The following is a 115,343-nucleotide window of genomic DNA, read 5'->3' on the forward strand; positions in this document are numbered from 1 at the left end:
TGTGGCAGTACGTCAGCTCCTTGTTGTACGGCGCCGTGGTGCAGGTGCTGCCCTCCAGGCCCGCGAAGTCCTTCGGCAGGGCGACCAGCGGCGGCACGACGGAGGCGTCGTCCGAGCCCCAGTACCGGAAGCCCGGTTCGAGGGCCGCGGCGCCGGGGTGGTCCGGGTCGTCGACGGCGGCGGCGTGGGAGGAGGCTTGGCGCTCGGCGACCACCTGCCAGCAGCCGGCCGCGACGAGGACGGGGGCCATCGCGAGGCCGGCGAAGCGGTAGGCGCCCCAGCGCGTGGCCGAGCCGGGGGACGACCGGCGCACGGGCTGCTCCACCAGGTGGTGGGTCAGCACGGCCAGCGCCAGCGACAGGCCGACGATGCCGAGGCCGCCGCGCAGCCCGGCGCCGGTCCGGTCGTGGACGACGAGGTAGAACACCAGCACCGGCCAGTGCCACAGGTAGAGGGCGTAGCTGAGGTCGCCCAGGTAGCGCAGGGGGCGGGTGGACAGCAGCCGGTCGGCGCCGAACCTGCTGCCGGACGAGCCGGTGGCGATCACCGCCGCGGCGCACAGCGTCGGCCACAGCGCGGCGTAGCCGGGGAAGGCGCTGCCCACCCGCAGGACGAGGCCGCAGGCGACCAGCCCGAGCAGGCCGAGCCAGCCCAGGACGAGCCGGACCGGGGCGCTCGGGGCGAACGCCGCGGTGGCCAGCGCCAGCAGCCCGCCGAGGGCGAACTCCCAGGCCCTGGTCAGCGAGTGGAAGTAGGCCAGCGGCTGGTCGACGGCGGTCAGCGCCACCGAGCAGGCGAGCGAGGCGGCGAACACCACCAGCAGCAAGGCGCCCACGGCGCGCCGCGGCGCGTGGCCGGCGCGGCGGGCCACGGCGACGACCAGCGCCACCAGCAGCGGCCAGAGCAGGTAGAACTGCCCCTGGATGGACAGCGACCAGAAGTGCTGGACGGCGCTGGCCTCGTTGTGCCGGCCGAAGTAGTCGGCGGCGTCCGCGACGAGCTGCCAGTTCTCCAGGTACAGCGCGGCGGCGACCACCTCGCGGATGGTCTGGAACCACTGGTTCTCCGGCAGCAGCACGACGCCGGCGACCAGGACGGCCGCCAGGACGGTCAGCGCGGCGGGGAACAGCCGCGTGATCATCCGCCCCCACAGCGGCCGGAACTCGATGCCGCCGCCGGCCGCCGCGCGCAGCAGTTGGCCGGTCACCAGGAAGCCGGAGATCAGGAAGAACACGTCCACGCCGCCGGACACCCGGCCCAGCCAGACGTGGTAGACGACGACCAGGGCCGCGGCGACGCCGCGCAGCCCCTGCAGCTCCGGTCGGAACCGGCGGGTGGACGAGCGGGGCGGGGCGGACGCCGCGGTGGTCGTGGGCACGAGCGACTCCAGGGCACGGTCGGGCAGGGACGCCGACCAGACTTCCCGGCACACCAGCGGTCCCGCGTCGAAGCGGGCACCGACACCCCACCGTACCGAGCCGGGCGCACCGCGCCCGACGGGGGTCGGCCGCCCGGACCGGGCGGGTGGTCGCGCGCGGCGCCCGATCGCGCTCCCCGCCGGCGGTCCGCAGGCCGCCGGCCTGCGGCGAACCGGGTGGTGGCCACTCAGGTGCCCGGCGGGTCGGCGCCGGCGACCGCCCGGCGCCGGTGGGCGACGCCACAGGGGGATCGCCGCACGGCCCGGGGCGGCGCGCCGCGGACCACTCGACCGGGCGCGCGCGGACCGGCGGCGCCGGGCCGCAGGTGGTGCTCGACGGCGTCGGCGGGGCGGAGGCGTTCACCGCGATCGCGGAGGGCGGCCGGTTCTCCGCCCGCGGGGCGGCCGGTGGGGGGTTCGCGCCGGCCGCACCGACCCCCGACCGGCTCCGGCGCGTGCCCGGCAGCCGGTCGGGGGCCCGGTCACAGGACCCACTTGACGGCGTGCCACGTGCCGCCGGCCACCTCGGCGGCGCCGACCACGACGCCGCGGTCGTTCACGTCGCGCGCGCCGCTGCTCGGGCCGCCGAGCGACGGCAGCCGCGTGTGGGAGTCCTCGTCGGCCCCCCAGAGCATCGCGCGGCCGGTCGGGCCGGCGCCCTTGGTCGTGCCGACGGCCGTGCCCGCGCGGTTGGCGGTGGCGATCGCGTAGTTGACGGACAGGAACTCCGCCTCGGTGGTGCCGGGGCGCCAGCGGGCGCCGTGCAGGCGGCCCCGGTCCGAGCGGGCGCCCAGGACCGTGCCGTCCTCGCCGATGCCGGTGGCCCGCAGGTCGGCCCCCAGGTCCGTGCCGCGGCCGGCGGGGTCGAAGCGGACGGCGTGGGAGCGCCCGTCGCGGTCGACGGCGGTGGCGGCGACGACGCCGGCGTCGTCGATGCCCGCGGCGAAGCCCTCGGTCGAGCCGTCGAACGCCAGCGGCGTGACGCCGCCGTCGGGCGTCCAGACCACCGGGTGCAGCCCGGGGTCCGGGCCGCCGCGGCCGGAGTAGCCGACGACCAGGCCCGCGCTGTTGACGTCGGACGCCTGGGACAGCCGGTCGCCGGGCAGCTCGGCGAGCCGGACGACGCGCCCGGAGCGGTCCCACGCCACCGCGTGCTGGTCGTCGCGGTCGGCCCCGACCGACACGCCGACCACCGTGCCCGACTCGTTGATCGCCCGCGCGCGGGTCTCCACGTGGCCGGGCAGCGGGGGCAGGTGCTCGATCACGCCGTCGACCCAGCGGACCGCGCGCTGCGGCCCGCCCTCGGCGGAGGAGTGGCCGTACACCACGCCGGAGTCGGTGATCCCGCTCGCGGTGCTCGCCACGTCGCCGGGCAGGGTCCCGAGGTCGGTGATCCTGCCGTCGGGCGTCCACGACACGGCGCGGAGGGGGCTGTCGCCGGCCCCGGTGCTCGAGTGGCCGACCACGACGCCGGCGTCGTTGACCCCGGTGGCGTGGCTGCGGTCGCCGCCGGGCAGCACGCCCAGGTCGACGGCCCGCGCGGTGGCGGACGCGTGGGCGGGAGCCGCCGCGGAGGTGAGCACGACGGCGGCGATGACGCTGAGCAGTCGGCGCATGGCCCCACGCTAACGCCGGCCGCGGATCGCCGGTAGTGACCACACGTCGGCACCCCCACGACCCCGGTCGGAGCAGGATTCCCCGTCGTACAAGGGATTCCTCCCGACCGGAACACCGCCGCGGCGGGGGTCCGCCGCCGCGGGGGCGCCCCCGGCCGCCGGCCCGACCGGCGCGGTGCGGGCAGCGGGCCGCCGGGGGGCCGTACCGCCGGACCACGACGACGCCGGTCCCCGCCGCCGGGTGTGGCAGGATTTCCGCGGTGCCTCGGCCGGGGCCCCACCCGAGGGGCGGCCGGTCGTGGCGGTCCCGCCGGCACGGTGGTGGCCGCCCGGTCCGCCGGTCGGTTCAGGGAGGGATGACGGACATGCGTATCCAGGCCGCGAGCGTGCAGTTCTGCCACCGCGCGGGGGACAAGGAGCACAACCTCGCCACGATCGCCCGGTTCGTGGCGGAGGCCGCGGCGCGGGGTGTGCAACTGGTCGTGTTCCCGGAGATGTGCATCACCGGCTACTGGCACGTCGTCGGCATGGACCGGCCCGGTATCGAGGCGCTGGCCGAGAGCGTGCCGGACGGGCCGAGCACCACGGCGCTGCTGGCGCTGGCCCGCGAGCACGGCGTGGTCATCGGGGCGGGGCTGCTCGAAGCCGACGGCGACGCCCTGCACAACAGCTACGTGGTGGCCGAGCCGGACGGCAGCTGGCACGTCCACCGCAAGCTGCACGCGTTCGAGAGCGAGCACATCACCCCGGGGGACCGCTACACCGTCTTCGCCTCCACCCTGGGCTGCACCCTGGGCGTCCTGATCTGCTACGACAACAACATCGTCGAGAACGCCCGGATGACGGCCCTGCTCGGCGCCGACATCCTCCTCGCGCCGCACCAGACGGGCGGCGTGGCGTCCAGGAGCCCGCACGCCATGGGCACGATCGACCCCGCCCTGTGGGAGGCCAGGCACAGCGACCCGGAGGCCGTCGAGGCGGAGTTCCGCGGTGACAAGGGCCGGGGCTGGCTGATGCGGTGGCTGCCGGCCCGGGCCCACGACAACGGCATGTTCCTGGTGTTCTCCAACGGGGTCGGGCTCGACCACGGCGAGGTCCGCACCGGCAACGCCATGCTCATCGACTGCTACGGCCGCATCATCGCCGAGACCTGGCGGGCCCGCGACGAGATGGTCTGCGGCGAGCTGGACCTGTCCCTGCTGGCCCGCAGCACCGGCCGCCGGTGGCTGCGGGGCCGCCGCCCCGAGCTCTACCGCGCCCTGGCGGAGCCGACCGGCCGGGAGCTGGGACCGGTCGAGGCCCGCTTCTCACCGGAACCGACCTGACCGCACGGCGCGTCACCCGCGCTCGGGCCGGAGCGCGAGCCGGGTTTCGTGCTGGCGGCAGGCTTTGTCCCACAGGCTCGTGACGTCGACGCCGTCGAGCGGGACGCGGAACCCGTCGGCCAGGATCGCGGCGAACTCGTCCTCCGAGGCGAGCACCCGCGTGGTGCGCCCGTTCGGGACGCCGGGCCCGGCGTCGACGACCGTGCGGGACCGCAGCACGGTGGTGGTGTCGACCCCGGAGCGCCCGGCCAGGAGGGTCTGGACGAACACGGAGTCCGGTGACCCCACCCGCCACGCGCACGCCTCGGCGAAGTCCGCCACGTCCAGGGGGGCGGTCCGCAGGTCGAAGGACGTGAAGGCCATGCGCGGGTGGTGGCGGAACTGCCACAGGTCGCCGTCGAGGCGCCGCACCTCGTACCGGAACCGGTGCTGCCGGTGCACGCCGGGGCGCAGGGGCACGGGCAGCAGGAACCCGTCCATCAGCCCGACGTCGGCGAGCCAGCGCTCGCCGTCCAGGTCGACCAGCAGCGGCATGTGGTTGCGCCAGGCGGACTCGCCGCGGACCTCCCGGTCCACAGCGGCCTCGACGGCGGTGACGGAGAAGCCGAGCGCCCGCAGGACCAGCGCCAGCGCGGCGTTCTGCTCGTAGCAGAACCCGCCGCGCCGGCGGGCGACGAACTTGTCGATCAGGGCGTCGGGTTCGAGGGACAGCGGGCGGCCGAGCTGGATGTCGACGTTCTCGTACGGCACCGCGCTCGCCCAGGCGCGGTGCACGGCCCGCAGCCCCGCCAGGTCGGCGCGCACCGGCGCGTCGACCCCGATGCGCGCGAGCGCGGCACGCAGGTCGAGCCCGGCGCTCACCGGCTCGGCACCGGCGCGCCGCGGTCTTCCCCGACCCGGCGCAGCCGGTGGTCGGCCGGCGTCCGGTCCGATCGCCCGCGACCGGGTGGGCGAACCGCGGTGAGGTGGCGAAACCGGTCGTGCGCGGCAGTGGGGCGTCCGGGCGGGTGTGCCGTCACCAGCCGAGCATACGACGGCGGCCCGTGCGCGAAGCGGACGTCCTCCTCCGGCCGGCGTGGCCGCCGTCGACCGGCGCGGTGACCACCACGGGCGGAAGTCCTGTCAGGACGGGGGAATCAGCCCTTGAGGCCGTAGAAGTGCAGCGGTGAGTTGGGCCGGTAGCCGATCCGCCGGTACACCGGCGCGCCGGCCGCGGTCGCGTGCAGGGTGGTGCGAGTCAGGCCGGTGGCCCGCCCGCTCTCGTGCAGGGCTTTGCGCGTCACCGCCTCGCCGTAGCCCCTGCGCTGCCAGTCCGGGTCGGTGGCCACCAGCGCGACGAACAGGCGGCCGTCCACTTCGACGCTTCCCGCGCACGCCACGGGAACACCGTCGCGCACCCCCAGGTAGGCGTGGACCTCGTCCTTCCACAGGGCCGAGCCGGCGAGCCCGTCACGGCCCTGGTCCGGGGCGAAGCCGTAGGCGCGCGAGTTGAGGTCCGCCAGGGCGTGCAGGTGCTCGTCGGTGGTCACGCGCACGAACGCCAGGTCGGGGTGGCTCGGCTCGGCGAGGGGCAGCAGGTCACCCGCCATCCCCTGCCCGGAGAAGGCGTGCCCGAGCCCCGCCCGCTCCGCCGCCGCGCCCAACCCGGCCCGCGCGTCCTCGGCCAGCAGGTCCTCGAAGAGCCACAGGAAACCGGGGTGGCGCTTGGCGCGCATGATGTCGGCGGCCTGCTCCAGGCGTCGGCCGAGGAGCCCGGCGTCCGCGCCGACGTCGGTCAGGGTCACGCAGTTCCAGAACGGGAACCGGCAGTCGGCCCAGCGCACGGCGATGCCCGGGAGGTCGCGCACGTCGCCGCCGGGGTCCCGGTCGAGCACCATCGCGCGCCAAGCCCCCGCGAGCTGCTCCACCGATTCGACCGAGTCCGCGAGATCGACCACCAGGACTCCCTCGGGTTCCGCCACTGCCGAGCCGTGCGCGCCGGCACGGGTGCCGGCACCTTATCGGACGGGAGCCGCGGAGCGGTCCGCGGCGCACCCCGGTGCGCGGCAGGACGGGCCGGCGGGCGTGCGCCGCGCGCAGTGCTGCCGGGCGCGGTGCTGCCGGGCGCGCGTTCCTGCGGTGGCGCTCTCGCCGCGCGGGGCGGCGAGATGCGGCGCGTCGTGCGGTGGGTGGCCGCCGGCCCCGCCGCCCACGCGGTGGCGCCGTCGCGCCGAGGCCCCGCGGTGACGGGGCGGCGTGCGGTGATCCCGGCCGCAGGCGCCGCCGGCTCCGGTGAGCGGCTGTGCCGGCCGGGCGCGGGGCCCGGCGGCGGGGGAGCGCCCCTCAGCTCGGTCGGCCGCGGTCGGGCGCCCTGCTGCCCCTGCGCAGCCCGGACGCCGTCGCGATGGTCGCGGCGGCGAGCGCGGTCAGGGCGACGAACGGCCAGACGGGCCCGTCGCCGGCCGACCCCCGGGACAGCAGGACGGCCGTCGCGGCGGCGCCGAGGGCGGCGCCGAGTCGCTGGACGATGTTGACCAGGGTGGTGGCGTCGCCCATGCGCTCGGCGGTGACCGCGGTGTAGGCGGCGGTGACCGCGGGCAGTTGCGCCCAGGCCAGGGCGCCGCCGCGCAGCACCAGGTCGGCGACGAGGACCGGCGCGGGCAGCCGGTCGAGCAGGGCCAGCGGCGCGGTGGTGGCGGTGAGCGCGACCGCGCCCGCCACGGCCACCGGCCCGGCTCCCCAGCGGTCGGTGGCCCACCCGGCGAAGTACAGGGCGACGGCGGTGCCCGCGCCCGTGGCCAGCAGCAGGAAACCCGTGGTCCCGACGTCGGTCCCGGTCCGCGCGTGCAGGACCAGCGGCAGCGCCAGCAGGCCGCCGTGCAGGGCCGCGCCGGTCAGGCCCGCCGTGGTGGCCGCGGTGGCGAACACCGGTCGGCGCAGCAGCGACAGGTCGAGCAGCGGCGCGGCCGTCCGGGTGGCGTGCCGGGTGAAACCGGCGGTCAGCACCCCTCCCGCGGCCACGGCGGCCACCGCCGGCCCGGTCGCCGCGCCGGCGCCGACCTCCGTGGCGCCGTAGAGCAGCAGCGCGAGCCCGGGGGTGAGCGCGAGCAGCCCGACCACGTCCAGCCGGCGGGTCCGGTCGCGCCGCCCGCCGGGGACGAGCCGGGGCGCCAGGGCCAGCACGGCGAGGCCGACGGGCACGTTGAGCCAGAACACCGCGCGCCACGACAGCGCCTCCACCAGCAGCCCGCCCACCGCCGGGCCGAGGGCCGGCCCCAGGGCGATCACCGCGCCCAGGGCGCTGAACAGCCTGCCGAGCTGGTCGGGTCGGGCGACCACGCCCAGGACGGCCTGCCCGGCGGGCACCATCAGGCCCCCGGCCAGCCCCTGCACGACCCGGGCGGCGACCAGCGCCCCCGCCGACCCGGCCAGGGCGCACAGCGCGGAGGCCGCCACGAACACCGCCACCGCCGCCGCCCAGACCCGGCCGTGGCCGTGGCGGGCGCCCAGCCACGCCGAGGCGGGCAGCGACCCGGCCAGGGCGAGCAGGTAGCCGGTGAAGACCCACTGCACCACCGGCAGCGTCGAGCCGAAGTCGGCGCGCACGGGCTCCACGGCGAGGGCGACGACGGTGGAGTCCAGCATCGCCATGAAGGCGCCCGCCCCGGTGACGGCGGCGATGCCCCAGACGCGTCCGGGGATGGGTTCGGTCATCGGCGCTCCGGTGGGCGGGCGGGTGCGGTGGCCGTGTTTTATCGTACCGCTGTACGACGAAAAGGGGTGCGCGATGCCGAAGCGGGTCGACCACGGGCAACGCCGGCGCGAGCTGGCCGAGGCGCTGGTGCGCTGCGCCCGGACCAGGCCGCTGCACGCCATCGGGTACCGGGAGGTCGCCGCGGAGGCGGGCGTGTCGACCAACCTGGTGCAGTACTACTTCCCGACCAAGGAGCAGCTGCTGCACGGCGGGCTGGCGCACCTGCGCGCGGTCCTGGCGCAGCGGCTGCGCGACCGCCTGCCCGGGAGCGCCGGCGACGACGACCCGGTGCGCCGCATCCGGCTGGTCCTGCGCGAACTGCTGCCCCTCGACCCGGTCAGCGCGGACCTGTACCGCGTGCACGCCGCCTACGCCGCCCTCGCGCTCACCGACCCCGCCCTGGCGGCCCGACCGCACACCGCGGGCCCCGACGAGATCCACCCCGAGCTGACCGCCCTGCTCACCGCCGCCCTGCCCCCGCACGTCGACCCGCACCTGGCGGCGGCGGCCCTGCTCGGCGCGGTCACCGGCCTGTCGGCCTACACCGCGTCCGGGTACCTCACCGGCGAGCAGGCCGCGCGAGCGCTCGACCAGCACCTCGACCTGGTCCTGGCGGCCCGTCGGCCGGGGTGATCGCGCGCCGCCGGGTGGTCAGGCGGTGAGGGCGGCGGCGGTGTCGGGGTAGAGGGCGAAGACCCGGTCGAGGCCGACGAGGCGGATCGTGCGCAGGGTGCGGGCGGGGACGGCGGCCAGCGCGATGTCGGCCCGGGCGGCCAGGGCCAGGTTGCGGGCGGCGAGCAGGGCGGTGAGGCCGCTGGAGTCGCAGAACCGCAGCCGCGACAGGTCCAGGACCAGGCGCTGGCCCGCCCGCAGGGGCAGCGCGGCGGCCAGCGCGCGCAGCTCGTCGGCGGTGCCGTGGTCCAGGTCCCCGGCGACGTGCAGCACCGGGCCGGTCGCGGTGTCGCGGGTGGTGATCGCGAGCGGGCTCATCGTGGCCCGTCCGCGGCGGCGCCCGGCGCGGGGACGCCGAGGGCGAGCAGGGCGGTGTCGTCGTCCAGGCCGTCGCCGAAGCCGTCCAGCAGGCCGGTCAGCGCCTCGACCAGCGCGCGGGGCGACGCCCCGGCGTAGCCGGCGGCGAACTCCTGGAGGGCTTCCTCCCCGTACAGGGCGCGCTCGGGGCCGATGCGGGCCTCGGTGAGGCCGTCGGTGTAGAGCAGGAGCGCGTCGCCGGGGGACAGGGTGGTGGTGGCGGGGGTGAAGGTGGGGTCGGGCAGGACGCCGACGAGGACGCCGCCGGGGGTGGGCAGGAAGTCGCAGTCGCCGTTCGCGCGCAGGACCAGCGCCGGGGGGTGCCCGCCGGAGGCCAGCCGGACGGTGAAGCGGTCGCCGCCGGGTTCGGCCTCCAGGGTGCCGACGACGGCGGTGCAGAAGCGGGGGTCGCCGGCGCTGTAGCGCTCGAGCAGCACGGTGTTCAGCGTGGTCAGCACGGCGACCGGGTCGGGGTCGTGCAGGGCCGCGGCGTGCAGGGTGTAGCGGGTCAGCGAGGTGACCGCGGCGGCCTTCGGCCCCTTGCCGCACACGTCGCCGAGGAAGAACGCCCAGCGCCCGCCGCCGAGGGGGAACAGGTCGTAGAAGTCGCCGCCGAGCTGGTCGGGCGAGGCGGTGTGGTAGTGGGCGACGGCCTCCAGGCCGGGCACGGTCGGCAGCGCGGCCGGCAGCAGGCTCCGCTGCAGCACCGCCAGCGCCTCCTGGAGCCTGCCGCGGTCGGTCTCGGCCTGCCGGCGGGCCTGCTCGGCCTCCTGCCGGCGGCGCAGCAGCTCCTGCTCGTAGGCGTGGCGGTCGCGGGCGTCGAAGACGGTGGTGCGGATCAGCAGCGGCTCGCCGTCCCCGCCGCGCTTGACCGCGGAGGAGACCAGCACCGGCAGCCGGCCGCCCTCGCCGGTCCGCAGCTCCAGGGCGATGCCGCCGACGCTGCCCTGCATCCGCAGCAGCGGCGCGAAGTGCGTCTCGTGGTAGAGCCGCCCGCCCACGGTGAGCAGGTCGGCGAACCGCATCCGCCCCACCACCTCGTCGCGGGTGAGGCCGAGCCAGCCCAGCAGGGTGGCGTTGACCTTGGCGATCGTGCCGTCCATCAGCGTGGACAGGTAGCCGCACGGCGCGGTCTCGTACAGCTCCTCGGCGCTGTCCTCCAGCAGCGCGGCGAACACCGCGTCCGTGCCGCCGGCGCCCCTGGGCTCGGGCTCGTGCCCGGTCCCGCACATCATCGCCGCCTCGCCAGGAACTCCAGGATCGCCGCGCTGGTGGCCTCCGGCGCGGACAGCTGCGGGCAGTGCCCGGTGGCGTCCAGGGTGACCAGCTCCGACCCGGGGATGGCCGCGTGCACGAACGCGCCGACCTCGCGCGGGGCGATCGCGTCGTGGGCGCACTCCAGCACCAGCGTGGGCACGCGCACCGACGCCAGGTCCGACCGGGAGTCGGACAGGAAGGTGGTGCGGGCGAACACGCGGGCCATGTCCGGGTCGGTGGCGCAGAAGCTGTTGGTCAGCTCCCGGCCCAGCTCGGGCCGCTCCGGGTTGCCCATGATCACCGGCGCCATCGCCGACGACCAGCCCAGGTAGTTCGACTCCAGCGACGCCAGCAGCTCGTCGACGTCCTCGGCGCTGAACCCGCCGCGGTAGCCGACGTCGTCGACGTAGCGCGGCGAGGGGGCGACCATCACCAGCGCCCCGATGTGCTCGGGGGCCTGCCGGGCGGCCAGCACCCCGATCATCGCGCTGACCGAGTGGCCCACGAACACCGCGTCGCGCAGGTCCAGCGCCCGGCACACCTCCACCGCGTCCTGCGCGTAGCCGGCCAGGTCCCGGTAGCGCTCCTCGCGGAAGGCCGACAGGTCCGACCGGCCCGCCCCCACGTAGTCGAACAGCACCACCCGGTGGGCCTCGGCCAGCGCCGGCGCGGTCAGCCGCCACAGGTTCTGGTCGCACCCGAACCCGTGGGCCAGCACCACCGCCGGTCCCTGCGGGTCACCCGTGACGGTGACGTTGTTCCTGCGGATGACGTCCATGGTCGCCATCCTTTCAGCCGCGCCGCGCCGCCACACCCCCCGACCGCGCGCCCGGTCGGCGCGGGTGTCTCCACCGGCTCCTCCGGAACCCCATTGCCATACACCTTGTTCGGACGACCTGTTCGGACGTAGAGTCCGGGCCTCTCGTCAGCGCGGATGAGGAGGAACCGGATGAGCAGGGACGACCGGGCCACGCTGTTCCACGGCGGCCGAGTGGTCACGATGCGGGAGGACGGCGCCGTCGCGGAGGCGATCGTCGTGCAGGACGGCCGGGTGGTGGCCACCGGCGCCGAGCAGGACATGCGCGCCGCGGCGGGCGACCACGCCAGGACCGTCGACCTGGCGGGCGCCACCGTCATGCCGGGGCTGGTCGACACGCACCCGCACCTGATCCACTGGAACGGCATCAAGCGGTCGGTCGTGGACCTGTCCGACTGCCGCGACCACGGCGAGATCGCCGCGCGGATCGCCGCCGCCGCGGCGCGGACGCCCAAGGGGCAGTGGATCCGCTGCTCCCCGGTCGGGGAACCGCACTACTTCCTGCGCCGCTCCTACCGGGACCTGGCCGAGGGCGAGCTGCCGACCCGGCGGCTGCTCGACGCCGCCGCGCCCGACCACCCGGTCTGGATCCAGGCGTGGGCCCCGGTGAACCCGGCCGTGACGGTGCTGAGCACGCGGGGGCTGTGGAACATCCAGGTCTCCCGGAACACCCCCGACCGGGTCGGCCGGGTCTCGGTGGAGAAGGACGCGGACGGCGAGCCCACCGGCCGGCTGCTCGGGCCGGTGAACAACTACTACAACAACGAACCGTGGTGGGACTCCGTGCTGGCCCGCATCGACGGGGTGTCCCCGGAGGACTGGTACGAGGGCGCCCGCAGCGGGATGGCCGAGGCGAACCGCGGGGGCGTCACGACCGTCTTCGAGGGGCACATGATGGACTGGCCGCTCATCGACGTCTACCGGCAGCACGGCAACGCGGGCACCCTGACCACCCGGGTCCTGTGCACGCCCGACGCCGAGCCGCACGGCCTGCCCACCTCCGTCCCGCTGACGGAGGCCGAGCTGGTCCAGCGGCTGGAACTGGCCTACCGCGTCCAGGACCTCTCCGGCGACCTGTTCCGCACGGAGAGCTTCCTGTGCTCGCGGGGCGGGCCGTTCAACCCCGGCATGATGATCCTCAACCGGAGCCACCGCGGCCCCTACGGCGAGTGGACGAAGGGCGTGGAGTTCATCCCGGAGTGGAAGGGCCGGCTCATGGTCGAGTTCGCGGCCGAGCGCGGGATGCGGATGAACCTCATCTCGGTGGCCGACCGCGAGCACGACGTCGCGCTGGAGCACCTGGAGACCGCCCGGCGCAGGTTCGGCGACTTCTCCGACCGGCAGTGGACCCTGCAGCACGCCTACTTCATGACCGACGAGCAGTGCCGGCGCTACCGCGACCTGGGGTTCCAGATCACCACCAGCACGTCCTTCTCGCACTTCAAGATGCACACCTTCCGGGAGCGGCTGGGCAGCGACAGCCTGCGGGACCTGATCCCGCTGCGGCGCGAGCTGGACCACGGCTTCGAGGTCGGCTGCGGCACCGACTGGGGGCCCTCGAACGTGTTCGAGCACATCGCCTTCGCGCAGACCCACCGCGGCGTGTTCGGCGACCGCAACGACGGCCCGGCCCAGGTGATCAGCCGGGAGCAGGCGCTGGCCACCTGGACCCGGTCGGCCGCGCGGGTCCTGCGCTGGGAGGGGATCGGCACCCTGGAGGCGGGCAAGCACGCCGACCTGATCGTCGTCGACCGCGACCCGCTCACGACCCCGACCGACGACCTGAAGGACACGAGGGTGCACCTGACCATGCTCGGCGGGCGGCCGGTGCACGACGAGGGCGTCCTGCACGACGTCCTCTAGGATCGGCGCCATGCTCCCCGGTCAGGCGCGCGGGCACTGATGCCGCCCAGGCGCGCGTCCCGCGGCGACCTGCGCGACGGGTCGGTCGAGGTCGCCATCGTGGACGCGGTCGGCAGGCTCCTGGCCGACCGGTCCATCGAGGACGTGGCGGTCTCCGACGTCCTCGGCGAGGCCGGGGTGTCGCGGGCGACGTTCTACTTCTACTTCGAGTCCAAGCACGCCGTGGTCGCCGCGCTGTTCGAGCGCGTCCTCGGCGAGGTGTACGCGGAGTTCGAGCGGCACTGGCTCGAAGTGGACGCCGCGGCCGGGGACGCCGCCGAATCCCTGCACGTGGCGCTGAGCGCGGTGTACCGCGTCTTCCTGGCGCACGGCCCCGTGCTGCGCACGGTCGCGCGCGCCTACCCCGAGCAGCCCGAGCTGGCCCGCGCCTTCGAGGGCGTGATGGACCGCCTGATCGCCGGCGCGGCGGCGAAGATCGAGGCCGACCGGGCGGCCGGCGTCGCGCCGGCCGGCCGCGACGCCGGCGAGCTGGCCTCCACCCTGGTGTGGATGAACGAGCGGTGCTTCTACGTCCACTCGCTGCGGCCGGACCGGGGGTGGTCCTCCGCGGAGGCCATGACCGGGTCGCTGGCGCAGGTCTGGGCCTCGGCCATCTACCGGCCGGCCTGAGCGGGCGCCCGGCCCGCCCGCCCGGGAGAGAAGCGTCACGCGGCGGCCGTGGCGGCGGACACCGGCCGGCGTGGCGGCGACCCCGGGTGCGACCAGGGGAGATCGGCCCGCGCCCGGGCGCGTGAGCAGCGCGGCGACCGCGCCCCGCGGTGGCGCCGCCGCCACCCCCGGGACGGGCGGAGTGTGCAATCACACACCCCGGTGGAAGATCAAATGTGCGGTTCCTGTCATCCGCGGTGAGCGGTCGTGCCAGCATTTCGGGTCATGGACCCACACGTCGCCTACCTCCCCGCCGTTGCCGACCCCCGTTCGCGGGGCCGGCGTGCGCGAGGACCGATCACCGGGTCGACGAGGCGGGTCGGCCCGTGACCGGTGGGGTGACCGCGGGTGGTGAACCGGCGACCGCCCTGGTGAGCCGCCCGGGCGCGTGGCGGTCGGCGCTCCGGCAGGTCCCGCTGCGGGTGGTGCGGCCGGGTGTGCTCGGCGCGCTGCTGATCACCGTCGGCGGGGTCGGCGCCGGCGCGGTCGTGCACCGCGACCCGCTGCTGAGCGGCACCGTCCTGAACGTGGTGCGCTACGGCCACGGGCGCGACCTGGCGACCGCGGTGCTGTTCGCCGGGCTGGCGCTCATGGTCGTGTCGTGGGTCCGGCTCGGCCGGCTGGCGCGCGCGGACGGCATCAGCGGTCGCGGGGTGGCGCTGGCCGCCGCCGCCTGGACCGCGCCGCTGCTCATCGCGCCGCCGCTGTACAGCCGCGACGCCTACAGCTACCTGGCCCAGGGCGCGGTCGCCCTGCGCGGGTTCGACCCCTACACGACCGGCGCGTCCGCGCTGACCCTGCCGCTGGGCGGGAACGTGGCGTCGCTGTGGCAGGACACGCCGTCGCCCTACGGGCCGCTGTTCCTCCTGCTGGCCAAGTCGGTTGTCGCCGTGATCGGCGACAACGTGATCATCGGCGTGGTCCTCATGCGACTGGCCGTGCTGGGCGGGCTGGTGCTGCTCGCCTGGGCGATGCCCGGCCTCACCCGGCGCCTCGGCGGGCGCGTCCCGGTGGCGCTGTGGCTGACCGTGGCCAACCCGCTGGTGCTCGCCGTGGGCATCGGCGGCGCGCACAACGACATCCTGATGGTCGGCCTGATGGCGGTCGGCGTGCTGATGGTGCTCGACGGCAGGCACGTGCGCGGGTTCGCGGTGGTCGCCCTGGCGACCGCGGTGAAGGCCACGGCGGTGCTGGTGGTCCCGTTCCTGGTGTGGGTGTGGGTGGCGCGGCTGCCCGGTCCCGCCCGGCACCGCTTCCTCAAGGCGTGCGCGGTGGGCGGGGCCGCCTTCGTCGGCGTGTTCGCCCTGTCCACCCTGGCGGCCGGGGTGGACCTGGGGTGGGTCGACGTGCTGCGGTCCCAGACCCCGCTGCTGACCTGGATGTCACTGCCCTGCGCGGCGGCCGAACTCGCCTTCCACTCGGTGGGGCACTACTTCGGCGGCGTGTCCCGCGAGGACTTCCTGGACTTCTTCCGTGGCGCCGGGGTCTACCTCCTCGCCGCGGTGCTCCTGCGCCAGTGGTGGCAGGCCCGGGTGGGCGGCGTGGAGGCGGTCCGCCGCGCCGCGATCGCCCTGCTCGCCGCCACCGTGCTCGCCCCGTCGGTGCTCCCGTGGTACTTCACCTGGGCGCTGGCGGTCGCCGCCGCGTTCGCGTGGAAGGACCGCTGGCTCGCCGTCGCGGCCGGCGTCTCGGTGTGGATGGTGCTGGTGACCCTGCCCGACGGCACGATCGTCGCGCGGTGGCACTACGGGTCGGTGAACCCGGTGCTGTGGTGGTCCTACCTGGCCGTGACCGTGCTGATCGGCGTGTGGGTGGGCATGGCCCTGCTCCAGCGCGGGGCCGAGGAGGCGCCCGGCGGGCAGGCGGCCCGGTCCGCCGTGGACGGCGCCCGCGGTCCGGCCGTCGTGGACGGTCCCGGTGGTCCGGGCGCGGTGGCCGACGCGGTGGCCGACGAGGTGGAGGTGGGCGGGCAGCGCCGGGCCCGGCGCCCCGAACCGGGCCTCAAGGGGGACGGCGGTGGCTGAACGCGCGCTGCTCCGGTTCGCGCCGCTGGTGCTGCTGCTGTCGCTCGGCTGGTACGCGTGGACGCTGGGACCCCCGGACGGCTGGGGCATGATCGACCTCAAGGTCTACTGGACCCTGGCGCCGAACCTGCTCGACGACCGGCTGTACTCGATCGACATGCCGTTCACGGCCGACTTCCCGCTGCCGTTCACCTACCCGCCGTTCGCGGCGCTGGTCTTCCTCCCGCTGTCGTGGCTGCCGTGGCTCGCCGCCCGCGTGCTGTGGCAGGTGCTGTCCCTGGTGTGCCTGTGGTGGCTGGTCCGCACCGCGCTGCGGCTGGTGGCCGCGAAGTCCGGGCAGGACTGGGACGCCACCTGGTCGCGCCGGGCGGCGCTGTGGACCGCGCTGGCCCTGTGGTGCGAGCCGGTCCGCAAGACCCTCGACTTCGGACAGGTCAACCTGGTGCTCATCGCCGGCGTGCTGGCGGCGATGACGGCCACCCGCCAGGCGGTGGCCGGCCTCGGCGTCGGCGTCGCGGCGGGGCTGAAGCTGACCCCCGCGATCTCCTCGCTGTACTTCCTGGCCACCCGCAGGTTCGCCGCCGCCGCCTGGTCGGCGGCCGGGTTCGCGCTCACCGCGGTCCTGGGCCTGCTCGCCTCGGCGGCCGACTCGTGGCGCTACTGGTTCGAGCTGCTGGGCGCGGCCGACCGGGTGGGCCCGGTGGGCTCGGCGATCAACCAGTCGCTGCGGGGCGCGCTGTCGCGCAGCTTCGGCCACGACGTGGGCACGTCCTGGCCGTGGCTGCTCGCGGTGGCGGTGTCCGCGGTGCTGGTCGGGTTCGCGCTGCGCGCCGCGACGCGGGCGGGCGACGCGCTGGCCGCCGTGGTGGCCGTGCAGCTGTTCGGCCTGCTGCTCTCGCCGATCTCCTGGAGCCACCACTGGGTGTGGGTGGTGCCCCTGGTGCTGTGGATCGCCTACGGCGCGGCCCGCCGCGGCCCGCTCGCGCTGTCCCTGGCCGCGGCCTGGGTCCTGGTCACCGGCGCGGACCTGATCACGTTCCTGCTCGACCGGCAGCCCAGCATCTGGGAGATCCCCCGGCCCTGGCCGCTGGCCGCGCTCGGGTGGTGCTACCCGCTGCTCGGGCTGATCACCCTCGCGGTGCTGCCCAGGCTGCTGCGCGCCGGCGGCGCCGCGCCGCGGCGGGAGGTCGGGCCACCGCTCGTCGAGACCTCGGAGGCCGGGCGCCGTGCGGGCTGAACCGACGTCGCGCCGCGCGCTGCTCGCGGCCTGGGAGCGGCGGCTGTGCGCCGCGGCGCCGTGGCTGCTGGTGGTCTCCGCGCTGGTGCGCACCTGGACGATCGTCACCGGGTTCGGCAACGAGACGATCGACCTGTACGTGTACTGGGCGCTGGCGCCGCACGTGCTGGCCGACGACCTGTACCAGGTCACCTCGCCGAACTCGCCGCCGGACTTCCCGCTGCCGTTCACCTACCCGCCGTTCGGCGCGCTGGTGTTCCTGCCGGTGAGCGGGCTGCCGTGGGTCGTGGCGCAGTGGACGTGGCGGCTGCTGTCCGGGCTGTGCCTGTACTGGATGGTGCGGGTGGCCCTGCGCCACGTGGCCGGCGCGGGCTGGACCGCGGACGCCCCGCTGTGGCGGCGGCGCGCGCTGCTGTGGACCGCGGCGCTGCTGTGGCTGCAGCCGGTCTACCACACGTTCGAGTTCGGGCAGATCAACCTGGTGCTGTCGGCGGTCGTGCTCGCGGCCATGCTGGCCGGGAACCCGCGGCTGGCCGGCGCCGGGGTCGGCTTCGCGGCGGGCGTGAAGCTCGTGCCGGCGGTCTCCGGGTTGTACTTCCTGGCCACCGGCCGGATCGCCGCGGCCCTGTGGTCGGTGGCGGCGTTCGCGCTCAGCGTCGGCCTCGGCTTCGCCGTGGACCCGGAGCAGGCCGAGCACTACTGGTTCGGCCTGCTGGGCGACGCGAGCCGGGTGGGCCCGGTCGCCACCGCGCACAACCAGTCGCTGCGCGCCGCGCTGTCGCGCACCTTCGGCCACGACGTGGGCACGTCCTGGCCGTGGCTCGTCGCCGTCGCGGTGGCGGCGGTGCTCACCGGCTTCGCGCTGCGCACGGCGGTCCGGTCCGGTGACGCGCTGCTCGGCGTGCTGGTCGTGCAGTTCTTCGGGCTGCTGGTGTCGCCGATCTCGTGGGACCACCACTGGGTGTGGGTGGCGCCGCTGCTGATCTGGCTGCTCCACACCCGCGGCACGCCGTGGCTGCGGGGCTGGCTGCTGGTGCTGTGGTGCCCGGTGATGTTCTACGACCTCATCGCCTTCCAGCTGCGCCGGCAGGAGACGATCTGGACGATCAGCCGGCCCGGCCACCTCTCCGCGATCGGGTGGGCCTACCCGCTGCTCGCGCTGCTCACCCTGGCCGGGATCGCGTTCGTCCTCGGGAGGCGGTCGGCGGCCGGGTCCGCGCCACCGGAGGGCGCCGCCGGGGCGCCGCGGCGCGACGTGGCGACGTCGGCCGGGTCGGGCGGCGGTTCGCCGCGTCCCTGAGGCGCGGTCGGGCAGCCTCGCGGGCGGTCGCCCACAACCACCCGATCGTGTCTCCTCGCACGGGGCCGGCAGCCACTTCCGGGCGACTACTGTCACGCGGCGACGTGGTGCCCAGCGAAGGGATTGCGTGCCATGCGACGACTGCCGGCGGTGCTCGCCGTGCTCCTGCTGCTCCTGCTGCCGGCGGAGGTCTCGGCGACACCGGGTGACCCGGGGTCCCTGGCGGGGGCGGCGGCGCTGGCCAACGCCGCGCTGCGCCCGGACACCCCGCCCCCCGGGGCGAACAACTGGTCCTGCGTGCCCCCGCCCGAGCACCCCCGGCCGGTGGTGCTGGTGCACGCCACGTTCTCGAACATGACCTACAACTGGTTCGCGCTCTCGCCGCTGCTGGCCGAGCGCGGGTACTGCGTCTTCGCGTTCAACTACGGCCAGCGGCCCGGCCGGGTGGTCGGGCTGCCGGGGTCGCGCCTGCCCGGCGGCGTCGCGCCCGTCGCGGAGTCGGCCGCCGAGCTGGCGGCGTTCGTCGAGGAGGTGGCGGCGCGCACCGGCGCGCCGCGGGTCGACCTCGTCGGGCACAGCCAGGGCGGCCTCATGCCGCGCCACTACCTGAAGTTCCTCGGCGGCGCGGCCAGGGTGCACCACCTGGTCGGCCTCGCGCCGCCCAACCACGGCACCTCGGTGGTCGGCCTGGCGCGGCTGCCCGGCGCGCCCGAGCTGCTCGCCGCCGGCCTCGGCCGGTCGGTGGCCGACCAGGTCGTCGGCTCGGAGTTCCTGCGCGCGCTCAACGCGGGCGGCGACACCGTGCCGGGCGTGCGCTACACGGTGATCGCCACCCGCTACGACGAGGTCGTCACCCCCTACACCTCGGCCTTCCTCGACGGCCCGCGGGTCACCAACATCACCCTGCAACGGCTGTGCGGCCCGGCCCAAGCCTCCGAGCACCTCGCCGTCCCGTTCGACCCGGCGGTCCTGCGGCACGTCCTCAACGCGCTGGACCCCGCCCACGCCCGGCCGGCGACGTGCGGCCTGGCGCTGCCGGTCGTCGGCGGCCTGGCCGCGGTCAGATGATCGTGCCGACGTCCTGGGCGACGATGCGGTCCAGGCAGCGCTCGGCGAGGGCGGTGATGGTCCAGGAGGGGTTGCAGCAGGCGGTGGAGCCGGGGATGAGGGAGCCGTCGGTGACGTAGAGGCCGGGGTTGTCGTGGACCCGGCCGTGGGGGTCGCAGACCGGGCCGATCACCGCGCCGCCCAGCGGGTGGAAGGTGTTGGGGTCCACCGGCTGGACCGGGGCGAACACCCCGCCGCTGGTCAGCGCCATCCGCGTGACCAGGGCGTCGATGGCGACCTCCGGCTCCACGTCGGAGGTCGGCGGCCACACCAGCTGCGCGGAGTCGGTGAGCGGGTCGTAGTGGAACGCGCCGTGCCCGTTCGGGATCGCCATGCCCGCCACGTACATCGAGAACGTCTCGACGTCGAACGGCGCGGGCGGGTGGAACAGGGTCGCGGGGCCGGTGGGCGCGTCCCAGTCCAGCGCCGCGATGGCGGTCGGGCCGCCTTGGTGCGGCAGGGTGAACTCCAGCGGTTCGGTGCGCAGGAAGACCCGGTCGCCGTTGGTGCCCCAGTACCGGCCGACGTCGGGCGGCAGGCTCGGCATCGTCCCGGAGCCCTTGGCGCGCACCAGCAGCTTGGAGGTGTTGGCCGACCCGGCGTTGAGCAACACGGTGTCGGTGTGCACCACGACGTTCTCCTGCACCACGCCGTCGGTGTCGATGCGGTGGCAGCGCAGCACGTACCGGGTCGTGCTGCCCGGCGCCAGCTCCTTGACCACGTGCAGCGGGGCGATGGTGACCAGGCCGGTGGCCACCGCCTCGGCCAGGTAGGTCTTGTCCACCGAGTACCGGGCGCCGTTGTTGACCCCGTACAGGTACTCGCCGTGCGAGGACCAGGGCGGCAGGTCGCCGCGCAGCTCGGCGCGGATCACGTCCCAGTTCATCGGCTGCAGCACGCGCACCCCGTCGGTGCCGGCCCGCTCGGCGTCGGCCAGGAACTTCCTGGAGGAGGTGTAGCGGACGTGGTTGAGGATGTCGTCGGGAGTCGGCGACATGTGCAGCATCGCGGCGACCCTGGGGTAGTAGACGGCGGCCATCTCGCCGTAGTCCACCGATGAGGGCATCACCCTGGTGAACAGCTCCTCCGAGGGCTGCAACGAGATCCCCTCGTAGTGCAGGGAACCGCCGCCGACGCCCGCGCCGCACAGGACGCTCATCCCCAGCCCGCGCACGCGCTCGACCAGACCGGTGTAGGGCTTGAACACGGCGGGCGGCGACGAGGGCACCACCGGCGTCGACTCCAGCCAGCTCACCCGCCGGTCGGGGTGGTAGAAGCGCGGGAAGGTGTTGTCGTTGGGCACGCTGGTCCACCAGCGGCCCCGTTCCACGACGAGGGTGCGCACGCCGGCGCGGGCCAGCCGCAGGGCCGCGACGCCGCCGCCGAACCCGCTGCCCACCACGACGGCCCGGTAGTGCTCGTCGCGCGTCGGCGCGGGCGCGGGGAAGCCGACGGAGGGCTGGGCGGCCTCCGCGGCCTCGCCCAGCCCGATGGTCGCTGCGGTGGCGCCGACGCCGGCCAGGAAGCCGCGCCGGGAGATGCGTTGTCCGGTGGTCATCTTCCGGTCCTTTCCGTGTCCCGGGGAGGGGGTCCCCTGACGATCTGCGCTGCCGGGGCGGGTGGCAATGAAGCGGGAGACTCCGGCCGGAAAGCCCGGACCATCCGGCCGCCGCGCCGCCCGCGGCCGGTGTTCGGGCTGGTCGCCGGGGTGCGCCCGAGGGGGCGCGCCCCGGCGTCACGCTTCCGGGCCGGCACCTGCAGGCGACTTATGCGCCCGGCCCGGCCCCCGCAGACTTCGGACCAGCGACACCGCTGCGGGGTGACACCCGATCACGGAGAGGACGGTGACGGCTGATGGCAGCCAGCCCCGATGTCCGGCCGCAGGCGCACGGGCGCGAGGACGGCGCGCACTCCCGGAGGGGCTCGGCTGGGCCGGCGGTGTCCGACGCGCCGGCGCCCGACCGGCCGCGGCACGACGAGCGGGCGCTGGGCGGGCCGGCGTTCGACGAGGCGGGGATCGTGGCGGCCACCCGGCGGTTCCGGGAGCGGGCGCACCTCGTGGTCGCCGACGGGCGGGTCGGCGTGGCCTTCGACGGCGACACCGGGCTGCCGCCGGGCGGCCACGTGGGCACGCTGCCCCCGCTGTACCCGGAGTGGCTGGGCGACCGCTCGTTCTGCCAGGTGCACGGCGTGCGCTTCCCCTACGTGGTCGGGGAGATGGCCAACGGCATCGCCACCACCGGCATGGTCGCCGCGGCGGCCCGCGCGGGCCTGCTGGGCTTCTTCGGCGCAGCGGGCCTGCCCGTCGCCGCCGTCGACCGGGCGCTGGACGAGCTGACCGCGACACCGGGCGAGCACGCGCCGTGGGGCGTGAACCTCATCCGCTCGCCCAACGAGCCGGCGGTCGAGGACCGGGTCGCGGACCTGTTGCTGCGCCGGGGGGTCCGCCGCGTGTCGGTGTCGGCGTTCACCGAGCCGACCGCCGCCGTGGTGCGGTGCGCGGCGACCGGCCTGCGGCGCGGGCCGCACGGCGTGCACCGCCGCGTGCGGCTGTTCCCCAAGGTCTCCCACCCGGTCGTCGCCGAGCGGTTCCTGTCACCCGCCCCCGCCGCGCTGCTGCGGGCGCTGGTGGACGCCGGGCAGCTGACGCGCGAGGAGGCCGAGCTGGCGGCCCGCGTGCCGCTGGCCGAGGACATCACCGTCGAGGGCGACAGCGGCGGCCACACCGACAACCGGCCCCTGGTCGCGCTGCTGCCCGCCATCACGGCGCTGCGCGACGAGGTGGTGCGCCGCTACGGCTACCGGGAGCCGGTCCGGATCGGCGCCGCGGGCGGCCTGGGCACGCCGGTCGGCGTCGCGGCGGCCTTCGCGCTCGGCGCGGCCTACGTGCTGACCGGGTCGGTCAACCAGGCCGCGGTGGAGTCCGGGCTCTCCGCCGACGCCAAGGACATGCTCGCCGCCGCGGACCTCGCCGACGTGGTGATGGCCCCGGCCGCCGACCTGTTCGAGTACGGCGGCAAGGTGCAGGTCCTGCGCCGCGGCACCATGTACGCGACCAGGGCCGCCAAGCTCTACGAGCTCTACGTGGGCCACCCGTCGCTGGAGGAGATCCCGGACCGGGTGCGGCACAAGCTCGAACGCGAGGTGCTGCACGCCTCGGTCGAGGAGGTCTGGGAGCAGACCACCCGGTACTGGCAGGCGACCGACCCCGGCGAGCTGCTGCGCGCGCAGGCCGAGCCGAAGCACCGGATGGCGCTGCTGTTCCGCTGGTACCTGGGCAAGGCCAGCCACTGGGCGATCGACGGCGAGCGCGCCCGCCGCGCCGACTACCAGGTGTGGTGCGGCCCGGCGATGGGCGCGTTCAACCGGTGGGCCGCCGGCAGCCACCTCGCCCCGGTCGCCAACCGCTCGGTGGGGGAGATCGGGCTGAACCTGCTGGAGGGCGCCGCGGTCGCCACCAGGGCGCAGCAGCTGCGCAGCCACGGCCTCCCCGTGCCCGCGCGGGCGTTCTCGTCCCCGCCGCGCCGACTGGCCTGACAACGAGCACGCGAGCCTTCGAGGTGGAGACGATGAGCGAGCCTTCCTACCCGCGCCAGGTCCCCGTCGCGGTCGTCGGCGTCGGCGCGCTGCTGCCGGGGTGCGAGGACGTCGAGGACTTCTGGCGGGCCGTGCTGACCGGTCGGGACCTGATCGGCGACGTGCCGGCGACGCACTGGCTGCTGGAGGACTACTACGACCCCGACCCGGCCGCGGTGGACAAGACCTACGGCCGCCGGGGCGCCTTCCTGCGCCCGACGGAGTTCGACACCCTGGCGTTCGGGATACCGCCCAAGGCGCTGCCGGCGACCGACTCCACCCAGCTGCTGTCGCTGGTGGTCGTGGAACGGCTGCTCGCCGACGCCTTCGACGGCCGCCCGCCGCCCGACCGCGAGCGCGTCGGCGTCGTGCTGGGCACCGCGGCGGTGGAACTGCTCTACACCATGGCCGCGCGGCTGCAGCGCCCCGTGTGGCTCAAGGCCCTGCGCGAGAGCGGCATCGCCGAACCGCAGGCGCAGCGGATCTGCGACCGGATCGCCGACCACTACCCCGAGTGGCAGGAGGAGAGCTTCCCGGGACTGCTGGGCAACGTCGTCGCGGGCCGCGTCGCCAACCGGTTCGACTTCCACGGGGCCAACTTCATCACCGACGCGGCCTGCGCCAGCTCGCTGGCCGCGATCTCGACGGCGGTCGACCAGCTGGCGCTGGGCCAGGCCGACGTCGTGGTCACCGGTGGCGCGGACACCGCCAACGACATCCTGATGTACATGTGCTTCTCCAAGACGCCCGCGATGTCGCGGTCGGGGGACTGCCGCCCGTTCTCCGACCGGGCCGACGGCACCGTCCTCGGCGAGGGCCTGGTGTTCTTCGCCCTCAAGCGGCTGGCGGACGCCGAACGCGACGGCGACCGCGTCTACGGGGTGATCAAGGGCGTGGGCAGCTCGTCGGACGGCAAGGGCTCCGCCGTCTACACCCCCGTGCCGCAGGGGCAGGAGAGGGCGCTGCGCCGCGCCTACGAGGCCGCGGGCTACGGGCCGGAGACGGTGGAGCTGGTCGAGGCGCACGGCACCGGCACCAGGGCCGGTGACGCGGCCGAGGTCGCCGCGCTGCGCGCGGTGTTCGGGTCGGCCGACGGCGGCCCGCCGCGCACCGCGCTGGGCTCGGTCAAGTCCCAGCTCGGGCACCTGAAGTCCGCGGCGGGCGCGGTCGGCCTGCTCAAGGCGCTGCTCGCGCTCAACCAGGGCGTGCTCGCGCCCACCGCGAAGGTGGAGCGGCCCAACCCCGACCTGCCGCTGCGCGGCGCCTCCCTCTACCTCAACACCGCCGCCCGCCCCTGGGTGCGCGACCCCGGCCACCCGCGCCGGGCGGCGGTGTCCAGCTTCGGGTTCGGCGGCAGCAACTTCCACCTGACCGTCGAGGAGTACGTGCCCGGACCGGACTCCGCCGCGCGCCGCGCGCCCCGGTTCCGCGCCGCGCCCGCGGAGCTGGTGCCCCTGAGCGCCGCCGAGCCGGGCGACCTGCTGGCCCGGCTGGACGCGCTGGTCGCCGGAGCCGGCGGTCCGGCCGCGAAAGCCCGTGCGGCCCAACAGGGGTTCCGCGCCGACGACCGGCACCGGCTGGCCCTGGTGGTCCGGTCCGACGAGGACCTGGCGCGCCAGGCGGCCGAGGTCCGCCGGCTGGTCGAGGCCCGCCCGGAGCGGCCGTTCGCCACACCGGGCGGCGCCCACCACGCGGTGGGCCCCGCCGAGCCGGGCGGGCTGTGCCTGCTGTTCCCCGGCCAGGGCGGCCAGTACCCGGGCATGGGCGGCGACGTCGCGGTGCACCTGCCGCGCGCGCTGGCCGCCTGGGACGCGGCGGCCTCGGTCGACCCGGACGGGTGGGCGCTGTCCCGGGTCGCGCACCCGGCGCCGGTCTTCACCGACGCCGAGCGGGCCGAGCAGCAGGAGCTGCTGACCGGCACCGAGTGGGCCCAGCCCGCGCTGGCCGTGCACAGCCTGGCGCTGCTGGAGGTGCTGCGGTCGGTGGGCGTGCGGCCCGACCTGGTCGCCGGGCACAGCCTGGGCGAGCTGGTGGCGCTGCACGCCGCCGGCGTGCTCGACGCGCCCGACCTGGTGCGCCTGGCGCGCCGGCGCGGCGAGCTGATGGGCGCGGTGCGCGCCGAACCCGGCGCGATGCTGGCCGTCGCGGCGGGGCTGGACCGGGTGGAGCGGCTGCTGGCCGAGTTCGGCGCGGACGGGCTGTGGGTGGCCAACCACAACGGCCCGGAGCAGGTCGTCGTCTCCGGCCGCGCGGACCGGGTCGAGGGGCTGCTGCGGCTGCTGGGCGAACGCGGCGTGCGCGCCCGCCGGCTGCCCGTCTCGCACGCCTTCCACACCCCGCTGGTGGCCGCGGCCGGCGAACCCCTGCTGGAGCACCTGCGCACCGTGCCGGTGCGCCCGCCCCGGATCCCGGTCGTGGGCAACCGGGACGCCGCCGCCTACCCGTCGGAGCCCGACGGCATCCGGCACGCCCTCGCGGCGCAGCTCGGCGCGCCCGTCCGGTTCGCCGAGCAGGTCGAGGAGCTGTACCGGCGCGGGGCGCGGACCTTCGTGGAGGTCGGCGCGGGCACGGCGCTGACCGGTCTGGTCGGCGCCGTCCTCGGCGACCGGCCGCACCTCGCGGTGAGCACCGAACCCCGGCGCGGTGACGGCGTCGCCGGGCTGTTCGAGGCGCTGGGCCGGCTGGCCGTCGCGGGCGTCCCGCTGGACTTCGCCGGGCTGTGGGAGTCCTACGACCGGGTGGGCGCCGGCGACCGCGCCGCCGCCGGCAACCGGGCCACCGTGCCGATCCTGGGCGCCAACTACGGCAGGCCCTACCCGCCGGAGGGCGGGTCGGCCGCGCTGCCCGCGCCCGTGCCGGACGGTGCGGCGCGGGAGGAGCCCGCCACGCCGGCGATGCCGCCCGCCCCCGCCCTGCCCGCGCCGCCCGAGCCCGTCGCGGCGATGCCTGCGCCACCTGAGCCCGTCGCCGCTCCTGCGCTGCCCGCGCCATCCGAGCCCGTCGCCGCTCCTGCGCTGCCCGCGCCGCGCTCGCCTGCTCCTTTCGCGCCGCACCAACCCGTCGCCACGATGCCCGCACCTCCTGAGCCCTCCGGGATGCCACCCTTGCCCTCCCCTCGGATTCCTTCGCACCCCGTTCCCTCCCTGCCGTTTCCCGCACCGCCGGCCACACCGCCGGTTCCGGCGCCGTCGAGCCCCCCGGCGCCTGCCCAGTCCAATGGGGACGGTGGGTGGTGGCGGGCGCTGCACGAGTCGCAGCGCGAAACGGCGCTCGCCCACGCGGCCTACCAGCGCGCGATGGCCGACAGCCACACCGCTTTCCTGCGGCTGTCGGAGGTGGCGCTCACGTGCATGGCCTCCGCCCTCGACGGCAACGGGCACCACGCCCCGCCACCGGCTGCCGAGGCCCGGCTCGCCCCTCCCGCCGCGCCGGCGGCCCCACCGCCCGCCGCGGCGCTCGCCCCACCGCCGGTCGCCCCGCCGCACGCCCCGCCGCACGCCCCGCCGCACGCCCCGCCGCACGCCCCGCCGCCGGTCGCGGCGGCTCCGCCGCCCACCTCGCTGCCGGCCGCGCAGTTCGCCCCTCCCGTCGGCTACCCGGCCCCTCCCGAGCACTCCGCCCCGCCGGCCGCACCACCGGTCGCACCGGCCGAACCCGCGGCTGCACCCGACCAGACCCCGCCCGACCCGAACCCATCCGACCAGACCCCGCCCGACCCGGCTCCGGCCCCGGCCGGGGCGGAGGCGGCGGACCTGGAGGACGTGCTGCTGTCCGTGGTGGCGGACCGGACCGGGTTCCCGGAGGAGATGCTGTCGGGGGAGATGGACCTGGAGGCGGACCTCGGCATCGACTCGATCAAGCGGGTCGAGGTGCTGTCGGCGCTGCGGGAGCGGGTGACGCGGTTGCCCGACGTCGACGCCGCCCGGCTGGGCAAGCTGCGGACGCTGCGGGAGATCGCCGACGTCTTCCGCGGCGTCGAGCCGGTGGCCGCCCCGGAGCCGGGGCCGCGCGCGCCCGGACCGCAGGACCCCGAACCGCCGCCGCGCCAGGCGCTGACGAGGTGGGCGCGCCGCGTCGCGCCCGCCCCCGGGTCCGGTCTGCGGGTGGCCGGCCTGTCCGACGGCCCCGTGCTCGTCACACCCGGCGACCCCGGCGTGGCCGAGGCGCTCGCCGCCCGGCTCACCGAGCGGGGGGTGCCCGCCCGGGCGGTGCCCGACGTGCCGCCCGACGCCCGCGCGGTGGTGTTCCTGGGCGGCCTGCGGGAGGTCGGCTCGTCCGACGAGGCGTTCGCCGTCCAGCGCGAGGCGTTCCGGGTCGTCCGCGGCCTGGCCCCGCGCTTCGCCCGCGAGGGCGGGCTGCTGGTCACCGTGCAGGACACCGGGGGCGACTTCGGGCAGCGCGGCGCGCACCCGGAGCGGGCCTGGCTGGGCGGGATCGCCGCACTGGCGCGCACCGCGGCCGTCGAGTGGCCGGACGCGTCGGTGAAGGCCGTCGACTGCGAACGCGGCGGCCGGGACGCCGACGCCCTCGCCGGGGCCCTCGCGACCGAGTTGCTGACCGGCGGAGCGGCGCCGGAGGTCGGCCTGCGCGCCGACGGGACGCGCACCGCGCCCGTCCTGGCGCCCGCGCCGCTGACCACCGGACCGGACGCCCCGACCGGCGCCGACGACCTGATCGGCCCCGACTCGGTGCTCGTGGTCAGCGGTGGCGCGCGGGGCATCACCGCGCGGGTGCTGGGTGCGCTCGCCGAGCGGCGCCGCCCGCGCCTGGTGCTGCTCGGCCGCACCCCGTCGACCGAGGAGCCGGAGGGGTTGCGCGACTGCGCGGACGAGCAGTCGCTGACCAGGGCGCTGGTCGAGCGCGAACGCGACCGGACCGGGCGCCCGCCCACCCCGGCCGAGGCGGGCGTGCTGGCGGCGGAGGTGCTGGCGGGCCGCGAGCTGCGCCGGACGCTGGCGGAGCTGCGCGGTCACGGCAGCGAGGTCCGCTACGTGCGCGTGGACGTCCGCGACGCGGCCGCCCTGGACGCCGCGCTCGCCGCCGTGCGCGCGGACTGGGGGCCCGTCACCGGGGTCGTCCACGCCGCCGGGGTGCTCGCCGACCGGCGCCTGGAGGACAAGACCGACGAGCAGTTCGACCGGGTGTTCGGCACCAAGGTCGAGGGCCTGCGCAGCCTGCTCGCGGCGACCGCGGCCGACCCGCTGGAACTGGTCTGCGTGTTCTCGTCGGTGGCCGCCGTGCACGGCAACACCGGGCAGTGCGACTACGCGATGGCCAACGAGGTGCTCGCCCACGTCGCCTCCGCGGTGCGGGCCGACCACCCGGCCTGCCGGGTGCGGTCGATCGCCTGGGGCCCGTGGCGCGGCGGCATGGTCGCGCCGGGGCTGGCCCGCGAGTTCGACCGCCGGGGCGTGCCCCTGATCGACCCGGCCGCGGGCGCGCGGGCCTTCGTCGCCGAGCTGTCGGCCGACTCGCCGGACGTGCAGGTCGTCGTGGTCGGCGCGGGCGACGGGGTGCTGCACGGCGGCGAACCGAAGACCGCCGCCGAGGTGCTGGTCGACGCGGGGTCGCACGGCCACCTGGCCGACCACGCCGTCGCGGGCACGCCCGTGCTGCCGGTGGCGGTCGCGCTGGAGTGGTTCCGGGCGGTGGCGGCGGCGTGGCTGCCCGACGGCGCCGTGGTGCTCGGCGACGTCCGGGTCCTGCGCAAGGCCGTGCTGCCCGACCTCGCCACGACCGGGCACCGGCTGACCGTGCGCGGCGTGCGGCGGGTGGTGGACGGGCGGCCGGTGCTGGAGCTGGAGCTGCTGGGCGACGCGGGGGTGGCGCACTACCGCGCGATCGCGGCGGCCGGCGAGGGCCCGGACCCCCGGCCCTGGCCCCGCCCCGACGGCGAGCCGCTGGGATCGGTGGAGGTCTACGACGGCGTGGTGCTGTTCCACGGCCCGGCGTTCCAGGTGCTGCGGGGCCGGCCGGTCGTCTCCGCCGACGCCGCCGCCTGCGCCGTGGCCGGCCTGCGCGCGGTGGGGTGGCCGGCGGGCGCCTGGCACACCGACCCGGCGGCGGTGGACGGGGCGCTGCAGCTGGCGGGCCTGTGGGCCGGTCAGCGGCTGGGCGGCGCGTGGCTGCCGATGTCGGTCGGGCGGTTCGCGGTCGGCCGCGCGGGTCCGCTCTCCGCGCCGGCGGACGCGGTCGTGAGGGTCGGCCGGGTCGAGCGCGACGCCGTGCGGTGCGACATCCGGGTCGAGGAGGGCGGCGCCGCGGTGGCGGAGCTGTCCGACGTCGTGCTGGTGCGCCGGCCCGACGTGCCGACCGACCGGCTGGTGGCCGCGTCGGCGGGGGAGGGGGACGCGTGGCGCGGCACGAGCCGGTAGCGGTCGTGGCGGTGGCGGTCGCCGCCGGCGGCGGGACGACGCGGGACCTGTGGCGCGCCCTGTTCGACGGGGTGGCGTGGCGGGGGCGCGGGGAGCCCGCCGCGCCGGCGGAGACCGGGTCGGCGGAGACCGGGTCGGAGGAGGTCGGGTCGGCGGAGGTCGGGTCGGGAGGGGCTGGGTCAGGGGAAGTCGCGCCGGCGGAGGCCGGGCCGGGGGCAGCCGCGCCGGTGGAGGTCGCGCTGGAAGAGGTCGTGCGGACCACCCGGCTGCCGGTCCGCGGCACGGTCGTGGCCGGCGCGGTGGACCGGGTCGCCGCACCGCTGGCGCGCCTGGGCCACCCGGCCGCCGTCCTCCCGGCCGTGCCGGGCCTGTCCGCGCCGAACGGGCGCAACGGCGCCGCCGCAGCGGGTTCGTCCGCGCTGAACGGCCGCGACGGCGCCGGCGCGGCCGACCCGGACGCGCCGGGTGCTGTCGCGTCGGGCTCGTCCGCGCCGAACGGGCACAACGGTGCCGTCGCGCCCCCGCCTCCCTCCGCGCTGGACGCTGCGGCCCGTGCGGTGGCCGGGGGAGCGGCGGACGCCGCGGTCGTCGCCGAAGTCCTGCCCGCCGGCCCCGACGCGCCGGGGACCGCCGTGGTGGTGGTGCTCAAGCGCCCCGCCGACGCCCGCCGGGACGGCGACGTCGTGGCGGCGCTGCTCGGCGGGGTGGACGGCCCGGTGGACCTGGTCGTGGGGGCCGGTGGCGGTCGGGACCCGCACCGGTTCGACCCGGCGGCCTGCGCGGGCGTCGTCGCCGCGGACCTGTTCGCGGTGGCCTGCGCCGTGCTGGCGGTGCGCCACCGGGCGGTGCCGCGGCCGGACGCGCCCGCGCGGGCGTGGCCGGGTGACTGGACCGCCGAGGTGGCCACCGCCGCCGGCCCGGTCCGGCTGCGCACCGCCGACGCGGTGCCGTGGGTCGCCGGCGCCCCCGTGGCGCTGCGGGTCTACTCGGGCGCGGACCGGGCCGGGGTGGCGGCGGCGCTGGCGGCCGGCCGGTCGTCGGACCGCGGGCCGGCCCGGCTGGTCGTCTGGTCCACCGACGGCCGGCCGCTGCGCGAGGTGGAGCGGGACGCGGGGCGGTGGCTGGCGGGGACCGCTCCCCGACCGAGGACCGCGGTGTACCGGGACGGCCCGCTGGCGGGCGAGGTCGCCTTCGTCTTCGGCAACGGGGCGGCGGCCTACCAGGGCATGGGCGCGGAACTGCTCACGGCGTTCCCCGGCCTGGTGAGCGGTGTCGACCGCGCCTTCGGCCTCGTCCGCGACGTGCTGGGCCCGGGCGCCGGGGCCGACGGCGACCCGCTGCCCCCGGCGCTGCGGCAGATCTGGGGCGCCGGGACGCTGGCGGGCCTGCACCGGGCGGTGACCGCGGGGGTGCTGGGCATCCGGCCGGACGCGGTCCTCGGCTACTCCTCCGGCGAGATGGTCGCGATGGCCGTCATGGGCGTGTGGCGGCGGCCGGGCGAGGTCATCCGGCAGGTGCGCGAGTCGTGGCTCTACACCGAGGGGGTCGTCGGCCGGTTCGAGGCGCTGCGGGAGGCGTGGCGGCGGGCCGGCGTGCCCGGCCGGGACTGGGCGTGCCACCTCGTGCACGCCTCGCCCGAGCGGGTGCGGCAGGCGTTGGCCGGGGAGCGCGCCGCGCACCTGATGCTGGTCAACGCCCCGGAGTCGTGCGTGGTCGGCGGTGACGCGAGCGCGTGCGCGCGGGTGGTCGAGCGGCTGGGCGCGGAGCGCGCGTGGGAGATCGACTACCCGGTCGTCGCGCACGTGCCGGAGCTGGCGGGGGTCCGCGAGCGGTTCCACGCGCTCTACGACCAGCCCACCGTCGAGGTCGGCGGCACCCGGTTCTACTCCTGCGCGACCACCGGCTGGTACGAGCCGACGTCGGAGAACGTCGCGGACGCGCTCACCACCCAGCTGATCGGCACCGCGGACTTCGCCGCCACCGTGGAGCGCGCGTGGCACGACGGGGTGCGGGTGTTCGTGGAGCACGGGCCGAGGGGTGTGTGCTCCCGGTGGGTCGACCAAGTGCTCGCGGACCGCGAGCACCTGGCCGTCGCGCTCGACGTGCCCGGCCGCGGCGGTGTCCGGCACTTGGTCGGCGCGGTGGCGGAACTGCTGGCGGCCGGGGTGCGGGTGGACGTGGCGGCGCTGCTCGACCACCTCACGCCGACCCCCGCCCGACCGCCCGCGGGCGAGCCGGGGCCGGCGGGCGACCCGACACCCGCGATCGCGCACCACACCCAGGTCGCGGACCATCCGCAAGCGGCGCACAACACGCCGGCCGCGCACCACATGTCGGTGGCCCACCACACGCCGGTCTCGCACAACATGCCGGTGGCGCACCACACCCCGATCGCGCACCACCCGCCGGTCCCGCACAACATGCCGGTGGCCCACCACACCCCGGCGGCGCACCACATCCCGGCGGCGCACCACACCCCAGCCGCGCACCACCCGCGAGTGGCGCACCACGCGCAAGTGGCGCGCCTGCACCAGGAGTTCGTCGAGCGCGAGGGCGCTGTGCACCGGCGGTTCCTGGACCTGCGCGCACGGTTCGACGCGGTGCTGCGCACCGGCGGGGGAGCCGTCGCCCCACCGGCCGGCGCCGACTCCCGGAGCGCCGCCGCCCGGCCGGCCGTCGCGGAGCCACCGTCCGCCGAGGACTTCCCGCTCGCCGCCGAGCCCCCGCCCGCGGCAAGCCCCCCGACCCCCGTCCCACCCCCGGTCTCCGCCGGACCCCCGACTTCCGCCGGACCCCCGACTTCCGCCGGACCCCCGACTTCCGCCGGACCGCCGACCTCCGCCGAACCCCCGGCTCCCGCCGGACCCCCGACCTCCGCCGAACCCCCGGCCCCCGCCGGACCTCCAACCGCCGCCGGACCTCCAACCGCCGCCGGACCGCCGAGCACCGCCGAACCGCAGCGGCCACCGCGCGAGCCCGTCTTCGACCGCGCGCAGCTGGAGCAGCACGCCGCCGGCCGGGTCGCCGAGCTGTTCGGCCCGCGGTTCGCCGCCCAGCGCGGTTTCCGCCGGCAGACCCGCCTGCCCAGGCCGCCGGTGCTGCTGGTCGACCGCGTGGTGGCGCTCGACGCCGAGCCCGCCTCGCTGGCCGGCGGCACGATCCGGACCGAGACCGACCTGCGCGCCGACGACTGGTACGTCGACCCGACCGGCCGGGTGGCGCCCGCGCTGCTGCCGGAACTGGGGCAGGGCAACATCTTCCTGCTGAGCCTGCTCGGGGTGGACCTGCGCGTCGGCGGGGAGCGGGTCTACCGCGCGCTGGGCTGCGAGCTGACCTACCACGGCAGCCCGCCCGCGGTCGGCGAGACGGTCGAGTTCGAGATCTCGGTCGAGTCCTTCGCCGAGCACGACGGGCTGCTGGTGGCCGCCTTCCGCGCGGACTGCCGGGTGGCCGGGCAGCCGCGGCTGACCGTGCGCGCCGCGCGCGCCGGGTTCTTCACCGAGGCCGACCTGGCCGGCGGCGACGGGGTGGCGTGGCGGCCCGCCGGCGAGCGCCCGCCGACCGGGCCGCTCGACCCGCCGGTGCGCCGCGCCGCGCGGTCCGCGTTCGGGCCGGAGGAGGTCCGGGCGCTGGCCGAGGGCAGGCCCGCCGACTGCTTCGGCCCCGACTGGCGGCCCGCGCGGGCGCACCTGCGCACCCCGCGCATCGCGGGCGGCGAGCTGCTCGCGCTGGACGAGGTGCCCCGGCTGGAGTTCGGCGGCGGGCCGTGGGGCCGGGGCTACCTGCGCGCCGAGACCGCCCTGACCGGCGACGAGTGGTTCTTCGCCGGCCACTTCGAGGGCGACCCGTGCATGCCGGGGTCGCTGATGCTGCAGGGGTGCGCGCAGGCCGCGACCTTCTACCTGGCGGCCACCGGGTGCACGGTGGAGCGGGACGGGTGGCGCTTCGAGCCGGTGCCCGACCGCCCGGTCCGGATCACCTGCCGCACCCAGGTGACCCCGCGCAACCGCCGCGTCACCTACGAGGTGTTCGTCCGGGAGCTGTCCCTGGGCGAGCGCCCGACGCTGGTCGCCGACGTGCTGTGCTCGGTGGACGGGGTCGGCGCGCTGCACGCGCGGGGCCTGGCCCTGCGGCTGGCGCCGGACTGGCCGCTGGCCCAGTGGCGGTCGGGGCGGGCGGTGCCGCGAGGCGCCGCGCCGGCCGGGCCGCCCGCCGCGCTGGGCGGTCTGCGCGGCCACCGGGAGGACCGGCCGGTGGCCGAGGTCGACGGCTTCCGGCTGGACTACCCCGCGCTGCTGGCCTGCGCGTGGGGTCGGCCGAGCGAGGCGTTCGGGCCGGTCGCCGCCGCGCTGGACGACGCGGACCGCGTCGCGCCGCGCTGCCCCGGCCCGCCCTACCACTTCATGAGCAGGATCGCCGCGGTCACCGGGTCGGCGGGCGGTCCGCGCCCCGGCGCCGTCGTGGAGGCGGAGTACGACGTCCCCGAGCGGGCGTGGTTCTTCGACGAGGGCGACGACGCCGCGGTGCTGCCGTTCGCCGCGATGCTGGAGGCCGTGCTGCAGCCGTGCGGCTGGCTGGCCGCGCACGTCGGCGGGTTCGACCCGGTGCGCCGGTTCCGCAACCTCGACGGCACCGCGACGGTGTGGGCGCAGGTGCGCCCGGGCGCGGGCGTGCTGCGCACCCGGGCCGAGCTGACCTCGCTGTCCACCAGCGGCGGCACGACGATCGAGCGGTTCGAGGTCACCTGCCGGCTGGCCGGCGCGCCGGTGCTGACCATGTCCACGGTCTTCGGCTTCTTCCCGCCGGACGCCTTCGCCACCCAGGCCGGCCTGCCGGTCACGGCGGACGAGCGGGCCGCGCTCGCCGAACCCTCGGCGTGGCGGCGGGAACTGCGCGCGCCGGGCAGCCCGCGGTTGGCCGTCGACCTGCTGCTGGGACTGGACCGGATCACCGGCTACTGGCCGGCCGGCGGGCCGGCGGGCCTGGGCCGGGTGCGCGGCGAGAAGCGCGTCGACGCCGGCGAGTGGTACTTCCGGGCGCACTTCTTCCAGGACCCGGTGCAGCCCGGTTCGCTCGGGCTGGAGGCGATGGTCCAGCTCCTGCGGTGGTACGCGGTCGAGCGGGGGCTGACCGCCGGGGTGGCGCGGCCCCGGTTCGAGCCGGTGGCGCTGGGCCGCCCGCTGGGGTGGAGCTACCGCGGCCAGGTGCTGCCCACCGACGAGCTGGTGACCGTGGAGGCCGACGTGCTGGAGGTCGCCCGCGACGAGCGCGGCGTCCTGGTCGTCGCGCGGGCGCGGCTCTGGGTCGACGGCAGGTGCACCTACCGGGCCACGCCCGCCGTCCGCATCGTCGCGGGTTGAGCGCCGGACGGGGCGCCGGAGCCGAACGGGACGCCGCCGGGGCGCGACCGCGCTTCTCTTCGCCCTCTCGGGTGGTAATTCCCCCCGGGTCGCCCCGGATGGAGCCGAAATCGCTCTACCCAGGGTGACCGGGCCGCGTTCGGCGGTATCTCCGGCCGGATCTGTTTCGCCCCCCGGAACAGCCTGAATGGCCGCTATTGGTTCGGTGTACTCATTCGGTAGGTTCTGTTGCGCCGACAAATAGCGCGGCTTTTGTCGCGGGTGTCGCGGAGGTGTCCGCATGTGTCCACAGGAACGCATTCCCGGTGTCGAAGGAGAGCCCACCGTGCTGGACCTCATCCGCTTGGCCCGCACCCACCAGGGCATCGCGCAGGCGCTGCTCGCGCACGCCGAGCGGATCGGCAGCCGCACCCCGGTGGCGGCGTCGGCCGCGCCGGACGGCCTGGCCGGGTGGAACCTCACCGGCCGGGAGCGGCGCGTCGCCGAACTGCTGGTGGAAGGGCTGTCCAATCGCCGGATAGCGCGGAAAATGGAAATCTCCGAGCGCACCGTGAAGAACCACCTGCACTCGATCTTCTACAAGCTCGGCGTCGGGGACCGCACCCAGGCGGTCATCAAGCTGATGCGCAAGGCGTGAGCGGCCCGGCTCCCGCGACCCGCGACCGCGCTCCACCGCCCCGCCCCGGAACCGCTCCCACCGCCCGCCGCCGTCACCTGCCGGTGCGGCGGCGTCCCGCGCGCCACAGCAGCGCCCCGCCGGTCGCCGTCACCATCCCGTAGAACAGCTTGGTCGCGGTCGGGTTGGTCGCCTGCGGCTTGCGGGAGTCGACCGGGATCTGCAGGTCCCGGTTGGACAGGTCCCGCAGGATGCCGCGCGCCTGGTTGTAGCTGCCGTCGGCGGTCAGCAGCAGCTCCACCACGCCGCGGGCCAGGTGGGACTCCGTCAGCGTCTCGCAGGCGAGGTCGACCACGATGTCGGCCAGCTCGGCGCGCAGGACCTCGGCCGCGGACAGCTCGGGCGCCAGGCAGCGGATCGAGCCCTCCATGTTCGCGAACGACTTGCCCAGCATGGGCACCACCGGGCTGATCTTGATGCCCCGCTTGGTGGAGTGGCCCAGCACGGTGGTCAGGGTGATGCCGAAGTTCAGCTCCTCCAGCGACGCGGTCGCCGCCTTCGGCACCAGCGCCGACACGTCGCCGACGAAGCCGCTGATGTCGGCCCACTGCGTCGGCTTGCCCATCTCGATCCAAGCCTTGGCGGCGCCGTCGCCGTCGTTCTCCACGATGTTGATCAGGGTGAGCGCCAGCTTGAGGCTCATCGGGCGGTCCAGCCGGCACACCATGCCCCAGTCGATCAGGAACGCGCCCCGGCCCGGCTCGACGAAGACGTTGCCCGGGTGCGGGTCGGCGTGGAACATCCGGTCGGTGAAGTAGCTGCGGTACATGTAGGCGAGCAGGTCGTGCGCGATGGCCAGCCGCTCGTCGGCGGGGAACGAGCGCTGCGCGACCTCGCGGATGGACCGGCCCGCCGCCAGGCCCTGCACCAGCACGCGGGGCGTCGCCAGCAGCACCTCCGGCACGGTGAGGTGGTCGAACCCCGCGGCCTGCGCGCGCCCCCGCTCCATGTTGCGCGCCTCGACGGTGAAGTCCAGCTCGCCGCCGATCGCCTCGAAGACCAGGTCGAGCATCGCGTGCACGTCGACCACGGCGTTGAACCTCGGCCGCGTGGTGACCAGCAGCCGGGCGGCCCGGCGCAGCAGCGCCATGTCGGTGGCGACCACGCCCCGGATGCCGGGGCGCTGCACCTTCAGCGCCGCGCGGCGGCCGTCGGCCAGCCGCACCCGGTAGACCTGGGCCAGCGAGGCCGAGCCGAGCGGGTGCTCGACGTCGACGTGGCGGAACAGCCGCCGCCAGTCGGCGCCCAGCTCCTCGGCCAGGACGGGCTCGAAGTCCCGGAAGGGCGCCGCCGGCACCCGGTCGTGCAGCCTGCCCAGCTCCTCGATGGTCTCCGCGGAGACGAAGTCGGGCCGGGTGGACAGGATCTGCCCGACCTTGATGTAGAGCGGGCCGAGCCGCTCGAAAGCCTCCCGGACGGCCCGCGCGCGCCGCCTGCGCCGCTGGTCGAGGTCGCCGCCCGCGCCGGGCGCGACCTCGCGGGCGATCAGCCGCCCCAGCGTCTCGGCGATCAGCCGGACCCGCCCGTCAGCCACGGCGGCGCCCCGGGTCGGCCGGCGGTCGCGGCGCCAGGCCCAGCAGCGACAGCGGGTCGACCGGGCCCCCGTGCCCGGTCAGCGGCCCGGACAGGGCCGGGCCGAGCACCTCGGCGAGCACCTCCACCGTGCAGTCGGCCCCGGTGCTGCGCCGGTGGGCCCGGAAGCGGCGGCCCGCCCGCAGGTCGTCCAGCAGCTCCCCGGCGTCGACCACGCGCTGGTCGTCGACGTCGAAGAGGCTGCCGTCCCGTTCCCGCAGCAGCACCCGCCGCCCCCGCGCCCGGTCGCCCGAGGGCGGTCGTCCCGCGGTCATGCCCCGTCCCGGGCGGTCGCGCGGAACGGCCGCCGGCGGGTCACGAACCCTTCTTCTGCGCGCCCTGGGACTGGCCCTGCGACGACGAGCCGGACTGGGCGCCGGCCAGCTGCCCGAGCCGCTCGGCCAGCTCGTCCAACTCCTCCCGCAGCGACGCGATGTCCTCGGCGGTGTCGGAGTCGTCGTCGCCGCGGAACGCGCGGCGGGCCGTGCTGCGCAGGTCGTGGTCGACCTCGTGGCCGCGGTCGAGCACGTCGTCGAGGTAGTCCTTGGTGTCGTCGACGATGTTGCCCAGGTATCCGATGATGCCGGTGCGCTTGCGCGACCCCCGGCTCGTGCTCGTGCGCCTGCTCGTGGTCATCCTCGATCTCCTCGGCTGGTCGGTGTCCGTCGGCGGAACGCGTCCGCGGTGGTCCTCGGACGCTCACCGCCCGGTGAGCGCGGGAAACGCGGAAATAGCGTGAGAACAGGACCACTCGGGTGTTCCCGCGGCCGGTCGAAGGCGTTCCGGTCCTGACCGGTCCAGTATGGGCCGGGCGCACCGGGGAGAGAATGGGACCTTCGCACTAGGGCGCAGGGGCCGTTCCGGGAATGGCCTTCCGGAACCGGTCGGCGCCGGCCGGGCACCCTAACATTGTCCGTCCCGCGCAGGTCGGCCCAATGGTACCGGGTGCTTTTATCCTACTCGACGGGGTGTTACGGGGCAGCCATTCGGGGAATGCCTCCGAACACCCCAACGGCGGTTTACTGGCCGGCTCCCGCTGTTTGTGATGGAAGGAGGGGCCGAGGTTGGCTCCGGTAAGTCGAATATCTGCGAACGCGGTGCCCCGGGTGTGGCCGCCGGTTTCCCCGGCCGGCTCCGGGGGCCGCTCCACCCCTGGGCGCGACGACGAGGGAAGCGAGGTAACCGAGGTATGGGCGTTGATCCGTTCCGGCATCTGACCGGGCTCCGGACGTGGGGCGCGGTGCGGGAGATGAACGCGGTGGAGACCATGTTCTGGCGGGGCGACACCAGTGCCGGCATGGGCGCCAACCTCATCGGGATGCTCTCGCTGGACCGATCGCCCGACTGGGACCGGCTGGTGGCCAAGCACCGGTGGGCCTGCCGGGTGGCGCCGCTGCTGCGCAGGCGGCCGGTCGAGCCGCCGCTGCGGGTCGGCCGACCGTTCTGGGTGGACGACCCGCACTTCGAGGTCGAGCGCCACCTGCGGCGGGTGCGGCTGCCGTCGCCGGGTTCGCACCGCCAGCTGCTCGACTTCGCCCAGGCGCTGTCGATGACGCCGTTCCCCGCCGGGTGGCCGCTGTGGGAGGCGGTGCTGGTCGAGGGCGTCAACGGGCACGGGGCGGCCTACCTGCTCAAGCTGCACCACTGCCTCACCGACGGCACGGGGGCCTCACAGCTGGTGTACCTGCTGACCGACGCGGAGGCCGACCCGCCGCACCCGGAGCTGCCGCCGCCGCTGCGGCCCGACCGCGCGCGGACCGGCCGCGTGCTGCTCTCGGCCGGGCGGCTGCTGCGGATGGCCGGCGGCGCGGTGGGCGCCGCCCGCGGGCTGCCGGCCGCGCGCGCCGCCCGCGCCGCGGCCCGGCACAACGGCGGGGCGCGCAGGCCGGTGCGGGCGCGGGACCTCCGCTCCCTCCCGCCGACCCTGCTGGCGCTCGCCCGCGCCACCGTGCTGCCGTCGATCCCGCCGTCGCCGCTGCTGGCCGGCCGCAGCGGCCGGGCCCGCTACGAGATGTTCGACGTGCCGTTCGAGGCGTTGAAGGCGGCCGGGAAAGCCGCCGGGGGCACCTTCAACGACGCCTACCTCGCCGCGCTGGCCGGCGGCTTCGACCGCTACCACCGGCGGTTCGGGACGCCGGTGGAGGCCGTCCCGGCCCTGCTGCCGATCAGCGTGCGCCGGCCGGGCTCGGTGGCCGGCGGCAACCACCTCGCCAGCTCCCGGTTCGTCCTGCCCACCGGCGAGCAGACGCCCGCGCAGCGGGTGCGGCTGATCCACGACCGGGTGGCCGCGGTGCGCGGCGGGCCGACGCTGCACGCGCTGGCCCTGCTCTCCCGCCCCATCACGCCGCTGCCGCCGACCTGGGTCGCGCGCATCACGACGCAGCTGTTCCGCGGCAACGACCTCCTGGCGAGCAACTTCGCCGGCATCGGCCGGCGGATCCACCTGGCCGGGGCCAAGGTGACCGCCATCCAGCCCTACGCGCCGCTGCTGCGCGGCGCCGCCGCGATCGCCCTGGTGTCCTACCGGGACAAGGCGTGCCTGGGCATCACCCTCGACTCCGGGGCGGTCACCGAGCCCGACCTCTTCGTGGCCTGCCTGCGGGAGGGCTTCGACGAGGTGATCGCCCTGCCGGCCGCCGGCCGGGCGACCGCGGAACGGCAGCGCGCGGCGGCGCGCGACCAGTGATCCCCGACCGCGGCGGGAACCGCCCGGACACCACGAGAACCGAGGAGAAGACGACTGTGACCAGAACGGGCGCGGACGTGGTCCCCATCCCGGCACGACGACTTCCGCCCCAGTCGGATGCGGAACCGACCGACCCCTCACTCGACCTGGTCAGGCACGCGTTGCAGTGCGTCCGGCAGGCGCTGGCGTCCGTGGAGCAGGTGGCGCGCACGCTGTCGGCGCCGCCGGGCGGCCCGGAGTGGGTCCCACCCCGCCCCGCCGGGTGGCCGCCGCGCGCCGCCGGGGCCGGCCGCCACGACGGCGGTGGGCACGAGCCCTGGCTGACCAACCAGGAGCGGCGCGTGCTGACGCTGGTCGCGGCCGGGCTGTCCAACCGGGAGATCGCCTGCGCCCTGGAGATAGCCGAGAAGACGGCCAAGAACTACGTGCACACGGTGCTGGTCAAGCTCGACGCCGGCAGCCGTACCGAGGCGGCGTTCACCGCCCTGTACGAGAACCTGGTCGACCCGGACGAGTGCCGCCGCGCCAGCAGGCGCACCTCGTCGGCCTCGTTCCTGGTCCCACCGCAGCGGAGCCGGTTGCTGCCCTGACCCGGCGCGCGTGCGCCGGCGGGACCGCGGCGGGACCGCCACCGCGGCGGTCCCGCCGCGCACCGGGCCCCCGGCCGACGACGCCCCGACCCCGCGCGCGACGAGCACCCCCCGACGTGTCCCGGAGGACATCGATGAACTCCCGTACCGCCTTCCTCTTCCCCGGCCAGGGCAGCTACCTGCCCGGCCTGTTCGGCAACCTCGTCGACCACTTCCCGGTGATCGGCGAGACGCTGTCCACAGTGGACGACGTCGCCACCGGCCTGGGCCGCGAGCCCGTGTCGCCGATGCTGCTCGACGCCGACTCGCCCACCCTCCAGGAGCTGGTCGACCACGACCCGCCCGCGCTGCACCTGGCGATCTTCGCCGCGTCGGTGGCGACCGCCCGGCTGCTGGCCGAGGAGGGCGGGGTGGCGCCGGACCTGCTGCTGGGGCACAGCTTCGGCGAGCTGACCGCGCTGACCGCGGCCGGCGCGGTGTCCCTGGCCGACGGCGCGTACCTGGTGGCGCAGCGCGACGAGTCGCTGCGCGGCTCCGGCGCGCCCCGCGGCGGCCTGGTCGCCCTGGGCTGCGGCGCCCGCCGCGCGCGGGACCTGCTGGGCGCGCTGGACGAGTGGGACCTCGCCGTCGCCGCCGACAACGGGCCCGACCAGGTCGCCGTCTCCGGGCCGGACGGCGCGCTGGCCCGGCTGCAGGAGGTGGCGGGCGCCCTCGGGCTCACCGCGACCCGCCTGCGCATCCCCTACCCGTTCCACAACCGCCTGATGCTGGACGCGGCCGACGACTTCGGCGAGCGGACGGCGGACGTGCCCAAGCGCGTCCCGCGCCTGCCGGTGTACTCGTCGCTGCTGGGCCGGTACGTCGAGGACGTCGCGGACGTGGAGCGCGTGGTCCGCGGCCACCTGGTCCTGCCGGTGCTGTTCCTGGACGCGGTCCGCGCGGTGCACGCCGACGGCGTGCGGCGCTTCGCCGAGGCCGGGCCGAAGGGCGTGCTGGTGGACCTGGTGTCCCGCGTGCTCCCGGACGTGGTGACCGCCGCGCCGCTGCGGCGGCGGACCGACCGGCGCGGGCTGCTCGCCACCGTGGAGGAGCTGCTGGAGCGCGACGACCGGCGCGCGCCGGCCCCGTCCCGCGCGGCGCGGGCGCCCGAGCCGCGGGAGGACGCGGCCCCGGCGCGGCCGGCCGGCCGGTGGCAGGAGCGGCCCGCCGCCCGGCGCGAGCAGCCGCCGGCGCCCTCCCGGTACGACGACCCGCCGACACCCGCCGGGCACGGCCGGTACGAGGACCCCCCGGCGCCCGCCGGGCGCGAGCAGGCGCCGCCCACCCGGTACGAGCGCCCGGCCGCACCCGCGCGGGGCGAGCGGCCGGCGCCCGACCGCCGGGGCCTCCCGGCCGCGCCCGACCGCCCCGAGCCGGTCCCGGCCGCCGCGGGGCCGGACCGCGACGAGGTGCTGGGCACCGTGCGCCGGCTGTACGCGGAGCTGGTGGGCTACCCGGAGGACGTGTTCGAGAGCGGCACCGACCTGGAGGCCGACCTCGGCATCGACTCCATCAAGCAGACCGAGGCGTTCGCCCGGATCACCGACCACTTCGGCATCCCCGAGTCGGCGGCGGTGGACGTGCGGCTGACCGGCTACCCCACCGTGGACGCGGTCGCCGACCTCGTCGTGGAGCTGGCCGAGGGGCGCGAGCTGACGGGAACCGTCGCGTGACCGGCCGGGCGGGCGCCCCGCGGGTGCCACCGGGGGAGTTCGAGGGCAAGGTCGTGCTCGTCACCGGCGGGGCCAAGCGGGTCGGGCGGGCCGTCGTGCACGAGTTCGCCGCCCTGGGCGCCCACGTGGTCGTCAACTACTTCCACTCCGAGCAGGCGGCGCACAGGACGCGCGAGGAGGTCCTCGCCGCGGGCGGCTCCTGCGAGCTGCTGCGGGCGAGCATCACCAAGCCCGACGACGTCGGCGCCATGTTCGACGCGGTGCGCGAGCGCCACGGCGCGCTGGACGTCCTGGTCAACAACGCGGCGCGCGGCGTGTTCGTGCCGACCCCGGCGCTGACCGAGCTGGACTGGCAGAAGGTCTTCGACGTCAACGTCCACGGCGCGCGCCGGTGCGCCCTGGCCGCCCTGCCGCTGCTGGCGGAGGTCGGCGGGGCGGTGGTGAACGTGTCGTCCATCGGCACGGACGTGGTGATGGAGAACTACACCGCGGTCGCGGCGAGCAAGGGCGCGCTGGAGGTCCTCAGCCGCTACCTCGCGGTGGAGTTCGCGAGCAGCGGTGTGCGGGTGAACGTCGCGTCCGCCGGCCTGCTGGACAACCCGACGGCGGAGCTGTTCCCGGGCGCGGCCGGGGTGCGCGCGCGGTCCGCGGCGTCGACCCCGCTGGGTCGGCTGGGCACGGAGGAGGAGCTGGCGCGCCTGGTCGTGGTCCTGGCCTCGCCCCGGCTGGGCTGGGTCACCGGGCGCACCCTGCTCGCCGACGGCGGGCTGTCGCTCGGCCACGCCCTGCTCCGGCCGGACCCACCGGGTGCGCGGGTGCCGGCCGCGCGCGCGGCCGACACCCGCGCACCCGCCGCTCCCGACCCGAAGCCGGCCGCGCCGGCGCGACCGGTCGGTGGCTCCGCGCCGCCGGCCGCACCCGCGCGCACGACCGGTGGGGGCTTCGCGCCACCCACCGCGGGGCTCACCGCACCCCGCACCGCCCTTTCCCCCGAGTCCGCGGGGCTGCCCGGGGTCGCGGCGCGCCCGGGATCCGCGGCGCGCTCCGCGGCTGCGGTGCGATCCGGTCCCGCGGTGCGATCCGGTCCCGTAGTGCGGCTCGGGTCCGCGGTGCGATCCGGGTCCGCGGGGCGGCCCGAGCCCACAGCGCGGCCCGACTCCGCGGCGCGACCCTCACCCGGCCCCGTCGCCGAGAGGTGGGAGTCCCCGCGCGCCACCGCCCTGCTCACCTCCGCCCGAGCGGCCGACCGGCCGGAACCCGCCCGCGCCACCCGGTCCGGGGCCGCTCGCGGGGCCGACCGGCCGGAGCCCGCCCGCGCCGCCGCGCGACCCGCCCCCACCCCCGCCGGCGCCGACGACCCCGCCGGCGCCCGGACCGTCGCGGTGGTCGGCATGGGGCTGGCGCTGCCCGGCGCCGTCGACCCCGCCGAGTTCTGGGACCTGCTCGACCGCGGGGAGCCGGTGTTCGACCAACCGCGCGAGCGGTTCCGCCGGGAGGCGTTCTGGACGCCGGACGGCAGCGCGCCCGACCGCGGCTACACCTTCGCCGGCGGCTACCTCAGGCAGCCCCGCCTGCACCGCGAGGCCAAGGCGCGGTCCTGCGCGCACGACATGGCCGCCCAGTGGCTGCGGCACAGCCTGGCGCAAGCCCACGAGGACGTCGTCCGCCACCCGGGCGACCGCGTCGAGTGCTTCGTCGGCAACACCGTCGAGGGCAACCAGCACCTGGAGGAGCGCCTGGTCGTGGAGGCGGCGCTGCACCGGCTCGTCCGGCACTGGCCGGACCCCGACGCCGACCGCGACGACCTGGCGCGGCGCCTGCGCCCGCTGCTGCTGCGGCACTACCCGCACGCGACCGGCGACGGGCGGGGCCACCTGCCGGACGGGGTCGTGCGCTCCGCCGTCACCGACCTGCTGCCGGCCGGGTCGCCCTACACGACGGTGGACACCGCGTGCTCGTCCAGCCTCTACGCCGTCGACCTGGGCGTGCGGAGCCTGCTGGCCGGCGAGTGCGACATCGCCGTGTGCGGCGGGGTGTTCACCAACACCCCGCGGTTCTCGATCATGTTCGCCGCGCTGCGCGGGCTCAGCCGCACCGGCGCGGTGCGGGCGTTCGACCGGGCGGCCGACGGCACGCTGTTCTCCGACGGCGCGGGCGCGGTGGTGCTCAAGACCCTGCGGCGCGCCCGGCAGGACGGCGACGAGGTGCTGGCGGTCCTGGGCGGGACGGGCGTGGCCTCCGACGGCCGGGGCAAGGCGGTCTACGCGCCCAACCGCGTCGGGCAGGAGATCGCCGTGCGCCGGGCCCGGCGGGTCAACGCGACCCGGGCCGAGGACGTCGACTGGGTGGTCGCCCACGGCACCGGCACCCCGGTCGGCGACCGGGTGGAGCTGGGCGTGCTGGACTCGTTCGCCCCGGAGCGCGGCTACCCGTGCACGTCCAACAAGTCGCTGATCGGCCACACCGGCTGGACGGCGGGCGTGGCGTCGCTCGTCCACGCGGTGCTCGGGCTGCGCCACGACCGCGTCCCGGCGCAGCACCCGCTGGCGGAGCCGACCCCGGACGTGCGCGGGGCCCGCGTGCGCGTCCCCCCGGCCGGCCTGCCGCTGCCGCGTCCGCAGGACCGGCCGCGGGTGGTGGGCGTCTCGGCGTTCGGGTTCGGCGGCACCGACGCGCACGTGCTGGTGCAGGACGCGCCGCCGCCGGGCGCCGCGCCGCCGCTCTCGGCGCCGGAACCGGACACCGACGACGTGGTGCTGGTCGCGTGGACCGCCCACCTGCCCGGCGACCCCGGGCCCGAGCAGGTGCGGGCCCGGCTGGCGGCGGGCGCGCCACCGGCCGAGCAGCGGGTCTTCCCCTCGCCCTACCCGCCGCCGCCCGCCGAGGTCGTGCGGTTGACGCCCCGCACGGCCCAGACCGTCGACCGCGCCCAGCTGATGGCGCTGACCGTGGCCGGGAAGTTCGCCCGGGAGCACGGCGCGCTCTGGGAGGCGGTCGCGGAGCGCACCGCCGTGCTGGCCGCGCACACCGGCCCGGCGAGCCTCATGGGCGTCACCGCGCTGCGCTGCTACGCCGACGACCTGCGCGCGCTGCGCCCGGAGGAGGGCGACGGGATCGAGCCCGAGGCGCTGGCCCGCGCGCTCGACGGCTGCCTGGGGCAGGTGCGCGAGGAACGGCTGCCCACCAACGAGGACACCCTGCCGGGGTCGGGGCCGAACATCATCCCGGCCCGGCTGGCCAACGCCCTGGACCTGCACGGCCCCGCGCTCACCCTGGACACCGGCCGGTCGTCCACCCACACGGCGGTGCGCACCGCCTGCCACTACCTCGCCGACCGCGAGACCGACCTGGTGCTGGTGCTGGCGCTCAACGGCAACAGCACCGCCGAGCTGGCGGCCGTGCTCGACGTGCCCGCCGACCGCCTCGGCGAGGGCGCCTTCCTGCTGGCGCTGGCGCGCCGGCGGGACGCGGCGGCGCACGGGTGGCCGGTGCTGTGCCGGGTGACCGCCGACCCGCGCCCGGAGCGGCCCGACACCCCGCCCGCCGGGGGCGGGCCGGCCGAGCACGTCAACGGGGCGTCGGCCGCGCGGCGCGGCGCGGGTCCGAGCACCGGCGGCGCGCCCGCCCAGCACGTCGAAGGAGCTTCCGTGAACCACCGCGAGGGCGTCGGAGCAGCTTCCGCGAACCACGGCGAGCGCGTGGAGGGCGCTTCCGGCGACCACGGCGAGGGCTCCGACCGCGCGCGCACCTACCTCGCCGCGGACGGAGCGGTGGACCTGCTGTCCGCGCTGGAGGGCGGCCCGACCGGGCCGGTGACGGTGACCGCGCCGTTCCCGGGGCCCGCCCTCACGCTGCACCCCGTGCCCGCGGGCGGCGCGGACCGGGCACCCGCCGCCGAACCGGTCGTCGCGCGGCCGGCGCGCGGTGAGCCGGCCGCGCCGGTGGCGCCCCGGCCGCCGCGCGACCCGCAGACCACCCGCCACGTCTGCCGCTGGGAGCCGCAGCCCCTGCCGCGCGTCGTGGGTGGGCGGGCCGGGCTGCCGGCCGACTGCCTGGTGCTCGCCGACGAGGTGACGGCGCGGGCCGTCGCCGGGGTGGCCGGGACGGCGGGCGCGACCGTCGTCCCGGTGCGGCCCGGCGACGACCCCGAGGCCGTGCTGCTCCCGGCCTTCGCCGCCGGGAGGTCCTACCGCCACCTGCGCGTCCTGGCCCGGCAGCAGCACGCCGGGCCGCACGCCTCCGAGTCCGCCGACACCCTGGTGGTGCTCCAGGAGGCGGTGTTCCTGGCCGCCCAGCGCTGCCTGCGCGAGCTGGCCGACGGCGGCTCGCTCGGCGCGGCCCTGCTGGACCCGATGGAGACCGGGGCGCCGGGCGCCCACACCGGGCTGCTGTCCGGGTTCGTCAAGAGCCTGTCGTGGGAGCTGACCGCGTGCACGTGCCGGATGGTCGTCACCGACGAGCCGGCCGTGGCGGCGTGGCACGCCCTGGAGGCCGAGCCGGGGCAGCGCGGCGGGCTGCCGGTGGTCCTGCGCCGCGCCGGGACGCGCTACCGGCAGCGGCTGCACCCCGCGCCGGCCGACATCGGGGAGCTGCCGCTCTCGCCCGGCGACGTCGTGGTGGCGACCGGCGGGGCGCGGGGCATCACCGCCGCGTCCCTGGAAGGGCTGATCGAGCACGTGCCGCTGCGGGTGTGGCTGCTCGGGTCGTCCTCCCTGGCGGAGGTCCCCGACGCGCTGCTGGCCGCCGCGGACGACGAGCTGCCCGCCCACCGCGCGGAGTTCATCGCCCGGCTGCGCCGCGAGCGGGGCACGCCCGTCGCCGAGCTGAACCGGCGCTTCGAGCGGCTGCTGCACGCGCGGGAGAGCAGGCTGACCCTGGACCGGATGCGGCGGCGCTGCGGCGACGACGCGGTGCGGTACCTGACCTGCGACGTGGTCGACCCGGAGGCGGTGCGCCGCGCCGCGGCCACCGTGCTGGCCCGCGACGGGCGGGTCGACCTGCTGGTCAACGGCGCCGGCGTGCACGGCGCGGGCGACCTGGAGCGCAAGCGGCTGGCGGACTTCCGCCGCATCCGGGACGTCAAGCTGCTGGGCTACCGGCACCTCAAGCAGTCCTTCTCCGCGCCGCCGCCCCGGCTGTGGTGCAACTTCGGCTCGGCCGCCGGGCTGGTCGGCCTGCCGGGCGAGTCGGAGTACGCGGCGGCCAACGACTACCTGTCCTGCGCCGCCGAGCACCGGCGCGCCACGGGCGGGCAGGACGAGTACACGATGGCCTGGACGGTGTGGGACGAGATCGGCCTCGGCGGCGACCCCGTCGCCCAGGCCATCGTGATCCGCGCCCAGCGGCTGACCTCGATGAGCAAGGCCGAGGGCGCGGCGCACTTCGTCGCCGAGCTGGCGCAGCGGGGTCCGCGCGAGTCGGTGGTCTCGTTCCTCGGGGACAAGGAGCGCCGGTCGTTCACCCGGCAGTTCCCCGGCTGCGTCGCCGACCGGCCCGCCGACGGCGGCGGGTCCGGTCCGGCCGCCGCGCCCGGCGCCGACCGGGTCGCGGGGCGTGGGACCGCCGGCCAAGCCGCGAACGGCGGCGACCGGGCCGCGGGGCGCTACACCGCCGATCAAGCCGCGAACGGCGGCGACCGGGCCGCGGGGCGCTACACCGCCGATCAAGCGGCGAACGGCGGCAGTCGGGCCGCAGGGCGCTACACCGCCGATCACGCTGCGACCGCAGCCGATGCGGGGCGCTACACCGCCGGCCAAGCCGGGAACGGCGGTGGCCGGGCCGCGAGCGGCGGGGTGGGGACCGGGCTGCTGCCCGCCCCGGAGGAGATCACCGCGGACCGGGCCGTCTGGCGGCTGGTGCTCGACGAGCGGAACGAGGACCTGGTGCGCGGGCACCTCGTGGACGGCCGGCCCACGGTGCCCGGCACGGTGCTCGGCGCGATCGCGGTCGAGGCGGCGCGGGCGCTGCTGCCCGGCCACCCGGTGCGCGTGCTGCGCGACGTGTCGTTCCCCTCCTGGGTCCGGGGCGGCGACGGGGACCGGCCGGCCGAGTACCGCGTCACCGCCGCGGTGAGCCGGTCCGGGCCGGCGTCCCGCCCGGCGGTGCTGGTGCGCGTCACCTCCGACGTCACCGCGCCGGGCGGGCGGGTGCTGCGGCGCGACCGCGAGCACTTCCGCGCCACGGCCCTGGCCGGCGCGCCCCGGCCGCAGCGCGTGGCGCCGCCGGAGCCGTGCGGCGAGCCCGTCGGCTCGCCGTACTACCACCCGCGGGCGCGGGTGCTGCTGTCCGGCCCGTTCCGCACGACGCGGGACTGGCGCGCCGACCCGTCCGGGACCTCGGCGACGTGGCGGCCCGACGCCGCCGCGCTGCCCGCCGCGCTCACGCGGCCGGCCGCGCCCGCCCTGCTGCTCGACGGCCTGGCCCGCACCCGCGCGCTGCGGCCGGCGGCGGACGGCGGGCAGCGGCTGGAGGTGCCCCGCTACATCCGGCGCGCCGAGTGGTTCACCGACGAGGGCGACCTCGGCCTGGCCGGGCGGTACCCGGAGGGCGTCCGGCTGCGGTGGGACGCCGCGACCGGGGTGTTCACCGCGGTCGCGCGGGACGGCACGGTGCTCGCCCGGCTGCACGACGTGCAGGGCGCGCCGGTGGGCCACGTGCCCGGCGAGAGCGGTTGAGGAGCGGACACCGATCGGGAGAGGAGGTCGACACCGTGGAGATGGACGGCAAGGTAGCGGTGGTCACCGGTGGCAGCAGGGGCATCGGCAGGCGGGTCGTCGAGCGGTTCCTCGACGAGGGCGCGTCGGTGGTGTTCAGCGGCCGGGACGGGGCGACGGGGGAGCGGACCCGCAAGGAGCTCGACGCCGGGGACCGGGTGGTGTTCGCCCAGGGCGACGTGACCCTCCGGCAGGACGCCGAGCGGATGGTCGACGCGGCCGTCGAGCACTACGGCCGGCTGGACGTGCTGGTCAACAACGCCGGGGGGATGCCGGGCTTCGGCCTGGTGGCCGACACCGACGACGCGGTCTGGCACGACACGCTCGCGGTCAACCTGCACGCGGTGTTCTACGTGACGCGCCGCGCGCTGGCGCACCTGGCGCCGCAGAAGTCGGGCCGGATCATCACCATCTCGTCCATCTCGGGCAAGCAGGGCGACCCCGGCCTCGGGGCCTACGCCACCGCCAAGCACGCCGTGATCGGCCTGACCAAGGTCGTGGCGCGCGAGGTCGGGCCGCTGGGCATCACGGCGAACTGCATCTGCCCGGGGCTGGTGATGACCGACCTGATCCGCGACCGGGGCCCGGTCGCGGCGCAGGTGCTGGGCGTGACCTACGACCAGCTCGTGGGCGCGTTCGCGGCCAAGGCCGCGACCGGGCGGGCGACCACCGTCGACGAGGTGGCCGCGATGGCGGTGCTGCTGTCGTCGGAGGCGGGCGCCGGGATCACCGGGGCCGCGCTGGCGGTGGACGGCGGCGTGACCTCCTGCTGACGCGCGGCGGGGCGACCGGGTCCCGCGCGGGACCCGGCCACCCCGGCGCGGGACCGCCCTTCCCGTGCCGGGACCCGCCCGCGCGCTGGACCGCCCGCGCGCTGGACCGCCTCCGCGCTGGGCTGCCCCTGCGCCAAGACCCCCGTGCGCCAAGACCTCCGCGCGCCAGGCCACCCGCGCGCCAGGCCACCCGCGCGCCAGGACCGCCTGCGCGCTGGGGCTGCCCCTCCCGTGCCGGGACCCCCGCGCCGGGGCCGGTCCGGGCGCACCGGGTATTCGGGCCCCTGCCACGTGGTCCGTCCACTGAGGACGGTTCCGCGTCGCGGGCGGGCGGGTCCGCTGGTGAGGCGGTCGCCGCGCGCCGCGGCGGTGGCCGGCCGGCGGGCGGGGCGCGGTGTGAACATCGGGCAACGGCCTTGTCCGCGGCCCGGTCGCAGGGCGAACCTCGGGTTCCGCACCACCTATCGGGAGGAATGGACATGCCGCAGTCGCGAAGGCGCGGGAGGACCCGTCGCGGGGTGTTCGCGGGCGTGCTGGCCGCGGGGCTGGCCGTCGCGGGCCTCCTGCTGGTGGCGTTGTCGCAGGGCGCCCTGGCGGCGTCGTTCGCCGTGTCGGGGACGAGTTTCAAGATTTCCGCGGATCGCTTGGAGGGCACCGGTTTCGTGCAGTTCGGCGGGGCGGACGGCGGACCGGAGGGGTCGCACCCGGTGGCCACCAGCGCCTTCCGCACCGTCGTCATCGACAACTTCTGCCAGTCGGTGACGCTGCGCTCGCTGCCGGTGGTGGGCGACGTGACCCTGCGCATCGCCTCCCCCGGCGAGGAGGGCATGGTCGCGAACGACATCGTGCTCGGTGTGGAGCGGCTCAGCGGCGACCTGACCCTGGTGAACCCGCAGATCGGCGTGGACGCCGGGCAGGTGTCGAAGGGACCGCCCGGGGTGGTCGGCCTGCCCGGCGGGTTCGCCCAGCAGGCGGACGCGGCCACGATCGTCGGGATGCGGCAGACGGCGTGGAGCGCCACGGCCTACACGCTGCGCCTGAAGAACTCCCTGCTGACCCTCCACGACGGAGGTGGCGAGTGCTACTGACACCGACGACGCGGGGGAGGGCCTGATGGGCGCCGCGCGCGGGCGGGCGCGCCGGGCCTGGCGGGAGTTCGGGCACTGGCGCCGCGGCCGGCCGTTCACCGCCGGCGTGCTCCTGCTGCTGTCCGCCGCCCTGATCGCGCTCCCGCCGTACGCGACGTTCCGCGTGGGCGACGTGCTGATCTCGATCACCACGGTCGGGGGCGTGTCGGCGCTGCTGATCGGCGTGCTGCTCGCGGTGTGCGGCCTGTCGCTGTGGCTGCGCCCGCGGTTCCGGTTCGCCGCCGGCGTGGCGGCGGCGCTGCTGTCGCTGATCGCCCTGGTGGCGACCAACCTGGGCGGGTTCGTGGTCGGCACGCTGGCGGGGCTGACCGGGGCGGCGCTCGCCCTGGCCTGGACCGACCGGCCGCGCCCGCCCCGGCGGGTGGTGCGCCGCGGCGGCCCGGCCCTGCTCGTGGTGGTCGCCGTCGGGCTCGCGCCGGCCGCCGGCGCGGCGCCCCCGGCCGGCCGGGAGGCGGTGCCGCCCGCGCGGAGCTGGACGGCGACGGCGAGCGCGGTGCGCCTGGAGGGCCTCGCCTACCACGGCGTCGTGCGGATCGTCGTCGACGGCCGGCCCACCAGGACCATGCGGTTCACCGCGCGCCACGTCGAGGCCACCGACCCGACCCAGGTCGCCCGCCTGGGCAACGGCCGCGACCTGGTCATCACCACCGCGCCCGGCCGCACCGCCACGGCGACCGGCGCCGTCGAGCTGTTCGCCCTGCGGCTGACCGGGGTGGTCAGCGTGCTGGGCCTGGTCGGCATCCCCTTCGACCTCACCCCCGACCACCCACCACCCCTGGTGCCGCCCTCCCTGGTGCTGACCGACGTGACTGCGGTCAACGCGTGGACGAGCAGCGCGGCCCTGGCGGTGCCCGACGCGGAACTGGTGATCCGATGAAGGAAGAAGCCATGCCCCAGCGCGTCCTGCTGGCCGGCGGTCCGTCCTACGTGGACCCCGCTCGGCGGACCTGCTTCGTCGACGACCTCGACCAGCCGTTCAAGCTGCCGTGCTACGGCGGCCACGAGCACTTCGCGTTCGCCGGGAGCTACGAGGTCGTGGACGGCCACCGGGTCGCGGTGATGCGCTGGCTCTACCGCACCGCCCTGGCGGAGTGACGGCCCGCCGACCCAGGTGGCCCCGACCCCGGGGGCGCGCCGCTCAGGCCGGGGCGTCGGTGGGCAGGTCGGCCCAGACGGTCTTGCGCCCGCCGCTGTTCTCCACGCCCCACCGCCTGCTCATGGCCTCGACCATGAGCAGGCCGCGGCCCCGGTACTTGCCCAGGGACGACGTGCCGGGGTGGGGCGTGGTGTGCGGGGTGGCGTCGTCGACCTCGACGCGCAGGACCGGCGGCGCGGGGGTCCGGCGCAGCCGCAGGGCGCGCGGCCCGCGCGCGTGCTCGTAGGCGTTGGTGACCAGCTCGGTGACGACCAGCTCGGCGTCGCCGATCACGTCCTGGTCCAGGCCGGCGAGGAACTCGCGGGTCCAGTTCCGCACCTCGGCCAGCGGCGGCCGCTCGGTGACGAGGTCGAACTCGCGCTGGTGGCCGTCGGCCGCGGCGGGCAGGGCGGTGAGGGCGAGCAGGGCCATGTCGTCGCGCAGCCGGTCGCCCCACCACCGCCGGGCCTCGACGAGCACGGCCTCGGCGATCGCGTCGGCGGGGCGGTCGGCGCCGGCGCGCAGCGGGGTGGCGGCGAGGATCGCGGCGATGTCCTCGACGTCGCGCTGCCGGTAGCCGCCCGCGCCCTCGGTGAACCCGTCGGTGTAGAGCACCAGCGTGTCGCCGGGGTGCAGCGCCGCTTCCGCCACCTCGTGCCGCACCTCGTCCAGCACCCCGAGCACGGGCCCGCCCACGGCCAGCGGCGTGGTGCGGCCGTCGCCGCGGCGGAGCAGGGGCAGCGGGTGGCCCGCGGAGGCGACCCGCAGGCGGGCGGGGTGCTCGGAGGTGTCCAGCACCGCGTAGACCAGCGTGCAGAACGGGCTGCTCTGGCGCAGCAGCGCCTGGTTGACCAGTGACAGGACGTGGGCGGGTTCGGTGCTGTGCTGGGCCGCGGTCCACAGCGTGTGGCGCACCAGCCCGGTGACGGCGGCGGCCTTCGGCCCCTTGCCGCAGACGTCGCCCAGCACGAGCACGTGGCGCCCGTCGGGCGTGCTGTAGGCGTCGTAGAAGTCCCCGCCGATCTGGTCGTCGTGGCCGAAGGGGTGGTAGCGGGCGGCGAGGTCGAAGCCGGGCAGCTCGGGCAGGTGGGGAGGCAGCAGCGGGCGCTGCAGCGCCTCGGCGGTGCCGCGCAGCCTGCGCAGCAGCAGGTCCTGCCGGATGCCGACGGCGATCTGGTCCGCGACGCCCTCCAGCGTGGTCAGCGCGTCCTGGCTGAGGTGGTGGGCGGTGGTCAGCAGCAGCACGCCCATGAGCCGGCCGCCGAACACCAGGGGGTAGCCGGCCAGGCGGACCGCCCGGTCCCCGGCGCCGTCGGCGTGGCCGTGCGGCGGGTTGTCCAGGTGCGGGCGCTGCCGCGCCGCGATCTCCGCGACGACCGTCCCGGCGGGCTCCCGGCCGCCGTGCCCGTCGTCGGGGTGCGGGCAGTCCCCGGCCTCGGCCGCGTGGGTCAGCCGCGCGCCGCGCGGCCCGACGGTCCAGATGTGCGCGCAGACCGCGTCCAGGTGGCTCGCGACGGCCTGCGCGCAGCGGTGCAGGTGCTGCGCCAGCTCGCCCGGCGCGGTCATGGCCGCGGCGACGTCCGCGGTGAGCAGGGCGTGCTGGGTGCGCTCCGCCAGCCGGCGCTGCGCGAGCACCGCGGCGGTGACGTCCTCGACGAGCAGGAGCGTGCGCTCGACCCCCTGCGCGTCGATCACCCGTTGGGTGGCCAGCCGCAGGACCTGCGCCGCTCCGGCGCGGTCGACGCGCTCCACCGCCTTCTCCGCCGGGCCCCGCGCGGACAGCAGCGCGCGCAGCCCGTCGTGGACGGCCGCCGGGAACAGCGCGCTCAGCGGCAGGCCGAGCGAGGCGGGCTCGGCCAGGCCCAGCACGTCCGCGGCCCGGTGGTTCCAGGCCGTCAGCGCCCCGGCGTCGTCCACCACGACGGCCCCGATCGGGGCCTCGGCGAACAGCCGGCCGAACAGCCGGTCGCCGACCTGCCGGACGATCGCCGCGCCGCTGTCCAGCCGCCGCTGGGCGGCGGCGCGCAGGGCGGTGTAGGCCCGCCGCCTGCCCAGGGAGCCCAGCGCCTCGCGCAGCACGTCGGGGAGCCGGTCGTCGGAGCCGGCGGGCAGGTGGCGGGCCTGGTCGGCGGAGAACAGCAGCGGCAGCATCGCCGTGCGGCCCGCGGCGCCCGGCGCGGACAGCACGAGGACCGCCACGTTCACCCCGTCCGGCCGCAGGGCGTGCACCAGCCCGACGGGCGCGGGCAGCTCCCCGCCGACCACGACGACGACGGGGCGCCCCCCGGACCGGGCCTCGTCCGCGCGGGCGAGCAGCTCCGCCACGTCCGCGGGGACGACCTCGGCCTCGTCGCCCAGGGCCGCCCGCAACTCCGGACCGACCTCCGCGGCGGTGCCGATCAGCAGGACGAGGGGGCAGGTGGGGGCCACGTCAGTCACCCAGTAGGGGTTCACCGAGCAGGGACTTGCCAACCCACACCCGCAGCACGTCGGTGATCGGGGACATCACGTGCGCGGCGCGGGCGTCGCGCAGCAGGCGGTGCAGCGCCGAGTCGCCGGAGTAGCCGCGCCCACCGGTCAGGGTCAGCGCGTCGTTGACCACCGCCTCCGCGGTCTCCGCGACCTCGGCCTTGGCCGAGCACAGCGCCGCCAGGGCGTCGGGCTCGCCCGCCTCCCCCGTCGCGGCGGCGTGGTGCAGCAGCCGCCGGGTCCGCTCCACCCGGGCCCACATGACGCCCAGCCGGTGCTGGACCAGCGGCTGGGCGGCCAGCGCCCGGCCGCTGTGGGCGTGCCGGCGGGCCGTGACGTGCGCGCGGGCCTCGTCCAGCGCCGCGGCGGCCACCCCCAGGTAGGTGCCCGCCATGGCCATCAGGAAGTAGGGGGCCACGACGGAGAACACGTACCAGATCTCGTCGCCCGGCTCGCCCAGCAGCTGCCGGCGGTCGACCTCCACGCCCGCCAGCTCCAGGGTCCGCGACTCGTTGCCCCGCATCCCGAAGCCGTGCCACGGCGCGCCCCACGCCAGGCCGGGGGTGTCGGCGTCGACCACGGCGCAGGAGAACTCGCCGGGCGGCGCGCCCGGGTCGGTCGCGACGGTGGAGATGACGTAGGAGTCGGCGTGGCCGCCGTTGGTGACGAAGCTCTTGGCGCCGGTCAGGCGCAGCCCGTCCGCGCCGCTGCTCTCCATGCGGGTCCGGGGCAGCCAGAACTCGCCGCCGACCCCCGGCTCGGACAGCGCCAGGGTCGTCAGGTGCCGCCCCTCCGCGATCGGGGCGAGGTAGCGCTCCCGGTGGGAGTCGGTGGCCTTGGCGGCGATCACCGCGGAGCCGACCAGGTGCATCCCGAAGCAGATCGACGTCGACGCGCAGGCCCGGCCGGTCGCCTCGCCGACCTGGGCGACCGCCGACAGCCCCTGGCCCATCCCGCCGAACCGCTCGGGCACCACCAGGCCGCCCAGCGCGGCGCGCAGCGCGGCCACCCCCTCGGCGGGCCACCGCTTCTCCTCGTCCACGGCCGCGGCCTGCGGGGCCAGGACGTCCCGGGCGATCTCCCTGGCCAGGAACACCGCCTTGCTCAGTTCGGTCCGGGTCACCGACGCCTCCGCACTCCGCTCGCACCGATCGGCGCATCAGGGTGCAGACGCGCCGGCAGAGCCTAACCAGGGCGCCCGCGCCGCGGTCACCCGGATCTCCGGCCCCCGTTGCCGCCGGGCGGTGGGGTCGCGCCCCACCGCGCCGCCGATTTCCGCGCCACCCGCCCGCCGGTGATTCCGAACAGGCGGTGTGAAAGGGCGCGGCGCATTAGCCTGACGCTGTCGCGAATTGTTCCGCGGTCCTCCGGGGCGCCGGGCCGGCGTTCGGGGCCGGGGCGCTGCCCGGCTGTGCCGGGCCCATCGGCCCTGCACCGGCCGGAATCCGGTGCGAACCGGTTCCGAACCGCGTCTCACCGGCCCTGGCCTGGGCTGGACGTGACCGTAGAAATCGGGCGCCGTCACCCGGGAAGAGCACTGCCCGCACCACCGGTGCCTTAACACGATTTCTGCGTCACACCGCCGGCGGCTGGTTCTGCCCACCCGGGTCGGAGATGCTTTTCGCTACGTTTCCGCGCCGGGACGCCGCGTTCCGCCGACAGCGGTCCGCGGCACCGCGCCGAACCGATTCGCGAGCAGCGCCCGATGTCGTGCCGCATCGTCCGGGCGCGCTCTGGCAAACGACCTCGTTGGAGGGTCCATGTCCGGTTCCAGAACGAGAGAGCACCTGCGGAGGTCCATCGCCGCCGCCGCGGTCGTGCTGACCACGTGCGCCGCCGCGGTGGTCGTCGTCGCGCCGCAGGCGGCGGCCCAGGTCGACCCCCCCGACGTCGAGGTCACCCTCGGCCCCGGTGCGAGCACGACGGTGGCCAAGACGGTCACCACCCCGGTCGTCCCGCCCAACCCGGACCTGGTGTTCCTGGCCGACACCACCGGCAGCATGGGCGGCGCCATCGCCGACGTCCGGGCCAACGCGGGCGCCGTGACCGGCGAGGTCCTCGACGCCCAGCCGACGGCCCGGTTCGCGGTGACCGAGTACCGCGACGCCGGCGACCCGTTCGTCTTCCGCGTCAACCAGGGCCTGACCGCGGACCCGGCGGCCGTGCAGAGCGGCATCGACCAGTGGGTCGCCAGTGGCGGCGGGGACATCCCCGAGGCCGCCGTCAACGCCCTGTTCGAGATCGGCAGCGGCGCCATCGCCTTCCGGCCGGACGGCACCCGCATCGTGGCGTGGTTCGGCGACGCGCCCTCGCACGACCCGAGCCAGGGGCACTCGCTGGCCGACGCCATCGCCGCCCTGCAGGCCGCCGACGTCCGCGTCATCGCCGTCAACGTCGGCCCGGCCGGCGGCGGGCTCGACGCCGGCGGGCAGGCCAGCGCGATCGTCGGGGCGACCGGGGGCGTGCTGCTGAACAACGTGCCGCCCGACCAGGTGGCGCAGGCCATTCTGGACGGCATCGCGGCCGTCCAGGTCACCGTGACGCCCTCGGTCACCGCGTGCGACCCGCAGCTGACCGTCGGCTTCACGCCCGCGAGCCGGACCGTGGCCGGCGGCGAGGCCGCCGGGTTCACCGAGACCATCGCGGTGGACCCGGGCGCCCCGGCCGGCACCTACCACTGCACCGTCGACTTCCTGGTCGACGGCGTCTCGCGCGGGTTCGTCGAGCGGAACACCGTGCACGTGCCCGGCCTGTCGATCAACGACGTGACGGTCGCGGAGGGCGACGCCGGCACGACCCCGGCCACCTTCACGGTGAGCCTGGACCGCCCGAGCCCCGCCCCGGTGACGGTCGACTTCGCCACCGCGGACGGGACCGCGGTGACGCCCCAGGACTACGCGCCGGCCGCCGGCACGGTGACCTTCGCACCGGGGGAGACCACCAAGCCGGTCACCGTGCCCGTCGTCGGCGACGTGGTGGACGAGCTGGACGAGACCTTCACCGTGGCGCTGTCCGCGGCGGGCGGCGCGGCGATCACCGACGCGGTCGGCGTCGGCACGATCGTCGACGACGACCGCGACGGCGTGTTCTCCTGCCGCGCCAGCGCGGTGAACCTGGTCGGCATCGAGCCGGTCGTGGCCAACCCGCACAACGTGCCGTGCGCGGACGACAGCCGGACGCTGGCCCAGGTCGACCTGAACGCCGCGGCCCTGGCGGTGAAGGCCAAGGCGCTCACGGCCACCACCGACCAGACGCCGGACGACCTGGAGTCGGCCCCGCCGGCCGCGGGCGACAACGCCACCGCCACCGCCCAGGTCGACACGACCACGATCAGCACCCTGGGCCTGACCATCGAGGTCGGCGTGGTCAAGGCCAGGGCCACGGCCCGGTGCGAGCCCGGCGGCGGCGGGTTGGCCCCGCAGTTCTCGGGCAGCTCGACCATCGCCTCCCTCAAGATCAACGGGGTGTCGACGGCGGTCGGCTCCGCGCCGGTCACCATCCCGCTGCTGATCGGCTCGCTGCGGCTCAACAGCACCGAGACCACGGCCACCTCGGTGACCCAGCGGGCCCTGGTGCTGGACACCGCGCTCGCCGACGTCGTCGTCGGTGAGGCGCACGCCGACGTCCACGGCACCGGCGCCCACCCGAACGGCCACCCCTGCACCGGCTGACACCCGGGCTCCGCACCGGAGCGGGCCGGCGTCGAAGGCGACGCCGGCCCGCTCCGGCGTGGTTGGGCGCCGGGGTGGCGGGTACGTCGTCACCATGCGCATCCAGGACTTGGCAGTCGTGATCACCGGGGCGTCCAGCGGCATCGGGCGGGCCACCGCGCTGGCGTTCGCCGACCGGGGGTGCGCCGTGGTGCTCGCCGCGCGCGGGGCCGATGCGCTGGCGGCTGTCGCGCGGGAGTGCGAGAGCCGGGGCGGGCGGGCGACCGCGGTGCCCACCGACGTCGGCGACGCCGAGTCCGTGCGGGAGCTGGCGCGGGTGGCCGTGGAGCGGCACGGGCGCATCGACGTGTGGGTCAACAACGCCGCGGTGACGGTGTTCGGCGCGTTCGAGGACATCCCGCTGGAGGACTTCCGGCGCGTGCTCGACGTCAACGTCATGGGCTACGTCCACGGGGCGCGCGCCGCGTTGCCGGTCATGCGCGAGCAGGGCCGGGGAGTGCTGGTCAACGTGTCGTCGATCGTCGGCGCGGTGACGCAGCCCTACGCGCACGCCTACACGATGTCGAAGTTCGCGGTCCGGGCGCTGGGCGGGAGCCTGCGCCAGGAGTTGCGGCTGGCGCACGGGCGCGGCGTGGCGGTCTGCACCGTCCTGCCCGCGACCATGGACACCCCGCTGTTCCAGCACAGCGCGAACTACACCGGCCGGGAGGTCGTCGCGATGCCGCCGGTCTACGCGCCGGAGCGGGTCGCGCGCGCGATCGTGCGGCTGGTGCGGTTCCCGCGGCGGGAGGTCGTCGTCGGGCCGATGGGCCGCGGCCTGATCCTGCAGTCGAAGTTCGCGCCGGGGCTGGTGGAGCGGCTGATGGCCGGCCAGGTCGACCGCGCCCACCTGTCCCGGCGCACCGCGGCGCCGCCGGCCTCGGGCACCCTGCACCGGCCCGCGGCCGGCCGCGGGTCGGTCGTCGGGGGCTGGCACGGGGCGCGGCGCACCGCGGTGCGCCGCGCGGCCTCGGCGGCGGCGCTGCTGGCCGGCGCCGCGGTGGCGACCCGACGGTGGTGGAGGTGACCGGTCGGGGCGCCGCCGCTGGGGGTGCCGCCGCTGGGGGTGCCGCCGCTGGGGGTGCCGCCGCTGGGGGTGCCGCCGCCGAGAGCGCCGCCGCTGAGGCTGCCGCCGCTGAGGGTGCCGCCGCTGAGGGTGCCGCTGCCGGGAATGCCGCCGGAGACATTGCCGCTGAGGGTGCCGCCGCCGGGGACACCGCCGCTGGTGACACTGTCGCTGAGGGCGCCGCCGCCGGGGGCGCAGCCGCCCGGAGCGGTGCCCGGCGTGCTGTCCCGGGCGGTGCCCGGCGTGCTGTCCTGGACGCCGCTCGACGTGCCGCCCGGAAGGTCACCGGCGACGGCTGGGACGCCGCCGAGTACACCGGGGTGGCCGGGACGCGCGTGCACGCCGCGGTCCTCGGCCCGGCCGGGGCGCCCGAGGTCGTGTGCGTGCCGGGGCTGGGCTGCTCGCACCGCTACTTCCGGCCGCTCGCCCGGTGGCTGGCGCCCGCCGTGCGGGTGGTGGCCGTCGACCTGCCGGGCTTCGGCCGCACGCCCGGCCCCCGCGAGCCGCTGGACGTGCGCGGGCTGTCCCTCGTGCTGGGCGGGTGGCTGCGGGCGACCGGGCGCGGCGGCGCGCCGCTGGTCGCGAACTCCGCCGGCTGCCAGGTGGTCGTGGACCTCGCCGCGCACTCCCCGGACCTGGTCGGCCCGGCCGTGCTCACCGGCCCCACCGTCGACCGGCACGCCCGCTCGCCGCTGCGCCAGCTCGGGCGGCTGCTGGCCGACGTGCCGCGCGAGCACCCGGCGCTGGCCCTCGTGCAGGCCCGGGACTACCTCACGGCCGGCCCGCGGCGGCTCGCCGGCACGTTCCGCCACCTGCTGGCCGACCCGGTCGAGCGGAAGCTGCCCCACCTGCGCGCGCCGACCGCGGTGGTCCGCGGCGGCCGCGACCCGATCGCGCCGCGCCCGTGGGTCCGGGAGGTGGCGGCGCTGCTGCCCGACGGCCGGTTCGCCGAGGTGCCCGGGGCGGGCCACGCCCTGAACTACTCCGCGCCCGCCGAGCTGGGCGGGATCGTGCTCGCGCTGCTGGCGGAGCGGGCGGCCGGGCGCCGCGGTGGGGCGTGACCGCGCCGCGCCCACCGGGACGCAGGGGGCCGGCGCCCCACCGGCGGCGGGAACGGGCAGGTCCGGTCGGTGGTGATCGTCGCGGGTGCGTCACCCCTGCCCGCCGCCGGTCCGGGTATGGTGGTCGTTCGGCACCGGTTCGCGTGACGCCCCGTCGCGCGCTCGTGCCGGTCACCCGGGTGCGCGGGTGGGATGTGGACGGGGTTGGCATGGGCGTCGCTCGGAACTCGGAGCTGAGGCTGCGGGTGTTCGAGGCGGTCACCGACGCCGCCCTGCGGGACCTCGAACCCGAAAAGCTCTTCGAGGTCATGCTGTGGCAGGTGCACGAGCTGTTCGCGGTCGACACCGCCACGGTCCTGCTGGCCGACGCCAGGGGCGAGCAGGTGGTGGCCAGCGCGGCCGTCGGGCTGGAGGAGGAGGTCCACCAGGGCTTCCGGGTGCCGGTGGGCACGGGGTTCGCGGGGCAGGTGGCGCAGGAGCGCAAGCCGGTGCGGATCGACCACGTCGACCAGTCCACGGTGGTCAACCCGCTGCTGTGGGAACGGGGCCTGCTGGCCCTGCTCGGCGTGCCGATGGTCGCCCAGGGCGACCTGGTCGGGGTCCTGCACGTGGGCGCCACGGTGGCCCGCCGGTTCACCGACGAGGAGGTCGAGCTGCTGCAGATGGTCGCCGACCGCCTCGCGATGGCGGTGCACGTGCACCGCTCGCGCGCGGAGCGGTCCGCGGCGGCGATGCTGCAGGACAGCCTGCTGCCCGGCCTGCTGCCGACCCCCGAGGGCTGGGAGCTGGCCGCCCGCTACGTGCCCGGAGCCGGCAACGGCGTCGGCGGCGACTGGTACGACGTGTTCGACCTGCCGGGCGGGCGCATCGGCCTGGTGATCGGCGACGTGGTGGGCAACGGCCTGCCCGCCGCCATCGTGATGGGCCGGCTGCGCAGCGCGCTGCGGGCCTACGCGCTGGAGTTCGACGACCCCGCCGTGGTGCTCGGCAAGCTCGACCGGAAGGCCGACCACTTCGAGCACCACACCATGGCCACGGTCGCCTACGCCGTGGTCGACACCGCGACCCACCGGATGGACCTCGCCCTGGCCGGCCACCTGCCGCCGGTGCTGGCCGAGCCCGGGCGGGCGGGGCGGTACGTGGACGCCCCGGTCGACCCGCCCATCGGCTACAGCCTGGCGGCCACCGGCCGGCGCGGCGCCGTCGTCGACGTGCCGCCCGGCGCGCTGGTCGCCCTGTACACCGACGGCCTGGTGGAACGCCGCGGGCAGGACCTGGACGACGGCCTGGAGCGGCTCCGCCGGGTCGTGTCCCCGACGGCGCCGGAGGACGCCTGCGCCCGGATCATGAGCTGCCTGGTGGGCGACCGGCCCGCCGCCGACGACATCGCCCTGGTGACCATCCGGCACACCCCCGGACCGGACCGGCCCGACGAGCGGGCCCGGTAGCGACGGCCGCGCCGGCCCACCGCCCGATCGCCCGCTCCGAGCGGCCCGAGGGGCTATTCGCCTCGATCGGCCCGCGCACCGCCCTCCCCGGCCCCGCCGGGCAGGTCCACCCCGGTGGCGTGCACGAACCGGTCCGGGCGCAGCACCGCCACGTCCGTGCCGTGCCGGGCGAACCACGCGGTGAGCACGCCGTCCACGTCCTCGACCGCCGTGATGTCGCCCGGCGCGGCCGAGCCGGGCGGCACGACGCGCACGAACCGGGCCACCGGGCCCCGCCAGCCCAGCGCGGTCGCCGCGCCCACACCGGGGCCGACCACCGCGAACTCGGCGCCCAGCACGTCGTCCAGCGGGACCCGCCTGCCGCCGACGGCGACGTCGGGCTGCGGGAACATCGTGCCGACCGCGCCCCGGCGGTCCGGCAGCGCGGGCCGGGGCTTGAACTCGAAGTGCCGGATCGCGCGGCGGACCCGCGGCACGGCCTGCGCGGCGCGCAGCACGGCGTCGCGGACGGCGGCCCCGGCCCTGCTGCGCACCAGGAACACCCGGCCCAGGCGCAGGCTGGTCCGCGCCATCGCCTCGGTGTGCGGGCGGCGCTCGGCCTCGTAGCCGTCGAGCAGCGCGTCGTCGGCGTCGCCGCGCAGCACCTGCGCGATCCGCCACGTCAGGTTCGCCGCGTCCCGCAGGCCGCTGCACAGGCCCTGCCCCAGGAACGGCGGCATCTGGTGCGCGGCGTCGCCGAGCAGGAACACCCGGCCGTCCCGCCAGCGGTCCGCGACCAGGTGGTGGAAGGTGTAGACGACGGCGCGGGTCACCTCGAACCGGTCCGGGTCCACGTAGGGCGCGACCAGCTCGCGGATCGCGCCCGCGCCGGTCATCGCCGCCGGGTCCTCGCCGTCGAGCAGCATGAACTCCAGCCGGTGGGTGCCGAACGCGCCCGGTGACACGAACGCGGGCCGCCGCCAGTCGCAGACGAACCGGGTGGCGGCCACGCGGGTCGCCCCCGGTTCGACGACGCCGGAGACCGCGAGCCACGGCTCGGCGTTCGACGTGCCGGTGAGCCCGATGCCGGCGGCCACGCGGGTGGTGCTGCGGGCGCCGTCCGCGCCCAGCAGGTACCGGGTGTCGACCTCGGTCTCCCGCCCGTCCTGGCGCAGGGTGGCGGTCACGTGGCCGTCGTGCCGGGTCAGGCCGGTCAGCTCCGCCCCGGTGCGCAGGGTGACGTGCGGGAACCGGGCCAGCCCCCGTCTCAGCGTCGCCTCCAGCCGGGGCTGGTCGAAGAAGTGCAGGGGTTTCGCGCCGAGGCCGAAGTCGACCTCGTCGAGCGCGATCTCGGCGAACACCCGGCCCCTGGCGTTGACGTACTCGGCCCGGCGGGGCGGGTAGGTGTCGCGCTCGACCTGCGCGCGCAGGCCCGCCTGCTGGTAGACGCGCAGCGCCTCGTCGTCGCAGGAGAACGCGCGCGGCTGCCCGTGCGGCTCGGCGCTGCGCTCGACCACGAGGGTGCGCACGCCGCGCGCGCCCAGCAGGTTGGCGGTGAGCGCGCCGACCGGCCCGCAGCCGATGACGACGGCCTCGTACATGGGATCTCCCTCCGCTGTGGCTGACGGCGGTCATCGCAGCGCAGGGCTGTGGAGGTCGTGTGGAGGCGCCGGTGGAGGCGCGGTCGCGGACATCCGGGGTGGACTTCGCCACGGGGGTCGGCAGTGCCCGCCGCAGAACGCCGAGAGTGTTCCGAGTGGAGTCGAATTCTGTTGTGGTGCAACGGGGTTCGGCCGTTCCGTGGATCGCCAACCGTTTGCCGGGTGGTCGATGGTGGGGGTACTGGTGAGCGAGAGGGGTGCTGATGCGCGGGAATGTTTCGGTGGTCGGGGTCCTGGTGTTGGGTGTGGGTGTGGTGGTCGTGCCGCCGGCTGTTGCGGTCGCGAGGCAGGTTCCGTGTGACACGCCGAGTCTGGTGAAGGCGGTCGGGGATGCCAACGCGGCGGGAAAGCGGGTTCGGTTGTCGTTGGCGGGTGGGTGCACGTATCGGGTGGATCGGGCGATCGGGGACAACGGGTTCCCGGTCGTCACGGGGGATGTGGAGTTGGTGGGTGCGGGGACGGTGATCTCGCGGCATCCGGCCGCGCCGCGGTTCCGGTTCTTCCGGGTGGCGGTGGGTGGGCGGTTGGGTATCGAGGGTCTGGTGATCACCGGTGGGCATACCCGTGACGGTCTGGCGCCGGGTGGTTCCGGTGGTGACGGTGGCGCCGTGCACAGCTCCGGTGAGTTGGTGATCGGTCGCAGCACGTTGTCGGGCAACCGCACGGGTGACGGCGCCGTCGGCGTGATCGGCGCGGACGGGAACCTCGACACCGCCCAGGGCGGCGGGGGTGGTCACGGTGGTGCGATCTTCAGTGACGGCATCGCGCTGCGGATCTCGAAGTCGGTGTTGGCGGGCAACAGCACCGGTCGGGGTGGCTGGGGCGCCGACGGGCTCCGCGGGAAGGACAATGCCGCCGACGCGGAGCAGCTTCGCGGCGGGCCCGGTGGCGAGGGCGGCTGGGGTGGTGACGGTGGCGCGATCGCGAACCACGCCGGGGTGTTCGAGCTGCTGCACTCCTCGGTCGAGGGCAACCGGACCGGGGCGGGTGGGCCGGGCGGCGCGTCCGGTCGCGGCGGCGACAACGCCAACGGACCCGGCGGCGATGGCGCCAGGCCCGTGTCGGGCGGTCCTGGCGGTTCCGGCGGCGGGATCGCCCTGAGCGACAGCGAGGTGAACATCCAGGGCGGTTCGGCGACGGGGAACACCACCGGCGACGGCGGCCCGGCCGGCCGCGCCGGCGACGGCGGCAACGGCGGCGCGGGGGAACCGGGGGGCAAGGGCGGGGGCGAACGCGGTGGCCGCGGACGGGCTACGGGCGGTGCCGGTGGTTCGGGCGGCGCCCTGTCGATCAGTCCCCCTGATGGCGACGAGCAGGCGGTCACCCTGTTCGGCTTCGAGATGGCGGGCAACCGGACCGGCAACGGCGGCGACGGCGCGCGCGGCGGCAACGGCGGTGCACCGGGGGGAAGGCCGGCAGCGGCGCCTCGGGCGGAGTAGGCGGCAACGGCGGCGGGCTCGTCCTGCGCAGCGGCTACTTCCCCAAGGGGGTCACCGCCACCCAGGTCAGCTACACCGACAACGTGACCGGCAACGGCGGCAACGGCGGGGACGGGGGCCTGGGCGTCCCGGACCTCCGGGACGGCCACGCCGGCTCCGGCGGCAGGGGCGGCAACGGCGGCGGCCTGTACGTCGCGAGGCGGGGTCCCGTGGACCTCTCGCTCAACTACTTCGTGCGCAACGCCACCGGGGCCGGTGGTCGGGGCGGTCTGTCCCCCGCTCCGGACATCCCCGACGGCAGCGACGGGAACCGCGGTGGCGGCGGCGCCATCAACCGGGAGAACCTGACCACGCAGGTCACCTTGAGCCAGGTGTACTTCACGGACAACGACCCGGACAACTGCCGCGACATCCCCGGGTGCTGACCGGCGGGCGGCCCCGCCTCGCGCAGGACCGCCGACACCGACTTGCCCGCGCGGACCTGCGCGGGCAAGTCGTCGGTCGGGGCGCCGCACAGGCCGCGCCGATCGTGCGCTGTGATCGTGCGCTGTGATCGTGCGCTGTGATCGTGCGCTGTGACCTTGCGCTGTGACCGGCACCCCTACACTCCGACGGGTGCGGTCCACGACCATCCGGCGCGCCGACACCTCGGACGCGGCACGTCTCACCTCGTTGGTGCAGCGGTCCCGCGCCTACCGGGGGCACTACGCCTCGATCATCTCCGGGTACGAGGTCACGGCCGACTACATCGCCGGGCACCGGGTCTTCGCGGCCGTCGACGCGGCCGGCGCGGTGCTGGGCTTCTACGCCCTGGTGGTGGAGCCACCCGAGCTGGACCTGGCCTTCGTGGCGGACGAAGCGCAGGGGCTGGGCATCGGCCGGCTCCTGATCGAGCACATGATCGGTGAGGCAGGCAGGCTCGGCCTCACCGGGGTGCGCGTGGTCTCCCACCCCCCGGCGGAGCAGTTCTACCGGCGCCTGGGGGCACGACGCGTGGGGACGGTCGCCCCGTCGCCGCCGAAGGTCACCTGGGAGCGAGCGGAGCTGCGGTTCACCATTCCCCGCACGGCATGACCGGCCCCGGGCTCATGACCACTCGTCGCGGGCGGTGGCCTCGTGGCGGGCGGCGGGCTCGGCGCACCCCGGGATCCGCTTGCGGGGCGCGGCCCGGGGGAAGCGGGCCAGCAGCAGGCGGGCGCCCTGCGCCTCGGCGGTCGCGCGGCCGTCCGCCAGGGCGCGCGCGTCGCGCCCGGCCAGGCCCCGGATCCGGTGCAGCTCGGCGGTCAGGACGTGCTCGCCGACCGCCCGCGCGGCGGCCAGGCCCTCGTCGGCGAGCACGACGGCCTCCTCGCGGCGCCCGGCGGCGAGGTGGGCGTCGGCGACGGCGGCGGTCGTGATCGTGCGGGTCGAGCGCAGGCCCAGGCGGTAGATGCCGTCGGCGGCGGCGCGCAGGGCCGCCAGCCGGGACGCGTCGCCCCGGCGCACCGCCGCCCACTCGGCGAAGAAGTCGCCGGTCGTGACGAAGTGCGCCATGTGGCCCTCGGCGCCGATGCGGCGGCACGCGCGGGCGGCTTCCGCGGCCGCGGTCGCGTCGTGCTCCTGCAACGCCGCCCAGCCGGTGAACAGCTCCGCGTTGCCGCGGCCGTACGGGTCGCCGGTGCGCTCGGCCAAGGCGCGCGCGGCGGCCAGGTCCGGGCGGGCGTCCAGGCCGCGCAGCGACCGCGCCAGGGCGCGGAACTCGTGCACGGCCAGGGTCGGCGTGCGGCCGGTCTGACCGCGCAGCAGGTCCTCGTCGAGGTGGTCCAGCGCGGCGGTGAGGTGGTCGTCGGCGGCGGCGAGCCGGCCGCCGAAGTAGGCGGTGACGCCCAGCAGGTAGTGGGCGGCGGTCCTGGTCAGGCCGCCGCCGTCGAGCGCGAGCAGCCGCTGGGCGATCCCGGCGGCCCGCGGGAACTCGGCGCGGTTGCAGGCCAGTTCCCCCAGCGTCCACAGGGCGGTGCCCAGGTCCGCGGCGCGGGCGCGCGGCGGGTCCGGGCGGGTCAGCAGGTGGTGGGCGCGGGCGGCGGCCTCGGCCACCGCGTCGCTGCCGATGCCGACGGTGATCTGCAGCAGCGACGTGCGGCGCAGGTGCACCGCCAGCTGCTCGGCCGGGTCGGTGAGCAGGGCCGCGGCGCGGTCGAGGTGGGCCAGGGCGTCGGTGAGGGCCAAGCGGCGGGTGGCGTCCTCGGCGGCCTCCAGCGTCCAGCGCAGGTGGTCGGCGCGGCGGTCGCGCGCCCGGCCGTAGTGGTGGGCCAGCTCGGCCGGCGTGAGCAGGTCGCGGGCGGTGTCGGCCAGGCGGGCGTGCAGGGCGGCGCGCCGGGTCGGGGACAGGTCGGCGTAGGTCGCCTCGGCGAACAGCGGGTGCCGGAACCCGACGACGCCCGGCGCGGTCTCGGTGACCAGGTGGTCGGCGGCGGGGGAGGGGACGCCCACGACCGCGATGTCCAGGTCCCGGCCCGCGACGCTGAGCAGGTCCAGGCAGTCGCGGGTGGCCTCGTCGAGGGCGTGCAGGCGGCGGCGGACGGTGTCGCGCACGCCCGGCGGCGGGTCGTCCGGCGAGGTCAGCAGCTCGGTGAGGAAGAACGGGTTGCCGCCGGTGCGGGTGACCAGCCGGTCCACCGCGGCGGCCGACGGGGCCGCGCCGGTGTGCTCGCGCACCAGCTCGGCCACCGCGTCCGGGCCGAGCCCGGCGGGGTGCAGGCGGCGGTGGCCGGGGGAGCGGGCCACGTCGGCGAGCGCGGCCACCAGGTCCGGGTCGTGCTCGTAGGGGCGCAGCGTCGCGACCACCAGCGCCCGGGACGCGGGCAGGGCGGGCGCCAGGTAGCGCAGGAGCAGCAGCGAGTCGGGGTCCGCGGCGTGCAGGTCGTCCAGGACCAGCACCAGCCCGGCGGGGGCGGCGGCGGTGTGGACCAGGGCGGCCACGGCGTCGTAGGCGCGGAAGCGGGCGGCCGGGTCGAGGCGGTCGGCGCGGTCGGCGGCGAGCGGACCGGTGAAACCGGCCAGCGCGGGCTCCGCGGCGCCCGGCGACAGCGCGCGCACCACCTGCGTCCACAGCCAGAACGGCGGCATCTGCCCGATGTCCGGGCACCGCGCCCACACGACCGGTGTGCCGGCCGCCGCGGCGCGCGCGCCGACGGCGCGGGCCAGGCTGGTCTTCCCGATGCCCGCCTCGCCGACCACCGCCACGAACCGCCCGCCCAGGTCCCGGGCGGCTGCCAGCACCTCGTCGAGCAGCGCGAGTTCGCGCTCGCGGCCCACCAGCCGCACACCGCCGTGCGCGGTGGCGCGCGGGTCCGCGTGGCCGGGCGGTGCGGCGACCTCCGGTGCGGTGGTGCTCCCTGGTGGGACGGTGCTCCTCGGTGCGGCGGTGCTCCCTGGCGCGGTGGTGCTCCCTGGTGCGGCGGCTGTCGGCGAGGTCGCAGCCGGTGCGGCAGCTGTCGGTGAGGTCGTTGCCGGTGCGGCCGCTCCCGGTGGGGCGGTGCTTCCCGGTGGGACCGCGGTGCCCGGTGGGGCGGTGCTCCCCGGTGGCGGGGTCCTCCCCGGCGGGGCGGCGGGGACCGGCAGGGCGATGGCCCCCGGCGGGGCGGCCTCCGGCACGTCCTGGGCCAGGATGCGCCGGTGCAGGGCGCGCAGCGCTTCCGCGGGCGTCACGCCGTGCTCCTCCAGCAGGACGCGCCGCCCCTCGTCGTAGACCGCCAGCGCCTCGGCCTGCCGCCCGGCGCGGTAGAGGGCCAGCATCAGCTGCCCGCGCGCGGGCTCGCGCCCGGGGTGCTCGGTCACGAAGCGCCGCAGGTCGGGAAGGACCTCGTGGTGCCTGCCGAGCGCCACGGACGCGGTGAGCAGCCCCTCCTGCGCGACCAGCCGCGCCTCGTCCAGGCCGGCCACGTCGGCGCGGACGGCGGCGAGCCGGACCGCGACCTCGCCCCGCCACAGGCCCAGCGCGGCCCGGTAGCGGTGTTCGGCCAGCGGGGCGTCACCGACCGCGAGGGCCGCCGCCGCGTCCTCGGCGAGGGTGGTGAAGCGGACGGCGTCCACGGCCTCCGGCGGCACGGCCAGCTCGTAGCCGCCGGGCCGGCCGCGCAGCAGCCCGGCGGGCGCCCGGTGCCCCCGGCCGGGTTCCAGGACGCGCCGCAAGCCCGCCACGTGGGTCCGCAGCGTCACGGCGGCGCTGGCGGGCGGGCGACCGTCCCACAGGGCGTCGACCAGCCAGTCCGCGGACAGGAACCTGTTGGGCCGCAACAGCAGCAGCGCCAGCAGGTCGCGCTGCCGCGGACCGCCGACCGGTACCTCGACGCCGTCGCGCTCCACCCGCAACGGCCCCAGGAGCGCGAACCGCACGACCTGACCCCCGGGCTGCACGACGGACACCGACGACGAACGCGACTGCGGGCCACCGCGGCAACGCACCCGCTCCACGGCGACGGCCGCCCACTCGGGCCGCACCGACCGCCGCGCCCGGTGCATTTTAAAGAGCGGCGCCGGTCGCGCACCACCAGGACCGGTCCCGCCACGGGGACCGCGGTCCGCCAGTCGGTTGTGGACGGCCCCGCCCTGCCCGTTTCCGCCCTGCCCGTTTCCGCCCTGCCCGTTCCCGCCCTGCCCGTTTCCGCCCTGAGCGGACATCCGGCCGAGCGGCGCGGTGCCCTCGCCTCCCGCACCCGGCCACCGCCCGGACCGGCGTGGAGGCCGGCGCCGGGCGGTGGCCGCGGGCGTCCGGCGTCGTCACCGCGGACGTCGCCGCTGCCGGGATCCGCTGTCGGGACTTGCTGTCGGGACTCGCTGTCGGGACTTGCTGTCGGGAGGCGCCGGCCGGATCCCGGTTCCCGGCTCCGGGTGCGCGGGTCGGGCCGGATGCCCGCGACCCGCCGCCGGGCGCCCGGCGCGCGAGTCGGGTAAATCGGGAGCGACCGGGGCGCGGGGCGCCTATGATCGGCGCGCACCATGGAGTAGATCAGTGGTAGATCGCCCCGCTCCGGACGGGGAGGGCGCGGGTTCGATTCCCGCCTCCATGTCTGACCACCCGTGGAGTCCGCCGTGCCCGAAGAGCGCCGCACCGCCTCGCCCGGCTACGCGACCGGCCGGCTGGCGAGGGCCGTGGCCGCGGCGTCGGCCGCGGGGTCCGAGGCCGACCGCGAGCGGGCGCTGGCGAAGGCGCGGCGCTGGCAGGAGGTCCTCGGCGGGATGGCCGACGGCACGCTGGCCATCGGCTCCCGCACGCCGGTCGAGGGCGTCCCGGCGTGGGTGACGCCGGAGGTCGCGGACGGCGGTTTCGCGACCGGCCGGTGCCTGGCCGAGGCGCCGCTGTCGGCGGCCGAGGCGCGGCGCGTCGCCGCCCTCCCCGACGACGTGCCCGGCCGCAACGACCGGGAGCGGCTCAACCTCTTCCACCTCGGCGACGCGGGCCTGGCCGAGCTGTGCGACGCCGTGCGCGGCGGGCGCTACCGGGTCGAGCTGCCGGAGGACGCGGCGCTGCCGGTCGTGGCCCTGCTGCTGGAGAGGGGTTTCGCGGAGCAGGCGCTGGACCTGGTGGCCGAGCTGCGGCCCCTGCTGCACCGGCTGCGGCTGACGCCGCGCCCCGAACCGGCCGCCCGGCCCGCGGGCTCGGCCGTCCGCGTCGTCCCGGTGGGGCGGGCCGCCGCCTCGCTGCGCGCCGTCGACGTGCCCGAGCCGGTCGTCCGGATGCGCGACGCGCTGACCGTCTGGGACCCGCTGTACGACCGGCTGGTCGCGCTGTGGTGCCGCACGGTCGAGGGGGAGCTGCCGCACCTGGACGCGGACGGGGCCGTGCGCGGCGGTTGGCCGTGCCGGACGTGGCCCGCCGACTGGGCGGCCTCCCGGGCGCGGTGGCTCACCGACTACGCCGACGCCTGCCGCGCCCACGCGCCCTCCCGGCGGCAGACCGACCCCAAGCACAACTTCGCCCGGCTGCGGTGCGCGCTGGAGTCCTGCCGGGACGGCAGCGCCGCCCTCACCGCGCGGGACGTCGGCCGGATCCGCCGCGCCATCGCGAACACGGTGAGCCGCCGGGGCGCTCCGGGGTCGCCGCGCCGCGCCGCGTGGCACGCCGCCGGGGTGAGCGCGGTCGCGGGCCCGACCAGCGCCGCGCTCGCCGGCGTGCTGGCGGACCGGCTGGACCGGTACCCGGCGGACGGCGGCCTGCCGGCGCTGGACGTCGCGACCGCCGCGGTGTCGCCGGCCGAGACGACCACCGAGGTCCCCGCGGGCGCGGCGATGCCGCACCACTTGGTGCGCAAGGCGGCGCGGTCGCTGGAGGCGCCCCCGGACGAGCTGGTGCGCCTGGGCGTGATCACCTCGGGGGAGGTGCTGGCGCTGGTGCTGCCGCAGCTCACCTCGCGGCTGCTCGGCGCGGCGTTCGACGACCCGGCCGTGGCGGGGCTGCACGAGCAGACCTACACGGCGTTCCGGCGCCGCCGCGGCCTGCTGCTGCTCAACCTCGAGCACCAGGTGCGCTTCGACGAGCTGCCGTGGGTGCGGGCGCTCGCGCCGTGCCGGTCGGCCGGTCCGGGCGGCGCGGTGGCCGCGCGCCGCGCGCTGCGGCAGACCGCGGCGCTGGCGCTCGACGCGTTCCCGCACGCCCTGCTGCCCAACCGGTTGGTCACCGAGCTGAGGGCGCTGGCGGAGCAGGCGGACCTGGCGCTGCCGCTGGTGGAGGAGGTGGCCGCGGACATCTTCACGGGCGCCTTCACCGCCAAGTGGCGCGAGGCCGCCGCGGTGGCGAGCCGCCTGCTGGCGGGCACGCTCTACGCGGCCTACTACGACCTGCCGGCGGACTGGTCCGCGCCGCAGCGCACGGTCCTGCGCTGGGGCAGGCGCACCGCCGCGGACTTCACGGCGCTGTGCCGGGAGCGGGCGGGCGTCACCGGCGGCGGCGTCGCGGCCAACGGCATGGTGCTGGAGCAGAGCCAGGTCCTGACCACCCACAACCTCGCCGTGCTGGTCGACGCCCTGGACCTGACCGATCGGCTGCGCGAGGGCGCGCCGGACGCGGCGTGGCGCGCGCTGACCTGGGTCGTGCGCCGGCTGGCCCAGCGCGTGGACCACCGGCACGCGGCGCTGATCCAGGTCAAGGACGCCGCCTGCGCGTGGCGGCAGGCGCTGTTCCTGCTCAGCTTCTGCGAGCCGGCCGTGCAGCGGTCGCACGCGCGGCGGCTGCACGAGCAGGCGCGCGGTACCCGGCTCGAACCCGCGGTCGAGGGGCTGCTGCACGTGCTCGGCGGTGGCCGGTTCACGCCGACCGGCGCGGTGGCCGGTGGCGCGGGCAGGAGGTTCCTCGGCTGGACCGACGGCAGGAGCCCGTTCCTGGCCCGGGTCGGCCGCGGCTGAACCCGGCGCGGACGGGGCCCGGCGCGCGGGAAAGCCGTTGCCCGCACCGGTTTTTTCAGCGCTGCGGCCCGTCCGGGACCAGGGCGAGCCGCAGCCCGCGCGGCGCGTTCAGGACTCCCCGCGCCGGCGCGGGGGCGCGCCGCGGCACGACGCGGTGGGTCCTGAGCACGGTGGCCAGCACGACGACGAGTTCGGCGGTGGCCAACCGCGAGCCGGGGCAGAAGCGGGGCCCCAGGGCGAAGGGCAGGTAGGAACCGGGGGAGGCGGGGCGGCGACGCCACGGGTCGAACCGGTCGGGGTCCGGGTGGGCGGCCGGGTCGCGGTGGTTGACCCAGGGGCTGAACAGCAGATCCGCACCGGCCGGGAAGCCGAGGACGGGCGCGTCCAGCACGCGCCGCAGCTGCCAGACCGGCGGGTGCAGGCGCAGCGCCTCGCGGACGACGGCCCGGCACAGCGGCAGGTCGGCGGGGTCGGGGCGCGCGCCGGCCTCGGCGCGCACCCGCGCCTGGACGTCGGGGCGCAGCGACAGCTCGTGCAGCGCCCACGCCAGGGCCGCGGCCGGGACGTGGTGGCTCGACAGCAGCATCGTGCGCACCGCCAGCGCGGTGGTCCGGTCGTCGAGCCCCGCACCGGCCAGCGCCGCGACGGGTCCGGAGCGGGGCGCGCGGGCGTGCAGGTGCTCGCGGACGGCGGTGAGGGTGGCCGACTGGGCGCGCAGCAGCCGACGCCGGCGCAGCGGCGACCACGCGCGTTCCGCGGCCGACAACTCCGCACCGACGAGGCGGGCGAGCAGCGGGGCCGGCCCGTCCAGCAGGCAGTGGGTGTTGACCGCCGACATCAGGCGAGCCGCTTCGGCGACCACGTCGAAGCCCTCCGCCGACGCCCACCCGGTCGCGGCGCGCCGCGCGTGCGCGGCGATCACCGGGGCGAACCGGGCGACGGCGGACCCGGTCAGCTCCGGTCGCATGGCCTGCCGCGCCGCCGTCCACCGCTCCAGGCCGCCCGTGCCCCAGGCCGTCGCCGCGCCCTGCTCCGCCCTGGCGGTCAGCGCGTGCTCGTCGGCCAGCAGCCGTTCCGTGGCAACGGGTTCGGTCACCAACCACGCGCCGGGGCCCAGTTCGACCACGCCGTTCCCGGACCGCGCCTCGGCGGCCAGCGCTCGCCGCGGGTCCCTCACGGCAGTGGTGTCTTCCGGGATGCCCTCCGGGGTGCCCCACCCGGTGCTGCCCTGCGGGGTGCTGCCCGGGGTGTCCTCCCCGGGCCGCCTGCGCGGGCAACCCGGGAGGACGGCCCGATCACACCGCCGGGTAGGCGTAGTAGCCGGGCTTGGCGAAACGACGACGACGCAGGACCTTCTTCAGCAACTTCACCGCACCGCTCCTCAACTGGGAGCACCCATTGTCATCAGATGATCACGCCAAGTCAACGGATCGCGTGGCCCGATCAGCCCGAGACGTAGCCCCAGTAGGCGGTCAGCAGGTCCGGGATGTCGCCGGCGCTGCGAAAGAGCCACTTCTCCGGCTCCCCCTCGGCCAGGCCGTGCTCGACGACCTCCACCAGCCCCTCGCGCAGCACGGCGGGCTCCTGGGAGTAGTTCTCCAGGTAGGACACCACCGACCGCGGCACGTCGTCCAGCCTGCCCAGCGCGTCGACCAGCTCGGTGGCGACCGGGGCGAACAGCTGGAAGTCGGTGTGCACGGCCAGCGCCGCCTCGCCGGGGCCGGCGTGGACGCCCACCCACGTCTCGGCCAGGCTGAAGTCGTGCACCTCCTGCGGCAGGTCGGCGCTGCGCAGCTCGTCGACGTTCAGCCCCACGTCGGCCGCCGCGACGTCGGTCAGCAGCCGCCGCTGCGAGAGGTAGAGGGCCGCCAGGTGGGCGAACACCACGCCGGGGACCTCGTGGGAGTGGCGGACCAGGAGGTTGCCGTACTTGACGATCTCGGCGTTCTGGGACAGGAACTCGGCCGCCACGAAGCGCTGCAGCTGTTCCGCGCTGACCCGCCCCGCCCGTGCGGCGGCGAGCAGCCCGTTGGTCTCGACCTGCTCGCGGATCGGGAGTCGGGACTGGTGGTCCTGGATGAGGTTGGCGGCGTTCGCCACGACTTCCTCCTCTGGTGGTCGGGTTTTCGCGGTCGAGCGGAACGCGGGCCCGGCCCGGTGCTCTTCCCCGTCCGAGCCCGCTTTCCGCGACACGCCAACCCTCGCGCCACCCGCCCACCGCGGCCACCCGGGCCGACACCGTCGGGTGCACCCATTGCGGGGTCCTGCACCGCAAGGCGCGACGGGCCTCACCGGCCCGCCGCGGCCGAGCGCGGATCAATCCACAAAGGACGGAAGACGTCTTCGGCGGTCGCGGCCGGAAACCACGACCTGCCAGTGGGCTCGTCCTGCCGCCGGCCGCGACCTGCCGGCGATCGCGTCCTGCCGTCAGGACGACCAACCGCCCGCGGCGGCGGTGGACCCGGCGAAGTCGGCGAAGGACCGCGGCGGGCGGCCGAGGGCGCGCAGCACGCCGTCGGAGACGTGCTCGTCCTTGCCCTCCCGCAGCGGCGCGACGACGTCCGCGAAGGCTTCGGCGTCCGCGCGCGACAAGCCCTGCCCGACCAGTTCCGCGACGTAGTCCTCGACCGCGAGCGGCACGTAGCGGACCTCGCGGCCGGCGGCCTCGGAGATGGTGGCGACCGCCTCGGCCAGCGTGACCGCCCGCGGCCCGGACAGCTCGTAGACCCGGCCCGCGTGCCCCTCCCCGGTCAGCGCGGCGACCACCACCGCGGCGATGTCCTCGGCGTCGACGAAGCTCGCGGCCCCGTCGCCGGCGGGCAGCCGCAGCTCGCCGGCGCGGACGGCGTCGGCGAAGAACCCCTCGCTGAAGTTCTGCGCGAACCAGCCCGGCCTGCTGATCGTCCACTCCAGACCGCTCTCCCGCACGGCGGCCTCGCTGTCGGCCAGGCCCGCCAGGACGCCGCCGCGGTCCCTCACGTAGCCGGGCTGGTCGATCCCGCGGCCCGAGGCCAGCACGACCCGCCGCACCCCCAGCCGCGCCGCCCGCTCCAGGAACGGGCGAACGAGCCGCGTGCCGTCCAGTTGGACGACGTAGGCGGACCGCACGCCTTCCAGCGCGGCGTCCCAGGTGCCGCGGTCGGTCCAGTCGAAGGCGTGCTCGCCGTTGCGGGCCGCCGCGCGGACCGGGAACCCCTGGGCGCGCAGGCGGCGCACGACACGGCGACCGGACTTGCCGGTCGCCCCGGTGACAAGAATCGGATGTTCGGACACGCGCTCAGTCAACCGGTCGGCGGTGAGACGTTCAATGGCCGAAAAGCTTGATCCGATGTCCCAGCGTCTCAGCTCTGGAGGTCGTCCTCTTCCCACAACAGCCGGCGCGCGAGCCAGTTGTTCGGCGACCTGCGTGGCCCGACCCGGGACGCCCTGAATCGGATCAGCCCTTGTGATCGCCCGAACAGGTTCATTTCCGTCACTGATGGGTACTCCGTCGTGGCGTCAAGCAGCCGGCGCATCGACTCCGGGAGACCCGGGCAGAAGGTGGCGGTGCGCAATGGAGCTGGATTTCGACGATGCCCTGGTGTGGGCTCTTCGCGGTTACGTCCGATCGGTGACGGGGCAGTTGGGGCTCACGGGCGAGTGCTGGTACGTGCAGACCGAGCCGACGGCCACCGTGTACCTGGCGCTGGACGGCCGGCTGCCGGGTTTCCCCGACCGGGACGTCGCGCTGATGTGGGACGAGGAGACCGGGTGGTCGGCGGCGGTCGAGACGCACAGCGGTGAGGACCTCATCGTCCTGGCCTACTTCGGCCCCGACCCCGTGCCCTCCCCGACGGCGGTGGCCCGGTGGGCGCGCCGGCTGTTCCGCGGCGAGCGGTGCGCGACGACCCGCCCCGCGGTGTCGCAGCCGACCCGCGACGACCTCATCCGCCGCATGGCGCCCTACGCCGCCGAGGTGCTCGTGCCGGCGTCGCGCGGGGCGTGATCCCCCGGGCGCGACCCTGATGCAATCGGCAGGCCGAACCGGGTCGGGCTGAGGCCGGGCTGAGCCGAGCGAGCTGAGCCGGATCGAGCCGGGCCGGGCCGAGTCGGGCCGAGTGAGCCGGGCCGGATCGAGCCGGGCCGAGCCAAGTCGGGCCGAACCGGGCTGGGCCGGACCGAGCCGGATCAAGTCGAGCCGGGCCGAGCAGGGCAGGGCCGAGCAGGGCCGGGTTGAGCCGGGCCGGGTCGAGCGAGCTGAGCCGGGCCGGGCCGGGTCGATCAAGCCGGGGCGAGCCGGATGAGCCCGTCCGCCGGGCGTTCGAGCACGTCAAGCCCACTGCGCCGCGCCACCCGCCGGGTGGCGCGGCGCGGGCCGACGGCTGGGCGGGTGATCCGTGATCACGGCGTGTAGACCCACCGGAACCGGGTAACCGGGCGCGTCCCCCGGCCGCGCGGCGGCTGTCGGGGACGTCGAAGAGGGGGGTCCCGAATCGGTGGACCCGTGCACCGCACCAACAAGCCGAGGACGGTCATGACGACGCTGAAGCCCACGCCGATCCTGCCGGTGGAGGCCGCGCGGCACAGCCCGAGGGGATCGGCGCTGCTGCGCCTGTTCCGCACGACCGATCACAAGGTGATCGGGATGCTCTACCTGACGACGTCGTTCGGGTTCTTCCTGGTGGGCGGCCTGATGGCGCTGCTGATGCGCGGCGAGCTGGCCCGGCCGGGACTGCAGTTCCTGTCCAACGAGCAGTACAACCAGCTGTTCACCATGCACGGCACGATCATGCTGCTGCTGTACGCGACGCCGATCGTGTTCGGCTTCGCCAACTTCGTCCTGCCCCTGCAGATCGGCTCGCCGGACGTGGCGTTCCCGCGGCTCAACGCGCTGTCGTACTGGCTGTACCTGTTCGGCGGCCTGATCGCGGTGAGCGCGTTCCTGACCCCGGCCGGAGCCCCGGACTTCGGCTGGACCGCCTACACGCCGCTGTCCAGCGCCGTCCACAGCCCCGGCGTCGGGGCGGACCTGTGGATCACCGGCCTGGTGATCAGCGGCCTGGGCACGATCCTCGGCGCGGTCAACATGATCACCACCGTCGCCTGCCTGCGGGCGCCGGGCATGACCATGTTCCGGATGCCGATCTTCACCTGGAACGTCTTCATCACCGCCCTGCTGGTGCTGGTGGCGTTCCCGATCCTGACCGCCGCGCTGCTCGGGCTGCTCGCCGACCGGCACCTCGGGGCGCACGTGTTCGACCCCGCCACCGGCGGCTCGATCCTGTGGCAGCACCTGTTCTGGTTCTTCGGCCACCCCGAGGTCTACATCATCGCGCTGCCGTTCTTCGGCATCGTCTCGGAGATCCTGCCGGTCTTCAGCCGCAAGCCGATCTTCGGCTACAAGGGCCTGGTCTACGCCACCATCGCCATCGCGCTGTACTCGGTGGTCGTGTGGGCGCACCACATGTACGCCACCGGCGCGGTGCTGCTGCTGTTCTTCTCCGCCACGACGTTCATCATCGCGATCCCCACCGGCATCAAGTTCTTCAACTGGATCGGCACCATGTGGAAGGGCCAGCTGACCTTCGAGTCGCCGATGCTGTTCAGCGTCGGCTTCCTGGTCACCTTCCTGTTCGGCGGCCTGTCGGGCATCCTGCTCGCCTCGCCGCCGATCGACTTCCACGTGCACGACACCTACTTCGTGGTGGCGCACTTCCACTACGTGCTGTTCGGGACGATCGTCTTCGCCACCTACGCCGGCATCTACTTCTGGTTCCCCAAGATGACCGGCCGGATGCTCGACGAACGCCTGGGGAAGGTCCACTTCTGGACCACCTTCATCGGCTTCCACCTGACGTTCCTGGTGCACCACTGGCTGGGCAACCAGGGGATGCCCCGCCGCTACGCCGACTACCTGCCCAGCGACCAGTTCACCGGTCTCAACACCCTCTCCACCATCGGCGCGTTCGTGCTCGGCGCCTCCACGCTGCCGTTCCTCTACAACGTGCTGCGCAGCTACCGGTTCGGCGACCCGGCCGGGCGGGACGACCCGTGGGGCTTCGGCAACTCGCTGGAGTGGGCGACCTCGTGCCCGCCGCCCCGGCACAACTTCACCGAGCTGCCCCCGATCCGCTCCGAGCGCCCCGCGTTCGAGCTGCACTACCCGCACATGGTCGAGCGGATGCGCGAGGAGTCGCACTACTCGGTGCTCAAGCGCGACCAGGGCGACGTCGGCGTCGACCGGGCCACCGAGAAGTACCTGGCGCCCACCGACCGCGAGACCGACCACGACGACTGACCTCCCCGACCGGCTTCGGAGGACCCGGTGGGCACCGGGTTGTCGCTGCCGGGCGTCGCCTTCCTGCCCGGCGGTCACGCCCGGCTGTCGGGTACGACTCGTGTGGCGCGCTCCGAGGAGCTGCCCGGCGCCGGAACCGGTGGGCGGTACCTCTGGGCAAGCGCGGTTTCACCCGTGGCTACCAGTGGTATTTCGGGGACATCTCCGGCGGTTCCGGGCCCCCGCCCGCAACCGCGGAAGAGGACTTCCGGTCGGTCAAGCAGCGCGCCGACACCCCGCGCGGTCGGCCTGCCCCGGGCTCCCCGTGGTCACGGTCCGCGAAGGCGGTGCGCCGTCCCGCGCGAACCACCAGCGAACGATGAGGACAGCATGGTCAACGCCGATCACCCCATCTCGTCCGACCTCGACGTGCCGACCCTGGGCGTGGAGGAGGAGTTCCTGGTCGTGGACCCGGGCAGCGGCCGGCCCGTCCAGGTGGCGGCCGAGGTCGTGGACCTGGCCAACCGGCTGGGCGCGGAGCTGCAGCCGGAGCTGACGCGCGTCCAGGTGGAGAGCAACACCCCCGTGTGCCGCACCATGCGCGAGGTGCGCGGGCACCTGCTGACCGCGCGGTCGGTGGCCGCGGCCGCCGCCCTCCAGGCGGGGGCGCAGCTGCTGGCCGTGGGCGTCCCGCTGGTCGGCCCGATGGCCCAGCCGTTCAGCGACTCCGACCGCTACCGGCGGATCGGGGAGGGCTACGGGCTGCTGGCCGCCGAGCACGGGATCTGCGGCTGCCACGTGCACGTCGCGGTCCCGGACCGGGAGACCGCCGTGCAGGTGTGCAACCACCTGCGCCCGTGGCTGCCGGTGCTGCTGGCGCTGACCGCGAACTCGCCGATCCACCAGGGCGTCGACACCGGGTACGCCAGCTGGCGCTCGGTGCTGGCCGGCCGGTGGCCGTGCTCGGGCGCGCCGCCGTACTTCACCTCGGCGGAGCACTACGACTCGGTGGTGGACATGCTGGTCGACAGCGGCACGGTGCTGGACCGGGCGATGGTCTACTGGGACGTGCGGCCGTCGGACCACCTGCCCACCGTCGAGGTCCGCGTCTCCGACGTGCCCGCCACGGTCGACGAGACGGTCCTGCTCGCCGCCCTGGTCCGCGCCTTGGTCACCACCGCGGTCGAGGCGATCCGGCGGGGGGAGCAGGCGGTGGTGGTGACCGGTGAGGAGCTGCGGGCGGCCCAGTGGCGCGCCGCCCGCGACGGCGTCGCGGGCGAGGGCGTCGACCTGGTCACCCACCGCCGCGTCCCCGCGGCCCACCTGCTGCGCCGGCTGGTCCGCCACGTCCGGCCGGCGCTGCGCCGGACCGGCGAGCTGCGCGCGGTCGAGTCCCTGCTGACGAAGGTCCTGCGCAACGGCAACGGGGCCGTCCGCCAGCGGCGGGCCTTCCAGGCCAGGGGGCGGCTGGAGGACGTGGTCGCGCTGCTGACCCGCGACACCAACCAGGACTGGGTGCCGGAGACCGCGGCGTGACCGGCGGCACGGCCGCCGCGTGACCCGTGGCACGACCGCTGTGCGACCGTCTGCGTGACGGGCTGTGCGACTGGCGGCGTGACCGGCTGTGCGATGTGACCGGCTGTGCGACCGGCGGCACGACCGCCGCGTGGCCGGCGGCATGACCGGCTGGGCGACCGTCTGCGTGACCGGCTGCGCGCCCCGGCCCCGACCGCCCGCGCCCGGCGCGGAGGCGGACCCGAGGGCCGCGCCGCACGACCGACCGCCGCTGCGGCGCCGCCCCCCGAAGACGTCGGGGGAGCGGCGCCGCAGCGGCGTCCGGGGCCCTGTCCCGGCAGGGCTACGGCAGCGTGGGCAGGTAGGCCGGGGCCCGCCGCACCGGCGCGGCCCGCTCGAAGGCCGCCGCGAACCGCAGGACCGCGGCGTCCGCCCCGTGCCCGGCCATGAACGACACGCCGATGGGCAGCGGGCCGGAGAACCCCGCCGGGACCGTGGCGTTCGGGTAGCCGGACACCGCCGCGGGCGTGGCGGTGCCCAGGCCGACGGGGTCCCCGGCGTAGTCGGTCCGCCACGCCGGCCCGTTGGTCGGGGCCATGACCGCGTCCAGGCGGTGCGCCGCGAGCACCTCGTCGATCGACCGGCGCGCCAGGTCGGTCGCGGTGCGGCGCTGGTCGAGGTAGACCGGGTCGGTGATCGGCGGCGCCTTCTCCGCCTCGAAGAGCAGGTCCTGGCCGAACCTGCCCAGCTCGACCGGGTCGGCCTGGTTGAACCCGATCAGCTCCCGCAGCGTCCGCGGCGCGCCCGGCCGCGTCCCGAGGTAGGTCTCCAGGTCGTGCTTGAACTCGGTGAGCAGCGCGGGCAGCGCGGCCTGCGCGATCCGGTCCTGGTGGGGCAGGTCGACCTCGACCACCGCGGCGCCGCCGCGCCGCAGCACGCCCACCGCGGACTCCACCACCCGGTCGACCTCGGCGTCGCGCCCCGCCCGGCGCCACACCCCGATCCGCGCGCCGCGCAGCGCGTCGCCCGCGAGCGCGGCGGTGTAGTCGACCCCGCGCCCCTCCAGGACCGACAGCAGGATCGCGGCGTCCACGACGTGCCGCGCCAGGGGGCCCGCGGTGTCCTGCCGCGTCGAGATCGGCACGATGCCGTCGCCGCTGATCCGGCCGAGCGTGGGCTTGACGCCCACGACACCGCTGTGGCCGGCCGGGCTCACCACCGACCCGCACGTCTCGGTGCCCACCGCGACCTGCGCCAGCGACGCCGCGACCGCCGCGCCCGACCCCGAGGACGAGCCGCACGGGTTGCGGTCGAGCACGTGGGGGTTGTGGGTCTGCCCGCCCACGCCCGACCAGCCCGAGGTCGACCACGCGGAGCGGAAGTTGCCCCACTCCGACATGTTGGTCTTGCCCAGCACGACCGCGCCCGCCGCGCGCAGGCGCCCGACCAGCTCGGCGTCGTCGACCGGCGGCACGAGCAGCGCCCGCGACCCCGCCGTGGCGCCCAGGTCCCGGGTGTCGATGTTGTCCTTGATCAGCACCGGGATGCCGTCCATCGGCCCGAGCGCCCGCCCGAGCGCGTGCCGCCGGTCGCTGCGCGCCGCCTGCTCCAGCGCCGTGGGGTCGACCACGAGCACCGACCGCACCTGCCGGTCCACGGTGGCGATGCGGTCCAGGTAGGCGCGGGTCAGCTCGACGGAGGTCAGGGTGCCGGCGGCCATCCGGTCGGCCAGCCCCGGGATCGTGGCCGCGTCCAGGTCGGGGGCGGGGCGCGGGTCGACGCCGGCGGGCCCCGGCGCCGGGCCGAGGGGCGCGCGCGGCGGCGCGTCGAGCGGAAAGCGCATGGCGCCCACCTCAGGCCGGCGCGCCGCCCGCGTCAAGACATCGGTCGTCACATCTGCGTTTCGACCCGCCCGTCACCGGGTATTCCCGGCGGCTCGACGGGGAACCGCGGGTGGCGAAGGCCGCTTCCGGCGGACCGCCGCGCGCTCGCCGTGAGGACGCTCGCCCGCGCAGGTGGGCGGCTCGCCGCGGCATCGCCCGTCACCACGGCGAGGTCGCCCGTCCGTGCGGTGGGCGGGGCAGGGGATCGCGAGCGGCGCTTCGGCAACGCGCTTGACCTCGCCTGATCGGGGTACACGGGTGCGAACGCGCGGGCTCGTCACGTCCCGCCGACCGAGCCACCCGAGGTGAACCATGTGCGGAATCGCCGGTGAGGTCACGAACGACCGGGCGCACGCCCCGGACCGCGACGCCGTCGCGCGCATGACGGGCGCCATGCGGTCGCGCGGCCCCGACGGCGAGGGCTGCTGGTCGGCCGGGCGGGTGGCGCTCGGGCACCGCCGGCTGTCGATCATCGACCTGTCCGACACCGGCGCGCAGCCCATGGTCGACGCCGAACTGGGGCTCGCCGTGGCGTTCAACGGGTGCGTCTACAACTACGAGGAGCTGCGCGCGGAGCTGTCCGACCACTACCGCTTCACGTCCACCAGCGACACCGAGGTCGTCCTCAAGGCGTACCACCGCTGGGGCGAGCGGTTCGTCGACCACCTCGTCGGCATGTTCGCCATCGCCCTGGTCGACCAGCGGCGCGACCGCGTGCTGCTGGTGCGGGACCGGCTGGGCGTCAAACCGCTCTACGTCGCCGAACTGCCGGGCCGCACCAGGTTCGCCTCCAGCCTGCCCGCGCTGCTGGCCAGCGGCGGCGTCGACACCCGGCTCGACCCCGCGGGCCTGCACCACTACCTGACCTGGCACTCCATCGTCCCGGCCCCGCGCACGATCCTGCGCGGGGTGCGCAAGCTGCCGCCCGCCACCGTCCGCGTCCTGGAACCGGGCCGCGCGCCCCGCGACCACGTCTACTGGCAGCCGTCCTACACCCGGCGGCCCGAGCACGCCGGGTGGGGCGCGCAGGACTGGCAGGAGGCCGTGCGCGACGCGCTGCGCACCGCGGTGCGGCGGCGCACGGTCGCCGACGTCGAAGTGGGCGTGCTGCTGTCGGGCGGGCTGGACTCCAGCCTCCTGGTCGCCCTGCTCGCCGAGGAGGGCCACCGGCCCAGCACCTTCAGCATCGGCTTCACCGACCGCGACGGCGTGGCCGGCGACGAGTTCGCCTACTCCGACGCCGTGGCGCAGAAGTTCGGCACCGAGCACCACCGGATCCACGTCGGCGACGACGAGCTGGCCACGGCGGTCGGGCAGGCCGTGGCGTCGATGAGCGAGCCGATGGGCACCCACGACGTCACCGCGTTCCACCTCGTCTGCCGGGAGGTGTCCCGCCACGTCAAGGTCGTGCAGTCCGGGCAGGGCGCCGACGAGGTGTTCGCGGGCTACCGCTACCACCAGCCCGCCGCCGGCGCGCCGCGGGACCGGGCCGCGCGGCTGCTGCACGCCGCGTTCGCCGACCACGACCACGACGGCCTGGCGCGCGTCCTCCGGCCGGACTGGCTGACCGACCGCGACGTCAGCGGCGACCTGCTCGCCGAGCACCTCGGGCGGCCGGGCGCGGACACGGCGCTGGACGCCGTGCTCAGGACCGACACCCACCTGCTGATGCCGGACGACCCGGTCAAGCGGGTGGACAACATGGCGATGGCGTGGGGCGTCGAGGCCCGGGTGCCGTTCCTGGACCAGGACCTGGTCGAACTGGTCGCGGCCTGCCCGCCGCAGCTGAAGTCCGGCCAGGGCGGCAAGGCGGTGCTCAAGGACATCGGGCGCGAGGTGCTGCCGATCGAGGTGGTGGACCGCCCCAAGGGCTACTTCCCCGTCCCGGCCCTGACCCGGCTCGACGGCGACGTCCTGGACCTGCTGCGCTCCACCCTGTCCTCCGCGGCGGCCCGGCAGCGCGGCGTGCTGCGGCCCGACCACGTCGACGGCCTGCTCGACGACCCGAACGGCCGCACCACCAAGGTCGGCGGCAACGAGCTGTGGCAGGTCGGCGTGCTGGAGCTGTGGCTGCAGCAGCACGGCATCGGCTGAGCGCGCCGCGGGACGGTGCTCACAAGATCGACGCCGACCGGTTGCGCGCGGCCAAAAGGGGTACACGTCCGGTATGAGCACCGAAGACCTCAACTCGTACGCGGAACCCCAGGCCACCGGGGCCCCCGACGCGGTGGAGACCGACCCGGCGGCGCTGAACAGCGCCGAGGACCTGGACGAGGACCGCCTCCGGAAGGACCCGCTGGAGTCGGGGATGGACCCGCCCGAGCAGTGGTCCGGCGTCACCAAGTACGGCATGACGCCGTGGGAGGAGTCCCACCCCCGCCCGCTGTCGGACCGGCTCGCCGAGGAGCGGCCCGACGTGACGGCCGAGGAGCCGCCCGCCGGCGACCCGGTCGAGCGGGAGGAGGGCGTGGTGGACGCCGACGTGGGCCCCGACGCGGGTGCGGTCGGCGGGCTGGACGCGGACACCCGCTCCGAGGCCGACCGCCGGGGTCAGGCCGCCGACGACACCGTCGACGAGAGCATCGACGGCAGCTGAGCCCGGCCCGGGGTGTCGGGCGCGGCGGCCACGACCGGGCCCGGGGGCCGGTCCGCGACGGGCCGGCCCCGGCGGGGGACCGCCCGGTGCGGGGCTGCCGCCGCGTTCGGGACTGCCGCCGCGTTCGGGGCTATCGCCCCGCTCGCCGCGCCGCCGGCACGATGCCGGCCCGCAGCGCGTCCAACGCGTCCTGCCGGGTGGGGTGGACGTCCAGGGTCAGCCCCACGAACGTGATCTCCAGCGGGCGCAGGACGGCGCGCCCGCGGGCGGCCACCGCGAACGCCACGCCGAGGCGCTGGGCGCGCGCGGACGCCTCCACCAGCAGCCGGATCCCGGTGGACCCGAAGAAGTCGACGCCGGTCAGGTCCACGACCAGCCCGGCGGGCCGCTGGTCGAGCTGCCGGCACAGGGCGGCCCGGACCGGCCCGTCGCAGTCCATGTCGATCTCGCCGACCAGTTCGACCACGGACAGACCGTCGTTGCGGTCGACCTGGGTGATCATCGCGGACGGTATTGTGGTGCAGATTTCGCCCATGGGGCACCTCTCGGCTGGCACGAGAACCAACAACCGAGCTTCTGCTCAACCCGATTCTTCGCTGCGTGCGGTCACAGCGGGACGACCCAACGGTACGACGTCCGACGGGCGACCACAACCACCCGCGCGCTCCCGGCGGGGTCGGCAGCCACCGGCTCCCCGGCGGTTTCACCTGGTCGGGGTCCGCCGGGAGCGGCGCCGGGTGATCACCACCACGCGGCAGGCGGGGAACGGGCGCGGGGAACCGGGACTTCCCGCGGGACCGCCTCGTCCCGGCTCGATTACACTGGGGATCATTCGGTGGGCCGTCGGCACGCACGCCGCTGTCCGATCGTCGCCTCCGCGACCTCGGCCCGGCCAGAGCACAGAGCGGGCAGCATGACGACAAGCGCGGGCGCGGGCACGCGTGGCTACGACCACGCGGCCGTCTGTTACCGCTCCCACGACGAGCTGCTGGCCGTCGCGGTCCCGTTCCTCGACGCGGGCCTGCGCGCCGGCGAAGCCGTCGTGGTCTCCCTGGACGGGGAGAAGACCGACCTGGTGCGCTCCGCGCTGCCGGGGGCCGCCGACGTCACCTTCCTGGTCGGCGACGACGTCTACGCCCGGCCCGCGACGGCGATCAAGTCCTACCGGGAGCTGATGACCCGGCTGCTGGCGGGCGGCGCGCGGCGCATCCGGATCTTCGGCGAGGTGCCCCGGGCGGGCCTGGGCGCCCGCTGGGACTGGTGGGCGCGCTACGAGGCGGCGGTCAACCACATCTACGACGTGTTCCCGCTGCGCAGCATGTGCGGCTACGACCTGAGGACCACCCCGCGGCACGTCCTGGACGACGTCGCCTCGACCCACCCGTTCGTGGCCACCCCCGACGGCCGCCTGGCCAACGACCGCTACGTGCAGCCGCCGTCGTTCCTGTCCGCGCCGCCCGCCCCGGCCGACTACCCGATCCAGCGCACGCCGCCGCTGGTCGAGCTGGTCGACCCGACGCCGACCGCGGCCCGCCGCGCCGTGCTGGCGGCCAACCGCACCAGGCTCACGGCCGAGGAGGTCGACGACGCGCTGCTGTCGGTGACCGAGGCGGTGACCAACGCCGGGCGCCACGGCCTGCCGCCGGTGCGGCTGCGGCTGTGGTCGGACGCCGAGCTGCTGGTCGTCACGGTCCACGACCGCGGCGCCGGCCCCGGCGACCCGTTCGCCGGCCTGCTGCCCGCCTCGAACCGGTCCACCGGCGGCTTCGGCCTGTGGTTGACCCACCAGCTGTGCCACCACGTCGCCTTCGCGCGCGACGAGGACGGCTTCACCATCCGCCTCGCCATGGGCGGCTCCGACCGCGTCTGAGCGCGCCGGCCCCGGCGTGCCGCGCGCGCCGGCTCTGGGCCGGTCGGGTTCCGGGTCGGTCGGGCTCATAGTCGGTCGGACCAGCGCCGGTCGGGTTCTGGGCTGGTCGGATTCAGCGCAAGTCGGGTTCTGGACCGGTCGGGCTCAGGGTCGGTCGGGCCGTCCGGGCAGCAGCGCGTCGGGGTCGGTCCACCGGGCCAGCACGACCGTGGCGTCGTCCTGCGCGACGCCGCCCTGGTGGGCGAGGACGGCGCGGACGAGCCGCCGGGCGGTCTCGGGCGCGGGGTCGTCCGCGGCGGCCTCGCGCCGCAGGAACTCGGCCAGGCCGGTCTCCCCGAACGGCGCGCCGTGCGGGTCGCGGGCCTCGGTGACGCCGTCGGTGTGGACGACGAGCCAGTCCGCGGGGCGCAGTACCTCCTCGGCGACGGCCGGCTCGGCGCGGACCCGCTCGGCGCCGCCCAGGCCCAGCGGCGGCCTCCGCCCGCCGGTCAGCGGCTCGACCACCCCGCCCCCGCGCACGACCAGCGGCCGCGGGTGGCCCGCGTTGAGGTAGCGCAGCCGCCCGGTGGTCAGGTCGACCTCCGCCAGGACCGCCGTGGCGGACGCGCCGCCCCCGAGCTGCCGGCCGAGGGCCTCGTCGACGGCGCGGGCCCGCTCGCCCAGGTCCAGGCCCGCGCGGCGGGCCCGCCGGTGCGCGGCGAGCGCGGTGGCGGCGACCAGGCCGCTGCGCAGGTCGTGCCCGGCGGCGTCCAGGACGATCAGCGTGGCGGTGGTCTCGGACAGGGAGTAGTCGAAGGCGTCGCCGTTGCCCTCGTGGCGCGGCTGGACCGCGCCGGTCACCACGAAGTCGTCCACCCCCGCGGTCATCGGCGGCATCAGCGACCGGATCAGCTCGCCGGTCACGTTCCGGGGCGGCGACCGGCGACCCAGGTCCACGGCGTCGCCGTACCGGGCGAGCTGGCTCACCAGGTGCCCCAGCAGGATGGACAGCCACCGGCACTGGGCGTGCAGCCCCGGGTGCTCGAGGTCGACGGCGTCGTCCACCTCGACCTCCAGCACCCCCAGCCGCTCCGCCCCGTCCAGCAGCGGCACCCACAGCCGGGGGCCCACCCGCGCCGGCAGGACGCGCACCTCCCGGAACGCGCGACCGGCCAGGCTGCCGTCCAGCTCCGGCGCTTCCCGGTCCGCCGCTTCCCGGTCCGGCCCGCCGTCGGCCGCGGGCCACCGGTGCAGGCGCCGCGCGTCGCGGTCGACCAGGTACATCGTGATCCGCACGCCGAGGGTCCGCGCGGCGGCGTCGAGCAGCGCGGGCAGCCGCTCCGGCGGGGCCAGCTCCGCTCCTTCCAGCAGCTCCACCAGGGCGGACAGCGACTGGCCCCGGGGCTCGCTCTCGCGCGCCGGGCGGCTGTAGTAGGCGCGGTGCGGCGGGGTCAGCTCGTCCAGGCGCTCGTTGACCGCGTGGGCGAGGATGTCGCACTGGAGCGGGGGCAGCCGGCCGAGCCCGTGCACGTAGGCGTCGATGTCGATCACACCGCAGTCGCCGCCGAGGGCGAAGTAGCGCAGCCACAGCTCGTCGATGGTGAGCCGGGCGTGCGGCAGGGCGGCGGCGATGCTGTGCTGCTGCTCGTCCGCGTGGTCGGTGGTCATCGCGATCGGCCGGGGCGCCCGGGGGCCGACCGCACCAGGTGCTCGCAGGCTCGGCGCAGCGTCGTGCCGCGCCGGCGCGCCAAGTCGGCCAGCACCAGGAACGCGGCCCGCTCGTCGACGCCGTCGCGGGCCATGACGACGCCCTTGGCCAGCGCGACCACGTCGCGCCCGCGCAGCGCCCGGCGGAGGTCGTCGCTGACCCGCCGCGCGTCCTCGGAGGTGCGCAGGTTGTCCAGCAGGATGGCCGCTTGGGTGGCGAACATCGTCAACAGGTGCTCCTCCCGCTCGCCGTAGGCGCCGGGCCCGGAGGCGTAGACCTTCATCGCGCCCAGCAGCTTCCCGTCCAGGAGCAGGGGAGCGCTGAGCACCGAGCGCAGGCCGACCCCCGCCACGGCCCGCACCCAGTCCGGCCAGCGCTCCTCGCGGTCCAGGTCGTCGACGCGCACCACGGCGCGCTGCTCCCACGCCGTCAGGCACGGCCCCTGCCCCAGCTCGTACTGCAGGGCGTCGGCGCGCTCGACCACGGCGTCGGTCGCCGCCGCGGTCACCCGGTCGCCGGCCTGGTCGAGCAGCGTGATCCCGGCTCCGGCGGTGCCCGCGAAGGACTCCTTCGCCAACGCGGTGACCAGCGCCAACCCGTTGTTCACCGTCTCCGCCGACAGCAGCAGTCCGGAGACGCGGGCGAACACGGCCGCCAGCTCGTCGGTCGGCAGCGACTCCGACTCCATCCCCGCACCCGCTTCCCCGGTCGGCCTCGCCCCGGTCGGGACGGCCCCGTCACCCCGGCGCATACCCGCCGCCGCACCCGTTGTAACCGGCAGTCGGCGTCACGTCCGCCTCGGGAGCCCGACCGGCGCGGGAAGTGTGACGACGTCCCGCTCTGGGCACAGAAGTCGGACGAGGCAGGCGGGGCGACGCCCGGCGCGTGCTCGAGGAGGCGGTGTGGTGGGTAGGCAGCGGGTCGAGGTGGACGACGCCCCCGAGGGGCTGGTCCGGTGGATCGACGGCGTCACCGAGGCGTTGGAGGAGCTGTCCGGGATCCTGGAGCAGGAGGAGGACCTGTCGGTCATCCTGGACCGCACCTGCCGCCAGTCAGTCCTCGCGATCCCGGGCGCGGACCTGGCCAGCGTGACCCTGCTGCGCGAGGGCGGCCCCGAGACCGGCGCGTCGACCGCCCGGCGGGCGCTCGACGTGGACTTGGCGCAGTACCGGGCCGGGCAGGGCCCCTGCCTGGAGGCAGCCCGCACCGGGCAGGTCCAGCGCGCCGCGGCGGAGCAGGTGCCCGACCGGTGGCCCGCCTTCGGCCGGGAGGTCGCCGGGCTGGGCGTCGGGAGCTACCTGGCGGCCCCGCTGCGCGTGGACGACGAGCACTCCGGGTCGCTCAACCTCTACAGCGAGCAGGCGCACGGCTTCCGGGCGCTGGACGAAGCCCTGCTGGGGCTGTACACCACGGCCGCGCAGGCGGCGCTGCGCAACGCCCGCCGCTACCTGCGCGCCCGCGAGCAGGTGGCCCAGCTGAGCCGGGCGCTGACCTCGCGGGCGGTGATCGACCAGGCCAAGGGCGTGGTCATGGCCGTGCACCGGGTCGGTCCGGACGAGGCGTTCGCGATGCTGGTCGACCGGTCCCAGCACGAGAACGTCAAGCTGCGCGACTTCGCCGAGCGCTTCATCGAGGACATCAGCGACGACGGCGCGTGAGACGACCCGGCAGCGCGGTCGCGCAGCCCGCGCCCGCCGCCGGGCACTCCGAGATCGGGCATTCCGCCGCCGGGCGCCCCGCGGCCGGGTCGGACCGGCCGTCGCCACCGACGCCGCCTCGCCGCCGAGGCGCGGCTGCGGTCCGGGGACCAGTCCCCCCAGCCCCGCGCGACCATGGGCCGGCAGTCACCACCCGCACGGACATGGGGCGTGATCCATGGGCACAGGACCGGCGGCCTTGCTGGCCGGCATCGCGTTGCTGCTCACCTCCTCCACCCCGGTCACTCCGGCGCAGGCGGACCCCACCCCGCCCGGCCCCGCCGGGATCGGTCCCGCCGGGGTCGGCGCTGCCGGGGTCGGCGCTGCCGCGGTCCACGCGGTCGTCGGCCGGCACGGCGGCGAGTGCCCGGAGGACGCCGGCGGAACCCGCGCCGGGGCGGCGGACGTGCCGGCCGACACCGCTGCGCGGTGGACCGAGCCCGCGCACCGCGAGCGGTTCTGCGGCCTGCCGGTCGACTTGCGCCTGTCCGCCAGGGGGCAGGTGCGCGCGCTGGACTCCGACCGGGTGCTGCGCCAGAAGGTCATGGAGGTCCGGTCCGACCGCCGCCGACCGCCGCCCGGACGGCACCAAGAGGACGACGGCCCGCACTGCGCAGCGCGACGAGCGGTCCCGGGCCCGTGATCGGCGGCTTGTGATCGGCGGCTTGTGATCGGCGGCTTGTGATCGGCGGCTTGTGATCGGCGGTCGCCGCCCGGCGCCGGCGACCGACCGTCCCCGATGGACCGGGAAGGCCCGGGAACACCGAGGGGTCCGGGCCTTCCCCTCTCGTGCCCCCGCCCGGGCCGCGCGACCGGCCTGCTGTGGGCTGATCCGCTCACAGCGGAGACGCCGGCGGACGGCGCCGGGGTGGCGGCATCGTCGGGGCATGACCAACGACGTGAAGCAGCCGCTGTTCGACCACCGGCTCCGGGAACGGTTCTTCAGCCGGCGGGTGCTGGTGCTGGACGGCGTGCTCGACGACGACAACGGGACGGTGCTGGCCACCCAGCTGCTGTCCCTCGCGGGCGAGGACCCCGGCAAGGACATCGCGCTGTGGATCCACTCGCCGGGCGGCTCGGTCCCCGCGATGCTGGCCATCCGCGACGTGATGCGGCTCGTGCCGTGCGACGTGGCCACGCTGGCGCTGGGGCTGGCGTGCAGCGCGGGGCAGTTCCTGCTGTCGGCGGGCACGCCGGGCAAGCGCTTCGCCCTCCCGCACGCCCGCATCCTGATGCACCAGGGCTCGGCGGGCATCGGCGGCTCCGCGGTCGAGGTGGAGGTGCAGGCCGACGACCTGCGGCACACCCGCGACACGGTGATCGGGCTCATCGCGCAGGACACCGGCCAGCCGATCGAGCGGGTCTTCGCCGACTCCCTGCACGACCGCTGGTTCACCACCGAGCAGGCGCGCGAGTACGGCTTCATCGACCACGTCGTCGGCGACCTCGGCCAGGTCCTGCCGGTGCGCAGCCACGAACTGGGCCTCGGCCCGGCGACGGGAGCACGCGCGTGAGCACCTACACCATCCCCAACGTCATCGCGCGCGGCCAGGGCGGCGAGCGGATCATGGACGTCTACTCGCACCTGCTGTCGGAGCGGATCGTCTACCTCGGCACCGCGATCGACTCCGGCGTGGCCAACGCGCTGATCGCGCAGCTGCTGTACCTGGAGTCCAACAGCCCCGAGCAGGAGATCAACCTCTACATCAACTGCGAGGGCGGCGACCCGTCGGCGATGCTCGCGCTCTACGACACCATGCGCTTCATCAAGGCCCCGGTGGCGACGACGTGCGTCGGCCAGGCGGTGGCGGCCGGCGCGGTGCTGCTGGCCGCGGGGCAGGCCGGGCACCGCTTCGTGCTGCCCCACACCAGGGTGGTGCTGCACCAGCCCGCGGCGCAGGGCCGCGGCACCATCCCCGACCTGATCCTCCAGGCCGACGAGGTGGTGCGGGTGCGCACCCAGCTGGAGGACATCCTCTCCGCGCACACCGGCCACGACGTCGCGCAGCTGCGGCACGACACCGACCGCGACCGCGTGTTCGACGCGGCGGGCGCCGTCGGCTACGGGCTCGCCGACCACGTCCTCGACCGGCGGCCCTGAGCGGTCCTGGGGCCCGGCCGGCTCCGGGCCTCAGGCCGCCATGAGGACGGGTCCCGCGGGGCGGCGCCCGACCGGGGAGCGCCCGATCGCGGCGCTCGTGCCGCGGTGCCGCCGGACCTCGCCGGCGATGCCGGCGAGCAGGTCGGCCAGGTCGACGCCGAGCGCGCCGGTGACCGCGGCGATCATCTCGCTGGACGGCTCCTTGCGCCCGCGCTCGATCTCCGACAGGTACTGCGGCGAGATGCCGGCCCGCTCCGCGACGTCGACCAGGCGGCCACCCCGCTCCTCCCTGGTGGCCCGCAACCGGCGGCCGAGCACCTCGCGCCACAGCGGCTCGGGTGCGCGCTCGGGTGCGCGCTCGGGCTCGGACCGGCGCTCGCGGTCGGATGCGGAGGCGCGGTCGGATGCGGAGGCGCGGTCGCGGTGGAAGGTCAGGATGTCCGCCATGCGGTCATCCTGGCACCGGTCCGGCGCCCGCCGGCCCGGCTTCCGCTCCCAGCGGACAACACCCGCCGGCCCGCGCCCCCCCGCCGGCGCTCGTGCGCTCGCCCGTGCACTCCCGGAGCCCCGTGCCGGCACGATGCGATCAACGCCACCGTCACGAGGAGCAGCCGTGGACCAGGAGCACGTCGTCGCCACCGCCGCAGCCGAGGAGTTGCCGGCGCTCAGGCGCCGGGTGCGCGAACGCCATCCGAAGGCGTCGTTCCTTTCGGCGTTGAGCACCGCCCGCCGCGCGTGCTCGGCCCCACGGCTCCACGACGTGTGGTTGGACGAGGACAAAGGCGTCCTGCTGGTCCTGGAGCACGTCCGGAAGCGGGAGGGTTACGGGCAGAAGACGGTGGAGCTGCTGCTGCACCGGTTACCGCTGCGGTCGCCGGCCTGCGATCCGCTGCTGGAGACCTTGGCCCGCAACCCGCTGGAGCGCCTGCACGACTCCCGGGTCGGGCGCGACACGTTCATCGGGCTGCCCACCGCACTGGCGGCGTTGGAGCAGTTGTTCCGGGTCCACCTGGCACGGCTGCGGCTGGTCCACCCGGGACCGGTCGAGGTGGACCGGGCGATCCGGGACCAGGTCGCCCGTGCCGCCACGCCCGAACAGGCGCGGCGGCGCACCGCCTTCCGGGACTGGCACCTGCGGGAGGTGTGCGGGTGGCCGGAGCACCTGGCGCCCGCCGACGCGGCGCGCGCGGTGCGGTTGAGCCCGGGCCACCTGGAGGGCGTGGTCGGCGCCTGGCACGCCTACGAGGACGCCGCCTACGACCGGCCCGTGATCGACAGGTGGTGGGAGGAACGGGGGCGGGGGCGCAAGCGCAGGCACAGGCAGCTGTACTACTACGAGTTCCGCGCTCTCGACCGACCGCTGACCGACAGGCAGGTGGCGAACCTGGCCAAGGTGCTGCCCGAGGGGGACGTCGACCGCGACGGGGCCGTGGTCGACGTGGAAGTGGAGCCGGGCGAGCACGACTTCCGGTGGGTGGACGTCGAACTGCTCTCCGCGTACTTCGACGCGGGCCTGCACTTCCGGCAGAGCGGCGCGCGGAGCCTGTGGCTGCGGGTGCCCTCCGGCCTGGCCGACCTGGTCGAGCCCTACCGGCGCCCCGGCGTCGTGGGGATCACCGACCTCGGCGAGGACCTGCTCGTGGAGCTGAACCGCTACGAGGAGGACGGCGAGCACGCTTACCGGGGCACCGACCCCAGCCCCTGGCTGGCCGGGATGGCGCCGGTGCGCGACGAGCTCGCGCGGGGCGACCTGCGGGCCCTGCACGTCGCGTGGGCGGCGGCCGACTCCCTGGAGGGCCGGGAGCCGACCCCGCCGCCGGCCCCGGAGCCGCCCGGCCTGGCCGACCCCACGCCGGGGCTGGCGGCGCTGCGCCACTTCCTCGCCCACGTCCCCTGACGGTCGCGCGTGCGCAGGGGCTTCGCGCGGCGCGGCGATCCGGCGCGTGCTCGACCACCTCGCCGTCCTCCGCCGCCCGTTCGCTGCCCACCCGCCCCGCTGTCCGATCGGCGCTGCCCGACCGGAGTTGCTGATCGCCGCTGTCCGGCCGGTGCTGTCGGACCGGTGCTGTCGGACCGGTGCTGTCGGACCGGTGCTGTCGGACCGGTGCTGTCGGACCGGTGCTGTCGGACCGGTGCTGTCGGACCGGTGCTGTCGGACCGGTGCTGTCGGACCGGTGCTGTCGGACCGGTGCTGTCGGACCGGTGCTGTCGGACCGGTGCTGTCGGACCGGTGCTGTCGGACCGGTGCTGTCGGACCGGTGCTGTCCGACCAGCGCCGTCAAACCGGCGGCGGCCCGCTCGACGGGCCGCCGCCGCGTCCGGCGGTCAGCGCAGGCGCCTGATCTCGCCGCGGGTGCGGTAGAACGACCCGCTCGCCGACGTCAGCACCTCCGAGACCAGGTACCGGGCGCCGGGCACGCGGATGTTCTTGGGGAACTGCACGCCCCACGTGCGGTCGTACCCGTCGGAGACGACGCGCACCCGGACCCGGCCGCCCTCCTGCACGCACTCGACCACCACGCCCTCGCCCGGGGCGACGTGCGAGACGACCTCGACCTCGGCGGTCGCCTCGACGCGGTCGATGCTGCCGGCCTTGATGTCCTGGCGCGGCGGCAGCTGCCCCTGCTCGGCCGCGCGCACGGCGTCCGGGCCGGCGTCCAGGCAGGCGAGCGACCCGTCGGTGGTCACCAGGTAGAGCCGTTCGTCGCGGTACTGCATGGAGAACGCCGAGCCGCACCCGGTGGCGAGCTTCCACAGCCGGGTGCCGTCGGCGGCGAAGCAGTACACCGAGGACTGGTTGTCGCCCGCGAAGACGAACCCGCCGTCGGGCGAGGTCGCGCAGGAGAACACGGGCGCGTCGCAGCGGTAGAGGCCCGTCTCGCGCCCGTCCGACTTGGCGAACCGGTGCACCCGGCCCCGGCTGGTGCCCGCGAAGACCTCGGTGCGCTCCTGCCAGCCGAACAGCACCTCCCCGACGGTGTCGGCGTGCCAGGCCCGGTGGCCGCGGCCGGTGTAGTGGGTGACGCCCCGGGCGTGGCCGTGGAAGACGCCCTCCGCCGAGCAGCGGACCATCCAGGCGCTGTCGCCGGTGGCCGGGCACGACCACTGGAACTCGTCCTCGTGGTCCACCACCGTCACCCGGCCCTGCCGGTCGGACACGCCGAGCACGCCGTCGTGGATGTCGAGCCAGTAGATGTCCACGTCCTCGGCGATCTCGTAGGCCACCCGGGGCACCTTGGCACCCAGGTCGTAGACCTGGCCGTCGTCGCAGCCCGCGTAGATCCAGAAGTCGTCGGCCACGATGCACTTGACCGCGTCGGGCAGCCCGAACCGCCCGGTGACCCGGCCGTCGTGGGTGAGGGTGTAGACGTCGCCGTTCTCGTTGCCGACCCAGGCGTGGTCCTCGCCGATGAAGATCCCGAACGCCGGGGCCCCGGAGGCGAACCGCCACAGCACCGGCGCCTGGTGGGCGGTCGAGCGGGTGCTGACGATCTGCCGCCGGCTCACCGGCCGGCGCCCGCGCACCCCCCGGACGGCGGGGGCGTAGCCCTTGCGCACCTTCTCGCCGATCTTCTTCTCGGCCGCCTTGAGCGCCTTGGCGTGGTCGGCGAAGGTCGCGCTGCGCACCTGCCCCTGCTCCCCGATGCGCCCATAGGTGATGGTGACCTCGGTGCCGTCGACCCGCACTTCGTAGAACTTGTGCGCGCCACCGCCCGCCTCGGACAGCTCCAGGTACGTCGTGGCAGACATGCGTTCGCTTCCCCTCTTCCGCGGCAACTGCGCGCACGTTATCCACCGGCACCGACAAAACCGGGAACGCGCCCGGTCCCGGCGGGTGCGCCGGGACCGGTCAGGAATCGAGAAGCGCCGGTCGGCGGCCCGCGCCTAGCGTTCCCGCCATGACCCCGATCGAGAGCACCACGGCCTGATGTGCCTGCACCGCCCGGGGCCGGGCGTCCCGCCGGCCCGGGACGGCGCCGGGCCACCGCCCGCCGACCCCCGGCCCGGTGAGGGCCGCGGCACGCCGAGCCGGGTCACAGCACCGCACACCGCGAACGTCGAGGAGGACCAGCGATGAGCCGCACCGAGTCCAGCGCGTACGAGGGTTTCACCGCCGAGGAGCGGGCCGCCATGAAGGACCACGCCCGGGAGCTGAAGAAGGAGGCGCGCCGCAGCTCGCGCGCGGACAAGGCGGCCGAGGCGGTGCGGGACCTGCTCGCGAAGATCGCCGAGATGCCCGACGCCGACCGGGTGATGGCCGAGCGCGTGCACGCCGTCGTCACGGCCAACGCCCCGATGCTCGCCCCGAAGCTCTGGTACGGGATGCCGGCCTACGCGCTGGACGGCAAGGTCGTGTGCTTCTTCCAGAGCGCGGACAAGTTCAAGGCGCGCTACGCCACGCTCGGGTTCAGCGACCAGGCGGGCCTGGACGAGGGCGCGATGTGGGCGACCAGCTACGCCCTGGCGGAGGTGACGGCGGAGGTGGAGGAGCGCATCGCCGCCCTCGTGCGGCGGGCGGTGGGGTGAGCCGCGGCCGGTCGCCCGGCGGGCGGGAGCCCCGCGTTCGGCGCCGGCCCGGACGCCGGCGGGCGGGGGCTCGAACCGCCGCCCGCTGGTCGGATCGGGCGGTACCGGGCGCGGCCCGGGGCGCACCTCCCGCACCCTGTTGTCCGGGCACGGTGCAGGATGCCCGGTCGGGAGGTCGTGATGGCGGTGCGGTTCCGGTTGTTGGGCGGTGTCGAGGCCGACGTCGGCGGTGTGCCGGTGGCGCTGGGCCACGCCAAGCAGCGCGGGGTGCTGGCGGTGCTGCTGGTGGAGGCCGGCGCCCCGGTCACGGCCGACGCCCTGCTGGAGCGGGTGTGGGGCGATCGGCTCCCGGCCAGGGGCCGGCACGTGCTGCACAGCTACGTCTCCCGGTTGCGGGCGGTGCTGGCGGTGACCGAGCGGGTGCGGCTGGTCCGCCGCCCCGGCGGCTACCAGCTCACCGCGGACGAGCAGGACGTCGACCTGCACCGGTTCGGCCACCTGGTGGCCCGGGCGCGCGCGGCGGACGACGAGCGGGCCGCGGCGCTGTTCGACGAGGCGCTGGGGCTGTGGCGGGGCGAGCCGCTGCCCGACCTGGACACCCCCTGGGCCGAGGCGCTGCGCGCGAGCCTGGCGGCGCAGCGCCTGGCCGCCGAGCTGGACCGGGCCGACCTCGCGCTGCGCCGCGGCCGGCACGCGGAGCTGCTGCCCGACCTGGCCGAGCGCGCGCGGCGCCACCCGCTGGACGAGCGGGTCGCCGCGCAGCTGGTGCTGGCCCTGTACCGCAGCGGTCGCCAGGCCGACGCGCTGGAGCACTACCGGCGGGTGCGCGCCCGGCTGGTGGAGGAGCTGGGCGCCGACCCCGGCCCCCGGCTGCGGGACCTGCACCAGCGGGTGCTGGCCGCGGACCCCGACCTCGCCGCCGACGGGCCCGGCGCGGCGCGCGCGAGCGCCGCGGCCCCGGTGCCTCGGCAGCTGCCCGCCGTGCCCCGGTCGTTCACCGGCCGCGCCGCGGAGCTCGCCGCGCTGACCGCGTCGCTGGACGAGGCGCCCTCCGGCACCGTGGTGATCTCGGCGATCGGCGGGTCGGGCGGCATCGGCAAGACCTGGCTCGCGCTGGCCTGGGCGCACCGCCACCGCGACCGGTTCCCCGACGGGCAGCTGTTCGTCGACCTGCGCGGGTTCAGCCCCGACGGCGAGCCCGTGGCGGCGGAGACGGCCGTGCGGGGATTCCTCGACACCCTCGGCGTCGAGCCGGACCGCGTGCCGGGCGACCCGGGCGCCCGGGCGGCGCTGTTCCGCAGCCTCATCGCGGGCCGGCGGGTGCTGATCGTGCTGGACAACGCGGCCACCGCCGACCAGGTGGTCCCGCTGCTGCCCGGTGACGGCTCCGCCGCGGTGCTGGTCACCAGCCGCAACCGGCTCACCGAGCTGATCACCCGCCACGGCGCCCACCCGCTGCGGGTGGACGTGCTGCCCGACGCCGAGGCCCGGCAGGTGCTGGTCGACCGGTTGGGCGCGCGGCGGGTCGAGGCCGAACCCGACGCGGTGCGCAGGCTGCTGGCCTGCTGCGGCGGGCTCCCCCTCGCCTTGGGCGTCGTGGCCGCCCGCGCCACCGTCCACCCGGACTTCCCGCTGTCCGCGCTGGCCGACGAGCTGCACGACACCGCGACCAGGTTGGCGGCGCTGGACGACGGCAACCCCGCCACCAGCCTGCCGGAGGTGCTGTCCTGGTCGGTCGACGCGCTGGGCGAGCGGCCGGCGCGGGTGCTCGCGCTGCTGGGCCTCGCGCCGGGGCCGGACACCGGCCTGCGCGCCGCGGCCGACCTCGCCGGCCTGGACGTCGCGGCCACCCGGTCGGCGCTGCGCGCGCTGGAGGACCTGCACCTGGTGCAGCAGCGCGCGCCGGGCCGCTACGGGATGCACGACCTGGTCAAGCTCTTCGCCGCCGACCGCGCCCACCGCACGCTCCCCGAAGCCGACCGCGACGCGGCGCTGCGCCGGCTGGTCGGCTTCCTGCTGCGCACCGCGTTCGCCGCCGAGCGGGTGCTCGACCCGCACCGCGAACCCATCCGGCTCGCCGACTTCCCGGACTGCCACCCGCTGTCGCCGCCCGACCAGGACGCCGCGCTGGACTGGTTCGCCACCGAGCACCGCACCCTGCTCGCCGTGCAGCAGTTCGCCGCCGGCCGGGGCTGGCACGACCCGGTCTGGCAGCTGGCCTGGTCGCTGGACACCTTCCTCTACCGGCGCGGGCACCTGCAGGACGCGGTGGTGGTGTGGCGGGCCGGGGTCGCCGCGGCCGAGCGGCAGGGCGACCCGCGCGCGCTGCTGCTCGCCCACCGCCTGCTGGGCGACGCCGCCGCCTTCGCCGGGCTGCCCGACGAGGCCATGCGGCACCTGGTCCGCGCCCTGGAGCTGGCCGAGCGCACCGACGACCGCACCACCCAGGCCCACACCCACTACACGCTCACCCGCGCCTGGGAGCAGCGCGGGGAGGACCGGCGGGCGCTGGACCACGCGCTGCGGGCGCTGCGGCTCTACCGGGACCTGGGCCGACCGGAGTGGGAGTGCGCGGCGCTGAGCGCGGCGGGCTGGCTGTACGCCAGGGTCGGCGACCACGACCAGGCGCGCGCGCACTGCCGGGCGGCCCTGGAGCTGGGCGACCGCCGGCCCGACCCCACCCTCGCCGCCGCCGTGATGGACACCCTGGGCTACAGCGCCCACCGGACCGGTGACCACGCGGAAGCCCTGGAGCACTACCGCGAGGCCCTGGAGCTGTACCGCGAGCACGGCAACACCTACAACCAGGCCGACACCCTCGACCGGCTCGGCCTCGTCCACCGCGCCCTGGGCCGGCCCGACTCGGCCCGCGAGGTCTGGCGGCAGGCCCTGGACCTGTACCGGGCCCAGGACCGCGCCGACGAGGCCCTCCGCGTCCGGGACCAGCTCGACGCGCTCGACGGGGAAGGGCGGGGCACCACCTGACGATCGGCCCGGCCCGGGGTGTCCCTCGCCACAGCGGTGACCGCGACGACCGGCCCACCTGCCGCAGGGCGACCGGCCGCTCGCGGTGTCTTCACGCGATCGGGCCGGCGGCGCCCCGGCCGGGAGGCGCCCCGACCGGGAGGCGCCCCGACCGGGAGGCGCCCGGCCGGGACGTGGTCCGCGCGGGGCCTCAGCGGTCGGCGGCGGCCCGCGCCGGGCGCTCCGCGGGCGCCGGCGCGCGGCCCCGCACCAGCACGGGCACCGCCGCCGCGGTCAGCGCCGCGCCCAGCCACATCACCGCCACCAGCCCGAACCCGTCGGCCACCAGGCCGCCGCCGAGCGCGCCCAGCGCGATCGCCCCGTTGAACACCCCGGAGAACAGCGCGGACGCCGACTCGTGGGCGTGCGGCGCGGCGGCGAGCAGCCAGGTCTGGGTGCTCACCGACACCGCCCCGTACGCCAGCCCCCACACCACCAGCAGCCCCGCCGCGGCCGGCGCCGACGTGCCCGCCACCGGCACCAGCGCCACCGTCGCCGCCAGCACCCCGCTGACGACCAGCAGCGTCGCCCGGGGCGAGCGGGCCGCCCCGGCGCCGCCCGCGAAGGTGCCCGCGACCCCCGCCACGCCGTACACCAGCAGCAGCGCGGCGATCGCGCCCGGCTCGACCCCGGCCACGCCCTCCAGCACCGGCCGCACGTAGGTGTAGGCGGCGAAGTGCCCGACGACCACCAGCGAGACCACGGCGAGCCCGGTAGCCACCGGGGGGTGGGCGGCCAGCCGCACCGTGCCGCCCAGCCGCACCGGCCGGTCGACCGGCAGCCGGGGCAGCACGACCAGCAGCGCGAGCACGACCACCAGCGCCGACCCGGCCACCACGGCGAAGGCCGCCCGCCAGCCCAGCACCTCGCCCAGGTGGGTCCCGGTCGGCACGCCCAGCACGGACGCCACGGCCACCCCGCTGAAGACCAGCGACGTGGCCGTCCCCACCGACGCCGGGGGAGCCAGGCGCGCGGCCAGCCCGCCGGCCAGGGCCCACACCCCGCCCACGCCGAACCCCACCAGCACCCGCGCCACCACCAGCACGGCGAACGACGGCGACCAGGCCGCGACCAGGTTCCCCAGGGCCAGCAGCCCCATCAGCACGCCCAGCACCGCTCGGCGGTCGGTGGCCCCGAACGCCGGGACGAGCAGGGGAGCGGACAGCGCCGCGACCACGCCGGTCACCGTCAGGGTCAGCCCGGCCGTCCCCTCCGTCACGCCCAGGGCGGTCCCGATCGGCGTCAGCAGCCCCACCGGGAGCATCTCGGAGGTGACCACGGTGAAGGTGGCCAGCGCCAGCGCCACCACCGCGGGCCAGCCCCGGACGTCCCCGCGTTCCTCGATCTCTCGCATGTCCCCAGCCAACGCGGGCGCCCGGTCGGGAACAACGGCCGATCACTCACGCTTCCATGAGCAGGGCTACTGGATCGGGGGGCGTCGGTGAGCGGTCTGGAGATCAGGGAGCTGGAGGCGTTCCTCGCGCTGGCGCGGGAGCTGCACTTCGGCCGGGCGGGGCAGCGGCTGCACGTGTCGCAGAGCCGCGTCAGCCAGCTGATCCGCGCGCTGGAGTCCCGCGTCGGCGCGCCGCTGGTCGAGCGGACCAGCCGCCGCGTGCGGCTGACCCCGCTGGGCGAGGGCTTCCTGGCCGACCTCGACCCCGCCTACGACCTGCTGCGCCGGGCGGTCGACGACGTCCGCGCGGCGGCGCGCGGTGTCGCCGCGTCGCTGCGCGTGGGCTTCCAGGGCGCGGTCGACGGCCACCTCGCCGACGCGCTCACGCTGTTCGGCGAGCGGCGCCCGGACTGCGCCGTGGAGCTGGTGGAGATCCCGCTGGCCGACCCGTTCGGCGCGCTGCACCGCCGGGAGGTGGACGCCGCGGTCGTGCTGCTGCCGGTGCGGGAGCCCGACCTCGTGGTCGGGCCGGTGTTCTCCCGCAACCCGCACACCCTGGCCGTCTCCGCCCGCCACCCGTTCTCGGCGCGGGCGGCGGTGAGCGCGGAGGAGCTGGCCGGCTGCGCGGTCATCGGCGTCCACGCCACCGCGCCCGGCTACTGGCGGGACGTCCACGCCCCGACGCGCACGCCCGGCGGCCGCGCGGTGCCGGCCGGACCCGCGGTCCACACCCTGCAGGAGGGCCTGAGCCTGGTCGCGGCGAACCGGGGCGCCATGCTGCTGTGCCGGGCGACGGCCGTCCACCACGCCCACCGCCGCTCGGTGGTGTTCGTCCCCGTCACCGGCCTGCCCGACTCCGAACTCGGCGTCGTCCGGCACCGCCGCCACCCCGGGCCGCAGGCGCGCGCCTTCGCCCAGGCCGTCCTCGACACGCTGCCCGGCCGGTCGACCGGGCAGCGCGGGGGCCGGCGCGCCGGCGGCGCGGCCGGCGCCCGCACCCCGGCCGGCCGGGGTCCGCGGCCGGAGCCCGGGGCCGGGCAGTCGCCGCCCCGCCGCGCAGCGGTCCAGGGGTGACCGGGGCTTCCCGCGAACCCGCCGGAGCCGGCGGGGAGCCCGCCCGGCGGGGAGCCCGCCCGGCGCGGGGTCGGTCCGGCGCGGGTCGGTCCGGTGCGGGGTCAGTCCGCCAGGGACAGGTCCTGCGGCCCGAGGGTGGTCGACCGCACCAGCTCCCGCAGCAGGTTGTCGTTCAGGGAGTTGCCGACCGGCTCGCCGACCTCCTCCCGGGTCAGGTTGGGCACCCCGCGCGCGGACAGCCGCTCGCGCACGGCGGCGACCCGGTGCTCGACCCGCTTGGCGGTCCAGCCAGCCCCCGGCCGCAGCCGCGCCAGGCGCAGGGCGCTCTCCTTCCAGGTCAGCGGTTTCGGGTCGGCCTCGCGCAGCAGGTAGTGCCAGCCGAGCACGACGAGCACCAGCCGCTCCTCGGGGGTGAGCGGGTGGGGCCGGGGCGGGTCGGTGGCCTCGCCGTGCCGGGCGTGCGGCCGGCTGCCGTCCGGCCCGGCCACGAACACCTCCAGCAGGTGCTCGCGCTCGCGCGAGCCCGGCACGTGCAGCGGCGTGTAGCCCTCGGCCAGCGGGATCGCGCCCTCGTCGGCGAACAGCCACTGGGAGCGGGGCAGCCGGATGGGCCTGCGCCCGGTGTTGCGCAGCCACCACCGGCCGTGGCGGCAGGTCAGCTCACCCTGCCTGCGGCTGACCTGCCGGTCGTCCTCGCCGAGGCAGACGTGCACGTCCGGCCGGTTGCGCCCGAAGTAGACGGTCCGACCCTCCTTGGGCCCCACCGCGTAGCCGCCGCCGAGGGCCAGCGCGTGCACCGAGCCCGCCACCGCGCGCGGGACGCCCCGCGCCAGGCTGTCGTGACCCCCTGGCAGCACCAGGCCGCCCATGTGCCGCAACCGTGGATCCACCGCGATCTCCTCACCTGTCGCAGACTGCGCCCTGCACACCCCTGGGCCGGCTCTCCACCACCTGCTCCCCGTCGGTGCCGCGGACCAGGAAGCAGTACTTGCGGCCGGCCTCGACCGGGAGCCTGGCGGTGCGCCGGTGCTCCGCCGGCACGGTCCGGCGCTGCTCGCCCTCCGGCCAGAAGACGACCGCGAAGTACAGCCCGTCGTCCTCCGCGGTCCACGTGAGCACGACCTGCCCGCCCAGGTCGGTGGGCTCGTCGAGGACCAGCGCGGGCGCGGGCGCGGCGCTCGCCGTCCGGTCCGGCGCCGCCTGCTCCCCGCCGCGCGGCCACCCGGCGAACGCGACCACCCCGGCGACCACCACCGCGATCACCACCGCGACCACCCCGGCGACCACCGGGCCGGCCGCGACCGCGCGCCACCGCCGCGAGGCCCCGCGGGGCGGGTCCTGCGGCCCCGGCCCGTCCCCGGTCGGCGGGAGCGACCGCTTCGCGGGGTCGGGCGCGAGCAGCCGGCCGATGGCCGTGGACAGCGCGACCGGGACGTCGGGCCGGCTGATCGCGGGCACCGGGTCGCCGAGCACGCGCAGGACGCGCTCGCCGGTCATCTCGCCGATCCGGGCGGGGTGGGGGGAGTGGCCGGTCAGCGCGAAGTGCAGCACCGCGCCGAGCCCGTACAGGTCGGTCCTCCCGTCGGTCACGCCCGTGCGCAGCGCCTCCGGCGAGACCCACTCCACGCCGTGCAGCGGATCGCGCCGGAACGCCTGCCGCGCGGCGACGCCGAAGTCGGCCAGCACCGGCTCGCCGGTGGCGCGGAACAGCACGTTGAGCGGGCTCACCCCGCCGTGCAGCACGTCGACCCGGTGGGCGGCGAGCAGCGCGCGCGACAGCGCCCGGCCCAGCGCGCCCACCTCCTCCGGCGACAGCGGGCCGGCGCGTCGCACCCGCTCCGCCAGCGACTCGGCGCACAGCTCCATCCGCAGCGCGTGCCTGCCGCCCACCAGCTCGACCCGCTCGACCGGCAGCACCGGGGCCGACAGCGCCGCGAGCCGGACCCGGTCGCGCTCGACCGCGGCGAGGGTCCGCCGGTCGAACCGGCCGGGGTACACCTTCAGCGCCGCCCCCTCGACGGCGTGGACCTCGGCGACCGGCCCCCGGGCGAGCAGGCTCATCGAACCGCGAACACCGCCCTGAGCCGCGCGGCGACCGGCCGCCGCGCCAGCGCCCCGCGGATGCCCCGCACGGCGCCCCACGCCGCGGCCACGGCGCGGTCGTCCGCGCCCGCGCCCGACCACACCGCCGCGTCCAGCCCGTCGGCCAGCCGGTCCAGGCAGTCCACCACGGCGCCCTCCGACACCGCGGCCAGGTCGCGGGCGGTCATGCCGGGCGTGACCGGGACGCCGTGGGCCCGCAGCAGGTCGCGGGCCTCCCACCAGGCCGCGACCACGCCGCGCGCGCCGGTGAGCCGCCTGCGCCGCCAGGTCCGGACGCCCTTCGCCGCCGGGATCGCCACCACCGCCAGGGCGAGCAGCGCCGCCAGGCCGGCCGCGAGCCACCCCGCCACCGCGCGCAGGTCGACGTCCGGGCCGGGGCCGGGGTCCGGCTCCGGCGCGGGCAGCGGCGGGTCGGGCAGCCGGTCCGGCGGCGGCAGCCCGGCCCGCGCCCGCGCGGTGGCCCCGGCCAGCCCGGACCCGGCCGCCGGCGCCCCGCTCGCCGCGCCGGCGGGGTCCAGCGGCACCCAGCCCACGTCGGCGACCGCGACCTCCGGCCACGCCAGCACGTCGCGGTTGCGCACCACCACGCGGCCGTCGTCGTCCGCGTCCCGCGGGGCCCGGAACCCGACGGCCAGCCGCGCCGGGATGCCGACGGCCCGGGCCAGCACCACGTAGGAGGCGGCGAACTGCTCGCTGGTGCCCCGCTTGGTCTCCAGCAGGAACTCGCGCAGCTGCGGCCAGCCGCTGCCGGTCGGCAGCCCGTCGCCCGTCGCGAGCCGGTACTCGCGGCCGAGGTAGCGCTCCAGCACCAGCGCCGTGCGGAAGGTCGCCCGCCCGCCGCCGGTGGCCGTGCGCGCCAGCTCCGCGACGCCCGGCGGGAGGTTGCCCAGGCCGCCGGTCTCGACCTCGGTCGCGACCCCGGCGTCGCGCAGCCGGTCGGGGTCGACCTCCGGTTCCCACCACCGCAGGTCGTACTCCACGGGCCCGGTCCGGCCGGGCGCCAGCAGCGCGCCGGTGTCCCGGTCCACCAGGGGCGCGATGCCGGTCACCGAGGCGGGCATCGCCTGGCTGGGCACCCACTGCCCGCCGGCGGGGACGGTGAGCCGCGCGGAGCGCGGCCCGGTCGGCACGCGCACGCCGCCGGGCGGCCCGATCCCCACCCCCAGCCGGTGGTAGCGCTCCCGCGGCGTCCACGTGACGCCGTCGAACCCGTCCAGCACCACCAGCCGCCAGCGGTCGACCGGCGCGTCGCCCGCGTAGCCGAAGACCTCGGCGTCCGGGTCCGACAGCCGGGCGGCGACCTCGCTCAGCGGGCTGACCGCGCGCGGCAGCGGCGCCTGCGCGAACCGGTTCTGCTGCAGCGAGAACGCGGGCCCCGTCCCGACCGGCGCCACCGCGACGCCCGCCACCAGGCACAGCGCCACCGTCGGCACGACCGCCGCCCGCGCCCGGGTCGCCAGCAGCCCGGCGACGACCCCGGCGTAGGCGAACGCGACCAGCGTCGCCCCGAGCCCGGACAGGGCCGCGAAGCTCTGGCTCAGCACCAGCAGCACCAGGCTCGGCGCCACCGCGACGGCGGGCCGGCCCAGCAGCTCCACCCCGATCACGGCCGCGAACAGGACCAGCAGCGGGACGAACAGGTACAGCTCGGCCTCCGGCAGCACCGGCCACGTCGACTGCAGGGTCAGCTGCCACGACTCGGTGACGCCGGCGACCAGTGCCCGCGCGCTCGCGGCGGTCGGCAGGCCGCCTGCCGTCGTGGCGAACAGCGACACCTCGACCAGCGCCACCGACCCCGCGGCGAACGCCAGCGCCGGCCGCACGGGCCGCAGCGCCGGGACCCGCAGGCACAGCTCCACGACCGCGTAGCACGCCGCCAGCACCGCCGCGACCGGCGGCAGCAGCACCCGCAGCCCGAACACCGGGGCGAACAGCAGGCCGGGGATCCCCGCGGCGGCCAGCACCCACAGCACGCGCGACCTCATCGGGCCACCACCGCCTGCCAGCGCAGCGCCGCGTCCGCGGCGTCCACCGCGGACAGCACCCGGACACCGGGGACCACCGGCGCGGGGCCGCCCAGCGCGACCACGACGACGTCGGCGTAGCGCGGGCGCAGCGCGGCGAGCGCGGCCCGGTCCGCCGCCGAGGCGACCGGGGAGACCACCACCAGGACCCCGCCGTCGGCGCGCGCCAGCGCCGCGGGGACCAGCGGCGCGCCGGGCTCGCCGGTGCGCCGCACGAGGCACAGCTCGTCCAGCAGCCGGCGGACCGCGTCGCCCGAGCCGGACCCCGTGCCCACGTCGAGGCCGCCGGAGGCGACCAGCCGGCAGCGGTGCTCCTCCCGGACCGCCGCGACCACCAGCGACGCCGCCAGCTCGACCGCCTCCTCGAAGTCCGGCTCCGCCGCCCCGCCCCGGTCGTCGAGCAGCACGGTGAACCGCGGCTGGTGCGGGTCGGCGCAGTCGCGCACCATCAGCCGCCCGGTCCGCGCCGTGGCCTTCCAGTGCAGGTGGCGCACCTCGTCGCCGGGCACGTACTCGCGCACCTCGCGGACGTCCAGCGACCCGCGCGGGGAGTCCTCGGTGGCCGCGCCGTCGTGGTGGTGCAGCGGCAGGCCGCCCGCCACCGAGCGCACCGGGTGCGTGCGCGGGTAGACCCACAACGCCGCGGCGCCGCCGAGCTGCAGCTCGCAGCGGCCGAGCCCGAGCACGTCGGAGCGGCGCAGGCGCAGCGGCCCCACCTGGTGCCTGCCGCGCCGCCCGGTGGGCAGCTCGTTGACGTAGGACTGCTCCGCGCCCGGCGCGAGCGAGCGCACGGCGATGGTCAGCTCGTGCCCGCCGGCCCGGTCCACGGCGGTGAAACCGGCCTGGCGGCGCGGGCCGGGGTTGTGCACGCGCAGCGTGAGCCCCGCCCTGCCGCCCCGCTCCACCCGGTCGCGGAACAGCTCCCGGACCACCCGCACCCCGGGCGGCCGGGCCGACACGACCGCCGCCGCGACGACCGCGCCCAGCGCGATCGCGCCCAGCGCGAGCACCAGGGGGTGGCCCGCCACCAGGCCGAGGGCGGTGAGCAGGACCCCGGCGGCGAGCGTGCCCGCACCCCTGCCCGTCAACCTCGTCATCGGGCCCCCGCACCGCCGACGACCGGCACCGGCACCTGCTCGAGCAGGTCGGCCACCACGTCCGCGGCCGTGCGCTGCCGCAGCTCGGCGTCCGGCGTGAGGATCAGGCGGTGGTCCAGCACCGGGTGCGCCACCTGCTTGACGTCGTCGGCCGTCACGTAGTCGCGCCCCCGCGTCGCGGCGACCCCCTGCGCGGCGCGGACCAGGGCGATGCTGCCGCGCGGGCTGGCGCCGTACCGCACGTCCGCGCACTGCCGGGTGGCCGAGGCCAGCGTCGCGGCGTAGCGCACCAGGGCGGTGTCGATCCGGATGCCGCGCACCTGCGCCACGGCGGCCTGCAGGGTCGGGATGTCCACCACCGGCGGCAGCTCGTCCGGGTCCACCCCGGCGCAGTCGCTGATGATCACCATGACCTCGGCCTCCAGGCTCGGGTAGCCCATCGGCAGCCGCATCAGGAACCGGTCGAGCTGCGCCTCGGGCAACCGGTAGGTGCCCGCCATCTCGATCGGGTTCTGCGTGGCGATCACCAGGAACGGCCGGGGCGCCTCGTGGCGCACCGAGTCGACCGTGACCCGCCGCTCCGCCATCACCTCCAGCAGCGCCGACTGCGTCTTCGGCGTGCCCCGGTTGACCTCGTCGGCCAGCACCACGTTGGCGAACACGCCGCCGGGGTGGAACACGAACCGCTCGTCGCGCTGGTGGTAGACCTGGACACCGGTGATGTCGCCGGGCAGCAGGTCGGGTGTGAACTGGATGCGGCTGAAGCTGCCCCCGATGCTGCGCGCCAGGCACCGGGCGAGCGTGGTCTTGCCGGTCCCGGGCACGTCCTCGACCAGCAGGTGGCCCTCGCACAGCAGCGCGGCCACGGCCAGCCGCACGACCTCCGGCTTGCCCCGGACGACCCGCTGGACGTTGTCGGCGATCCGCTCGTAGACCTCGCCGGCGCGGGTCGCGGTGGTGGTGGTCACTGTCTCACTTCCAGGTGATCGGGTCGGAGCGGGCGACGGTCCGGCCGTCGAGGCCGAGCACCGCGACCCACACGGTCTCGCCGGGAACGTCGTAGTTCAGCTCGCCGTGCGCGGCGTTCCCGGCGGCGTCGGCGGTGAAGCGCTCGGTCCGGACGTCGGCGTTGGAGCCGGAGCTGAGCCTGATCCGGTAGGAGGCGCCGGGGGAGAGGCCGGACATCGTGGCCTCCACCCACGCGCAGGCGGGCCGGTGGCAGTGGTCGGTCTCGGCCGGGCCGCCCTGGCGGATGACGACCGAGGGGGTCGCGGTGGCGGCGGGCGGTTCGTCCTTGACCACGATGGAGCTCTTCTCCCCGTCGAGCAGCCGGCCGTCGGGCGTCTTAGTCACCGCGTGCACCGTGAAGGTGTAGGTCTTCTCGGCGAGCAGTTGCGGGTACACCACCCGGGTCCCGGTCACCTCCTGGGTCTCCTGGCCGGTCCCGGTGACCACGTAGTGCACGAGCGCCCCGCCGTTGAGCGCCGGCTGCCCCCAGCTGATCCCGACGTCCCGGCTCGGCCGGTCGTCGACGTCGTAGTCCGCCTTCAGGCCGACCGGCGCGCCGGCGGGCCGGACCGGCGCGCTCGGCGTCACCGGGTTGGACGACGTGCCCGGCCCCGTGCCGACCGCGTTGGTCGCGGTGACGGTGAAGACGTAGCTCTCGCCGTTGGCCAGGCCCTCGACGCCGGCCTGGCGGGCGTCCCCGCCGACCGTCGTGGACTTGGTCCTGTCGCCGTGCCGCCACGACACCAGGTACGAGGTGACCGGGGACCGGTTGTCCGGCGCGGCGTCCCAGGTGACGAGCGCCGAGCCGTCGCCCGGCCGCGCGGCGACCGACGGCGAGGCGCCCGGCCGGCCGGGCGGCACCGGGGCCGGTGGCGCCGTGGTCGGTGGCGGCGTGGTCGGCTCGGGCGGTCGCGGCGCGGGGGTGGTGGGCGTGGGCGCGCCGGGCAGGGCCGTGGTCGGGGCCGGCGCCGGGGTGGTCGGCGCCGGGACGGCCGGAGCGGTCCGGCCCGGCACCGGGTCGGGCCGCCCGGCCGGCGGCTGCCCCGGCAGCGCGACCTGCTGGTCGGGCCGCGGGTCGGGGACCTCCGTCCGCGGTGCGGGATCGCGCTTCCCGGCCACGTCGACGTCCTGCACCGCGCCGTGCCTGGCGACGACCAGGACCTGGGTGCCCTCGGAGTCCTCGACGTAGACCCGCTCGTCCTCGCCCTTGGCCAGCCGCGGCTCGCCGTCGCCCCGCTTGACCGGCTTCTCGTCGCGCAGCGCGCCGTCGGGCCCGTAGGTCAGCACCGCCCCGCGCTGCCGGTCCACCAGGACGACGGCCTCGCCGGTCGACACCGGCCCGTCGTAGTCGCCCGGCGGCAGCGCGACCCGGACCGGGACCACCGGCCGGGCGTCCGGGTCGACCAGCAGCAGGCTGCTGCGGTCCGGGTCGAGGATCGCCACCCGGCCGGCCAGGTCCGCGGCGGCGGGCCGCGCGTTGGGCGACAGCGACGCGCCCAGCGGCCTGCCCTCGCCGAACGCGCCGCCGTCGACGGTGTGCAGGCGGCTGGTGAACAGGTCGACGAACGCGGGGCGCCCGGCCAGCACGGTCAGCGCGCCCGCGTGGTCGGCCGGCGCGGAGACCGGGCAGCCGGACAGTTCGACCCCGTCCCGGGCCAGCGTGCAGATCGAGCCGACCCCGGTGCGGTGCAACCACATCGTGCCGTCTGCGGTGACCACCGGGCTGCCGATCGCGCCGCCCGCCGCCACGACCGCCGCCGGGTCGCCGAGGCGGACCACCTTGCCCGCGTTGCGGTAGACCGCGTAGGGGCCGCCGACCGCCTCGATGCCCAGCGGGGCTTCGCCGGAGGGCGCCGTGCGCGAGCCCAGCGGTGTCAGCGTCGCCTTGTCGAACGGGGTGATCCGGCCCGGGCCGACCACGTAGCCGTGGGTGTCGCCCTGCAGGACCCGGCTGCCCTCCTCGGCGTGCAGCGGCAGCTGCGCGTCGACGTTCGCCGTGCCGCCGTCGACGTGGAACACCGCGGCCAGCACGGAGTTGTAGACCCAGTGGCCGGTCGTGGTGAACGGGGTGGCGGCCAGCGGTCGGGTGGGCCCGGCGAGCGCGCCGACCAGCGCCGCGGCGCAGAGGATGCCCAGCAGGGCGTACGGCCCGTTCCTGCGTGACGCCGAGGGCTTGGTGGTCACGGGCGGCAACCTATCCCCGTCGGCGGGGACCGGTCCCCGCCGGCGGTCTCAGGGGCTGAAGTGGAAGCTGTCGCGGATCCGGGCGAGCAGGGGCTGCGCGGCGTCCCACTGCTCCCGCAACGCCTGCGCGTCGCCGGCGAACAGCGAGAACGTCACCGTGTAGATCGCCGACCCGCGCGAGAGCGCCCAGACCCGCGTGCGGAACCACGTGGAGCCCGTCGTGGTCCGGTGGGTGTACTCCAGGTCGGCGGTGGAGCCGCCGTCGGTCAGGGCGGTCTGCTCGAAGTCGGCGTTGTCCCGGGCCGCCCGCCGGGCCCTCGCCTCGTCGGTCAGGTAGGCGAACGCCGACGTGCCGGGCCTGGTGGTGTCCCGCAGCACCCGCACGGCCGGCGCCCCGGTCCTGGGGTCGGTCTTGCGGCCCTCCCACAGGACGTAGGTCAGCGGGCCGTCCAGCGAGGGCTCGCGCCGCCAGTCCGCCGGGACGCTGATCAGGCAGGCCAGCTGCGGCTCCTGGTAGGTCTTCAGCGGGATCCGCGCGGCCGGGTCGGCCGCCGACCCGGTGGACGGCGGCGAGGCGAGCCCCCGCTCGCCCCGCGGGAGCGCGACGAACAGGGCGGCGGCCACCACGACCGCGACCGCGAGCACGACGCCGGCCGCGATCAGCGGCTCGCGGCCGGAGCGCGGCCGGCGGGCCGGCAGCGCGTCGACCGTCGGGTCGCCCGGCGCGGCGGGCGCGACCGGCGGGGGCAGCGGCGGCGGCAGGGTGCGGGTGTTGGGCGCGGTCTCGCCCACGACCGTCACCGCGCCCGCCGGGTCCTCCTCCCGCGTGGGGTGCTCGGCGCGCGCCCCGACCCCGTGCGGCGCCTGCGCGGGCGGCGCGGCGGTCCCGACGGTCCCGGCGATCGCGGCGAGCCGGTCGAGGGCCTGCCGGGCGGTCCACCGCTCGGCGGGCTTCTTGCGCAGCAGCCCCTGCACGACCGGCCACAGCCGGCCGATGGCCACGTGCGGGTCCGGCTCCTGGGACAGCGCCGCCGCCAGCGTGGCCTGGATGTCGGGACGCTGGAAGGGGGTCCGGCCCACGAGCATCCGGTAGAGCGTGATCCCCACCGACCACAGGTCGGCCGCGGGCAGGGCCTCCTCGCCGAGGATGCGCTCGGGCGCGATGTACTCCGGCGCGCCGGGCACCTGCCCGGTGGCGGTGAGCACCGAGGCCCCGTCGATCACCGCGATGCCGAAGTCGGTGAGGACCACGTCGTCGCCGTCCAGCATCACGTTGCCCGGCTTGACGTCGCGGTGCAGCACCCCGTTGGCGTGGGCGTGGTCCAGCGCCTCCAGCACCTGGATGCCGATGCGCGCGACCCGGTCGGCGGGCATCGGGCCGTCGGCGTCCAGCGCGTCCGCGAGCGAGCGGCCCGACAGCAGCTGCATGACGATCCAGGGCAGGCCGTTGTCGTCGGTCACCACGTCGTGGACGGTGATGACGCGGGGGTGCCCGCTCAGCTTGGCGGCGGCCCTGGCCTCCCGCAGCGTGCGCCGGACCTCCGGGTCGTTCTGCCGGATTTCCCGGCCGCGCGGCTGGATCTCCTTCACCGCCACGTCCCGGTGCAGGAATTCGTCGTGCGCGAGCCAGACGACCCCCATACCGCCCCGACCGAGCGCCCGGCGCAGGCGGTACCGCCCGACCACCAACCGCCCCTCCGCCCCGTCCACGCCGGTAATGTACCGGCCACGGTGCGTGTCCGGTGCGAAAGGGGCGGCATTCCCCGCGCGAATTCCCCGAACCCCGGTGATCACCGCGAATGGCCCGGTCGTGATCGGGGAGAAATGCAGAATAATCTTCGTATTCCACGTCGGAGGGTTTACCCGCGACCGCTCCACGGCCCCCCGTCCGGGTGGGCGGCGGCCGGGGACCCGGTCGCCCTCGCGGCTCGGCCGAGCGGAGCGGCGCGGGGCCGCTCGGGCGCGCCGGCGGAGCCGCCGATCTTGTCGGTGGGGCCGGGTAGCGTGCGCGCCGTGGACGCTGTGGAACGGATCCGGGAACTGGCCGACCAGGTCGTGGTGCTGCGCGACGCCTACTACCGGGGGTCGCCGTTGGTGGCGGACGCGGAGTACGACGCCATCGAGGACGAGCTGCGCCGGTTGATCGAGGCCGACCCGGGGCTGGCGCCCGACCCGAACCCGCTGGAGCAGGTCGGCGCGCCGGCGGTGCTGCACGCGCCGGTCCGGCACTCGCGCCCGATGCTGTCGCTGGAGAAGGCGACCAGGCCCGAGCAGGTGGCGGCGTTCCTCGACCGCTTCCCCGGCCAGCCGGTGGTGGTCATGCCCAAGCTGGACGGGCTGTCGCTGGCGCTGGTCTACTCCGGCGGGCGGCTGGTCCGCGCCGTCACGCGGGGGGACGGCACGACCGGCGACGACGTGACCCCGCTCGTGCGGGCGCTGGTCGACGGGGTGCCCGAGCGGGTGGCCGCGCCGGGCCGGGTCGAGGTGCGCGGCGAGGCGGTGATGCTGAGGTCGACCTTCGCCGCCTACAACGCCGCGCACCCGGACAAACCGCTGATCAACCCGCGCAACGCCGCCGCGGGCACCCTGCGCGCCAAGGACCCGGCCACGGTCGCCGGGCGGCGGATGCGGTTCTTCGCCTTCGACCTGGACACCTCCGAGGGCGGCGCGGCGGCCGACCTGGAGCAGGGGCTGAGCGCGCTCGGGTTCACCGTCGCCGACATGCGGCACTGCGACGACGCGGCGGGGGCCCAGGCGGTGATCGACGGGATCGAGGCGCGGCGCGACGAGCTGGACTACGACCTGGACGGCGCCGTGCTGCGGCTGGCCGACCGGGACGCCTACGCGGCGGCCGGGACGCGGTCGAACTCGCCGCGCGGCGCGCTGGCGTTCAAGTTCGCCGCCGAGGAGCGGACGACGGTGCTGTCCGACGTGGTGTGGGACGTCGGCAAGACGGGCAAGGTCGTGCCGGTCGCCTGGCTGGAGCCGGTGTTCGTGGGCGGCACGACGGTCACCCGCGCGACGCTGGCCAACCAGGAGGTGATCCGCGCGCGCGGCGTCCGGATCGGGGACACGGTGCTGGTGCGGCGCGCGGGCGACGTGATCCCGTTCGTGGCCGGTGTGCTGGACGAGTCCCAGCGCACCGGGGCGGAGCGGGAGATCGTGCCGCCCGCGGCGTGCCCGTCGTGCGGCCACGGGCTGACCGAGCAGGGCAACAGCCGCGAGCTGTTCTGCACCAACGTCGCCTGCCCCGCGCAGACCGTGCGCAGGCTGATCCACTGGGCGTCGCGCGCGGCGGCCGACATCGAGGCCGTCGGTCCGGTGTGGATCGAGCGGCTGGCCGAGGCCGGGCTGCTGGAGCACCCGTCGGACTTCTACCGGCTGACCAGGGAGCAGCTGCTGGAGTTCGAGCGGATCGGCGAGACCTCCGCGACGCGCATGATCGACTCGATCGCCGCCGGCCGCGCGGTGGGCCTGCGCCGGGCGCTGATCGGGTTCGCGATCCCGATGGCGTCGGAGGGCACCGCCACCCGGTTGTGCCGGGCGGGGTTCGGCTCGCTGGAGGAGGTCGCCGACGCGGGGGAGGAGCGGCTCCTGGCCGTGGAGGACATCGGCCCCAAGGTCGCGGCCTCGCTGGTCGAGCACCTCACCCGCCTGCGCCCCGAACTCGACCGGTTGCGGCGGTGCGGCGTCTCGCTGGACGTGCGCGAGGAGGACCTCCCGCCGGTCGTCGCGTCCGACGCGCCGCTGGCCGGCAAGACGGTGGTCATCACCGGCGCGATCAACGACCCGCGCTCGGGGGAGAAGGTGCCGCGCCCGGCGTTCCAGCGCCTGTGCGAGAAGGGCGGGGCCACCATCGCCTCTTCGGTCTCGGCGAACACCGACCTGCTCGTCACCGGGGCCGAGGTCGGCGCGAGCAAGATCGCCAAGGCGGAGAAGCTGGGCGTCGAGGTCGCCGACCAGGGCGTCATCTGGCAGCAGTTGATCGCGGCCAGGGTCGTCTAGGGCCGGCCGGGCCGCGTCGCGCGGCTTGGCACGGGGCCGCGCTCGGCGTGGCTTGGCGCGGGGGCTGCGCTTTGCAGGGCTCGGCGCGTAGGGCCGCGCTCGGCACGTCTCTGCGATGGGGCCGCGCTCCGCGCGGCGGCACTCCAGCTCTCCCCACAGGCCGCGCTCCGCGCGGCGGCGCTTCAGCGCAGCGGTGTGCCTCGTGTTCTCCCCGTACGGCCTGGGCGCAGCCCAATCATCTTTGTCGGGGGGTGTCAAGCACGCTCTTCGCTTGACACCCCCCGACAAAGATGATTGCCTCCGGCAGGCCGTACGGGGAGAACACGACGCACTTCCCTTCTCCTTGGTGGCCTCTTGGCCGCTCTTCATACTAAGATCGCGCACCGATCCAGGAAATATTTAGGTGCCGCACCGATCTAAGATCAAAAACCAAAAGAGTCCTCGCCGGACAGGCAGGCCGCCAAGGAGAATGAAAAGAAACAGCGGTCGTGTTCTCCCCGCATGGCCTGTCTAAAGACGACCATGCTTTTCCTGGGGGTGCAAGCGAAAAGCGTGCTTGCACCCCCAGGAAAAGCATGGTAGCCCTCCGGGCAGGCCATACGGGGAGAACACGAGGCGACCGGTCTGCACGGGGCGTGCCGAAAGCCAAAAGCGGAGAGTGGAAGCGGAAGCGGTGTGTGCTGGGGTGTGGTGCGGGTCTGGTTGGGGGGTGTGGGTGCTGTGGGTGCGTTGGGCCGCAAGGTGTAGGCGGATGGGCTGAGGTGGTGAGCGTGTCCACACAGTTCTTTCGGTTAAGAAGTCGCTGCTGTTAATGCGCTGCCGGGGGTGCGGTGGAGGTGGGGAAGCGGCACTCTGGGAGGCGGTCCCGCCGTGCTGAACCGTTCGTCCCGTGACCGCCTCCCGGCCCGCGCGTTCTCTGTTCGACCGCGCGGAACAGGGCGGTCGCGGCCGGTCGGAGCAGTGGGGTCGGGATCTTGACTCGGACCACGTCCACGGATATGGTCTAGACCACTTGCCGGATGTGACCGCCGTTCGCGGGCGTGCGCACCCGGCTTGATCCGGTCGCCGCGGAATTGGACCCTGCCCAGGGAATCCCCTTGGGGTTCCTCCGAAGGAGCTGGACAATGAGTGTGAAACGGAAGCTCGCGGCGGTGCTCGCGGGCGTGGGCATCGCCCCGTTCATCGTCGTGGTGTCAGCGGGGACGGCCAGCGCGCACGGCTACATCACCTCGCCGCCCAGCCGGCAGGCGGTCTGCGCCGCGGGCAAGGTCTCCAACTGCGGCGACATCATCTACGAGCCGGCGAGCGTGGAAGGTCTGAAGGGGCAGCAGAACTGCC

77 protein-coding genes and 1 tRNA gene (2 of these 78 running past the window's edge) are annotated in these 115,343 nt (G+C 76.5%); 45 read left to right on the plus strand and 33 right to left on the minus strand.

Annotated elements, in window-relative coordinates; translation table 11 throughout:
- Together JOE68_RS28100 and JOE68_RS28105 are read right to left on the minus strand one after the other, a co-directional pair.
- Positions 1 to 1,378: the 5' portion of an acyltransferase family protein gene (locus JOE68_RS28100; protein ID WP_204845390.1), read on the minus strand. It extends 668 nt beyond the left edge of the window; only the first 1,378 of its 2,046 coding nucleotides appear in the window; the start codon lies at positions 1,376 to 1,378; the stop codon falls past the left edge of the window.
- Positions 1,379 to 1,899: 521 nt separating this feature from the next.
- Positions 1,900 to 3,033: a hypothetical protein gene (locus JOE68_RS28105; protein WP_204845391.1), complete on the minus strand. Its 1,134-nt coding sequence runs from the start codon at positions 3,031 to 3,033 to the stop codon at positions 1,900 to 1,902.
- Positions 3,034 to 3,389: 356 nt separating this feature from the next.
- Here JOE68_RS28105 and JOE68_RS28110 point away from each other — a divergent pair, with 356 nt between their 5' ends.
- Positions 3,390 to 4,358, plus strand: coding sequence for a nitrilase family protein (locus JOE68_RS28110; protein ID WP_204845392.1), 969 nt, complete (start codon positions 3,390 to 3,392; stop codon positions 4,356 to 4,358).
- 12 nt (positions 4,359 to 4,370) lie between these two features.
- On the opposite strand, the gene JOE68_RS28115 is transcribed toward JOE68_RS28110, so the two are convergent.
- From JOE68_RS28115 to JOE68_RS28125, 3 genes are all read right to left on the minus strand, one after another.
- A complete protein-coding gene (locus JOE68_RS28115; protein WP_204845393.1) occupies positions 4,371 to 5,219 on the minus strand; it encodes an arylamine N-acetyltransferase family protein in 849 nt (282 codons plus the stop codon).
- Positions 5,220 to 5,494: 275 nt separating this feature from the next.
- Positions 5,495 to 6,295 carry a GNAT family N-acetyltransferase gene (locus JOE68_RS28120; protein WP_307819946.1) on the minus strand — a complete coding sequence of 267 codons (801 nt, stop codon included), beginning with the start codon at positions 6,293 to 6,295 and terminating at the stop codon, positions 5,495 to 5,497.
- Positions 6,296 to 6,680: 385 nt separating this feature from the next.
- On the minus strand, positions 6,681 to 8,051 hold the full coding sequence (locus tag JOE68_RS28125; RefSeq protein WP_204845394.1) for an MFS transporter: 1,371 nt from the start codon (positions 8,049 to 8,051) through the stop codon (positions 6,681 to 6,683).
- A gap of 73 nt (positions 8,052 to 8,124) precedes the next feature.
- Here JOE68_RS28125 and JOE68_RS28130 point away from each other — a divergent pair, with 73 nt between their 5' ends.
- On the plus strand, positions 8,125 to 8,724 hold the full coding sequence (locus tag JOE68_RS28130) for a TetR/AcrR family transcriptional regulator (protein WP_204845395.1): 600 nt from the start codon (positions 8,125 to 8,127) through the stop codon (positions 8,722 to 8,724).
- Positions 8,725 to 8,742: 18 nt separating this feature from the next.
- On the opposite strand, the gene JOE68_RS28135 is transcribed toward JOE68_RS28130, so the two are convergent.
- The 3 genes from JOE68_RS28135 to JOE68_RS28145 are packed head-to-tail and all read right to left on the minus strand — an operon-like array spanning position 8,743 to position 11,155.
- Entirely contained in the window at positions 8,743 to 9,081 is a 339-nt protein-coding gene (locus JOE68_RS28135) for an STAS domain-containing protein (RefSeq protein WP_204845396.1), read from the minus strand.
- Positions 9,078 to 10,355 (minus strand): PP2C family protein-serine/threonine phosphatase, encoded by a 1,278-nt coding sequence (locus JOE68_RS28140; RefSeq protein WP_239562378.1) that lies wholly within the window; start codon positions 10,353 to 10,355, stop codon positions 9,078 to 9,080. Before JOE68_RS28140 ends, JOE68_RS28135 begins: the two co-directional genes overlap by 4 nt.
- Positions 10,352 to 11,155: an alpha/beta fold hydrolase gene (locus JOE68_RS28145; protein WP_204845397.1), complete on the minus strand. Its 804-nt coding sequence runs from the start codon at positions 11,153 to 11,155 to the stop codon at positions 10,352 to 10,354. The genes JOE68_RS28140 and JOE68_RS28145 overlap by 4 nt, the downstream gene beginning before the upstream one ends.
- Before the next feature lie 171 nt (positions 11,156 to 11,326).
- Here JOE68_RS28145 and JOE68_RS28150 point away from each other — a divergent pair, with 171 nt between their 5' ends.
- The 6 genes from JOE68_RS28150 (at position 11,327) to JOE68_RS28175 (ending at position 19,394) form a co-directional block, all read left to right on the plus strand.
- Positions 11,327 to 13,057, plus strand: coding sequence for an amidohydrolase (locus tag JOE68_RS28150; RefSeq protein ID WP_204845398.1), 1,731 nt, complete (start codon positions 11,327 to 11,329; stop codon positions 13,055 to 13,057).
- A gap of 39 nt (positions 13,058 to 13,096) precedes the next feature.
- Positions 13,097 to 13,726 carry a TetR/AcrR family transcriptional regulator gene (locus JOE68_RS28155; protein WP_204845399.1) on the plus strand — a complete coding sequence of 210 codons (630 nt, stop codon included), beginning with the start codon at positions 13,097 to 13,099 and terminating at the stop codon, positions 13,724 to 13,726.
- A gap of 365 nt (positions 13,727 to 14,091) precedes the next feature.
- The gene (mptB, locus tag JOE68_RS28160; RefSeq protein WP_204845400.1) at positions 14,092 to 15,789 is read left to right on the plus strand and encodes a polyprenol phosphomannose-dependent alpha 1,6 mannosyltransferase MptB; all 1,698 of its coding nucleotides are present in this window, start codon (positions 14,092 to 14,094) and stop codon (positions 15,787 to 15,789) included.
- Positions 15,782 to 17,026: a mannosyltransferase gene (locus JOE68_RS28165; protein ID WP_204845401.1), complete on the plus strand. Its 1,245-nt coding sequence runs from the start codon at positions 15,782 to 15,784 to the stop codon at positions 17,024 to 17,026. Before mptB ends, JOE68_RS28165 begins: the two co-directional genes overlap by 8 nt.
- Entirely contained in the window at positions 17,016 to 18,326 is a 1,311-nt protein-coding gene (locus JOE68_RS28170) for a glycosyltransferase 87 family protein (protein WP_204845402.1), read from the plus strand. Before JOE68_RS28165 ends, JOE68_RS28170 begins: the two co-directional genes overlap by 11 nt.
- A gap of 132 nt (positions 18,327 to 18,458) precedes the next feature.
- Positions 18,459 to 19,394: an esterase/lipase family protein gene (locus JOE68_RS28175; RefSeq protein ID WP_204845403.1), complete on the plus strand. Its 936-nt coding sequence runs from the start codon at positions 18,459 to 18,461 to the stop codon at positions 19,392 to 19,394.
- Here JOE68_RS28175 and JOE68_RS28180 read toward each other — a convergent pair.
- Positions 19,387 to 20,991: a GMC oxidoreductase gene (locus tag JOE68_RS28180; protein WP_204845404.1), complete on the minus strand. Its 1,605-nt coding sequence runs from the start codon at positions 20,989 to 20,991 to the stop codon at positions 19,387 to 19,389. The genes JOE68_RS28175 and JOE68_RS28180 overlap by 8 nt on opposite strands.
- A gap of 296 nt (positions 20,992 to 21,287) precedes the next feature.
- Here JOE68_RS28180 and JOE68_RS28185 point away from each other — a divergent pair, with 296 nt between their 5' ends.
- The 4 genes from JOE68_RS28185 (at position 21,288) to JOE68_RS32015 (ending at position 35,380) form a co-directional block, all read left to right on the plus strand.
- Complete coding sequence (locus tag JOE68_RS28185) at positions 21,288 to 22,970, plus strand: PfaD family polyunsaturated fatty acid/polyketide biosynthesis protein (protein WP_204845405.1); 1,683 nt, start codon at positions 21,288 to 21,290, stop codon at positions 22,968 to 22,970.
- A gap of 32 nt (positions 22,971 to 23,002) precedes the next feature.
- Positions 23,003 to 29,383, plus strand: coding sequence for a type I polyketide synthase (locus tag JOE68_RS28190; RefSeq protein ID WP_204845406.1), 6,381 nt, complete (start codon positions 23,003 to 23,005; stop codon positions 29,381 to 29,383).
- Positions 29,362 to 34,743: a hypothetical protein gene (locus JOE68_RS32335; RefSeq protein ID WP_204845407.1), complete on the plus strand. Its 5,382-nt coding sequence runs from the start codon at positions 29,362 to 29,364 to the stop codon at positions 34,741 to 34,743. The genes JOE68_RS28190 and JOE68_RS32335 overlap by 22 nt, the downstream gene beginning before the upstream one ends.
- Positions 34,744 to 35,068: 325 nt before the next feature.
- Positions 35,069 to 35,380, plus strand: a complete 312-nt coding sequence (locus tag JOE68_RS32015; protein WP_307819948.1) for a helix-turn-helix domain-containing protein — start codon at positions 35,069 to 35,071, stop codon at positions 35,378 to 35,380.
- Positions 35,381 to 35,453: 73 nt separating this feature from the next.
- Here JOE68_RS32015 and JOE68_RS28205 read toward each other — a convergent pair whose 3' ends face one another.
- From JOE68_RS28205 to JOE68_RS28215, 3 genes are read right to left on the minus strand one after another with little or no spacing between them, the layout of a single operon-like run.
- Positions 35,454 to 36,953 (minus strand): ABC1 kinase family protein, encoded by a 1,500-nt coding sequence (locus JOE68_RS28205; RefSeq protein WP_204845409.1) that lies wholly within the window; start codon positions 36,951 to 36,953, stop codon positions 35,454 to 35,456.
- Entirely contained in the window at positions 36,946 to 37,266 is a 321-nt protein-coding gene (locus JOE68_RS28210; RefSeq protein WP_204845410.1) for a hypothetical protein, read from the minus strand. The genes JOE68_RS28205 and JOE68_RS28210 overlap by 8 nt, the downstream gene beginning before the upstream one ends.
- A gap of 40 nt (positions 37,267 to 37,306) precedes the next feature.
- Positions 37,307 to 37,627: a hypothetical protein gene (locus JOE68_RS28215; RefSeq protein ID WP_204845411.1), complete on the minus strand. Its 321-nt coding sequence runs from the start codon at positions 37,625 to 37,627 to the stop codon at positions 37,307 to 37,309.
- Positions 37,628 to 38,180: 553 nt separating this feature from the next.
- On the opposite strand from JOE68_RS28215, the gene JOE68_RS28220 reads away from it, so the two are divergent.
- From JOE68_RS28220 to JOE68_RS28255, 8 genes are all read left to right on the plus strand, one after another.
- Positions 38,181 to 39,677 (plus strand): wax ester/triacylglycerol synthase domain-containing protein, encoded by a 1,497-nt coding sequence (locus JOE68_RS28220; RefSeq protein ID WP_204845412.1) that lies wholly within the window; start codon positions 38,181 to 38,183, stop codon positions 39,675 to 39,677.
- 56 nt (positions 39,678 to 39,733) lie between these two features.
- A complete protein-coding gene (locus JOE68_RS31500; protein WP_307819949.1) occupies positions 39,734 to 40,267 on the plus strand; it encodes a helix-turn-helix domain-containing protein in 534 nt (177 codons plus the stop codon).
- Positions 40,268 to 40,401: 134 nt separating this feature from the next.
- Positions 40,402 to 41,979, plus strand: coding sequence for an acyltransferase domain-containing protein (locus JOE68_RS28230; RefSeq protein ID WP_204845413.1), 1,578 nt, complete (start codon positions 40,402 to 40,404; stop codon positions 41,977 to 41,979).
- The gene (locus tag JOE68_RS32020) at positions 41,976 to 48,653 is read left to right on the plus strand and encodes an SDR family oxidoreductase (protein WP_204845414.1); all 6,678 of its coding nucleotides are present in this window, start codon (positions 41,976 to 41,978) and stop codon (positions 48,651 to 48,653) included. The genes JOE68_RS28230 and JOE68_RS32020 overlap by 4 nt, the downstream gene beginning before the upstream one ends.
- A 41-nt stretch (positions 48,654 to 48,694) precedes the next feature.
- On the plus strand, positions 48,695 to 49,465 hold the full coding sequence (locus tag JOE68_RS28240) for an SDR family NAD(P)-dependent oxidoreductase (protein WP_204845415.1): 771 nt from the start codon (positions 48,695 to 48,697) through the stop codon (positions 49,463 to 49,465).
- A gap of 479 nt (positions 49,466 to 49,944) precedes the next feature.
- Complete coding sequence (locus JOE68_RS28245; protein ID WP_204845416.1) at positions 49,945 to 50,553, plus strand: DUF6230 family protein; 609 nt, start codon at positions 49,945 to 49,947, stop codon at positions 50,551 to 50,553.
- Complete coding sequence (locus JOE68_RS28250) at positions 50,537 to 51,490, plus strand: DUF6114 domain-containing protein (RefSeq protein ID WP_204845417.1); 954 nt, start codon at positions 50,537 to 50,539, stop codon at positions 51,488 to 51,490. The genes JOE68_RS28245 and JOE68_RS28250 overlap by 17 nt, the downstream gene beginning before the upstream one ends.
- A gap of 11 nt (positions 51,491 to 51,501) precedes the next feature.
- Positions 51,502 to 51,708 carry a DUF5988 family protein gene (locus tag JOE68_RS28255; protein ID WP_204845418.1) on the plus strand — a complete coding sequence of 69 codons (207 nt, stop codon included), beginning with the start codon at positions 51,502 to 51,504 and terminating at the stop codon, positions 51,706 to 51,708.
- A 43-nt stretch (positions 51,709 to 51,751) separates the two neighbouring features.
- Here JOE68_RS28255 and JOE68_RS28260 read toward each other — a convergent pair whose 3' ends face one another.
- Both JOE68_RS28260 and JOE68_RS28265 read right to left on the minus strand, forming a co-directional pair.
- Entirely contained in the window at positions 51,752 to 54,187 is a 2,436-nt protein-coding gene (locus JOE68_RS28260) for a SpoIIE family protein phosphatase (RefSeq protein WP_204845419.1), read from the minus strand.
- Entirely contained in the window at positions 54,180 to 55,340 is a 1,161-nt protein-coding gene (locus JOE68_RS28265; protein WP_204845420.1) for an acyl-CoA dehydrogenase family protein, read from the minus strand. The genes JOE68_RS28260 and JOE68_RS28265 overlap by 8 nt, the downstream gene beginning before the upstream one ends.
- Positions 55,341 to 55,977: 637 nt before the next feature.
- Between JOE68_RS28265 and JOE68_RS28270 the strand changes: the two genes are divergently transcribed.
- The 4 genes from JOE68_RS28270 (at position 55,978) to JOE68_RS28285 (ending at position 61,502) form a co-directional block, all read left to right on the plus strand.
- Positions 55,978 to 57,888, plus strand: coding sequence for a Calx-beta domain-containing protein (locus tag JOE68_RS28270; RefSeq protein WP_204845421.1), 1,911 nt, complete (start codon positions 55,978 to 55,980; stop codon positions 57,886 to 57,888).
- Between the two features lie 94 nt (positions 57,889 to 57,982).
- Positions 57,983 to 58,954 (plus strand): SDR family oxidoreductase, encoded by a 972-nt coding sequence (locus JOE68_RS28275; RefSeq protein ID WP_204845422.1) that lies wholly within the window; start codon positions 57,983 to 57,985, stop codon positions 58,952 to 58,954.
- 359 nt (positions 58,955 to 59,313) lie between these two features.
- Positions 59,314 to 60,054, plus strand: coding sequence for an alpha/beta fold hydrolase (locus JOE68_RS28280; RefSeq protein WP_307819950.1), 741 nt, complete (start codon positions 59,314 to 59,316; stop codon positions 60,052 to 60,054).
- A gap of 209 nt (positions 60,055 to 60,263) precedes the next feature.
- Positions 60,264 to 61,502 (plus strand): PP2C family protein-serine/threonine phosphatase, encoded by a 1,239-nt coding sequence (locus JOE68_RS28285; RefSeq protein ID WP_204845423.1) that lies wholly within the window; start codon positions 60,264 to 60,266, stop codon positions 61,500 to 61,502.
- 53 nt (positions 61,503 to 61,555) lie between these two features.
- Here the strand turns inward: JOE68_RS28285 and JOE68_RS28290 are convergent, their stop codons facing one another.
- Positions 61,556 to 63,082 carry a bifunctional 3-(3-hydroxy-phenyl)propionate/3-hydroxycinnamic acid hydroxylase gene (locus tag JOE68_RS28290; RefSeq protein ID WP_204845424.1) on the minus strand — a complete coding sequence of 509 codons (1,527 nt, stop codon included), beginning with the start codon at positions 63,080 to 63,082 and terminating at the stop codon, positions 61,556 to 61,558.
- A 263-nt stretch (positions 63,083 to 63,345) separates the two neighbouring features.
- On the opposite strand from JOE68_RS28290, the gene JOE68_RS32030 reads away from it, so the two are divergent.
- The 3 genes from JOE68_RS32030 to JOE68_RS28305 all read left to right on the plus strand — a co-directional run bounded on the left by JOE68_RS32030 (position 63,346) and on the right by JOE68_RS28305 (position 65,655).
- The gene (locus JOE68_RS32030) at positions 63,346 to 64,581 is read left to right on the plus strand and encodes a hypothetical protein (RefSeq protein WP_275584750.1); all 1,236 of its coding nucleotides are present in this window, start codon (positions 63,346 to 63,348) and stop codon (positions 64,579 to 64,581) included.
- 83 nt (positions 64,582 to 64,664) lie between these two features.
- A complete protein-coding gene (locus JOE68_RS28300; protein WP_204845425.1) occupies positions 64,665 to 65,006 on the plus strand; it encodes a hypothetical protein in 342 nt (113 codons plus the stop codon).
- A 190-nt stretch (positions 65,007 to 65,196) separates the two neighbouring features.
- The gene (locus JOE68_RS28305) at positions 65,197 to 65,655 is read left to right on the plus strand and encodes a GNAT family N-acetyltransferase (protein ID WP_204845426.1); all 459 of its coding nucleotides are present in this window, start codon (positions 65,197 to 65,199) and stop codon (positions 65,653 to 65,655) included.
- 12 nt (positions 65,656 to 65,667) lie between these two features.
- On the opposite strand, the gene JOE68_RS32035 is transcribed toward JOE68_RS28305, so the two are convergent.
- The gene (locus tag JOE68_RS32035) at positions 65,668 to 68,955 is read right to left on the minus strand and encodes an ATP-binding protein (RefSeq protein WP_307819951.1); all 3,288 of its coding nucleotides are present in this window, start codon (positions 68,953 to 68,955) and stop codon (positions 65,668 to 65,670) included.
- Between the two features lie 602 nt (positions 68,956 to 69,557).
- Here JOE68_RS32035 and JOE68_RS28320 point away from each other — a divergent pair.
- Both JOE68_RS28320 and JOE68_RS32040 read left to right on the plus strand, forming a co-directional pair.
- Positions 69,558 to 69,629: transfer RNA gene (locus tag JOE68_RS28320), tRNA-Arg, on the plus strand.
- A gap of 22 nt (positions 69,630 to 69,651) precedes the next feature.
- Positions 69,652 to 71,961 (plus strand): hypothetical protein, encoded by a 2,310-nt coding sequence (locus tag JOE68_RS32040; protein ID WP_204845427.1) that lies wholly within the window; start codon positions 69,652 to 69,654, stop codon positions 71,959 to 71,961.
- A 55-nt stretch (positions 71,962 to 72,016) separates the two neighbouring features.
- Here the strand turns inward: JOE68_RS32040 and JOE68_RS31520 are convergent, their stop codons facing one another.
- From JOE68_RS31520 to JOE68_RS28340, 3 genes are all read right to left on the minus strand, one after another.
- Entirely contained in the window at positions 72,017 to 73,138 is a 1,122-nt protein-coding gene (locus JOE68_RS31520) for a cytochrome P450 (protein WP_204845428.1), read from the minus strand.
- A 266-nt stretch (positions 73,139 to 73,404) separates the two neighbouring features.
- Positions 73,405 to 74,061: a hypothetical protein gene (locus tag JOE68_RS28335; RefSeq protein WP_204845429.1), complete on the minus strand. Its 657-nt coding sequence runs from the start codon at positions 74,059 to 74,061 to the stop codon at positions 73,405 to 73,407.
- 327 nt (positions 74,062 to 74,388) lie between these two features.
- Positions 74,389 to 75,234 carry an NAD(P)H-binding protein gene (locus JOE68_RS28340; protein WP_204845430.1) on the minus strand — a complete coding sequence of 282 codons (846 nt, stop codon included), beginning with the start codon at positions 75,232 to 75,234 and terminating at the stop codon, positions 74,389 to 74,391.
- A 337-nt stretch (positions 75,235 to 75,571) separates the two neighbouring features.
- On the opposite strand from JOE68_RS28340, the gene JOE68_RS28345 reads away from it, so the two are divergent.
- From JOE68_RS28345 to JOE68_RS28355, 3 genes are all read left to right on the plus strand, one after another.
- Positions 75,572 to 75,946: a DUF6292 family protein gene (locus tag JOE68_RS28345; protein ID WP_204845431.1), complete on the plus strand. Its 375-nt coding sequence runs from the start codon at positions 75,572 to 75,574 to the stop codon at positions 75,944 to 75,946.
- Positions 75,947 to 76,474: 528 nt separating this feature from the next.
- Positions 76,475 to 78,238, plus strand: coding sequence for an aa3-type cytochrome oxidase subunit I (ctaD, locus tag JOE68_RS28350; protein ID WP_204845432.1), 1,764 nt, complete (start codon positions 76,475 to 76,477; stop codon positions 78,236 to 78,238).
- Positions 78,239 to 78,607: 369 nt separating this feature from the next.
- Positions 78,608 to 79,753 (plus strand): carboxylate-amine ligase, encoded by a 1,146-nt coding sequence (locus JOE68_RS28355; RefSeq protein ID WP_204845433.1) that lies wholly within the window; start codon positions 78,608 to 78,610, stop codon positions 79,751 to 79,753.
- Between the two features lie 322 nt (positions 79,754 to 80,075).
- Here JOE68_RS28355 and JOE68_RS28360 read toward each other — a convergent pair whose 3' ends face one another.
- Positions 80,076 to 81,575, minus strand: coding sequence for an amidase family protein (locus JOE68_RS28360; RefSeq protein ID WP_204845434.1), 1,500 nt, complete (start codon positions 81,573 to 81,575; stop codon positions 80,076 to 80,078).
- Positions 81,576 to 81,927: 352 nt separating this feature from the next.
- On the opposite strand from JOE68_RS28360, the gene JOE68_RS28365 reads away from it, so the two are divergent.
- The gene (locus JOE68_RS28365) at positions 81,928 to 83,709 is read left to right on the plus strand and encodes an N-acetylglutaminylglutamine amidotransferase (protein WP_204845435.1); all 1,782 of its coding nucleotides are present in this window, start codon (positions 81,928 to 81,930) and stop codon (positions 83,707 to 83,709) included.
- A 73-nt stretch (positions 83,710 to 83,782) separates the two neighbouring features.
- Positions 83,783 to 84,211, plus strand: coding sequence for a hypothetical protein (locus tag JOE68_RS28370; protein ID WP_204845436.1), 429 nt, complete (start codon positions 83,783 to 83,785; stop codon positions 84,209 to 84,211).
- 130 nt (positions 84,212 to 84,341) lie between these two features.
- Here JOE68_RS28370 and JOE68_RS28375 read toward each other — a convergent pair whose 3' ends face one another.
- Positions 84,342 to 84,713, minus strand: coding sequence for an STAS domain-containing protein (locus tag JOE68_RS28375; protein ID WP_204845437.1), 372 nt, complete (start codon positions 84,711 to 84,713; stop codon positions 84,342 to 84,344).
- A 411-nt stretch (positions 84,714 to 85,124) separates the two neighbouring features.
- On the opposite strand from JOE68_RS28375, the gene JOE68_RS28380 reads away from it, so the two are divergent.
- Entirely contained in the window at positions 85,125 to 86,081 is a 957-nt protein-coding gene (locus JOE68_RS28380; RefSeq protein ID WP_204845438.1) for an anti-sigma factor RsbA family regulatory protein, read from the plus strand.
- A 144-nt stretch (positions 86,082 to 86,225) separates the two neighbouring features.
- Here the strand turns inward: JOE68_RS28380 and JOE68_RS28385 are convergent, their stop codons facing one another.
- Both JOE68_RS28385 and JOE68_RS28390 read right to left on the minus strand, forming a co-directional pair.
- On the minus strand, positions 86,226 to 87,728 hold the full coding sequence (locus JOE68_RS28385; protein ID WP_204845439.1) for a PP2C family protein-serine/threonine phosphatase: 1,503 nt from the start codon (positions 87,726 to 87,728) through the stop codon (positions 86,226 to 86,228).
- The gene (locus JOE68_RS28390; protein WP_204845440.1) at positions 87,725 to 88,456 is read right to left on the minus strand and encodes a GAF and ANTAR domain-containing protein; all 732 of its coding nucleotides are present in this window, start codon (positions 88,454 to 88,456) and stop codon (positions 87,725 to 87,727) included. Before JOE68_RS28390 ends, JOE68_RS28385 begins: the two co-directional genes overlap by 4 nt.
- A 214-nt stretch (positions 88,457 to 88,670) precedes the next feature.
- On the opposite strand from JOE68_RS28390, the gene JOE68_RS28395 reads away from it, so the two are divergent.
- From JOE68_RS28395 to JOE68_RS28410, 4 genes are all read left to right on the plus strand, one after another.
- Complete coding sequence (locus JOE68_RS28395) at positions 88,671 to 89,426, plus strand: ANTAR domain-containing protein (protein WP_307819952.1); 756 nt, start codon at positions 88,671 to 88,673, stop codon at positions 89,424 to 89,426.
- Between the two features lie 217 nt (positions 89,427 to 89,643).
- Positions 89,644 to 90,108, plus strand: coding sequence for a hypothetical protein (locus JOE68_RS28400; protein ID WP_204845441.1), 465 nt, complete (start codon positions 89,644 to 89,646; stop codon positions 90,106 to 90,108).
- A 244-nt stretch (positions 90,109 to 90,352) separates the two neighbouring features.
- A complete protein-coding gene (locus JOE68_RS28405) occupies positions 90,353 to 90,979 on the plus strand; it encodes a ClpP family protease (RefSeq protein WP_204845442.1) in 627 nt (208 codons plus the stop codon).
- Positions 90,976 to 91,566: a ClpP family protease gene (locus JOE68_RS28410; protein WP_204845443.1), complete on the plus strand. Its 591-nt coding sequence runs from the start codon at positions 90,976 to 90,978 to the stop codon at positions 91,564 to 91,566. Before JOE68_RS28405 ends, JOE68_RS28410 begins: the two co-directional genes overlap by 4 nt.
- Positions 91,567 to 91,596: 30 nt before the next feature.
- Here JOE68_RS28410 and JOE68_RS28415 read toward each other — a convergent pair whose 3' ends face one another.
- Complete coding sequence (locus tag JOE68_RS28415; RefSeq protein WP_204845444.1) at positions 91,597 to 92,013, minus strand: helix-turn-helix domain-containing protein; 417 nt, start codon at positions 92,011 to 92,013, stop codon at positions 91,597 to 91,599.
- A 166-nt stretch (positions 92,014 to 92,179) separates the two neighbouring features.
- Here JOE68_RS28415 and JOE68_RS28420 point away from each other — a divergent pair, with 166 nt between their 5' ends.
- Positions 92,180 to 93,463: a hypothetical protein gene (locus JOE68_RS28420; protein ID WP_204845445.1), complete on the plus strand. Its 1,284-nt coding sequence runs from the start codon at positions 92,180 to 92,182 to the stop codon at positions 93,461 to 93,463.
- Between the two features lie 428 nt (positions 93,464 to 93,891).
- Here the strand turns inward: JOE68_RS28420 and JOE68_RS28425 are convergent, their stop codons facing one another.
- Positions 93,892 to 95,316 (minus strand): WGR domain-containing protein, encoded by a 1,425-nt coding sequence (locus JOE68_RS28425; protein WP_204845446.1) that lies wholly within the window; start codon positions 95,314 to 95,316, stop codon positions 93,892 to 93,894.
- Positions 95,317 to 95,640: 324 nt separating this feature from the next.
- On the opposite strand from JOE68_RS28425, the gene JOE68_RS28430 reads away from it, so the two are divergent.
- Both JOE68_RS28430 and JOE68_RS28435 read left to right on the plus strand, forming a co-directional pair.
- Complete coding sequence (locus JOE68_RS28430; RefSeq protein ID WP_204845447.1) at positions 95,641 to 96,093, plus strand: iron chaperone; 453 nt, start codon at positions 95,641 to 95,643, stop codon at positions 96,091 to 96,093.
- A gap of 159 nt (positions 96,094 to 96,252) precedes the next feature.
- Positions 96,253 to 99,078 (plus strand): AfsR/SARP family transcriptional regulator, encoded by a 2,826-nt coding sequence (locus JOE68_RS28435; protein ID WP_239562381.1) that lies wholly within the window; start codon positions 96,253 to 96,255, stop codon positions 99,076 to 99,078.
- A 190-nt stretch (positions 99,079 to 99,268) separates the two neighbouring features.
- Here JOE68_RS28435 and JOE68_RS28440 read toward each other — a convergent pair whose 3' ends face one another.
- Entirely contained in the window at positions 99,269 to 100,471 is a 1,203-nt protein-coding gene (locus tag JOE68_RS28440) for an MFS transporter (protein ID WP_239562382.1), read from the minus strand.
- An 87-nt stretch (positions 100,472 to 100,558) separates the two neighbouring features.
- On the opposite strand from JOE68_RS28440, the gene JOE68_RS28445 reads away from it, so the two are divergent.
- Positions 100,559 to 101,584: a LysR family transcriptional regulator gene (locus JOE68_RS28445; RefSeq protein WP_204845448.1), complete on the plus strand. Its 1,026-nt coding sequence runs from the start codon at positions 100,559 to 100,561 to the stop codon at positions 101,582 to 101,584.
- A 101-nt stretch (positions 101,585 to 101,685) separates the two neighbouring features.
- Here the strand turns inward: JOE68_RS28445 and JOE68_RS28450 are convergent, their stop codons facing one another.
- From JOE68_RS28450 to JOE68_RS28480, 7 genes are read right to left on the minus strand one after another with little or no spacing between them, the layout of a single operon-like run.
- Positions 101,686 to 102,474 carry an FHA domain-containing protein gene (locus tag JOE68_RS28450; protein WP_307819954.1) on the minus strand — a complete coding sequence of 263 codons (789 nt, stop codon included), beginning with the start codon at positions 102,472 to 102,474 and terminating at the stop codon, positions 101,686 to 101,688.
- Positions 102,475 to 102,484: 10 nt separating this feature from the next.
- Positions 102,485 to 103,645 carry a protein kinase domain-containing protein gene (locus JOE68_RS28455; RefSeq protein WP_204845449.1) on the minus strand — a complete coding sequence of 387 codons (1,161 nt, stop codon included), beginning with the start codon at positions 103,643 to 103,645 and terminating at the stop codon, positions 102,485 to 102,487.
- Positions 103,642 to 105,672 (minus strand): transglutaminase TgpA family protein, encoded by a 2,031-nt coding sequence (locus tag JOE68_RS28460; RefSeq protein ID WP_204845450.1) that lies wholly within the window; start codon positions 105,670 to 105,672, stop codon positions 103,642 to 103,644. The genes JOE68_RS28455 and JOE68_RS28460 overlap by 4 nt, the downstream gene beginning before the upstream one ends.
- Positions 105,669 to 106,808, minus strand: a complete 1,140-nt coding sequence (locus JOE68_RS28465) for a DUF58 domain-containing protein (RefSeq protein ID WP_204845451.1) — start codon at positions 106,806 to 106,808, stop codon at positions 105,669 to 105,671. The genes JOE68_RS28460 and JOE68_RS28465 overlap by 4 nt, the downstream gene beginning before the upstream one ends.
- A complete protein-coding gene (locus JOE68_RS28470; protein ID WP_204845452.1) occupies positions 106,805 to 107,776 on the minus strand; it encodes an AAA family ATPase in 972 nt (323 codons plus the stop codon). The genes JOE68_RS28465 and JOE68_RS28470 overlap by 4 nt, the downstream gene beginning before the upstream one ends.
- A gap of 4 nt (positions 107,777 to 107,780) precedes the next feature.
- Positions 107,781 to 110,000, minus strand: a complete 2,220-nt coding sequence (locus tag JOE68_RS28475) for a fibronectin type III domain-containing protein (protein WP_204845453.1) — start codon at positions 109,998 to 110,000, stop codon at positions 107,781 to 107,783.
- A gap of 48 nt (positions 110,001 to 110,048) precedes the next feature.
- On the minus strand, positions 110,049 to 111,710 hold the full coding sequence (locus JOE68_RS28480; protein ID WP_204845454.1) for a serine/threonine-protein kinase: 1,662 nt from the start codon (positions 111,708 to 111,710) through the stop codon (positions 110,049 to 110,051).
- A 303-nt stretch (positions 111,711 to 112,013) separates the two neighbouring features.
- Here JOE68_RS28480 and ligA point away from each other — a divergent pair, with 303 nt between their 5' ends.
- Together ligA and JOE68_RS28490 are read left to right on the plus strand one after the other, a co-directional pair.
- Positions 112,014 to 114,005 carry an NAD-dependent DNA ligase LigA gene (ligA, locus tag JOE68_RS28485; RefSeq protein WP_204845455.1) on the plus strand — a complete coding sequence of 664 codons (1,992 nt, stop codon included), beginning with the start codon at positions 112,014 to 112,016 and terminating at the stop codon, positions 114,003 to 114,005.
- A gap of 1,124 nt (positions 114,006 to 115,129) precedes the next feature.
- Positions 115,130 to 115,343, plus strand: the 5' end (the start) of a protein-coding gene (locus tag JOE68_RS28490; protein ID WP_204845456.1) for a lytic polysaccharide monooxygenase. It continues 536 nt past the right edge of the window; 214 of the gene's 750 nt are visible here — the first part of the coding sequence; it begins with the start codon at positions 115,130 to 115,132; the stop codon falls past the right edge of the window.

It is taken from the genome of Saccharothrix algeriensis, from assembly GCF_016907655.1.
In the GTDB taxonomy this organism is placed as follows: Bacteria; Actinomycetota; Actinomycetes; order Mycobacteriales; family Pseudonocardiaceae; genus Actinosynnema; species Actinosynnema algeriense.

Coding starts and splice junctions, on each gene's coding strand:
- JOE68_RS28400 (WP_204845441.1), top strand. CDS start 89,644: ATGGGCACAGGACCGGCGGCCTTGCTGGCCGGCATCGCGTTGCTGCTC.
- JOE68_RS28285 (WP_204845423.1), top strand. CDS start 60,264: ATGGGCGTCGCTCGGAACTCGGAGCTGAGGCTGCGGGTGTTCGAGGCG.
- JOE68_RS28185 (WP_204845405.1), top strand. CDS start 21,288: ATGGCAGCCAGCCCCGATGTCCGGCCGCAGGCGCACGGGCGCGAGGAC.
- JOE68_RS28245 (WP_204845416.1), top strand. CDS start 49,945: ATGCCGCAGTCGCGAAGGCGCGGGAGGACCCGTCGCGGGGTGTTCGCG.
- JOE68_RS28230 (WP_204845413.1), top strand. CDS start 40,402: ATGAACTCCCGTACCGCCTTCCTCTTCCCCGGCCAGGGCAGCTACCTG.
- JOE68_RS28430 (WP_204845447.1), top strand. CDS start 95,641: ATGAGCCGCACCGAGTCCAGCGCGTACGAGGGTTTCACCGCCGAGGAG.
- JOE68_RS28220 (WP_204845412.1), top strand. CDS start 38,181: ATGGGCGTTGATCCGTTCCGGCATCTGACCGGGCTCCGGACGTGGGGC.
- JOE68_RS28150 (WP_204845398.1), top strand. CDS start 11,327: ATGAGCAGGGACGACCGGGCCACGCTGTTCCACGGCGGCCGAGTGGTC.
- JOE68_RS28435 (WP_239562381.1), top strand. CDS start 96,253: ATGCCCGGTCGGGAGGTCGTGATGGCGGTGCGGTTCCGGTTGTTGGGC.
- JOE68_RS28130 (WP_204845395.1), top strand. CDS start 8,125: ATGCCGAAGCGGGTCGACCACGGGCAACGCCGGCGCGAGCTGGCCGAG.
- JOE68_RS28105 (WP_204845391.1), bottom strand. CDS start 3,033: ATGCGCCGACTGCTCAGCGTCATCGCCGCCGTCGTGCTCACCTCCGCG.
- JOE68_RS28425 (WP_204845446.1), bottom strand. CDS start 95,316: ATGTCTGCCACGACGTACCTGGAGCTGTCCGAGGCGGGCGGTGGCGCG.
- JOE68_RS28155 (WP_204845399.1), top strand. CDS start 13,097: ATGCCGCCCAGGCGCGCGTCCCGCGGCGACCTGCGCGACGGGTCGGTC.
- JOE68_RS28140 (WP_239562378.1), bottom strand. CDS start 10,355: ATGATGTGCGGGACCGGGCACGAGCCCGAGCCCAGGGGCGCCGGCGGC.
- JOE68_RS28405 (WP_204845442.1), top strand. CDS start 90,353: ATGACCAACGACGTGAAGCAGCCGCTGTTCGACCACCGGCTCCGGGAA.
- JOE68_RS28440 (WP_239562382.1), bottom strand. CDS start 100,471: ATGCGAGAGATCGAGGAACGCGGGGACGTCCGGGGCTGGCCCGCGGTG.
- JOE68_RS28125 (WP_204845394.1), bottom strand. CDS start 8,051: ATGACCGAACCCATCCCCGGACGCGTCTGGGGCATCGCCGCCGTCACC.
- JOE68_RS28380 (WP_204845438.1), top strand. CDS start 85,125: ATGACGACAAGCGCGGGCGCGGGCACGCGTGGCTACGACCACGCGGCC.
- JOE68_RS28240 (WP_204845415.1), top strand. CDS start 48,695: ATGGACGGCAAGGTAGCGGTGGTCACCGGTGGCAGCAGGGGCATCGGC.
- JOE68_RS28385 (WP_204845439.1), bottom strand. CDS start 87,728: ATGACCACCGACCACGCGGACGAGCAGCAGCACAGCATCGCCGCCGCC.
- JOE68_RS28270 (WP_204845421.1), top strand. CDS start 55,978: ATGTCCGGTTCCAGAACGAGAGAGCACCTGCGGAGGTCCATCGCCGCC.
- JOE68_RS32030 (WP_275584750.1), top strand. CDS start 63,346: ATGCGCGGGAATGTTTCGGTGGTCGGGGTCCTGGTGTTGGGTGTGGGT.
- JOE68_RS28465 (WP_204845451.1), bottom strand. CDS start 106,808: ATGACGAGGTTGACGGGCAGGGGTGCGGGCACGCTCGCCGCCGGGGTC.
- JOE68_RS28390 (WP_204845440.1), bottom strand. CDS start 88,456: ATGGAGTCGGAGTCGCTGCCGACCGACGAGCTGGCGGCCGTGTTCGCC.
- JOE68_RS28180 (WP_204845404.1), bottom strand. CDS start 20,991: ATGACCACCGGACAACGCATCTCCCGGCGCGGCTTCCTGGCCGGCGTC.
- JOE68_RS28460 (WP_204845450.1), bottom strand. CDS start 105,672: ATGAGGTCGCGCGTGCTGTGGGTGCTGGCCGCCGCGGGGATCCCCGGC.
- JOE68_RS28210 (WP_204845410.1), bottom strand. CDS start 37,266: ATGACCGCGGGACGACCGCCCTCGGGCGACCGGGCGCGGGGGCGGCGG.
- JOE68_RS28145 (WP_204845397.1), bottom strand. CDS start 11,155: ATGGACGTCATCCGCAGGAACAACGTCACCGTCACGGGTGACCCGCAG.
- JOE68_RS28255 (WP_204845418.1), top strand. CDS start 51,502: ATGCCCCAGCGCGTCCTGCTGGCCGGCGGTCCGTCCTACGTGGACCCC.
- JOE68_RS28110 (WP_204845392.1), top strand. CDS start 3,390: ATGACGGACATGCGTATCCAGGCCGCGAGCGTGCAGTTCTGCCACCGC.
- JOE68_RS28135 (WP_204845396.1), bottom strand. CDS start 9,081: ATGAGCCCGCTCGCGATCACCACCCGCGACACCGCGACCGGCCCGGTG.
- ctaD (WP_204845432.1), top strand. CDS start 76,475: ATGACGACGCTGAAGCCCACGCCGATCCTGCCGGTGGAGGCCGCGCGG.
- JOE68_RS28175 (WP_204845403.1), top strand. CDS start 18,459: ATGCGACGACTGCCGGCGGTGCTCGCCGTGCTCCTGCTGCTCCTGCTG.
- JOE68_RS28455 (WP_204845449.1), bottom strand. CDS start 103,645: ATGAGCCTGCTCGCCCGGGGGCCGGTCGCCGAGGTCCACGCCGTCGAG.
- JOE68_RS28355 (WP_204845433.1), top strand. CDS start 78,608: ATGGTCAACGCCGATCACCCCATCTCGTCCGACCTCGACGTGCCGACC.
- JOE68_RS28215 (WP_204845411.1), bottom strand. CDS start 37,627: ATGACCACGAGCAGGCGCACGAGCACGAGCCGGGGGTCGCGCAAGCGC.
- JOE68_RS28360 (WP_204845434.1), bottom strand. CDS start 81,575: ATGCGCTTTCCGCTCGACGCGCCGCCGCGCGCGCCCCTCGGCCCGGCG.
- JOE68_RS28415 (WP_204845444.1), bottom strand. CDS start 92,013: ATGGCGGACATCCTGACCTTCCACCGCGACCGCGCCTCCGCATCCGAC.
- JOE68_RS28190 (WP_204845406.1), top strand. CDS start 23,003: ATGAGCGAGCCTTCCTACCCGCGCCAGGTCCCCGTCGCGGTCGTCGGC.
- JOE68_RS28290 (WP_204845424.1), bottom strand. CDS start 63,082: ATGTACGAGGCCGTCGTCATCGGCTGCGGGCCGGTCGGCGCGCTCACC.
- JOE68_RS28365 (WP_204845435.1), top strand. CDS start 81,928: ATGTGCGGAATCGCCGGTGAGGTCACGAACGACCGGGCGCACGCCCCG.
- JOE68_RS28370 (WP_204845436.1), top strand. CDS start 83,783: ATGAGCACCGAAGACCTCAACTCGTACGCGGAACCCCAGGCCACCGGG.
- JOE68_RS28375 (WP_204845437.1), bottom strand. CDS start 84,713: ATGATCACCCAGGTCGACCGCAACGACGGTCTGTCCGTGGTCGAACTG.
- JOE68_RS28275 (WP_204845422.1), top strand. CDS start 57,983: ATGCGCATCCAGGACTTGGCAGTCGTGATCACCGGGGCGTCCAGCGGC.